A 115,343-nucleotide genomic window follows, 5' to 3' on the forward strand; every position below is an offset into this window, starting at 1 on the left:
CGCACGCTCGCCGCGTTGTCGGGGTCGCCCCGGTACAACCAGTATCGGGGCGACCCTCCGCCTTGCGATCACACGCACCGGACACCGCCGGGCCCGCCCTTCGGGCGGACGGCGCTACTTCCGAAACACGCCCTGGAAGACCACCAGCGCCCGGCCGCCCCTGCCCGCGATCATGTTGTCGAAGGCCGCCGGGATGCCCTCCAGCGCGATCCGTTCGGTGACCATCATCGAGAGGTCGAAACGGCCCGCCCCGATGTGGCCGGCCAGCACCGGCAGATCGCGGGCCGGGTCGCTGTTCCCGTACACGCAGCCCGTCAGGGACCGGCCCCAGTGGAAGATCTCCAGGGCGTTGAAGGTCACCTCCTGGTCCTTGCCGCCGATGCCGACGACCGTGGTGCGGCCGCCCCGGCGGGTGGACTCCCACGCGGTACGGATGGTGGCGGCCCGGCCGACGCACTCGATCGCGACGTCCGCGCCCTGGCCGCCGGTGAGGCCGCGGATCTCGCGGGGCGTGGTGGCGGAGGCGATGACGTAGTCGGTGGCGCCCGCCTGCCGGGCCAGCTCCTCCTTCTCCGGGGAGACATCCACCGCGATGATCCGCGAGGCGCCCGCGATCCGGGCGGACTGAAGGACCGCCAGGCCCACCCCGCCGATGCCGAACACGACGACGGACTCGCCCGCGCGGACCCGCGCGCTGTGGTGGACCGCGCCGTACCCGGTCAGCACCGCGCAGCCGAGCAGGGCGGCGTCGGTGAGCGGGATGCCGTCCGGGGCGGGCAGCACGCAGTTCGCGGCGACGACGGTCTCCTGCGCGAAGGCGGCGACGTTCAGCCCGGGGTGCAGTTCGGTGCCGTCGGCGGTGCGGGCGTGGATGTTCGCCGCCCCGGCCAGGGCGTTGGCGCAGAGCCAGACCTCGCCGATCCCGCAGTGGTGACAGCTTCCGCAGGACGGGGCCCAGTTGAGCACCACGCCGTCGCCGGGCGCGACATGGGTGACGCCGTCGCCCACGGAGAGGACGGTGCCCGCGCCCTCATGGCCGAGGACGGCGGGCACCGGCACCCGCATGGTGCCGTTGGACAGCGAGAGGTCGGAGTGGCAGACCCCGGCGGCCGCGAGGCGGACGCGCACCTGGCCGGGGCCGGGCTCCGGAAGGGTGATGCCGGTGATCTCCAGCGGAGCTCCGACGGCGGGCAGTACGGCGGCGCGGACCACGGACTGGCTCCTTGCTGATCGGGGAGTGCGGGCTCGGGTGGCGGGCTCGGGGGAGCCGGCTCAGAACTGGAGGGACTTGGTCTGGAGGTACTCCGCCAGGCCGTGGAGACCCAGTTCGCGGCCGACGCCGGACTGCTTGTAGCCGCCGAAGGGGGCGAGCGGGTTGAACCGGCCGCCGTTGATGTCGACCTGTCCGGTGTCCATGCGGCGGGCGAAGGCGACGGCCTCCGCGTCGTCGGCGGCCCAGACGGCGCCGGCGAGCCCGTACACGGTGCCGTTGGCGATCCGCAGGGCGTCGTCCTCGTCCTCGTACTTCAGGATCGAGATGACCGGGCCGAAGATCTCCTCCTGGGCGATGGTCATCTCCGGGGTGACGTCGGCGAAGACGGTGGGGCTGACGTAGTAGCCCGTGCCGAGCGGCGCGTCCGGGCCACCCGCGACGACGCGGGCGCCCTCCTCGATGCCCTTCTCGATGTAACCGCGCACCCGGGCCTGCTGCTTGGCGTTGACGAGCGGGCCGACCCGCTCGCCGGGCACGTACTTCGCGACGGCCGCAGCGGCGAGGGCGACCGCCTCCTCGTACCGGTCGGCGTCCACCAGCATCCGGGTCCAGGCGCTGCACGTCTGGCCGGAGTTGGACATCACGTTGGCGACGCCGACGTTGACCGCCCGAGCGAGATCCGCGCCGGGCAGGATGACGTTGGCGGACTTCCCGCCGAGCTCCAGGGCGACGCGCTTGACCGCGCCGCCCGCGGTGGCGCCGATCTGCTTGCCGACGGCGGTGGACCCGGTGAAGGAGACCAGGTCCACGTCCTCGTGCGCGGCGAGGGCCTGTCCGGCGACCGGGCCGAGGCCGGTGACCAGGTTGAAGACCCCGGCGGGCAGACCGGCCTCGGCGGTGGCCTCGGCGAAGAGCTGAGCGGTGAGCGGGGTGTCCTCGGCGGGCTTGAGGACGACGGTGCAGCCCGCGGCGAGCGCGGGAGCGACCTTGGCGACGATCTGGTGCAGCGGGTAGTTCCACGGAGTGATCGCGCCGACCACGCCGACGGGCTCCAGGAGCACGGTGGAGTTGCCGTGCCGCTCCTCGAAGGCGTACGTCGCGGCGAGTTCGGCGTACGAGCCGGCGACCAGCACCGGCACCCCCGCGTGCACCATCTGCGACATCGGCAGCGGTGAGCCCAGTTCGGCGGTGACCGTCCCGGCGATCTCGTCCTTGCGGGCCGCCAGTACGTCGCGCAGCGCGCCGATCCGGGCGGCGCGCTCGGCCGGCGGGGTCGCGGCCCAGCCGGGGAAGGCGGCGCGCGCGGCCCGTACCGCATCATCGACGTCGGCCGCCGTTCCGGCCGGGACATGGGCGATGACCCGCTCGTCCGCCGGATTGACGACCGCGATCGTGTCCGTTCCCGCGGCTCGCCGCCACTCGCCGCCGATGTACATACCGTCGTGGGCCTTCATGGTGTTCCTCCCGGGCACGGTGACTGACCTGGTCGTCCACGCCCCAAACTAGCGCCGTTAGTTTTCGGGCGCCAGAGACACGGGTCACGCGTGGTCCACCGTTTCGCCCGGGGGTGCTCGGGTTCACCTGACAGGGCGCGGGCGGCCTCCCTCTCCGTCCGGCCGCCGGTTACATGTCCAGCCCGGGGACGTCCTTCGGCAGCGGGCAGATCCGGCGCCCCTGGTGGTCGAAGACGTACAGGTGCGCCAGGTCCACCAGGAGCGGGACCTGGCCCCCGGTGCGCAGCCGCATGTCGGGGCCGGTGCGCACGACGAGGTCGCTGGCCGTGACCGCGGGGCGGTCGGGGCTGCGCACCCCCGGCGGCAGCTCCCCGGGACGCGGCTCGTCCAGTACGGCGACGGGGCCGCTGATGTACCCGGTGGCGCGTTCCCTGAGCCGTTCCAGCACGCCGGCTCCGCCCTCGGCGCCGCGGCGCCTTCGCGGGGCGCCGCGCTCCGGGCGCGCCGATTCCAGATCCGGCACCACGGCGGGCTGTGAACCGGTGTTGAGGTGGACCAGCGCCTCGTGCCCCTGGTACTCGACATGCTCGACGATGCCGCTGAGCGCGACCTCCCCGGGGCGGGCCTGGCTGGGCGCGGCGATCCGGACCGCTTCGGAGCGCAGTCCGACGATGACCCGGCGGCCCTGCTGGATGCGGAGCAACTGGTGGTCGGGGCTGAGCGGTTCGGGCAGCGGGAGGCGCTGGCGGCCGAGGTCGATCGACATCCGCCCCTCCAGGGGTGCGTGGACGACGGCCTGGAGCAGATTGATCCGCGGGGTGCCGATGAACGCGGCGACGAACACGTTCTCCGGCAGGGCGTACACCTCGCGCGGCGGGCTGACCTGCTGGAGCACTCCCCCGCGCATCACGGCGACCCGGTGGCCCAGCGACATCGCCTCGGCCTGGTCGTGGGTCACGTAGACCGTGGTGACGCCGAGTTCCTTGGTGAGCTGGGATATCTCGGCGCGCAGATGGTTGCGGAGCTTCGCGTCGAGGTTGGAGAGGGGCTCGTCCATCAGGAAGGCGGAGGGCTGGCGCGAGATGGCCCGGCCCATGGCGACCCGCTGGCGCTCGCCGCCGGAGAGCTGGCCGGGGAGCCGGTCCAGGACGCTCTCGATCCCGAGCATCCTGGCCGTGTTCTCGATGCGCTCGTTGTGGTCCTGGCGCGGGTTCTCCAGCTTCAGCGGGAAGCCGATGTTGGCCCGGTTGGTCATGGTCGGGTACAGCGCGAAGTTCTGGAAGACCATGGCCATCCCGCGTTCGCGGGGCGTGAGGTGGTCGGCCGGTTCACCGTCGAGCAGTATCTCGCCCTCGGAGACGTCCTCAAGACCGGCGATCATGCGGAGCACGGTCGATTTTCCGCAGCCCGAGGGGCCCAGCAGGACGACGAACTCGCCCGGGTCGATGGAGAGCGAGAGACGGTCGACGGCACGCGAGGACCGCCCGTACGCCTTGCTGACATTGTTCAGAGTGATGGCGCGAGTCATGTGGTTCCGCCCGGAAGGATGGTGGTGGAGCGGTGGGGAGCGGCAGCAGTGGCCTGAAATTAACCCACTGGGCGGGGTGAGGGAATGACTCGCGCAAAGGTTGCCAGGTACTGGGCCTGGTTCGGGGGCCGCGTCGAACCGTCCGACAGGGCTTCGGTCAGCGTGCGGGTGCCACGGTGACGGGGATGCCGTTGAGCACGGCGGTGCCGGAGAGCGGGTCGAGCCGGGTGCCGTCGAGCAGCTGATTGACGTTGACGCCGGGCCGCGCCGCGGCGACGGACATCCGGGTGCCGGGGCGGCTGTGCCCCCAGCCGTGCGGGAGGCTCACCACGCCCGTCCGTACTCCGTCGGTGATCTCGACGGGGGCGGTCACCTCACCCCCGTCCGCCGAGACGGTGGCGGCGGCGCCGTCCGCCAGTCCGAGACGCGCCGCGTCCTCGGGGTGCATCTGGAGGGTGCACACGTTGGAACCGCCGGTGAGGGCGGCGACGTTGTGCATCCAGCTGTTGTTGGAGCGCAGGTGGCGGCGGCCGATGAGGACGAGCGCGTCGGGGTCGGTACGGCCCGCGAGGGCGTCGCGCAGCCGGGGCAGATCGGCGGCGATGGGCGCGGGGAGCAGTTCGACGCGTCCGCTGCGGGTGGTGAGGACCTGGGGGACCCGTGAGGTGAGGGGGCCGAGGTCGATGCCGTGCGGGTGGGCGAGCAGCCGTTCCAGGGTGAGGCCGTCGGGGTCGGCGCCGAAGCCGTCGCCGTACGGGCCGAGGCGCAGCATCAGGTCGAGGCGGCGTTCGGGTCCGGTGCGGCCGGTGAGCGCGGCGGCGAGGTCGGCGGGGGTCCGGCCGTGCACGGGCGAGTGGGGGTCGGTGACGGTCTTGCCGAGGGTCCGGTCGATGACCATGGCGTCCACGGCGTCCGGCTCCGCGCCGTGCATCCCGGAGACGGCCAGGACCAGCCGGGCGAGGATCTCGCTCTCGTCCATCCGGTCCGCGTCCAGGGGAACGGCGGGCCGGGTGTAGCGGACCTGGTTGCGCACGGCCAGGGTGTTGAACGCGAAGTCGAAGTGGGCGCTCTGCGAGGGCGGCGGCGGGGGGAGCAGCACATCGGCATGGCGCGAGGTCTCGTTGAGGTACGGGTCGACGCTCACCATGAAGTCGAGCCCGTCGGCCAGCACCCGGTCGAGCCGGTCGCCGTCGGGCGCCGAGAGCACGGGGTTGGCGGCCAGGACGATCAGCGCGCGGATGCGCCCCTGCCCCGGTGTGCCGATCTCCTCGGCCAGTGCGGAGATGGGCAGTTCGCCCTTGGCCTCGGGATGCCCGGAGACCCGGCTCGACCAGCGCCCGAGGTCGAATCCCCTGCCGAGAGCGGCGGGTCGTGGGGCGCGGGCGGTGGCGGAGAGCGGGAAGAGGGCGCCGCCGGGGCGGTCGAGGTTGCCGGTGAGGATGTTGAGGACGTCGACGAGCCAGCTGGCGAGGGTGCCGTGTTCGACGGTGCAGCTGCCGATGCGGCCGTAGACGGCGGCGGTGGGGGCGGCCGCGAGCTCCCGGGCGATCGTGCGGATGGTTCCGGCGTCCACGTCACAGGCCCCGGCCACCGCCTCGGGCGGGAAGTCCCGTACCGCTTCGGCTACTTCGTCGATCCCCTGGATGTGATCCGCGAGAGCGCCGGGGTCGGTCAGCCTCTCCTCGAACAGTACGTGGGTGAGGGCGGCGAGCAGGAGGGCGTCGGTTCCGGGGCGGATGGCGACGTGCCGGTCGGCGAGACGTGCGGTGCGGGTGCGGCGCGGGTCGACGACGGTGAGGCTGCCGCCGCGGCGGCGCAGCGCCTTCAGCTTGCCGGGGAAGTCGGGGGCGGTGCAGAGGCTGCCGTTGGATTCGAGCGGGTTGGCGCCGAGCAGCAGCAGGTGCCCGGTGCGGTCGAGGTCCGGTACCGCGATCGTGTTCGGGTCGCCGAAGAGCAGCCCGCTGGAGACGTGCTTGGGCATCTGGTCCAGGGTGCTCGCGGTGAACAGGGCCCGGGTCCGCAGGGCGGCGAGCAGGGCCGACGGGTAGAGGGCCCCGGCCATGGTGTGCACGTTGGGATTGCCGAGGACGACGCCGACGGCCTGCGGGCCGTGCTCCTCGGTGACGGCCGGCAGGGCGCGGGCGATCGCGTCGAACGCCTCGCCCCAGCTCGCCTCCGTCAGGACACCGTTCCTGCGGACGAGCGGGGTGCGCAGCCGGTCGGGATCCTCGTCGAGTGCGCCGATGGAGGCGCCCTTGGGGCAGATGAAGCCCTGGCTGAACACGTCGTCGCGGTCGCCGCGGGCGCCGGTGACCCTGCTCCCCTCGATGGTGAGGGTGAGTCCGCAGGTGGCTTCGCAGAGGGGGCAGATGCGCAGGGCGGTGCGGGTACTGCTGGGGTCGTGCGGCATGGGCCCTCCCCGGGGCGGCGGCAGCGTTGACGTGCGTACGCGGTCGAGCAGAGCCGAGCATACCGACCGGTACGCATGGTGGGGAGGTGTCGCGGCGGGTCGATTGTCCGGCCCTCCGGCCGGGACGCGCCGGACGCTGCGCGCCGGACGGCCTCAGTCCAGCACGCGCGCCAGATACGCCTGGATCAGCACCCGGGTCTCGGTGACGATCGCCTGGTCGCCGGCCGGGGCGATGCGGAAGGCGAGCTTGAGCAGGGCGTCGGTGGCCTCCACGCACACCAGGATGGTGCGCAGCAGATCCTCGTCGGAGGTACGGCCCAGATGCTCGCAGAGAAGCTCGGCGAGCCGGCTCGCGACCCGGTGATTGGCGTCGTCGGCCGGGTCCTCGTCGGGGGCCGGTGCGCCGAAGTCGACGAACGCGAAGCCGGGTACGGAACGTTTCATCGCCAGGTACTCGTCGAGCACGGCATCGATGGCACGGCGCCAGTCGTCGGCCGCGATGGCGGCCAGCCGGGCCGCGATGCGCTCGGCGTAGCTGTCCAGATTGCGCAGGGCGAGGGCGTCGGCGAGGGCGCGCTTGTTGGAGAAGAACCGGTAGACGGAGCCGATGGGGACTTCGGCGCGCACGGCCACGGCCCGGGTCGAGAGCTGCTCGTAGCCGGTCTCGTCGAGGAGTTCGGCGCAGGCGTCGAGTATCCGGGCGAGGCGCTCGGCACTGCGCTGCTGCACAGGGGCGCGGCGGAGGTTCGTGTTCGCATGGGGCACGGACTCCATGATGCCGTGGGCCTCCTTCGCCGGGCATAAAGGTGCGCACCGGCCTCAGGCGATGAGCAGACTCAGCCCGCCGATGGTGTACGCGATCATCAGGACCAGCAGCGGGAGTTGTCCGGCTATCGCGCGCCGGGGCGGGAAGAGCCGTACGGAACGGTCGTGGGCGGCGACGACGCCGAGGACATGGCCGAGGACGATCGCGAGGACCTGGAGGGTGGCGACGCCGCCCGGCCCCAGGAGCGGCTCGGGCGGAGCCGGGCTGTCAGTGCCGAGTGCCACCATGACCGTACGTGGACCTTCGGTGACGAAGAGTGTGAAGTAGTGGGCGACGAGATAGCCGAGGGCGATCGGGACGAGCGAGTGCGCGAAGGCGGTGAGGGGGTGGGGCAGTTGGCCGGAGATCAGCCGGGTGGCACCGGCGCAGAGCGCGTAGAGGGTGGCGACGAGGGCGGCGGCGCCCAGAAGTCCGAGAGTCGCCGCGGTGGTACGGCCCAGGGGGGAGGTCTGGACGGTGGTGATCCAGGAGGGTGCGTCGGAGAAGCCGTCGTAGGCGGTGGAGCCGAGCATGACGCAGACGGTGGCGACGAGCCCGGGGAGCTGGGGTGTGGCGTCGAGTCCGTTGAACGGGGAGCGCAGGACGAGGCGGCGGTCGGCCGGGCGGCGGCCGAGCGGGGCGAGCCTGGCGAGGAGTCCCGAATAGACCTCGAAGGCGTCGGCGTGGTCGAACCAGTGGGCGCCGTGGCGGGCGGCGCCCGCGAGATGGACGGCGGAGTACAGGGCGAGGAAGAGCAGCAGCGCCGTGGGTGACGCGGGGTCGGGGGCGACGAGTTCGAGCCAGGTGAAGGCGAGCAGCCCGGCCGCCGCGGGCCACATCCCGAGGCGTACGGGGAGGGGGTGGCCGGCGTCGGGGTCGCGCCCCAGCACGCGACAGGCCAGGAGGTGGAGGGTGCGCAAGGGGTTGAGCAGCCGCCAGACGGGACCGAGCAGCAGTGAGGCCGGTACGAGCCCGACCCAGAGGAGTACGTAGACGGCGCCGGGAGCCGGATTGCGGTCCGGGTCGGCCGGGCCGAGAAGGAGGTACAGCACGACGAACAGCGCGGCGGCCAGGCCGAGCGCGCGGGCCACGACGCGGGTGGCACGCGCGTCGGCCGCGCGCTGGACGGCGGCCGGCAGCGGGCGGCCCGCCAGTCCGCCGCGGAACCGGGAGGCGGACCAGAGCAGGCCGAGCGCGAGAAAGGAGACGAACAGCGCGGCGAAGGCGCCCGCGAACGCGTAGAAGGGCGAGAGCGGCAGATCGTGCTGGGCACCGATGCCATGGGCGAGAACGCTCACGGCATCCGCACCGGTATCGGCGCCGGCACCGGAGCCGATACCGCTGCCCGGACCGGCCGTCACCGGACGACGAGTTGGGTCAGGAGCAGATCGGACTCATGCGTCTCGACCTCGAAGAGCCCGGTGCGGTCGGCGGTGAACGTGAGCGTGACGGTCTTGCCCGCGGGCAGCCGCGCCTCCTTGTCGTAGCCGTGCACGTGCAGGGTGTCGTCGTGGTCGCTGCGGACCCGGAGCCGCACGGTCCGGCCCTTCTTGATCTCGGCGCGCCCCGGCGCCGGGCTGACCTTGCCGTCGCGGACGGAGATCTCCAGCGTGGTGCCGGGCGCGGGCTCGGCGGGGGTGGACACGGGTGCGGTCGTCGCAGTGGCGGTGAGGGCGGCGGCGGCCTGGACCGGGGTGGAGCCGACGGCCCAGGCGGTGTGGTCGTCGGCGTAGAGACGGGCGGTGAGTTCGGTGCCGCCCCCGGCGCCTCGGAGCAGTGACTCCGGCAGGTGGAACCAGGCTCCGTAGACCCGGGCGAGCGGATGGCCGTCGAGGAAGAGGCGGGCGTGGCCCCGGCCGAGGAGTGCGCCGCCGCCCACGCTGTCCGGGGTGAACCGGAAGTTCCGCACCGAGAGGTGGACGTTCCAGCCGTCCTCCGAGTCCGGCCGCACGGCGACGGTCACCTCCGGCGCGCCCTTGGCGTCGACCTGGCGCAGCCGGTGACCGGAGCCGTCGTCCGAGGACAGGAGCCGCCCGACACTGCCGGTGGCCTGCTCGTGGCTGGTGCCCGGCTTGTGGTGCGTGGTGGCCCGCCCGCCGCAGGCACCCGCGCCGAGCACGAGGGCGGCTGCGGTGAGCACGCAGAGGGCGGCCCTGCGGCCGGTCCGCGGCCGCGGGCGAGGGGCAGCCGGTGCCTGGTCCTGAAGGCGTGTCACGAGGCGTCTCCGTCGAGGGCGGGGTCAGAGGGGCTCTGCGGCGGCGAGGTGCTGTCCGGGGCGGAAGCCGGGGCCGGGGCAGATGCAGAAGCTGAGGCAGGAGCTGAGGCAGAGGGGGTACCGGCAGCCGGAACCCGCTCCGGGTCCGTCCGGTCCGTGCCCGCACCGCCGTCCGGATCCGGCTTCCCGGCTTCCCGCTCTCCGTGCCGGGCGGCGGCCACCACGGCCCACACCACCCAGACCACGCCGAGCAGCCCCCGCACCCAGGCGGGGCTCAGCGGGATCCACGGGATCATGAACACACCCTTGTCCAGCGCGTCGAGGAGCGTGAGCGCGCCCAGCACCACCGTGGTCCAGCCCAGCGCCGGCCGCTCCCGCCGCAGCACCAGCCCGATGCCCGTCCACCAGAGGCCCGTCAGCAGCAGCGCGACGGCGGGCAGGTACGAGGAGGCGAGCCCCATGGTCGACCCGGCCACGTCCAGGCCGAGGCCGATGAGACCGAGGACCGAGGCCGCCGTGGCGAGCCTGCTCGATCGCAGTCTGCGCCACCACAGCACGCCGCCGACCAGCACGAGCACCACCGCGGTGCCCAGGGCCGCCTGCAACTCGATGCGCTCGATCCCGCGCGCCCCGTACCAGTCGCAGCCGGCCGGCAGCCGGCGCGCCTGCACGTTGTAGTCGGCGCAGACCAGCAGCTGGGCGAGCTTGACGGGTTCGCCCACCAGCCGGTCGGTGCGGCCGGTGACCGCGCCGCGTTCATCGCCGCAGGCGGGCAGCGAGCGGGGCGTGGAGGGCCCCGCGTCCGACTGCCAGCAGTTGCCGTCGCCCTGGCCGTCCCACCACACATCGGTGCGGTTGGGCCGCGCGTTGCCCGCCTTGTCCACGCCGAGATGGTTGTTGGCGTACCGGTTGTGGTGCGAGGTGTCGGTCTGCTTGCCCAGCGCGCTCTCGCCGCGGATGAAGGCGGGGACGGCGCTCAGGAAGAAGGCGGCGCGCTGCTGCCCGTAGACCCAGTTGTTCTCGTAGATGTTCCAGTTGCCGCCCGCGGTGATGATGCCGGTGCCCGGCGGCATGGAGATCTGCGGGCAGACCACCCCGTTCTCGTAACCCCGCTCGACCGGCGGCTTGGCGCAGGTGCCGTCGGCGACGTAGGGGTAGTAGTCGGCGTTGTTGTCGTGGATCAGGTTGCGCTCGAAGCGGGCGTGGTTCTGCGGCAGCCCCGGGTGGCCGGGGAAGGCGCTGTCCATCGAGGCGCCGCCCATGTTGTGGTCGAACTCGTTGTCGTGGACGTAGACGGAGTCACCCGCGGTGCCGGAGTAGCCGACCATGTTGTGGTGGCTGTGGCAGCCGGTGATCTCGATCGAGTAGCGCGGGACCTTGTAGCCGTACGTGTCGTTGATGTTCGACGCGCTGCCCGGGTAGATGCCGGAGTCGCCGTTGCCGTACGACTCGCAGTTCTTGTAGAGGCCGTGGTCGCCGGCGAAGGTCAGGAAGCCGTACTCGTCGTTCCAGCGGGTCAGCACGTCGTCGATGACGAAGCCGTCCTGGGCCAGGATGTACAGCGAGTTGAAGGTGGTGCGCTGGGCGGTGAAGTTCTTGAAGTAGACGCCGTCGGAGCCGTCCGCCCGGATCGCGTTGAGCTTCCGGTACTTGGCGTCGATGACGACGTCCGTGCGCTCGGCGCCGGTGCCCTCGATCTGGAGGTCCTTCTTGCCGAGGATCGCCACCAGGTTCTGGTTGTGCGGGCACTTCGCCTGCTGGGCGTAGCTCAGGATCTGGTAGCCGAGCTGGGAGTTGGGGGCCTTCAGCCGGGCGCACTCGCCGGCCGGTGCCGGCAGCGAGGGCTCCTCCTCGTAGAGGCCGGGCAGGATCGCGATGTTCTTCCCGGGCCCGGTGACCGCGTCGACGGCCTGCTGGAGATGGCGGTAGCCGGAAGTCTGGCACCGGTCGAAGAGCTTCAGGTTCCTGGACCGCAGGGCGTCGGGGAAGCTCGATATCCGGTGCTCGAAGTCGGCCCGGTCGCTCTTGCAGACCAGGAGGTCCGGCTCGCCACCGCGGTGCACGGGGACGCTGCCGGTGCCGTCGGGCAGGGTGACCGGCCGTTCCTCGTGCGCCTGGGCGGCCGGAACCGCGAGGAGGGCGGCGGCCAGCGCCGCCAGAATCACCAGAAGTCTTCGTGTCCACGACATGTGCCGGAGAGTAGAGCATTGTTCAACTTTTGGAACCCCCCTGCGCACCACCAATGCCGTTGACTCACCTCCTTTTGATTCCTACGGTTACCCATAGGATTCCTTCGGCACCGGGAGCGCACATGAGCGGCATCGAGCAGGCGAGGAAGACGGCGGAAGAGCTGCGGCATTCCGCCGGTTTCGGCAATCAGCACAGCTCGGAGGCGGTACCGGGGGCGCTGCCGCACGGGCGCAACTCACCGCAGCGCGCACCCCTGGGGCTCTACGCGGAGCAGCTGAGCGGCTCGGCCTTCACCGAGCCGCGCGCCCACAACCGGCGCTCGTGGCTCTACCGGATCAGGCCCTCGGCGGCGCATCCGCCGTTCCTCCGGATCGACAACGGGTCCGTCCGCACCGCCCCGTTCACCGAGACCGTCCCCGATCCCAACCGGCTGCGCTGGGACCCGCTCCCGGCGCCCGCGCCCGGTACGGACTTCCTGTCCGGCCTGTGGACGCTGGGAGGCAACGGCGACGCGGCCCGGCGCAGCGGCATGGCCGTGCACCTCTACCACGCCAACGCCCCGATGACCGACCGGGTGTTCAGCGACAGTGACGGCGAGCTGCTGATCGTCCCCGAGCACGGCGGCCTCCTGCTCCGCACCGAACTGGGCCTGCTGCGCGCCGATCCGGGGCATGTCGCGCTGATCCCGCGCGGCGTCCGCTTCCGGGTCGAGCTGCTCGACGCCACCGCGCGCGGCTACGTCTGCGAGAACTACGGCCAGCCCTTCGTCCTCCCCGAACTCGGCCCGATCGGCGCCAACGGCCTGGCCAACGCGCGGGACTTCCTCGCCCCGGTCGCCGCGTACGAGGACGTGGAGCGCCCGGTCGAGGTGGTCAACAAGTTCTGCGGCAACCTCTGGTCGGCGACGTACGACCACTCGCCGCTCGATGTGGTCGCCTGGCACGGCAACCACACCCCGTACGTCTATGACCTGCACCGGTTCAATGTGATCGGCTCGATCAGCTACGACCACCCGGACCCGTCGATCTTCACGGTGCTGACCTCGCCGTCGGACACACCCGGTCTGGCCGGGGTCGACTTCGTGGTGTTCGCCCCGCGCTGGCTGGTCGGCGAGGACACCTTCCGGCCGCCGTACTTCCACCGCAACGTGATGAGCGAGTACATGGGCCTGATCGAGGGCGCGTACGACGCCAAGACGGCCGGCAAGGGGGGCTTCGTGCCCGGCGGCGGCTCGCTGCACAACATGATGTCGGCGCACGGCCCGGACCGGGAGACCTTCGACCGGGCGAGCGCGGCGGAGCTGAAGCCGCAGAAGATCGACGACGGCCTGGCCTTCATGTTCGAGACCCGCTGGCCCGTCACGGCGACCGGGCAGGCCGCGACCGCCGGACACCTTCAGCACGGCTACGACGACGTGTGGCAGGGTCTGAGCCGCAACTTCACGCCCTGAGCCACAGCTTCATGCACTGAGCCCCGATTTCATGCCGTGACCGGCCGCGCAGGAGCCGGCGACGACGAATGCAGGTGACCCAAGGTGTCGCAGACCCCTCTGAAGCCCCCCGCGCCCCAGGGGGCCGCCTTCGCGCCCGACTCGCTGGTCCTGAACCGCAAACTGCCGCTGTGGTACCAGGTCTCGCAGTCGTTGCGGGCCTCGATACTGGGCCGCACCCCGGACGCCACGCTGCGGCTGCCGACCGAGGAGCAGCTCGCCGCGCACTACGGCGTCAGCGTCCTCACCATGCGCCAGGCGCTCAAGGAACTGGAGACGGAGGGGCTGATCAGCCGGCACCGGCGGCGCGGCACGTTCATCGAACCGCGCGCCCGCCGGGTGTCACCGGTCCGGCTGCTCGGCTCGATCGACGCGATCGTCGCCCAGCAGTCGGGCGAACTGACCACGGTGCTCGACCACGGCCCGCTCGCCGTGCCTGGAGATGTCGCGGAGTACTTCCCCGGCTGCGCGGAGGTCGTCGGCTACCGGCGGCTGCGGTGCGACGAGGAGAGCGGCGAGCCCACCAACTGGGCCCGGAACTGGATCCATCCGGAGGTCGCGGCCGGGCTCGACCCCGCCGATCTCGACCGCTGGCCGATGACGAAGGTGCTGCGCGACCGGGTCGGTGTCCGGATCGCGAGGATCACCGACACGGTCGAGGCCCGGCTCGCGGACCCGGACACCGCCGACCTGCTCCGGGTCCCGCTGCTCAGCCCGATCCTGTACTACACGGGCGTGACGTACGAGGAGGGCGGCCGGGTGGTCGATGTGGCGCAGATCCGTTACCGGGGCGACCGCTTCTCGTTCTCGGTCACGGTGGAGGCGCACTGACGCCACGTCCGCCGCCCCCTCCCGGCCCACCGCACCGGCACCCTGCCCCCGGCCCCGGCGGCGCCGTTACGATGCCGGGGAAGGCGGCGGACGTGGCGACGGGGAGGACGACACGGTGGCAGCACCGGCAGCGGCCGGCTCCGGCGAGGGCCCGAGCGGACCGCTCCTCGACGACCTCATGCCCTGGTCCGTACGGCCGTTGCGGACCGGACGTCCCTGGGTGACGGCTCCGGACGCGGCTTCGCTCAGGGCCCGCTGGGACCGGCTGGTGCGGGCCGGGGACGCCGAGCGCGAGCGGCTGTTCGGACCCACCCGCTCCCGCACCCCGCACACCCCGGTGGCCGCCCTGCCCGGACAGACCACCGGGACCGGCCGGTTCGCCCGCGAGCCGGGCCGGTGCCCGGAACCGGTACGGATCCTGCACGGCCCGTTCGACGAGCAGTGGCTGCTCCCCGACCACCGGCTGATAGACGTCGCCCGTCCTGAACTGTGGCGGGTGGCCGACGGGCACCAGCTCTTCGCCGTCGAACACGGCCGGGTGCCCCAGGACACCGGCCCCGCCCTGTCCGTGACGGCACTGCTCCCCGACGGTCACTCCCCCGCCGGCCGCCCCGGCCGGATCCGTCCGCTCTACCGGCGCCCCGGCGGCCTCGAACCCAATCTGGCGCCCGGACTGCTCGCACTGCTGCGCGCCCGTCACGGGGACGCGGTCTGCGCCGAGTCCGTGCTGGCGTGGCTCCTCGCGGCGGCCCGGCACTCCCCGGCCGGCTGCGTGGTACCCCTGCCCGCGGACACGGCGCGCTGGTCGGCGGGGGTGGAGCTGGGTCGGGAGCTGCTGCGGCTCCAGTTGCGCGGGGCCCGCGGCGGGGAGCGGCCACGGCTGCCGGGCGGGCGCCGCCCCTATGTGCGCGCCGCGGTACCTCCCGCCCCGTCGGCCCTGTCGTACGACTCCGGGGAGGAGGCGCTGACCCTCGGCACGGGGCGCGTCTCGCCAGTGCCCGCCGGGGCGTGGGAGTTCCGGGTCGGCGGCGTACGTGTGCTGGAGCTGTGGTTCGAGCGGCGGACGGCGGTGGCCGGGGCGGACGGCCTGAAGGCCGTCCGGCCCCGTGCCTGGCCGCAGGAGTGGACGTCCGAGCTGCTGGAACTGATCACGCTGCTCGCTCTGCTCGCCGAACTGCGGCCCCGGCAGGACGAGCTGGCGCACGGCCCGCAGATCGGCACGGAGGAGCTGCGGGCGGCGGGGGTGCTGCCGGTGGCGGCCTCGGTACGGCGGCCCGCCTCCGTGCTCGATCACCCGGAGGAGGGCCCGGACGGGCAGTTCGCGCTGCTGTGACCGGGCGGCTACTCGCGGCCGAACGAGTCCAGCACCCGGCCGATCGCCCGGTCGAAGACCTTCTCCGGATCGACCGGCCCGGCTTCCTCGGCGAATCCCGCCGCCAGCCGCGGATACTTCCCGGTCGACATCTGACTCATCAGATAGCCGGTGCGCGCTGCCTGCTCCTGTTCCTCGGTCCAGGGCAGCGAGCGACCGCGCTCCGCCGTGGCGATCTCATGGGCGGCGTAGGTGGTGACCACGCCGTTGACCATGGCGACGAGCTCCATCTTCGCGCCGAACCGTGCGTCGACCCCGTCCAGGCAGCTCAGCGTGTACTCGAGATAGCGCAGGGCGTTCGGGCTGAATCCGTACACGGGTGACATCAGCCGGGGCATCCAGGTGTGGCGGTGCATCATCTGCCGGGCCTGACGGGCGAGGGCGAGGATGTCGGCGCGCCAGTCACCGGAGGGCTCCGGGTAGTCGTAACCGGCGCTGACCGCGTCGAGCATCAGCTCGTGCAGGTCCTCCTTGCGGGGCACGTAGTTGTACAGCGACATCGTGCCGCAGCCCAGCTCGGCCGCCACCTTCCGCATCGACACCGCGTCAAGGCCCCCCGCGTCCGCGATGCGCACGGCGGCCGCCGCGATGTCCGCACGGCGGTACGCGGGCTTCGGCCCGCGGCCGGCCCGCTCCGGACGCGCCCAGATCACTTCGGGTACAGCGGGTCGCTCCACCATTGATCATCACCTCGACCACCATGGTAGTTACGTACAGCGTACGTAGTGCGGTACGGTGACGGCATGGCAACTACGTACGCTGTACTTAGTGAAGGTCTGGAAAAGCGCTACGGATCCGTCCACGCGCTGCGCGGTCTCGATCTGGCCGTCGCCGAAGGCACCGTCTGCGGAGTGCTCGGGCCCAACGGCGCCGGCAAGACCACCGCCGTCCGGGTGCTCACCACGTTGACCGCCCCCGACGGCGGGAGCGCCCGGGTCGCCGGTCACGACGTGGTGCGCGAAGCCGGCGCGGTACGGGGGGCGATCGGCGTCACGGGGCAGAGCGCCTCGGTCGACGGCGAGCTGTCCGGCCGGCAGAACCTGCGGCTCTTCGCCAGGCTGCTCAAGTTCCGCGGCGAGGCCGTCCGGAGCCGGACCGACGACCTCCTCGAACGCTTCGGGCTGACCGACGCGGCCGACCGCCCGGCCCGCACCTACTCCGGCGGGACGCGGCGCCGGCTGGACCTCGCCGCCAGCCTGCTCGCCCGGCCGCACGTGCTGTTCCTGGACGAGCCGACCACCGGGCTCGACCCGCACAGCCGCAGTCGGATCTGGACAGCGGTACGGGAGCTGGCGGGCGCCGGCACCACCGTCCTGCTCACCACGCAGTACCTGGAGGAGGCCGATCAGCTGGCCGACGACATCGTGCTCGTCGACAGCGGCCGGGCGGCCCACCGGGGCACCCCGGCCGAACTGAAGGCACAGATCGGCAGCTACGCGGAGGTCGCCGTCGGCCATCCATCGGCCCTCGTCCCGGCCGCCGCCGTCCTGGACCGGATGACGGGCGCCGAACCGGTTCTGGACCACGAGCGCCGCACGGTGGGTGTCGTCGTCCGCGACCCCACGCTCACGCTGCCCCGGATCGTCCGCGAGCTGGACGCGGCGGGTGCGGCGGTGATCGACGCGAGTCTTCGGCCGCCCACCCTGGACGAGGTCTTCCTGCGCCTGACCGGCCGTGCCACCGGCCGCACCACCCCACCGACGAAGGAGATGGCGGCATGAGCGGCGGCACACTCGTGGCGGAGCGGCTCCCGGCGGGCCCCGCCGGGAACGCGAACACACCGGTCGCGGACGGACTGGCCGTACTGGGCCGTCATCTGCAACGGATCAAGGCGGCCCCCGGCGTGGTGATCCTGACCCAGACCATGCCGATCACGATGCTGCTGTTCTTCGGGTACGTCTTCGGCAGCGCCCTGGCCGTGCCGGGCCAGGAGTACCGCGCCTTCCTGGTGCCGGGGCTGCTCGCGGCAACCGCGGCGAACGGCATCATGACCGGGATGTTCCAGTCGGCGCAGGACTGCCACCGGGGCGTGACGGACCGGTTCCGCACCCTGCCGATGAGCCGGTCCGCCGTGCCGTTCGGGCAGACCGCGGCCGACCTGCTGACCACGGCCGTCGGCATGGTCCCGCTGATCCTGGCCGGGCTCGCGGTGGGCTGGCGGATCGAGGGCGGCCCGGCCGCCGCGCTGGCGGCGTTCGGACTGCTGTTGCTGTTCCGGTTCGCCACCGCCTGGGTGGGCTGCTGGCTCGGGCTGCTGATCCGCAGCGAGGAGGCGGCCGGCCAGCTGGGCTCCGCCACGTTCATCCTGCCGCTGCTCTCCAGCGCGTACATCCCGACCGGCAATCTGCCGGGCCCGCTGCGCACCCTCGCGGAGTGGAACCCGATCAGCGCGGCCGCCGCGGCCGCCCGGGACCTCTTCGGCAACGCCGCACCGGCCGCGGACGCCGCCTGGCCGGTCGCCCATCCGGTGGCCGGAACGCTCCTCTGGTCGGCGGTGCTGCTCTCGGTCGCCGTACCGCTGTCCGTACGCCGGTACGCACGCGGCGGCGAGTGACGGGCAAAGACCCTCAGGGGCAGTCGGACAGCGCGGCCGGCCGGTCCAGCGCACCCAGCAGGGAGATGAAGCTCGACTCCAGGAAGGCGCCGAGCTCCGCGAGGGCGCCCGGTTCGTCGAGCGGCCAGCTGGTGACGGCCTCCTCCGCGAAGGCCATCCAGGCCCGTGCGGCGACGAGCAGCCGCGGCGAATCCGGCATCCCGAGCCGCCGCTGCCCCTCCTCCACCCGCCGGGCCAGGGTGGCCCGGGTGGACTCGACGATGTCCTCCACCGCGGGATGGCTGCCGGCGGCGCCGCGGACCAGAGCGAGATAGACCTTGCGGTGCTCCGTCACGTACGCCGCGAACCCGGCGATGAACGACCGCAGCCAGGGGACGGGCTCCAGCGAGGGGTCCGGTTCCGTGGCCGCGGCGAAGTCGTCGCACTCCCGCCGCACCACACAGCGGTAGAAGTCGCGCTTGGAATCGAAGTAGTGGAAGAGCAGCCCCCGGGAGATACCGGCACGGCGCGCCACATCATCGGTGGACAGCTCGTCCAGCGAGCAATCGGCGAGCATGTCCACACCAATCGATACCAATTGCGCCCTCCGCTCGTCGGGGCTCAGACGCGCGGCTCGCTTCTCGGACATGCGGCCAGTCTAGAAGTACTTCGACACCGAATTACCTCGACACCCACTCCACCGCTGACAGGCGGACCCACACAGCCACACCAAGGCCTCACGCGGACATGGCGACGCGCCACTGCCGGCTCCGGGGATGACGGGAGAGCGGGCAGCAGCGCGGCACCTGGGCCGGGGCCGTCGGATCAGTGGCGGCTGCCGAAGAGCGAGCGTCGCAGTCGCCGCAGAGGCGCGAAGAGTGAGACCCGCGCACTCTTGCTCCGGCGTGTGTGCGCGGCGTCGCGCGAGGTCAGCTCGCGCATCAGCAGCGTCGCCTCCGCGGAATCGCGCTGCGGGACGACAGGGCCGCCCAGCACCGCGAGATGGCGGTCGAGGCGCGAACTCGTCGCACCGCTCCCGCAGGTAATAGCAGGCACTCGCGGCCTGCTGCGCACCGTTATCTGTTCCATGTCACTCCCCACCCGTACGAGGGCACCCGACCCGGGCAGGTTAACCCTATCCCCCCGCGACGACACTCGTGTATCCCGGGCACAGGATTGAGCACACACATACGGAGGTTGACGACGGTTCACCGAATTTGCCCGATTCCAGGGCGAGTTGGACAGAGCATCAGTGACCGGACACCCCGGGTCCGATCCGCGGAAGAGACCCGGAAGGCACCCGGGAGAAGGCCCCTGCCTGCGGGACCTCCTCCCTGGCGGACGCCGGAGCGGACAGCCGGAGCGGACGACGCAAGGACGTCGGCGCGGGTGTCAGGCGGCCGAGTTGAGGACGGGCAGGTAGCCACCGGACTGCCCGGCGGCGAAGGGGTGGTACGACTCACCGATGTTCAGCCAGTTGAGACTGTGCAGCCAGGCGCTTCCCGAGCAGATCTCGTGCCCGGTGAACTTCCCCGCGACGTCACCGAAGGTGAAGCCGTGGTCGGCCGCGCGCTTGGCGGTGGCCGCGTTCAGGTAGTCGGACGCGCCGTTGATGGCGGCGCGCACCTTGTCACTCAGACCGACGACGCAGCTGCCGCCGATCTTGTAGAAGCGCGGGTAGCCGAGGACGACGACATGGGCGGACGGAGCCTTGGCGCTGATCGCCGAGTACACCGAGTCGAGCTTGCCCGGCAGCGTGGAGTCCACATAGCTGCGGGCGGTGGCGATCCGGTTGAGGCAGGTGGCCTCCGACTGGAGGACACAGGTCGTCATGACATCGGAGAATCCGGCGTCGTTGCCGCCGATGGAGAGGGAGACGAGGTCGGTCGAGGCGTTGAGCGGTCCGAGCTGATTGGCCGTCACATCGCCGGTACGGGCCCCGGAGCAGGCGGTGAAGGCGAACGAGGCGGGCGAGTGGGCGGCGGCCCAGAGCGAGGGATAGGCGAGGGTGCTGCGCTTGCAGTCCCCGCTGGAGCTGATGTAGCTGCCGGAGCCGACACCCGAGGAGTACGAGTCACCGAGGGCGACATAGTCGACGGCCTGGACGGATGGGGCGGCGTTCGCGGTGGCCGCCCCGGTCAGGGCGATGACGGCACCGAGCAGGAGCGAGGACGAGAACGCCACGAGTCTGGAAATTTTCATGGGACCTCCGTTGGACCGGCCGGCAGGATCTCTGCACACGTACGTGGTAGCAGCAGGGATGCCCATTTTGGAAGTGTGCATGCCAAGTCCATTCGATGACCTTTGCACGCCGGTCCCCTGAGGGCGCGTCACGCCGGCGCGCGGAGGAATCGCGCGAGCGCCCGTCCGGTGCCCCGGCCGGCGCCCCACCCGGCGCGCAGGAAGGTGGCGAAACCTGGGTGCGCCGGGTGCCCCGGTGCCGGATCATGGGCGCCATGTCCGCCAACCCCGAGTCCGCGCTGCCGATCCGGCTCACCGTCGACGACAGCGACTCCCCGTCCGACGTTGTCGACGCGCTGTTCCTCGGCCGCTTCGCGACGGGCGAGCAGTCGTACTCGCACAGCACCTCCCTCGACCGGGTCAGGAGCGGGGCGACGCTGCTGCCGCCGGCCGCCACGGTGCTGCGCGCCGCCCGCGACGACGACCGCAGCGCCATGCTCGCCGAGGGCGAGGGCTGGACGCTGCTCATCTCGCGGTGGAACCGCGGCGCCGACGTCACGGTCACCGCGACCAGCCCCGAACTGGCCCAGAAGGTGCTCGACGAGGCCACGGACGGCGCCCAGGACGAGCCCGATCCGCAGCCCGAGAACGTGACCATGGGCTTCTGGCACGTGTCGCCGCGCCGCGGCCCGTGCCGCACCACCCGGCAGATCACGGCCGGCACCTGGGACGACGTCCGCGCCAACTACACCGCACCGGTGGCCGATGCCATGGACCGGCTGATGAAGGTCACCCCGGACGACATCGCGGGCCGGCTGCTCCTGCTGCACGGACCGCCGGGCACCGGCAAGACCTCCGCACTGCGCACCCTGGCGCGGTCCTGGCGGGACTGGTGCCAGGTCGACTGCGTACTCGACCCCGAACGGCTCTTCAACGACGTCGGCTACCTGATGGACATCGCGATCGGCGAGGACGACGGTACGGCGAAGGGCCGTTGGCGGCTGCTGCTCCTGGAGGACTGCGACGAGCTGATCCGCGGCGAGGCCAAACACACGGCCGGCCAGGCGCTGTCCAGGCTGCTGAACCTCACGGACGGGCTGCTGGGCCAGGGCCGCAACGTCCTCGTCGGGGTGACCACCAACGAGGACCTGGAGCGTCTGCACCCGGCGGTCGTCAGGCCGGGCCGCTGCCTGGCCCGGATCGAGGTGGGCCCGCTGACCCGCAAGGAGTCGGTGGCCTGGCTGGGCACGGACGAGGGCCTGGGACGCGACGTGGCCCACGAGGGCGCGACCCTGGCGGAGCTGTACGCGCTGCGCCGAGGCACGGGACCCGCGTCGGTCCCCAAGCAGGACTCGGGCGCGGACGCGGGCCTGTACCTCTGAGAGCCGGTGAGGGCTGGTCGAGCGCGCGGCACAGGTCCACCCGCGTCCGGCCGAGGACACCGCGTCGGACCGCCCTCACCTCACCCCGAGTACACCGCCCGCACCGCGTCCTGCGCCAGCGCGAGCGCCCGCGCACGGGACACCCCCAGCCGCCGGGCCTGCTCCGCGTACTCCCGCGCCGCGGACGCCGCGTTGCGGTCGGCCGCGTCCCCCGCGGCGGCGACGAACGTCCCGTTGCGCCCCCGGGTCTCGATCACCCCGTCCGCCTCCAGCGCCCGGTACGCCTTGGCGACCGTGTTGGCGGCGAGGCCCAGCTCCTCGGCGAAGCCGCGTACGGTCGGGAGTCTGTAGCCCACCGGCAGCGCGCCGGAGCGGGCCAGTTCGGAGATCTGCGTGCGCAGCTGCTCGTAAGGGGCGGTGCCGGAATCCGGGTCAACGGAGATCTTCAGAGTCACGGGCCCGATTCTCCCCCCCACCACCCGAGTCCGCCGGCACCCGCCGTCCGGGTCCGGCCCCGGAGCCCACCCGTCGCCGGAAAATCACGGGCGGCCGGGCGGCGCCTGCGGGTACGGTCCGGCGCATGACTGTCATCGTGCGCGACTTCCGCGCCTCCGACGCCGAGGACTGGGTACGGGTACGGCGCGCGGCGCTCCCGTTCATGGTGACCACACCGGAAGCGGTCGTCTTCGGCCTGGCGAACGCCCATCCCGACAAGCGGTACCGCCTGCTGGTCGCGGAGGAGGACGGCGAGATCATCGGAACGGCCGAGGCCGGTCTGGCATACGAGAGCCCCAAACCCGGTCAGGCGTCCTGCAATCCGCACGTCCATCCGGAACGGACCGGCCGGGGCGCGGGCACACTGCTGCTGCGCACGGCCGAGGAGCACCTGGCCCTGGCCGGTGCGACCGAGATCTGTGCCTGGGTGCTGGACACCCCCGGCGACCTGGCGTTCGCCGAGCGGCACGGCTACGCCCCGAGCCGGCCGGCGCACTTCATGCATCTGGATCTGGCCGGTGGCACGCTGCCGCCCCGTCAGGCGCTCCCGGCCGGCGTCGAGCTGCGGACCGGCGCCGATTTCGACGACGACCCGCGACCGCTCTTCGAAGCGGACGCCGAGACCACCGCGGACGAGCCCAGCGACACGCCGGCCCAGCTGTCGGACTACGAGGAGTGGCTCACCGGGACCTGGGGCGATCCCGCTCTCGACCACCGGCTGACCTCGGTGGCGGTGGTCGACGGCGAGGTCGCGGCGTTCAGCGCGGCGGAGTGCGACGGCTCGGGCCGCTACTGGTCGGGGATGACCGGCACCCGGCGGGCGTACCGCGGCCGTGGGCTGGCGAAACTCGCCAAGAACGACTCGCTGCACCGGGCACGCGCCGCCGGGTACACCGACGCGTACACCGGCAACGACGCCGGCAACGGGCCGATGCTGGCGATCAACCGCTGGTTCGGCTACGAGATCTGCGCCACGGAGGTACGCCATGTCCGCAGGCTCGGCTGAAGCCGAAACGGAACTGACGGTCGTCCTGGTCAAGGCCGGAAAGACCAAGATCAGTTATCCGGCCACCCTGCTCGCCGACAACGGCACCCGGGTGACGGTACGGGCCCCCTGGGCCTCCCCGCGGGTCCGTGACTTCGGCTTCATACGGTTCGAGCCGGGTGACGTCTTCACCGAGCACTACTGGCGCGAGGCCTGGTTCGCGGTGAAGGAGGTCCGCGGCGGTGCGGGCGAACTCAAGGGCTGGTACTGCGATGTGACCCGTCCGGCCGTGCTGCGGGACGGTGAGCTGGTCGTCGAGGACCTGGATCTCGATCTGTGGGTGCCGGCGGACCGCTCCGGCGTACTGCGCCTGGACGAGGACGAGTTCGAGGAGAGCGGGCTGGCCGGGCGCGATCCGCAGGCGGCGGGTGCCGCCGTCGCGGCGCTGGACGAGCTGGAACGTCTCGCCCGTACGCCGGAGGGTTTCGCCGGCCTGCTGGGCTGAGGGCTCCCGGCACCACCCGTCCGGCTGAGCCCCGCACGGCCGGACCGTCAGCCCTCCAGCACCGCACCACACCGCCCGGACCGGCTGAGGGCCCCTCAGCCCGCCACCAGCTCCACCTCGTACCCCGCCGCGTCCTCCAGGTACGCGGCCACGTGCCCGTCGCCGCCCGCATGGGGATGGCGGTCCGTGAAGAGCAGCCGCCAGCCGTGGTCCGGGGCACGGGCCACCAGCGCGTCGAGGGCCTCCCGGTCCGCCACGTGGAACGCCAGGTGGTTGAGGCCCGGACGGCGCCGCTCGTGCGCCCCGGGGACCAGATCGGGCGACTGCTCGACCACCACATAGCTGTCGCCCCGCCGCCAGCTGCGACCGTGCGTCCACCGCTGGTACGGGACGTGGCCCAGCTCGCCGAGGAGCCAGCCCCACCCCGCCTCGGCCACCGCGAGATCGGGCACCCACAGCTCGATGTGGTGGACCCGCCCGGTGCGGACCCCGCCGGCCGGCAGCGGGACCGCGCGGCGGGGGCCTCTCGGTTCGTACGCGACGGTGTCGCCGTCCTCGTGCCAGTGGATCAGGAAGCGCTCCCCCGACCGGTAGCCGTCCAGTCCGGCCCGGCAGTAGGCGACCATGTCGTCCGGCAGGGCGTCCAGCGGGAACCACGCCAGCTCCGAGCACTTGTCCGGTTCGCGGTTGTGCGGCGGCCGGGCCGGATCGTACTCCGCCTCGAAGAACCAGCCGGTCCGGGGATTGCCGCCGGGCCCCCGGTGCTGCATGACGAGGGCCACCCGCAACTCCTCCGGTTCCAGGGCGATCCCGATCTCCTCGGCCGCCTCACGGATCATGCCCTCGCGGACGTCCTCGCCGTCCTCGACGTGTCCGGACGGGGCGTGCAGCAGCCCGTCCGCGTACCCGGTACCGGCCCGGCGGGCGAGCAGGACGTCGGAACCGCGCCGGAGGATCAGATGGACGTCCACGACCTCGGTGTGCCGGCGGGGCGGTTCGGCACGGGCGACCAGGGCGTAGCGCTCGTCGTCGACGTCCTTGCCCCAGAGATCGCGGTCGCCGGAGAGCCGCTCGTGGTGGATGCGCTCGGTGAACGGGGCGAGCAGCGAGGTGAGTTGCGCGGCGGACAGCCCGACCCCGTTCCACACGCCCTCGATCAGCACCAGTCTGCCGCCGGGCCGCAGCAGGCCGAACCAGTGCCGCAGGACCGCTGCCGGGTCGGGCAGCAGCCACACCACGTGCCGGGCCAGGATCACGTCGAACCGCTGCTTGCCGACGGGCGGTGCGGCGGCGTCCCCGGCCAGCACCTCGGTGCCCGTACCGGCCAGCTTGGCGCGCGCCTGCTCCACCATGCGCGGCGAGCGGTCCACGGCGGTGACCCGGTGCCCCTGCCCGGAGACGAGCAGCGCCAGGCTTCCGGTGCCGCACCCCAGGTCGAGAACCTCGGAACGCTCCGGGGGAAGCCAGCTCTCCAGCCTCTGCGCCCAGGCGTGCCGGACCACGGGGTCGAGCAGACCGTGGTCGGGCTCCTCGTCGAAGGAATCGGCGGCGGAGTCCCAGTCGATCGTCGTCATGGACCCGATCGTGCCATCTGCCGCCGGGCCGTCTCCACCGCACGGCACGGCACGGCACGGCCGCTGACCGGACCGGACGGCCCCGGGTGCTCCCGGGGCCGTCCGGTCTCTCCCGGCCCGTTCCTGGCGAAAGGCCCTAACCGATGACCGAGGCGCAGGTGGTCGGGGTGGCGTGCGCCGGGTCCAGGGCGTTCGCCACCTCGTGGTAGGCGATCCGGTCGATGGTCCCGATCGCCACGTGCTCGGACAGGTCGACCGGGCACAGGTCCTGGAGCAGGACGTTGTGCACGTCGGGTCCGTCCAGGAACTGTGTCCGGTACGGGGTCACGACCTCGTCGTACTTGGTCGAGATGACGGTGTAGTGCACGCCGGGCACGGTGTCGCCGCCCGCGTTGAGCTTGGTGATGAAGGGGGATCCGGCCACCTGGTCGGCGAGTCCGGGCGTGCCGGCGTTGAGCAGGTCCGCGGCGCCGGGGAAGTACGGCAGCAGCTTCGTCAGGCCGAGGAGGGTGGTGCCGTGGTTGTCGGGTGCGAGCCCGATCATGGCGTTCACCCGGTCTCCCCCGCCGAGGAACTTCAGGTAGTAGTTCGGCATCATGCCGCCCTGGGAGTGGCCGACGATGTCCGTCCTGGGCGCCCCGGTGGAGGCGAGCACCTTGTCGACGAAGACCGCGAGCTGCCCGGCCGACTTGTCGATCGGGCCCAGGCCGTTGAAGAGCGGCACACCGGGGAGCTGCCCGTAGTCGAGCGAGTAGACGCAGTAGCCGCGGTTCACCAGGTAGGGGGCGAGGACGAGCCAGTTGTCGACCGAGTTCCCGAAGGTTCCGTGGACCAGGACGACGGGCCGGGGGTGGGCTGCGGAGGGTTTGCAGGAGTAGTCGTTCCAGCCGCGCGAGGTGGCCGTGGCGGCGGTGGGGGTGGCGGCAGCGGCCGTGGCCGTGGGGGTGGCGACCGCGGCGACTGCGAGGAGCAGTGCGGCGAGGGTTCTGCGCGCTCGTGGGGTGCGCGGCGCACGGGTCCAGGGCAGCATCGTGGGTTCTCCTTGCGGCTCAAGGGAGTTGCGATGTCTGTGCACCCTGCGGCCCGGACCACAAGTTCTGACGACGTTCGATGTGCTCATGCCAACTTACGCACGAGTAAGGTTTCCTGGGAAGTTACGCGTCGGTAAAAACTGACGCGGTGGTAACCGCGGCTTCAGAACAGCCCGCGGCCGGTGGTTCAGGCCGCGAGCCGCCCCGGCATCACGGCCTGCGGTCCGAATCTGGCCCGCAGCCGGTCCGCCACCGCCTCGATCCGCCGCGCCCGTTCGTCCACCGGATCGAAGGTCAGCTGATGCGCGGCCCGCCCCGCGTCGCCGAGCCCCTCGGCGCGCAGGGCGATCCCCCGCACCCGGGCCCGCTGCAGGGCGAACGAGTCATGGATCCGGTACGCGAGCGCGGTGAGCTCCGCGGAGTGGGCGGTGGGCTCGCGGAGCGTACGGCTACGGGTCAGCGTCGAGTACCCGGTCCGGTCGGCATAGCGCACGGAGACCGCGAGCGAGCGGCACACCTGCCCGTCGCCGCGCATCCTCGCTCCCAGTTCCTCGGTGAGCGACATGAGCGCGCGCCGCTGCCGCTCCCGGCCCAGCTCGTCGCGCGGGAAGGTCCGTTCGGCTCCGACCGACCGGGCGGCGGCGTTCGGCACCACCGCCGTACGGTCGACGCCGCGGGCCCGCTCCCACAGCTCGCGCCCGGTCCGCACCCCGGTGATCCGCTGGAGGGTGCCGAGCGGGGCGGCCGCGATCCGGCCGACGGAGTCCAGCCCGTATCCGCACAGGGTGCGGGCCGTCGCCGCCCCGACGCCGTCCAGTGCGCCGGCCGGCCGGTCCGCGAGGAAGGCGGCGGCCCCGCCGACGGGCACCACGAAGGTCGCCCCGGGTCCGGCCCGCCGCGCCGCCATCCGCGCCAGCATCGGGTTCTCGGCGGCCCCGATCGCGCAGTCCACTCCGTGCAGGGCCAGCGCGCGGACCCGGATCACCGCGGCCAGGCCTGCCGGGTCCCGCCCGAAGTAGCGCAGCGCGCCCCGCACATCGGCGAGCGCCCCTTCGGGCGGCATCGCCTCCACGGCCGGGGTGAACGAACCGAGCAGGGCCAGCAGCCCCGCGTAGCCGGCGCCGTCCGGGGGCCCGCCGCCGACCCGGCGGAACCGCAGGCAGAGGATGCCGGGCTGAAGGGGCTCGGACCGGAGGATGCCGAGGACTTCCGGCTGGAGGGCTTCGGATTGCTCGCTCATCCCGCGCTCCCCGGACTCTGGTGCCACAGCTTCCTTCCGGTGGGCGTCCCCTCGCCGGGCGGCTGGAGGTCCGCCCAGGGGTTCATCTCGTAACCGGTGGGCATCCGGATCCGGCGGCCGTCGCCGTCGGCGGGCACCTCCTCCTCCGGACCGGCCGCCTCTGGCGCGGGCTCCCGCGCCAGCCGGGCCGCGACCGCGTCGAGCCCGCCGGTACGCCGCAGCTCAGCCAGCTCGGCCAGATTCCAGGCGGCGGCGCCGACCACGCTCAGGCTCCGCGGCCCGCGCCGCTGGACCACCCCGCGCACCAGCAGCAGCCAGGAGTGGAAGACGGTGTACGCGCAGGAGGCGTGGCTGTCGTCGAAGAACGCCAGGTCGACCAGGCCCGTCCCGTCGTCCAGGGTGGTGAAGACGACCCGGCGCCCGGAGCGGACGGGCGGGGTCTGGGTGGCCGCCTTGGCGCCCGCGACCAGCACGGTCTCCCCGTGCCGCGCCTCGCGCAGCCGCTTGGCGGAGACCGCTCCGAGCTCCTCCAGGAAGGCCTGGTGATCGCTCATCAGATGGCGTGAGACATCCATGCTCAGCACGCCCAGCTCGGCACTGAGCCGTTCCGCCTCATTGAGGTCGGGCAGGCCGATGGAGCCGGTCCGGTGCCCGCCGCCGAGCGGGAGCTGCGCGCCCGCGCCGCCGGAACCCGCGCCCCGCTGGGCGCGGTGGAGCTCGGACAGATGCAGCAGCAGATCACGGCGGTTGGCGCCGAACGCGTCCAACGCACCGACCTGGGCCAGCCGTTCGGCCGCCGGCTTGCCCGGACGGGCCCGCTGCCAGAAGTCCAGCAGTGAGGTGTAGGGCTGCCCGGCCTCGATCCGGGCGACCTCGGCCGCGCTGATCCCGTGGACGTCCGAGAGCGCCAGCCGCAGCCCCCAGACCTCACCCTCCACCCCATCACCAGACACCAGTTCGATTCGATGGGCTGTCGCCGACCGGTTCACGTCCAGCGGCAGCACCGGCACCCCGCGCCGCCGCGCGTCGGCGAGCAGCAGCCGCTTCGGGTACATCCCGGGGTCGTGGGTGAGCAGCCCGGCGTAGAAGGCCGCCGGATGGTGCGCCTTCAGCCAGGCCGACTGGTACGTCGGCACCGCGAAGGCGACCGCGTGCGCCTTGCAGAAGCCGTAGCTGCCGAACGCCTCGATGATCTCCCAGGCTCGGGCGATCACTTCGGCGCTGTATTTCCGGGCCGCCGCGTGCTGTGCGAACCAGAGCCTGATCCGGCCCTGCGACTCGGGGTCGGAGAGCCCGCGCCGGACCCGGTCGGCCTCGCCCCGGCCGCAGCCGGTCATGATGTCGACCATTTCGATGATCTGCTCGTGGAAGACCACCACTCCGTAGGTCTCGCGCAGCGGTCCCTCCAGGTCGGGGTGCGGGTAGCGGACGGGCGCACGGCCGTGCCGGGCCTCGATGAACGGCCGCACCATGTCGGCGGCGACCGGACCGGGCCGGAAGAGCGATATGTCGACCACCAGGTCGTGGAAGCCGGCCGGCTGGAGCCTGCCGATCAGATCGCGCTGGCCGGGCGACTCGATCTGGAAACAGCCCAGCGTCTCGGCGGTCCTGATCAGCCGGTACGTCTCCGGGTCACCCGGCGGCACGGCGTCCAGGTCCACGTCCCGCCCCGAGGCCCGCTTCACCTCCGTGACCGCGTGCGCCATCGCCGACTGCATCCGTACGCCCAGCACATCGAGCTTGAGCAGCCCGAGGTCCTCCACGTCCTCCTTGTCGAACTGCGCCATGGGAAAGCCCTCGCCGCTGGTGGGCATGACGGGGGTGCGGCGCAGCAGTGAGGCATCGGAGAGGAGGACCCCGCACGGGTGCATGGCGATGCCGCGCGGCAGCCCGTCCAGCGCCTCCACCAGCTCCCACAGCCGCCCGTACTTCTCCTTCGTCCTCGCCACCTCGCGCAGTTCGGGCAGTTCCTCCATGGCCGCGCGGGCGTCGCGGGCCCGGATGTGCGGGAAGGCCTTGGCGAGCCGGTCGGTCTCGGCCGGGTTCATGGAGAGCGCGGCTCCGACGTCCCGGATGGCGTGGCGCACCCGGTAGGTCTCTGGCATGGCGACGGTGGCGACCCGTTCGGCGCCGAAGCGGCCGATGATCGCGCGGTAGACGTCGAGGCGGCGGGCCGACTCGACGTCGATGTCGATGTCGGGCAGCACGAAGCGGCGCTTGGACAGGAAGCGCTCCATCAGCAGCCCGTGCTCGACCGGGTCGGCGTGGGCGATACCGAGGAGGTGGTTGACCAGGGAGCCCGCCCCGGAGCCGCGGGCGGCCACCCGCACCTTCATCTCCCTCACATCGTCCACTACTTGAGCGACCGTGAGGAAGTACGAGGCAAAGCCGTGGTGGGCGATGATGTCCAGCTCGTGGTGCATCCGGTCCCAGTAGCCGGGCCTGCGGTCGTAGCCGCGCAGCACCATGCCCGCGGCGGCGCGGGAGGCCAGCACCCGCTGGGCGGTGCGGCGGCCGGCGCCGACGAGACGCGGTTCGGGGAAGTGGACGGAGCCGAGGCCGATATCGCCCCCGGGGTCGACGACGCAGGCGTCGGCGGTGTGCCGGGTCTCCGCGAGCAGCCGGGCCCCGGCACCGGGGCCGAGTCCGGCGGCGGCGGTGATCCGCTCGGCGGCCCCGGCCATCGCGCGGGCGTCCTTGAGCCAGCGCTCACCGCTGTCGAGCGGGGCGCGGCGCGGGTCGACGGGGACGAGCCCGCGCGCCGAGTCGAGCACGTCGGCGACCGGGCCCTGCCCGGCGTCGGCGTACCGGACGGCGTTGGTCAGCACGGCCCGTATCCCCTGCTCGGCGGCGAAGCCGACGGTACGGGCGGCGAGCCGCAGCGAACCGGGTCCGGTGCCGTCCCGGCCGTGGTGGACGGCTTCGAGCCGCAGGTCGTCGCCGTACACCTCCCGCCAGGGGGCGAGCAGGGCGGCGGCCCGGTCGGGACGGCCCGCGGCCAGCGCCCTGCCCACCTCGGAGGCGGGGCCGAGCAGCACGGTGAGTCCTTCGGCGGGCAGCGAGGACCGGTCGAGCAGGGGCCGGCCGCCGTCGGGGACGGCGGCATGGGCGGCGGTGACGAGGCGGCACAGCTCGGCCCAGCCCTGCGCTCCGTCGCGGGCGAGGAAGGTGACGCGGGGAGCGGATTCATCGACAAAGGCACCGCCGCGGACCGGGGTCCGCAGCCGGTGCGTACGCCCGTCGCCCTCCGCACGCCCGGCGGCGGCGACCGCGAGTTCCACCCCGAAGAGCGGACGCACGCCTGCCGGTTCGCAGGCCTTGGCGAACCGGACCGCGCCCGCGAGGGTGTCGCGGTCGGTCAGCGCGAGAGCGTCCATCCCCCGCTCGGCGGCGCGCTCCGCCAGCCGCTCCGGGTGCGAGGCCCCGTACCGCAGGGAGAACCCGGAAACGGTATGCAGATGCGTGAACCCTGACACCCGCACCTCCTGAACCGATCCGTGACCCACCACCCCCTCGCTCTCCACCATAGACCACGTTCGAACATTCGTGCGATACCCGCATTCCCGAGAGGCCTCCCCGCCCCGCCCCGGCCGTCCTCTCAGCCATTCGGCCCGGCCCCGACTGCATGAACGGCGGGCACCCCGGACGGTGGGGGCATGACTTTCGCTGATGAGGTGAAGAACGCCGTCACTCCGCGGGCCGCGCTGCTCGTCATCGGCGTACTGGCACTGCAGCTGCTGTTCATCGCGTCCTATGTCGGAGCACTGCACAAGCCGAAGCCGACGGACGTCCCCTTCGGGGTCGTCGCACCCCAGCAGATCTCCGCCCGGCTCCTCACCGAGCTCAAGGATCTCCCCGGCGGCCCGCTGGACCCCCGCACGGTCAGCGACGCGGCCACCGCCCGCCGGCAGATCCTCGACCGCGACATCGACGGCGCGATGATCGTCGATCCCCGCGGCACCACCGACACCGTGCTGGTCGCCTCCGGCGGGGGCACCGTGCTGGCCAACTCACTGACGAAGATCATCACGAAGGTCGACCTCACCCAGCGGCGCACGGTCCACTCCGTGGACGTGGCCCCGGCCTCGGCCCAGGACTTCGACGGGCTCTCGTCCTTCTACCTGGTCGTGGGCTGGTGCGTCGGCGGATACCTCTGCGCCTCGATCCTGGCGATCAGCGCCGGCAGCCGCCCCGCCAACCGTCAGCGAGCCGTGATCCGGACCGGGGTCATGGCGCTGTACTCGATCGCGGGCGGAATCGGCGGCGCGGCGATCATCGGGCCGATCCTCGGCGCGCTCCCCGGAAGCTTCTGGGGGCTGTCGGGCCTGGGCGCGCTGACCGTCTTCGCGGTCGGCATGATCACCCTCGCCCTGGAGGCGCTCACCGGCATCGTCGGCATCGGCCTGGCCGTCCTGATCGTGGTGATCGCGGGCAACCCGAGCGCGGGCGGCGCCTTCCCGCTCCCGATGCTGCCGGACTTCTGGCGGGCGATCGGCCCCGCGCTGCCGCCGGGGGCCGGGACCTGGGTGGCCCGCTCGATCGCGTACTTCAGGGGCAACGCGGTGACCGGTCCGCTGCTGGTGCTGTCCGCGTGGGCGGTGGTGGGCACGGTCATCACCCTGCTGATGTCCCTGCGCGGGAAGCCGGACACGGCGGACGACACCTCGCTCACGGGGGCGGGGGCGGGGATGGGGAGCGGCGGCTCGACACTCGCTTAGCGGACGGGCGGCCGCTCCAGCATCCGGCTCAGGTATCCAGACGCTGGAGCACCCCTCGCCGCTGAAGCTCCACTATGTGCTCGGCAGCCCGCTGCGGAGCGTCTCCGCCGCGGATCAGGACACCCGCCTCGATATTGCGCCGTGCGGCGGACTCCGTGAGGTTCGCACTGCCCAGGAAGAGGACCTGCCGGTCGGCGACGGCGAGTTTGGCATGCTGACGGGCAAAGGACCCGGTGACCGGGTCCCGTATCCAGTGCCAAAGAAGCAATCCGGGCACGGATGCGAAGGCCCCGGCCGGCTCGCGCCCTGAGAGAAGACCCCGCGCACCCGCCAGCGTCTCCACCACAACGTGGGTGCGCACACCTCGCGCCGTGGCAGCTCTCAGGGCCTCGGTCAGCGCTTGATACGGACGGGCCGCATAGGTCATGGCCAACAGCTCTTCCCGGGCGTCGTCGATGACTTCGACCAGTACCTGCGCGGTCGCCCGCACCGGTACGCCGGGCGTGGAGGGGCCGCTCCACACCGTTCGGACCTGGACCGCGTCCCGTGCCCGCAGTTGGGCGGCCGCATAGCCCCGCAGATAGGCCGCGGCTTCCGGACGCGGTAGTGCGTCCTTCTCCAATGCCTGATACAACCGCGCGACGGCTTCCCGTATGCGTGGTGTCGTGAGCTCGGTGAGAGCCCGCTCTTCGCTGTGTCCTCGCGCCAGTAGCCCCGCAAGGTCCTTCGTACGGGAAGGCCCCAGGACTGCGGCTGCCGCCTCCGCCGCAGCCTCGAAGCCATGTCTGCTCATGACAGCAGACCGGCCGGTGTGAGCACCTGACCCTTGTCACCGAGCGGGACGAGGAATCGGCGGTCGAGGAAACGGTTGCCGCGCTCGCAGGTTGTCTCGGAGACGAACAGGCAGATGTGGCAGGCGGCTCCATGCAGGTAGTCGGCCGGAGCATGAGGCAGCCGCTCCGAGCAGAGCGGATCGGCCGAGCAGTGTGAAGCGTCGGCCAGGGCTCGGCGGACGATCCGGTCGAAGTCACGGCCCTCCGCCAGGGAGACCAGCCCGCCGAGCGTGCCTTCGGAGTCCGGCACAGCGGTGTAGATGAGGATGCCCGCTCTCGGACTCTGCTCATCGCCGGCGTAGATGCGCTCGGCAAGAGAGGCCGAGTTGTAGCCGCACTCCAGGGCGATCGTGCGGATCAGTAGATGCGAGAGCGTGTGCAGGGCGATATAGCGCGCCCCGGCCCAGCCGTACAGCGGATCGAAGTCGCTTGTCTTCCGGTCCGACTTGCGGTTGCTCCTGAACCTCCCGAAGGCCTCCTGGTGCGCCATCATCTGCGGTGACTTCTCCATGCGTGTCACCCACTCGGCCATGAGATCTTCTCGCACACGCAGGAAGATGCCTTCGCCTCGCACCTCACTGGCAGGTACCCAGTTCTGTGCGGAACGGGAGAGCTCAACCTGCGTCGCGATCTCCGGCGACTCGGGGTCGGGGGCGTCGAGGCGGGTGAAGCCGATGAGCGCACGGGCTTCTCGCAGCCGCTCGACCTGGCGGACATTGGAGAAGAGCTCATCCAGCGGCGGCGGTACGCGAACCTCGCGCAGGGTGAAGTCATCGCTCGACTGCGGGATGTCCCCGGAGAGGGCGTCCCATTCGGGGCCCAGCAGATCGGCCTGGACATCAGGTGCCGTGGACGCGGATCCGGCACCCGCCTTGCGCGCGGCGATGGCCGCGACCAGGGCATCCGCGTCGAATTCCTGGAGGTAGTGGAGCGCCGGGATGGTGGCAAGGAGTGCGTAGTTCTCCCGGGACTCGATGCCCTGCAGCTCGGGCCAGTGGTCGTCGAGCAGTTTCTCGATGTCACCACCCTGTCCCTTGGGCAGGGCGAGCGCGCTGAGAGTCAACGGGAACCACTGGTTGGAGGCACCGGCGACCATCAATACAGCGCCCTGATCACAGCCGTTGGCCTCATACGTGCCCAGATGCGGGTGGTGTCCGCGGCACGTCGGCAGGTTGCGGCGGCCTCGTTCACCCATCGCCTCACGAATGTTGCGCTTGGTTCCACAGGCGACGCATTCGATGGTGACATTGGCCGCCTGGTTCCCACCGTGGTCCTTCATCCGCAATTTGGGGCGGGGCGTCTTCGGACAGGTCTGCCCCTGGTGGACGAAGGCCGTGTACGGAAACTCGTCCAGGTGACCGCTCGTACAGACCAGGGTGAATCGGGCCGCAACCGCGAGGGGCTTCCCCCGCTTGCAGTCGTGGACGAACTTCGCCTCGTGCGGGGTACGCGGATTGGTGTTGATGAACGCGAACTCACCCGAGTCGATGGCGGAAAGGACGTTGCACGCGGTGCAGCGCAGCCATTGCGGGAACGGAACAACCGGTACGCCCACGCCTTGCGCGGCCCAGCCCTTCGGGTCGCTGTCACCGCCCTCCAACCAGGGAGCGGCACGGAGCTGCTCGATCTGCCTGCGCCCGTGGCGCTGGAGCGAACGATTCACGGCAGCACGGAGCCGCGGCTCGTCGATGTCGTATTCGGTGATGCCGCTGTAGCTCCAGGAGTCGAGCCCCTTGATGAGGACCGAGAAGTTCGGCAGATCCACGAGGGAACCGATACCGGCGGTGAACATGAGGTGGCTGGGACGGACCGCGCCGACCCTGCGGTTCGCGTTGCTGCTCATCGCTGTCCCTTCCCTGCGATACCGGTGGTGGGGCCGTACTCGTCGCTGTCCACGGTTGCCGCCGCCTCGGGATCGGGGTCCTGATCGGGTTTGCCGAAGTTCCAGTCGGGGCCGGCGCCGGTGGACTCCTCCAGGAATGCGCCGCCGCCCGGGAGCAGGAGGTTGATCTCGTTCTCCGTCTCCCGCATGGACATGCCGACCGTGAGTTCGGTCCACCGGGAGCCGTCGGCGCGCCTGAGCAGACCACTCACGATCGTGTTCTTCCGCTTCTCCTTCCGGTAGCCGAGCGCCGCACTGCTTTCGTCGCGCTTGCGACGCCACTCGTCCTTCAGCCGGTCCAGCCGTTCACCGAGATAGGCACGGGCCCTGTCCCCGCCGACGCGTTCCGCCCGGTCCAGGAAGCGACGTTCCACCTCGGCGGCGAGTGGGCCATTGAGGTCGACGTCGTGGGCATCGAGATTGCGCGAAGTGTCGTACGCGGCCTGGCGCAGGGCGGCGACATAGGTGGCGGCCACACCCCGGTCGAGGGCGCGGCGGGTGAACGGGGTGACGGAAAGGGCCTCGACCTGCCGGTAGAACGTGGCGTGATAGTGCTCGAAGTCCTCGTAGTGGGCGAGGTCGCGCGGGCGGGCCCAGTTGTAGAGGGTGACGACGAGTCCGGGGCGCTTGGCGTCACGGCCGACGCGGGACGATGCCTGGATGTACTCGGCGGTGTTCTTGGGCTGGCCCACGACCAGCATCAGTCCGAACCGGGAGACGTCGACGCCGACCTGAAGCATTGAGGTGGCGAGAGCGACGTCGACGGCCTGCCGGACCATCGGGGTCATCGACGCGCGGGGTTCGCGCTTCTCCTTGAAGGCGGTGGCGTATTCACGCCGGAAGGCCTCGCGCCGGAGCGAGGTGTCGCGTTCCGGATCGAAGGAGCTCTCCAGCCGTTTGAGCGCGGTGCCGATATCGGCGGAGGAGATGCGCGAGGTGAGCTCCTGGATGTTGAGCATCCCCGTTTTGCTGCCGATGCGATTGGCGAGCGTGTCGTTCCCCTTGCGCGTTCCGTTGGAACGCACCCGGGTGGTGATGTCGTCGTCCATGTAGCGCCGCATACCCGCGAGTTCACGGGTGGCGTTGAAGTAGCCGACCAGCGTCATGTACGGATCGGCGGGTGTGCCGTAGTCGTCGAAGAGCTGCTGCCCGGCGAGCAGAAGGATTTCGGCGACACGGATCTCGGCAGCTTTGAGACGGGTTCCGTGTGCACAGACTCCGAGATAACGCCGACCGGGATTCACCCGGCTGAGTTCGACCTGCCGCGAGAAGAAGGTGTCACCGACGTCGAGCACCTGTGGCGGGAAGACGGCGACCTTACGGCCGAAGACGCCGAGCACCTGGTCCGCGGCCCGCTTGGTGGTCGCCGTCGATGCGACGATCTTGGGACCGGCCTCCCGGCGCTGACCCTGAGCGTCCGTAAAGCTCCAGCTGCACAGTTGGTCGATGGCGGACTCGAACAGGCCGACGGTGGTGCCGAGAGCCCCGGAGATCAGGTGCAGCTCGTCCTGGATGATCAGGTCCGGCGGCCTCAGCCGCGTGACGGGCTGTGCGGTGACCGCGGGAAGGTCGCCCTTGGCGTGATGGCGGCTGCCGCAGCCGGTCTTGGCATCCAGATCGTCGTGCCGGTACCCATGGCGCGGGCACACCTCCGTGACCCGGCCGAACAGCAGCCCCGCGTACCCGTTCCAGGGCAGCTGGGCGAACTTGTCGACGGTGGCGATCAGCAGCGACGGGGCGAGCCGGTAGATCTCCTCGTCGACGGTGAGCACGGGAATGCCCTCACCCCGGGACTCCATCCGGGAGAACGGGCAGCGGTCCGTGCCCTCCCCGCGCGGGCAGTACAGCAGAACGCGTCGTCTGGCCTCGTCGTACTCCATGTGGGAGCGGGCGGTCAATCCGGTGCCACACCAGGGGCAGGTGAGAACCTGCAGGACCCTGGCGTGCTTGTCGCTGGCGCTCTCGCGGGCGCCGGCGATCTGCTCCTTGGCCTCGTCGAACCAATTGGGCGAGACGGATGTTCCCACCCACAGACCGATGCGGAACGGCTGGGCGCCCCAGCGCGGGTCCTGTGTGAATTCCTCGCGGCGCAGCACCTCGCATGCGGTCACGAGTGCGGCGGCGCGCTGGAACTGCTGGGCTGTCAGCAGCCGCAGCGTGTAGCGCATGAGGACGCCGACCCCCGCTTCGCCACTGCGGGCTTCAGCGCCGGAGCCGATGGTGCCCTGCAGGCGTCGTAGCGCGAAGGTGTACGCGGCAAGCCCGAGGTAGGCCTCGGTCTTGCCGCCGCCGGTCGGGAAGAAGAGCAGGTCCACGAGAGCCTCGCGTCCCGTACCCCGGTGGGGGTGGCCCGGCCTGCTGAGTGACGCGAGGTTGAGCAGTACGAAGGCGAGCTGGAACGGCCGCCAGCCGGCACCGTCCTTGCCCTTCCCGTACACCTCTTCACGGGCCTCCCGGTACGAGTCGGGATCGTCCTCGCGTCCGGTCCGGGCTCCGGCGATCGCGGTGTTGCGACGCTGGAATGCCATGGCGCGGTTGGCGAATCGGAACGCCGCGAGCGCGGTGTCGTCGGCGACGAGCGTGTCGATGCCCAGGGTGATGCGGTCGCAGATCTCCAAGGCCTGCTCGATGGCGACGAGTCCCGACTCCCGTAGGCCGTCCGGCAGTGAACGGGCCGCGTCACGCTGCTGTTCGAGCCATGTGGCGTAGCCGTCGGCAAGCGCGGCGAGGGCGGCACTGAGTTCGCCGCGACGTCCGGGGACCGCGAGCGTCGCGAGCTCGTCCATGCCGAGCTCGAGTCCCCTGAGCAGTTCCTGATCCCCGGCGGTGGGAGCGGTGGTTGCCCGCACGTCGTATGCGGGCAGCCAGGTGGTGGTGAGCCGGTGCGCGTTGCGTTCGCCGTCACGCACCTCGGCGTGCACGGCGACGTTGCGGCCCTTGGCGTGGCTGAGGCTGTTCCGGTAGAGAAGGCGAAGGCGGCGCTCCTCGGGATCCTCCGGGCCGCTGCCCGCGTTCGCCGGGTCGAGAGGATCGTCGACCGGAAAGAACACCGCTGCCTGGTCGACAGGGAAGGCGGTGACCTCAAGTGAGGCCTGGAAGAGCCAGCGGGCGTCGCGCGCCTCCCTGCTGTCTTCCTGCCTGTTCACCAGGGCGAGTTCGATGACACGCAGATCCTCGCCGCCCTGGCCGGCACGGTGGTGCCGTACCTGCACGTCCAGGACGACGGTCGCGTCCTCCAGTGGGACTTCCCGGCCCCCGGCACTGGTGACGTCGATGTCGACCGGGTGCTCCACGGGCTCACGGGACCACACCTTGCGGGTCGTGCCACGGTCCGTGGCTTCCTCGGACTGGGTGTAGCGACCCCACCGCGCGGTGACGCTGAGCGTCCCGACGGAAGCGGGGACGGTAAAGGACAGGCCCATGGACGAGGCCCAGATGTGACCGGCCGCCTGCGGCGTCATCCGGTCCGCGAGCCCGCTGTCGTCGCCCTCGCTCTCGTCCCCGGATTCGTCGTCAGCGCTCTGCGCGGCGGCCAACGCAATGCCTTCCGACGTCGCGATATCGGGCCGCGGTCCGAGCATGCCGACGAGGTATCGGTCACGGGGGCCGGACGAGGACTGGGGAAGCGTCTCGGTCTCACCGTCCCACGGACCGAGCAGATCACGCCGGATATAGGTGACGAGCCCGTCCCTCACCCCGTACGAGTCGCCGGCGAGAAAAGTCTGCGGCACTTCGTCGAGGGGATGCGGAACGACGGACGGGTCGGTCTGGGCCGGCATGCGATGGGTCCTTTCGGACGGGGCCGGTGGGCACGAGATCGGTTCGAGCGTACAACAGCTCGCCCAATATAGAACGTTGACTCAGTTCACACAATACGATGCGGTGGTGCCGCACATTCGCACGCCCGGACTCTCCAGTCCGTTCCTCGACCACCGGCCACCGAGCGACACGAGGACGCCCATGCCCCGACTCGCCCTCTCCGACGACTTCGTTGCGGACCTCATCGCGTTGCAACGCCCGGTGCAGAAGGAGGTGAACGACGCGATACAGATGTTCCGCAGCATGTCCGTCCCCCAGCTCCACGCGAGCAAGGGGATGCATCTGGAGAAGCTGGAACGGGCCCACGACCGTCGGATCCGCACGATCCGCATCACCAAGTCCTACCGCGGTGTCCTCCTCGCACCCGACGACGGCAGCGAGTTGTTCACCCTGCTGAGGGTCGCCCAGCACGACGAGGCGATCAACTGGGCCTGCAAGCGTGCCTACTCCGTCAACGGCGCGACCGGAGGCCTCGAAGTCCGCAACGTCGAGGCCCTGGAACAGATCCCCAACGCCTGACGGCCGCGGAACTGGCCACGCTGCTGGGCAAGGACGTGACCCAGCAGACCAGCCACGATCCGCTCTCGGACAACGAGAACGCGGAGGTGGCCGAGCACTTCCGCGAACAGTTGCAGGAGCACTGGCCAAAGGCCGTGCCGGGGGTGACAGCGACCCTCGACTTCTGGCGTCGCCAGGGCGGCCATCTCAACTACGGGCGCTACGAGGAAACGAGCTGCTTCCCCATGCCCGACACCGGCACGAGCACCCGCCCGCAGCTGATGTGGCCGTTCGGCCTCTACCCGGTCAGCGGCACCATCGAGGTCGTATTCCAGTACCTCAAGGACCGCGGCCCGTTCGACGACACGGAACAGCGCCGCGAGCTGTTGCACCGGCTCAACAAGATCGACGGCGCGGGCCTCCCGCATCTCCTCGGCATTCCCGCGTCCATGTTCTACGCGACGTCAGGTCGTGTCATCAGCGGCGCCCGCACGTGCAGCTCCAGGCTGGGGCCGGTGAGCGGCAGACTGCTCCAAAGTGCCGTGGCAGTCCCGGCATCGGCATCGATGACCAGTCGTACGCGGTGCGGGGTGGTGATGACGTAAAGGTCGGCTTCGAACATGTGGCCCTGCCAGGCTCCGGCCGCGACGACAGGCCGGCCGAGCGGAGAGCTTTCCCGCCATTCGCCGTGGCCCACCTCGATATCGAAAAGCGCCTCGAACCGTACGAGCCATCCACCGCCGTCAGGATCAACGGTCACTGCCGTTCCGTCGGGCAGCGCCGACTCCTCGGCTGAGGCGTCAAGCCGCGCGCCGACCGAACGCTCCGGGTCGGCCGAGCCCGGCACCGGCGGCAGCGACAGACGACGCAGTCGATCGGCAAGCACCTCGTCGTCCTGAACACTGCCCCCATCACCCACGCCGGGCAGCAGACACTCCCACATGGCGTCGAGCACTTCCTGTGATTCGCCCTGGGCGGTCACGGCGACGACGAGGTCGTGCGACGGAACCACCACACACTGCTGCCCGAAGGCACCATGGCCGTGGTACCCGTGACGGGACATCCAGAACTGGTAGCCGTAGCCGCAGGAGAAGTCGGCCTCGTCCGTTCCGTCCTCGAACGGCAAGCAGTCAATGTGCCGTCGGGTCGCCAGCTCCACCCATGCGCGGGGCACCAGCTGCCGTCCGCCCCAGACGCCTGCCAGCAACAACAGTTCGCCGAATGCGGCGATGGCCTCGGTCGTGAGGTGCAGGCCGTGGAACCCGAAGGCGGCACCGCTCGCCACCCGGTCCCACTCGGCGTGATCGACACCCATCGGCTTGAAGAGCCGCTCGTCGAGGAACTCGGGAAGGCCGCGGCCCGTCACCCGTTCCACCATCCTGGCCAGGATGAACGTGGTCGAGTTGTCGTACGTGTGCCGCGTTCCCTCCGCCGCGGAGAACGGCAGGCGCAGGAAGCCCTTCACCAGGTCGTCGGGTTCCAGCTCCCACGCCTCGGTGAGGCTGTCCGTGGGATGCCCGGCCGTCATGGTCAGCAGGTGGTGGACGGTGACGCGGCTTCCCTGCTCCGAGACGTCGGCCGGGACGTGGTCGGGCAACACGTCAGCCACACGGTCGTCCAACGAGAGCAGGCCGTCGTCGATCGCGAGCCCCACGGCGATCGACGTGAACGACTTGGTCAGCGAGTAGAGCAGGTGGGGGCGCTCGGCCGAGTACGGCGCCCACCAGCCTTCGGCGACGACGTGACCGCGGTGCACGACCATGATCGAGTGACACTCGACGGATCGTTCTTCGAGCCGGTCCAGCATCAGGGCGATCGAACGGGACGATATCCCGGAGGTGGCCGGGGTCGAACGTGGAAGCAGGGGGCGCGGAGAAGACATCCAGACTTCCTAGCAGGCGCACGAGGACCAGGGCGACTGAGATGTGGAAACGGATCGGTGACTGCAGACGTGCGCGAGGCAGGGGCTGTCGACACCTCGGCCTGAAAGTGCTGTCACGCACTTGACATCCTTCAGCGTCGCACCAGCGAAGCCTGACGCCGTCAGACTGCCTCAGAACCCTGGCTGCCGCTGCCCAGCACCATGGCCGTCAGCAAGCGCTCGTAAGCGTCCAGGCGGGCCCCACCATCACTGGCCTCCGGTTTGCACCGCCGCCCGTGGACCGGGCGTCCAGTGCCGGCGAGCGCTCCACACACCTTGCCTGTCACCGAGGGGAGTTGCTCTTACAGCTATATGGCAGCGACCGCGTGAGAACGATTGAGCCACCGCCGAACGCGGCAGCAGGGTCACTGTGTATCGAACCACGCCCCTCACCACCGGAACCGCCGCCACCACCGACGAATTTGCGCCACGGACTGTCCGTGTAGGAACCGCGCTGGGATCGGCCACCGCGGGCGCATTGCTTCTCTCGCGCGGATTGAGCGAGGCGGGCCCTGAAGGCAAGGCGATATCTACCTTCCATCTGCTCGACGCACTCGGCACTTTCGCGGTGTACCTGGGCTTCGCACTCATACTGCTGTCGCTCCTCGTCCTGTTCCCGCCCGGTGGGCTGGCGTTCGCAGCCGGCGGAGCGGCAGCCAGCGGGGCGGCGGCCAGCGGGGCGGCGGCCGGAGTATCCATCGGCGCGATCACGGCCGAAGCCGCCGTCAATGCTGCCCTTCTCGGCACTGCCGGGATCGCGCTGATGACGGCAGGTGCACGATTCGATGGCGGTGAGAGCACCGACGGCCCCGAGCGGACGCTGCCTGAGCGCGCCTCCGAGCCGAATGCCAAGCCGCAGGGAAATCCCGAAGGCATCCCCAAGAACGCGGACGCGGAGACCAGGCGTGCGATCACGCGTCAGAACGAGGCGGCTGACAAACTGGCCCAGAAGGGATACGACGTCGAGCACGGGCCTCAGGTGCCGGGCAGCAGGAACCCCGACTACCGGATCAACGAAAGGATCTTCGACTGCTATTCACCGAGTGGAGGAAACGCCCGCAACATCGCAACCGAGATGGGGAAGAAGGTCGCAAATGATCAGGCGGACCGTATCGTACTGAACTTGAGCGACAGCGCCGTCGACCTGGCCCGGATGAGGGCCCAGTTGCACGACTGGCCGACCCCGGGGCTGAAGGAAGTCATCTCGATCGATAAATACGGAAACATCCTGCACCTCTTCCCCTAGCGCTCCGAAAAGGGACCATCAGCATGAGCATTTCCTACAACCTCGACATGGCGACCGAGCAGACCGCTTCGCAGGTCGCCCATGGACTCTGCGCCGTCGCACGAACCGCTGGATTGTTCGACGATTCCATTGCCCCTGATCTGGTCCTCAATGACGGTGCGTTGACAACGAAGGGCACGTGGGTCCGCGTCGGCAAGGAGACACCGCAGCCGTGGAATCCCGTCATCACCGATCTCGGGTTCACCCCCACGGTCTGGGTACGGTTCCAACTCGGCAGGTCCAGCGACTACCCGGACCAACAGGACGACATGGTCCGCCTGGTCTCCGGACTGCTGGACCGCACGCCGGGCGACGCTGTACTGAACTTCCAGTCCGAAACCATCTGGCTGCTGCGTCGGGGTTCTGATGTGAGTCTCAACGAGCGGGACGACCTGTGGCCACCTCGACGCCTGGCCGCAGTCTCCCAGCCCTACCGGCGCGCGACCTACGAATTCTCTCAGGAATGACCCGCGCGACGCTGTCACTGTGAAGCACTCGGCATTCTGCGGTCACCGTCATGTGCTGCCCCTTCCCCGGACTACCCACCGGCCTTGGGAACAAGGCGTGGCGGAAGCTCTCTTGGCGGGTTCCCGTACGCGGCATAATCGCGTTCCTGCTCCCGGCACCACACCTTCAACAGCGCCTCATCGGTCTGGGGAACAGCAAGGCCCGCAGCCATGAGGATGTCTCGGAAGAAGGGCACCGGCCCTCCGTCTGCCTTCGTCACCAGCGCGGAGAGCAGCGGGACGTCTGCCGTGACACCGTGGTCGATCGCGATGAGCCAGTGGCGGGCACCGTGCCCCGTCCCACCCGTGTCCAGCGCATGGATCGGAATCGTCCCGCCCCCTACGGCGACGCCCACAAGCTGCTGCGTGATCCGTTCCACGGGGTCCGCCCCGGCCGGCGCGAGCTGCTCGGCTGACGGCTCGGCATGCGCGGCCTTCGCCTTCTGCCGGTCCCGCGCTTCATTGAACAGCCGCGCCTCTTCCTTCTTCGCAGCGCGGCGCCGCTGTTCCGCCTCCCTGATGTCGACTTGTGCCACCTTCAGGGCGTGCCTGAGAGCACGAACGTGGTAGGCGGCACTCTTACGCACCACGGCCCGCCCCTGCGACGGGCCCGCGCCATCGCGATGGGCGAGCCAGGACTGCGCCTCGCCCACTACCTTCCGGGCCCTTTTCCTGGCCGGGCCGTCCAGCCTCGCGAGAACCTCGGCAAGTTCCCGTGCCAGTTCACGCAGGCGCTTCACAGTCAAGCTGTCGGCCGCAGTCGTCCTGACCACGTACTTGGCCACGGTCACTGGACGATCGTGCGGGCAGCGTACCGTCCCGTACTCCGCCTCGACCACCCTCGCCGCCCGGGACACCACCGGCGCTTCCGGCTTCAGCGGATAGCGCGGAGGCATGGTCCGCGACGGCGTTCCGTAGGCCGCGAAGGCCCGCTCTGTCTCGACAGCGGCCCAGCGCTTGATCTGAGTGGAGGCTTCCGAGTGCCGCACGCCCATCCGAGAGAGCACCTGGGGAAGGTACGGGAGGGGAGCATCTCCCTCGCGGATGAGGGCGGACAGAATCGGCACGTGCTCCCACAGCGGAGCATCCACCTCGAAAAGCAGCTCGCACCGCTCGGACTCCGAGTGCGACGCAAGGTCCGGGCTCACCGTCCGGACGAGGGTCGCCCAGGTGGTCGTGGAGTGCAGGCGGGCGTGGGTCTCCAGGGCGTCGCGCAGAGCGCTCACCAGATCCGTACGGGCAAGCGGCGCACGAGCCGGCTGAACGATCTGGGCCGGGGCGGTCCGCGCCTTCGCAGCCGGAGCAGGCACGGACGGAGTGGAGGACGCACCTGTCCGACTCCTGTGACCTACGGAATCTGCGTCAGTCTTCAGCACGGGGCGTGTGGGCGGGGTCCACAGCCCCGTGCGCTCCGCCTCGTGCGCATCGACCCGGACATAGCGAGTGGTCTCGATCGCCCAGCTCCCAGCGCTGCCGGACAAGAGGATGCGTGCACCGTCGGAGACGCGATAGACGTGTTCGGCGGGCGGGGCATCGGTGTCCCCCGGCAGGGAGACCACGGTGCGGACGATGGGACCCTCCACCGGCTTCACGTCCGCGACCACGAGTTGGCGGTCGCGCGCGGCAAAGGGCGAATCGTCGGGTACGGCAGTTCCAGGGACGAGTGCGAAGACCACCCTGCCGTGGATCGGGATGGCGATCGGCCGGGGCCGAGGCCGGGACAGGCGGATCTCCTCGACGTGCGGCGTGACGATGCCGGACGGTGTCAGCGCGCAGTCCTCGAGCGGCGTCCAGGCGACGGTACGGTCCCGGGCCTCGGCCCCGATGTGCACGCGCCGCTCGCCTCCCACCGTCTCGCAACGCACGCGGAGGCAGTACCCATGACTGCCGATGACCTGCTGGGTGATCTGCCCCTCGGCAGCGAAGATCCAGTCGATGTCAGCGGCATCCGCCCCGAGTTCGTCCGTGGCGCCACGCCAGGCCCGGTAGTCGATCGGGCCGAGCTGGAACCGCAGCCGTCGGCGACTCTCCGCGAGGTACACGTCGACGGCGTCGCCAGGACCGTTGCCCAGGTCCCGCGTCTGCACCCTGCCGCGGAGCTGTCGCTTGTCCATCAGGCGCCGCACGCCTCTCTTGATGAAGAGGTGGTCGGCGCTGGATTCACCGTTCGCCGTGCGGTAGCAGACGGGAGCGGTGGCATGGTGAGCGAAGTGACACACCTTGTTGGTGTAACGACGGTCGGTCAGCTGACCGCCACAGCCGCCGAGGTGAAGGCCGCACCAGTAGTCGTAGGACGGGTGCATCCTTCGCCATATATCCAGCTCGTGTGCGTCCATGGGCAGGATGACCGGATGATCCGAGTCCTTGTCGCCGATCACGGCGGTCTGAACAAGCCGGTGGTCAAGCAAGGCGCCCCCTGGGTCACAGCCGCCTCTCCAGGATGACAATCATTGACTTAGTTCACAAGAGGTCACGGCCTACTTCTGCCCAGACCGTCTTGGTGTACGCGTCGCGGACCGCGTAACCCCAGCGGTCCGCGTAGGCCTCGACGAGCAGCAGACCGCGGCCGGATACCGCGTCGGCGCGCGCGGGACCCACTACCGACGTGGGCGGCAGGCGCTCGGGGCGCGTGTCCGTCACCTCGATGCGGAGGGCGTACGCCAGGAGGAGGAGCGTCAGCCGGAAATCGCGGCCGGGGAGCCGGCCGTGGATGACGGCGTTGGCGGCCGGCTCGGCGGTGTCCAGAACGATGGACACCCGATATTGAGAGCGTTCCGGGCGCTTTCCCTCTCACCCGAGGCCGCCCAGCAGCGTCCACCGCGCCCACTTCACTTCCAATTCTCCGCCGCGATCTCAAACGTGTTCGGGATAGCCGCCGAAGGCCTCTGCTCCTGTGGACTCACGGTTCATCGGCCCTCCACGCGGAGCAGCGGCGAGTCGTCGGCCTCGACGAGGAATCCGACACCGGTCGGGCCGGGACTGGTACGACTCCACGTCCCCGGGGGCGTGGCCGAGACCAGTGAGCACCTCGCAGGTGCTCTTCGGGGCGAAGTCGCCTCGCTCACGCAGCGGTTCGAGTGCCCCGACGCATGTGACGGCCACGAACCCGTCGCAGCAGCTCTCGCCGTGCAGCGGGAACGGAACGTGGAACCCATGATTCCCGGTGTAATGGCCGGTGGGCGTCGCGGCCGGGCCCGAGGGATGTGCGGGCGGTGTCGGCTTCGGTGAGGCGCTCTCGCCGGGGCATACGCATCGGGCAGCCATAAAGCGGTCATCTCCGCGACGACACCGTCCGGGGTGAGTCGCTATCCCCCTTGGCCCTTGACCGAACCCCTCACCATCGGAACCAGCCGCGGGGGCGCAGGGCGGCGCGGCAGCGCGTAGGCGGCATGCGCTCGCTGCTGCTCGCTCTTCCAGATGATCTCCAAGGCCTTGTCGGTGTCGGGTACAGCAAGTCCGACCGACCTCAGTACGTCGCGGGCATACGGCACCGGACTGCCGTCGGGCATGGTCACCAACGCACTGAGCAGGGGATCACCGGACGCGATGCCTCGCTCAAGCGCCGCCAGCGTCCGACCGCGGTCCACAGTCGCCGAACTCTCCGCCGCCACACCTTCGACGAGTTGCTCCCACGTAACCGTGCTGCCCCTCTGCGCCACCAACACCAGAGTGCGTTGCAGCACGGCATCGGGCGCGGCCCATGGTCGCTTCTTTCGCATCGGAGGGGTCAGCGTCTCTGCCGCCCCGTCCTTCACGCCCCGGGGTTTGTGCTTCCGTTTCGACTTCGCGTGGTTCGCCTCCACGGCCGCCTCAGCCTTCGAGATCGCGGAGCGCAACTCCTTTCCGATCGTGTCGCCACTTCGCGCCGGGGCGCGGCTTCCGCTGGGTGCACGGTTCTGGCTCAGCCAGCTCTCGGCTGCGGTGATCCGGCCCCGTAGGTGCTTCTGCTCTGCTAAGCGAAGCCGGGGGAGGATGCTCCGTGCCTGGGCGACTAGCCCGTGCAGCTCAGCCGGTTCGTCCCCGGCCCGGTGGCCTGCCCGGCCAGCCCCAGGCCCCTGGCCCGTCAGCGCAAGACGGGCCGGTAGGCAGGACGGTGCTCTTCCGTACACGGCGAGGGCCCGGTCGAATTCCCTCTCTCTCCAGAGCCGGTACTCGCTGCCTGAGGCGGGCCTGCCGAGCCCAAGCCGGGAAACGATGCCGGAGAGATAGGGGAGACAGCGCCCGTCCTCATCCAGGATCAGGACGGAAAGGACGGGCCGGTCCGGCCCTGCGGGTCTCTCCACGTCCTCCAGCAGGTGGTGGAGCTCCGCGCCGGGATACGCACTGAGATCAAGCCCCAGCGAGTTCGCCAGTTCGCGCCAGGTGACGTAGGTCCCCCGGGACGCGGCACGACGCAGTGCGGCCCTGAGCCGATGTACGACCTCGGCGCGCCTCGCACCCGCGGGCAACGGCTGAACAGATCGTCGCGCCACCACCTGCCCCAGCTCAGAACCGTCCTCTGCCGGTCGGCCCGCTTCCGACTGCGCGCTTGCCTGCGCCGGCTGGGACCGGACACGCGCCAGCGTGGGTGTCCTCAATCCCTCGTCGTCGAGTGTCGCGTCTTCGAAAGGGATCCAGTCGACCGTCTGGCCGGCATGCTCCGTACCGAGATACGGGCATCGCTCGGCCCCCCTTGTCTGGAACCGGATACGGAAGACGTATCTGTCGCGTGCCAGGAGTTCAGGCGGAATTCGGTCTTGCTCCTCACCGAAGACCCAGTCGACACGAATGCGCCCGCCGCCACTGAGCTTCCGGTCCACCGCCCGCCACTCGTCACGCCCGAGCCACCCGAACTGGAAGCGCAGACGCCACCGCTGGGCTCCACGACGTACATCCACGTCCAGCGCATCGGCCGCGGAGCCCCACCCAGACCGGCGCAATTCCACGGTGCCGTGGCTGCGCCGCCCGGCCATCCACGCGTCGACCGCGGACTTCATGAACAACGGGTCGGCGCTGTCCTCCCCGTTCGCTCTGCGGTGACAGACAGCGTGGGGAGGATGAGCGAAGTGGCAGACCTTGTCCCAACAGAGGCGGTCGGTCAGCCGCCTGCCACACCCACCGAGCAGCGTCCCGCACCAGTACTCGTACGTGGGGTGGGCAAGCCGCCACTGTCGGAGCACCTCACCGCCCATGGGCAGGATGATCGCAAGATCGGAGCCCCTGGAGCCGATGACTGCCGTCTGGACAAACCGGTGATCGTTCAAAGCCGTTCCCCCGCTGTGGAATGCGAGGGCCAGCATTGCAGCCCATTGACACAGTTCACGAGTCTATAGGAAAAGAATTATCAGCTCGCCCAACTCATGAGGTCACGACGGCGACTTCCGCCCAGACCGTCTTGGTGTACGCGTCGCGGACCACGCAGCCCCAGCGGTCCGCGTAGGCCTCGACGAGAAGCAGGCCGCGGCCGGATACCGCGTCGGCGGACGCAGGGGCCACTACCGACGTGGGCGGCAGGCGCTCGGGGCGTGTGTCCGTCACCTCGATGCGGAGGGCGTGCGCCAGGAGGAGGAGCGTCAGCCGGAAATCGCGGCCGGGGAGCCGGCCGTGGGTGACGGCGTTGGCGGCCAGCTCGGCGGTGACCAGGGCTACGGTTCGGGCCGTGTCGGAGTCGTACGGGCTGCCGCACCACTCGGTGAGCTGCTGGACGGCGAGGTTACGGGCCAGCCGGGCGCCGCGTGGAGTGCTGCTGAGGCGGAGACTGAACTCGGGGGCCGCGGCGAGAGGCCCGGGAGGCTCCTGGGTGTTCTTCTGTTGCTTCACGACGTCATCGTGGAACCGCGCGAGCGCCGCTGACCAGATGTGACGGCCGTACGGACGAGAGCCGGTACGGGCCGGGCGAGGATGTTCCACCCTGAGTTGTACGGGTCTTGTACGGGTGCTGTACGGGACGGGGGCCGTGTCCCCGGAAATGGGTCATCCGTTGAACCTTGCCCAGCTGTAGTGGCGTTGAGGAACGCTACCGGTGGGCGGTGGGGCGGGCACGAGCGGGTGGCGGAAGGGGCGTGAAGACGCATGCGGGATACGCGGAACGGCCGGGCGACGAAGACGAGGGAGGACATTGAGCTGCCGGGCGTGTGGGTGGCTTACGGCAAACTCCTCCAGCACCTGAGGAAACGGGCCGGGTTGAGCCAGCAGGCCTTGGGGGAGGCGATCGGATACTCCCTGGAGCAGGTCGCCTCGGTCGAACAGGGGCGGCGGCCGGCGAAGGAGGCGTTCACGGTCGCGGCGGGCCGGGTGCTGGGCGGGGGTGGGGTGCTGGAGGTGCTCCAGGCCGATGTGGACCGGGCCAAACTCCCCAAGTTCTTCCGCAACTTCGCCCTCATCGAGGCGGAAGTGCTGAGCCGCTTCTCGTACGACCCGCTGCTGGTGCCCGGCCTGTTGCAGACGGAGGCGTACGCACGGGCGGTGTTCGGCGGCCACTGCCCGCCGTTCAGCGAGCAGATCATCGACCAGCACACGGAGGCTCGGCTGAGCAGGCAGAAGCTGCTGACTCGGGATCCGTTGGCGGAGTTGTCGTTCATCATCGGGGAGGAGGCGTTGCGCGATCCGGTGGGCGACAGCGAAGTGATGCGCGCTCAGTGGCGACATCTGCTGGAAGTAGGCAGGTTGCGGAATGTCGAGGTACAGGTCATGCCAGCTGGGCTGGGGTTCCATCCAGGGAAGAACGGGCCCTTCGTGACGGTCGAGACGAAGGAGCTCCAGCACCTCGGGTACTTCGAGTCACAGGGGGTCGGGTGCGTCGTCGGCGATCCGACGGAGGTCAGCTCGTTCGGCTTGCGATGTGGCAAGCTGCGATCGCAGGCCCTGAACGTCGAGGCGTCTGCGCGGCTCATCGAACGGCTGGTGGGAGAGACATGAGCGTGGAGCAGGTAACCGAGAACGTTGACGAGCTGCGCTGGTTCAAGAGCAGCTACAGCGGATCGGACGGCGGTGACTGCGTGGAGGTGGCCGCTGGCGCCGGTGCGGTGTACGTACGGGACTCGAAGGTTGCGGGCGGCGGACCGGTGCTGCGGGTCGGCCGGGGCGAGTGGGCGGCGTTCGTGACGCTCGCGCGTGGGTAGCGCCGACAAGGCACCGTGAACGGAACAACGGGCTCGTCCGCATCAAGTGAGTGACGCGGACGGGCCCGTTGTCGTGCGGCAGGCTCAGAAGAGGGCGCCCTCTCCGCCCTGACCGAAATCTGATCCGCCTCGCGCAGCGAGCTGCTCCTTGCGCTTCCGGATGGCGTCGGCAGAGGGTTTCGGCATGTCCGGATGCTTGGCCGGCTTCTTGTGCAGCCCGAGGTGGACCTCGTCCGCGTACGCCTGGTGATTCAACTGGCGCAGCCGGTCGATGATCTCGGTCCGGGCGAGCAGCCCGATGGTGTAACGGGTGCCCTGGTCCGTCTCGTGGAAGCCGTGGTCCAGCGGGAATGTCTCGTGCGTCGGGTCCGCGTGCGGGGTCTGCCCGGAGTCGTCCAGGAGGTCGAACCAGCCGTATGCCTCGACGGTGGCTCGGTCGATCTCCTGGTGGATGCGGCGGAGTTCGACGATGTCGTCGTCCTGGCAGTCGGGGTTGTGGACGAGGTTGTAGGTGGCGGTTAGACCCATATTGCGGGCCAGCATGAGGTCCCGGCGGTAAGTGTCGATGCGGGTACCGGAGGCACGGAGACGGGGAGTTAGCGGTGGACGGACAAGAGTTTCAAAGACGTCGGTGGGGGTGTAGCGGAGGTCACCCTTCATCGTCGAGCCCCGATCAATCGCCCACCAGTAATGAGAAGAACTGGAGAGAACAGCGAGCAATGCTGGGTCGTCAGAAGAGAAGACTCCAAGCATGTGCGAAAAGACTTGCCCGGTTGACACCATCACAGGCATTACTACCTTACTCACCAGTGTAATTACGATACATCGATCGAGAGGTTCAATGCCCCTATACAGGTTGGGCCGATGGGCAGCGAATCTCCACCAATACTCCCTGTAGCTCTTAATTGGGTCACTGTCCCGCTGAGGCTTTACTCGCTCCCTGACTCGCTCCAAAAGACCTGGATATTCCCTAGCCTTGTCGAGATCCCAATCCCAAAAAGAGATAACTGAGCGACTCGCTGACAGATCACTTCGCCCATTCAAGTCCTGCCCGTTGAGGTACGACCTCAGAACTTGCGCATTCCCGGGGCTCTCAAAAACCCAACGCCTCGCTTCTTCAGGCGGCATGGTGAATCCAGTTCCGAGAATATTGGACCCCTGAAACACCAAGAATTTATTGGCGACCAGCCGGCCAATTGGCCCGGAGAACCGAGTCACAGGAGTCAGAGATGACGTGATAGCACGTACCGGAACGCCATCCAAGTGACACCTGACGTCAGCGCTCATTGGATTCTTACTCAACCAAACAGCACAATACTCAAGAACTGCCGACTTCGATGGCCAAGCCTCGCTCTTGACAGCACGCCTAACCTGAACTCCATCACGCATGAGCTGCTCAAGCCCAACAGCACGGGAATCACCCTGAGATAGGGTATTAGTTGCAATGATTGCGCCTTGGCCATCGGGATTTTGAGCGTCATCCATCCGCATAAGGAAGTAGGCCACAAGGTCCGCAGTACCTCGGATCCCACGAATCCCCCGTCCCAAATGTTCGACCAGATACTCTCTATAAGCCTCACCAAACGCAGTCTTGAGCTTAAGCCCACCCAAAAAAGGCGGGTTCCCCACAACCGCATCAAACCCACCCCCCACCGAAAACACCTCCGGAAACACCAACGGCCAATGCACCGGCCGCCGCTCCATACCCCCCGCCGGCAACTCCGCCCCCAGCCACTCCTCCGCCGTCACCCGCGCCTGCCGCACGATCTCCGAGTCGTCCTCGACGCCCTCCGCAAAGAGCTTCTCCACGAGCCAAGCCGCCTGCGGGAACAGGTCCCTGACCCGCTCGCCGCCATCCGGCGCGTACCACTCCACCCGCCCCGACGCACAAGTGGCCAGCGCCGCCCCCGCGATCAGGTCGCCCACCAACCGCAGCTTCCGCGAGTGCCGGTTGACCTCCGCCAGCCGCTCCCGCTTCTGCTGGAGCGCGGGCAAGTCCACGCCCTTGATCGCGGTGATCGCCAGGCGTTCCGCCGTCAGCTCGTCGATCAATGACGCGGCCTCGTGCACCAGTACGTCGCTCTGCGCCCTCGGCTTCATGTGCACCGACTGCAACTGCTCCATGTTGTGCACGCCCAGCAGCGAGTCCCCCGCCACCAACCGGTCGTCCAGGAACGTGAACGGCCGGGTCGGGTCCATCGACACCAGCCACAGCGACAGCTTCGCCATCTCCACGGCCATCGGGTTGATGTCCACCCCGTACAGGCAGTGCTCGATGATCTGGCGGCGGGACTCGACGACCACCGGGTCCTGCTCCGCGTCCGCGGCCGTCACCGCGTCGACGGCCCGGCCGGCCCGGTACGTCATCGCGTCCGTACGGCCCTGGTTCTCCCACGCCTCGATCAGGCGGTCCCCCAGGTAACGGCACGCCGCCACCAGGAACGCCGCTGACCCCATCGCGATGTCCGCGACCTTCAGCTTCAGGATCTGCTCGGGCGACTTCAGCCGCCACTCCCCCGCATCCGCCGTCTGGAGCGGCCCCGGCTCGTACACCAGCGGCTCGAGCGCGTGCCGGACCACGTCCTCCGCCAGGAACCTGGGTGTGTAGTGCGTGCCCGTGTTCTTCCGGAGCGAGGACTCCGTGACGTACAGCGAACCGTTCGGGATGACCATCGGCAGGTCACGGAGGTCGCGCCGCAGGATGCCGAAGAACGGCAGCAGGCGCTCGCTCAGTGCCACGTCCTTCGTCACCGCGTTCAGCTGCCTGCGCGCCTCCACCTCGTCCTTCGCCGGGGCCAGCAGCTTTTCCAGCCGCGAAGCGCTCGCCGGGGGCTTCGGGTCCTTCCACTTCTCGTGGATGGCCTTGGCCAGGGCCGGGACAGAACCGCCGGACTTGACCGCCAGCGCCTCCAACTCCCGCAGCGCCACCTCGTGTTCGAGGCCCCCCGGACCGATCAGCCCCACCATGTCCTCGACCGCGCGCTCGCCGCCGTACGAGAGCAGGCCCTCGTACACGTAACCGATCTGCTCCACGTCCAGGGCACGGAAGCTCAGCGTGCGGACTTCGGCGTTCTTGCCCGTGCCGACGCGGACCTCCTGCACCGACTGGAGCATGTGCAGGACCGTGCGGTCGTCGATCGGGAGGAGCGGGGTGGTGAGCTCCAGCCAGGCGTACGTGTCCGGGGCGAAGATCGAGCCGTCGTATGCCGGGAGGTGCAGCTCGGGGTGGTCCACTCCCCCGTGCACCGCGTGGAAGAGGGCGATCAGGCGGTGCCAGGCGGAGGTGGTGTGTTCGAGGGCGCTCTCGCCCTCCTCGTCGGCGCGGGCCTTGAGTTCGGAGCGCAGGAAGCGGGCCGAGTACGACGTCGCGTACACCTCGTTGTCCGCCGGCAGCAGGCCACGTTCCTCCGCGTACAGGAGGAAGACGATGCGCATCATCACCGCGACCGCGCCCCGGTAGACCTCGCCGGCGGCCACGCCGGAGGCGTGCAGCCCGGGGGCGCCCGCGTCCATCGCCCGGACGTCCGCCCGCCCGATGGCGTCGACGAGGAGCTCCACGGCCTGGCGGACCTGGACGCCGAGCGCTTCGGTGACGTCCTCACCGGCGGCCAGGCTGGCCTTCAGCAGGCCGACCAGCGTCTCGGCGTCCTCGTACTCGAAGAAGCGACGGCGACGGAGGAGGGAGACGAAGGCGCGGACCACGTTGCGTTCGGCGGCCTCGTTCCAGCCGATGGTGTCGAAGACGGCCGTGGTGGTGACGCCGCCGATGGGGGCCCAGACCAGGCACCACCAGCGGCCGTCCGTGACGAGGCCGAGCGGGATGTCGTGGTGGCGCAGGAGCCGTCCCAGGCGGTCCGCCGGGGAGGCCGCCCAGTCGGCGCCGGCGGCGGAGCGCGAGGTGGGGACGGTTCCGGCGGGGACTGTCATGCCGAGTACGCGGACCCGCTTCGCGGCCGAGGCCGTGTCGGGTTCGGCCGCGAGGCCGGTGCCCGGTTCGGCGAGGGCGAAGTCGGGGCGGAGTACCGCGCCGTGTTCGGGGACGTGGAGAGTGAGGCGGTCGAGGTCGATGTCCTCGTCCTCGCCCTGGCGGAGCGTGAGCGCGTCGCCCCAGCCGAGGAGGGAGCGCAGGATGTGCGCGACCCATTCGTCCCGGCCCGCGGTGGTGTCGTTCTGCCAGTCCGCGTGGCGGGCCCGCAGGCGGGCGCGGTCGTCCCTCTCCAGGGCGTCGAGCTGGGGCCAGGCCTGTCGCAGGACCGGCATGGTGAGGAAGGGGCCCGAGACCTCGGTGAGGTCGAGCCATTCCTGGTGCTGGCGGCGGCCGTCGAGCGCCTGCGCCTTGGCTGCGGCGAGACCACGGTTGACGGGGCGGGGGCTCATCGGCGGGCTTCCTTTGCGGGGATCACGAAGACGACGGCTACGGGGAAGAGGTGGGCGCGGGGGTCGCGGTAGCGGGCGGTGATCGCGGCGAGTTCCCGCTCACGCTCGGCGGGCAGGCCGTCGAGGCGCTGCTGCCAGCGGGTCCGGTCGTCGTCGTACTGGCGGCGTTCGGCGGCGGTGATGTCATGCCGGCTGAAGAGCGCGTACTGCTCGCCCGTGCCGTCGCCGTCCTCCTTGAGCTTGGCCTGCAGAGTCGCTTCGAAGCGGCCGAGGGTCGCCATGATGCGGTCCTCTTCCTGCCTGCGCCGGTCGGCTAGGGCCTTGACCAGGCTGTCGCCTCGTTCGCGGGCCCGTGCTTCGAGGGAGGTGTTCAGCGGTGTGGCGAGCTTCTCCCAGGCGGTGGTGAGTTCCTGCCTGAGGTGCGGGGCCGCCTCGGTGCCTTCGGTGAGGGCCTTCGCGAGGGCGTCGCCCTGCGTGCGTACGGACTCCCAGCGGCGGAAGCGGCCCGTGTCGCCGAACCAGCCGCCCGCGTGGATGACCTCCTCGTGCAGCCGGGTGCCGTCGTTGCCGACGAGGACGTACCGGGCGTAGGCCGAGACGAGGGTGGTCGTGACCGCCGGGTCGTCGCTGACGACGGCAGTGACGCGGTGCAGGCCGACGGAGTCCGCGTTCCAGACCGCAGCGGTCAGCAGGCGGGTCGACAGGGCCACGAGGGGGTGCTTGAGGTGGGTGAGGACGACGTCGTCACGGCCCCGGGCCGCGACGGCCGCGTCGAACGTGATGGGGCGCTGCTCGTCCTCGCGGAGCTTGTGGGCGAGACCGCGGCTCGCCCGTTCCCAGGTGCCGGAGAGGGGCGGGACCTCGTACAGGTCGCCCGGGTCGAAGTCCTCGGCCAGGGTGCGGTCGGGGGTCAGGGGCGGCTGGTGGTCGAGGGCGAGGGCGGTGTCGACGACGCGCTTGATGTTGGCCGGGGTGAGGCCGAGCGTGGAGACGGTCTCGTCGTACTGGTCGGCGAGACGCCTGGACTGGGCGGTGACGTTCTGCTCGGGGGCGACCTCGCCGCCGGTGCGGCGGCCCTGGATGGTGCGGGGCTTGGCGTTCTCGATGTCGACGGGCATGGTGTCGCCGGTCATGCGGCGCTGGACGGCCTCGGCGATGACGGCGTTCACGGAGCCGAGGTCCTGTTCCATGCGGGCGACCTTCTTCGCCACGCGGGACAGGAACTCCAGATCCGCTTCGTACGATCCGGCCTGGGCCTGCTGCCAGCCGGAGCCGATGAAGTGGGAGATCTCCGGGTCGTGGCGCTGCCCCCAGCGGTCGATGCGCCCGATGCGCTGTTCGAGCTTGTTGGGGTTGAACGGGATGTCGTAGTTGATCAGACGGTGGCAGTGGTTCTGGAGGTCGATGCCCTCGCCGGCCGCGTCGGTGGCGAGCAGGATGCGGACCGCGCCCTCGGCGGTGGCCGGGTCGGCCTGGAAGCCGAGGCGGATGCGCTCGCGGTCCTCGGTGCTGAGGCCACCGTGCAGGACGGCGGTGCGGCCGTCGTCGGTGAGCTTCTCCTGGCGGAGCAGGGTGAGGAGCCAGTCCAGGGTGTCGCGGTACTCGGTGAAGACGACGATGCGCTCGTTCGTCCAGTGCTTGCCGTCGGCGGTGCGGCAGACAGCCTTGAGGGTGCGCAGGAGCACGGCCGCCTTGGAGTCGGCGTCGGCCTCGTGGGTGACTGCCCAGCGCTCCATCCGCTGGAGCAGGTCGAGCTCCTGGTTGTCCTCGGCGGGGGTGAGAGAGGTGGAGCGGGTGAGGGCGGCGTCCTCGGCGTCGACGAGCCCGAGGTCGTCCAGGTCGGCGACCATGTCCGCGAAGTCGTCCAGCCAGTCCGGGACTTCGGCAGCCGCGCTGCGTGTGCGGGAGCCGGTGTCCTCCAGATGGGACAGGTACACGCGGACCGTGCGGAGGAAGGCGGCCGGGGAGGAGAAGAGACGCTTCTTCAGCAGCAGGGTCACCAGGTCGGCGGCGCGGCGGCCGCCCTTGGCGGTCGGGACGAGCTTCTTGCGCCGCAGATCGGCGAACGAGCTGAGCAGGCCGTGGATCTCGCGCTCGGTGCCGGTGTAGTCGACCGGGAGCTGCTCGGTCCTGCGGGTACGGAAGCGAGGTGTGCCGTCGGCGTTGGTGACCGTTGCCTTGAGGCGGCGTACGACGGTGTCCTTCAGCGCGTCCTTGTCGGGGTCCATGCCGCGGGCGAATCGCTGGTCGTCGATGAGTTCGAGGAGCGCGGTGTAGGACTCGGGGTAGCCGTTGTGCGGGGTGGCGGAGAGGAAGAGGCGGTGCTCGAAGTGCGGGACGAGGCGGCGGATCAGCTTCGTCTGCTGGGAGTCGACCGCGTAGACCTGCTTGGGGGCGGACGGGGCGACATGGTGGGCCTCGTCGAGGATCAGCAGGTCGAAGAACCGCTTGTGGTCGCCGTCGCGGCTCTCCTCGGTGGCGCCGATGACCTCGTCGAGGAGGCGCTGGGCCTTCGTGCCGCGCAGCCAGGGCAGCGACACGATGGTCAGCGGGTGGACACGGAAGGGGTTGGCGGAGGTGCCGTGGGTGCGGCGGAGCCGGGCGCAGTGCTCGGAGTTGACGACGGTGAAGTCGAGGCCGAACTTCTCCGCCATCTCGTCGCGCCACTTCAGGGTGAGCCCGGCAGGGCAGACGACCATGATGCGGCGGGCACGGCCGCGCAGCAGCAGCTCCTGGGCGACGAGGCCCGCCTCTACGGTCTTGCCCAGGCCGACGTCGTCGGCGAGCAGCAGGTTGACGCGGGGAGCGCCGACCGCGCGGGAGACGGGCTCCAGCTGGTAGGGCTCGACGGCGACGCCTGAGCGGAAGGGGGCCTGGAGCGTCTTGGAGTCGGCGGAGGCGACGGCGGACCAGCGGACGGCGTCGAGGAACGCGGCGAGGCGGGACGGCGGGTCGTACTGGCCGGTGGAGGCGTCGGGAAGGGAGCCGGCGGGCAGGACGCGGCGGCCGGGCTCGACCTCCCAGATAACGGAGAGCGTGTCGCCGAAGCGGCCGTCGGCGACGGACTGGAGGTGGATGAGGGTGGCGGGCCTGCGCGTGTCGTCCTCGCCTCCGGACGGGGACGGCTCGACGCGGGCGACCACCCAGGACTGGCCGCGTACCTCGACCAGCTTCCCTTCCTCGGGAAGCTCCTGCGCCCCGGTCCGCTCGCTCTCGCGCTGGGCTGTTGACGTCATCGGCGCTGTTCCCCTCGATTTCTGCGGCAGCCGCCCGTGGGTGAGGGCCCTGCGCTCCCACCCGAGCGGCGCCGTCGCAGCGTAACATGCCAATATAACTGTGAACAGAGATTACAAAGTCATGGACGCGGCATACGGTCCAGGCGCTTCAGGAGTGCCCGCGACCGGCCCCGGCGCGGGTCGTCCGAAGCCAGGGCGCGCTCCTCGTCATCAGCCAGCCGGCGCAGCAGTTCCGCCGCGGGATGCCGGTCCCCCGCGCGCACCAGGAGCACCGCGATCTCGTAGCGCGTGTCCAGCACTCCGGGATCGGCCGGTCCCAGAAGGCTGCGCTGTTCCGCGAGCACGGACATGAGCTCCTGCAGCGCCTCGCGAGTGCGGCCGAGCGCCCCGTCGCACAGGGCGGCACCGACCCGGGCCGCGAGGACGTCGGCGGGGCCGAGGCCGGGGGTCGCGAGAAGGTCCCGGTACTCCTCCAGCGCGGGGGCCGGGCGACCGGAGCGGCGCAGGGCGGTGATCTCGGCCAGTCTCGGATGGACGAGAACGGTCGCGGCCGGCGCGGGAGCCCAGGCCGCGAGCAGTGCGCACACCTCCGCCGCCGATCCGGGCCGGTTCTCCGGTTCCTTCTCCAGCAGGGCTTCCACCAGCTGCGTCAGACCGGGAGGAATGCCATGCCGAAGCCCGTCGAGCTGTGGCACGGGATCGTTCGCATGCTGGTGGTACAGCATGAAGAGGCCGCCCTCCGTGAACGGAGGCTTCCCGGCGAGCAGTTCGTACAGGACGCAGCCGAGCGAGTAGAGGTCACTCGCCGGGACGGTCTTGCCGACCGCCTGCTCGGGCGCCATGTAGATCACTGTCCCGGGGGTGGCATTGGCCGCGGTGAAGCGCGTCTCGCCCGGACGGGGTTCCAGGGCGGCCGCGACGCCGAAGTCCAGCACCTTGACCTCGTCGGCAGGCGTGATCATCAGATTCGAGGGCTTGAGATCGCGGTGGACGACGCCCTGGCCGTGGGCATAGGCCAGCACGTCGGCGACGGTCCGGGCGACAGCGGCGGCCTGCTCGACGGCCAGAGTGCCTTCGTCCTTGAGCACCGCGTCCAGGGCGCGGCCCGGTACGCGCTCCATCACCAGGTACAGCTCGCCGTCCTGGCTGCCGTGGTCGTACACCTCCGGAATACCGGGGTGACTCAGGCGGGCGGTGATCCGCGCCTCGCGCAGGAACCGGCGTTCCAGGGTCGACAGCTCGGAGCCGTACCCCCGGGGAATGAGCAGCTTGACAGCCACCTCCCGTCCGTCGGCGGGGTCACACGCCGCCCAGACGACGCCCATGCCTCCCCGGCCCAGCTCGTGAGTGAGCTCGTACCGCCCAAGGCTTCGCCGCATTGCGCCCGTCCCCAGTTCCGGCGCCGACAGCGCCTGTCACACCCCTACGACCGAGGCAGTGCGGCGCACCCGATCGGCGGCAACATCCTCTCACCCATCACAGGGGACGCGGTCCTTGCGGGACACGGAAGGGCCGACAGGGGTCCTCGGCAGGACGGCGGTGGGAGGCCAGCTCAGGGGCGGGGCCCGGGAGGTAGGGAGCGAGGGCCACGTACACCTCGGTGGCGGAAGCCGGACGCTCGTGCGGATCCTTGGCCAGCAGTGAGCTGATGAGCTCCTGCAGCGGGTCTGGAACATCCACGCCTGATGTCGCAGCCGGCGGCGGAACTTCGTTCAGGTGGCAGGAAACCAGACGGGCGGGCTGGTCGGTGGCGAAGGGAGGTGCGCCGGTGAGCATGTGGTGCAGCAGACAGCCCACCGCGTAGAGATCACTACGGCCGTCGATGGCGCCACGGCCGGACAGCAGCTCGGGCGAGGCGCAGAGGATGTTGCCGATGCCCTCCCCGGTCATGGTCAGGCGCGGGTCCACGTCCGCGAGCAGCTTGACGAGACCGAAGTCCAGAATCTTGACGATCCCGTCGCGCCGGACCATGACGTTCTGGGTCTTGAGGTCCCGGTGGACCAGTCCGGCGGCATGCACGGCGGACAGTCCCGAGCACAGCTGTGCGGCGACAGCGGCCGCAGTAGGCACGTCAAAGCGTTCGCCCTCCTGCTGGTCGAAGAGGTAGTCCAGGGTGGTCCCGTCGACCAGCTGCATGACGAGGCAGCAGGTTCCCTCGGTGACCGAGGCGTCGTACACGGTGGTGACGTTGGGGTGGTCGAGGCGGGCAGCCGCCCGTGCCTCGCGCCCGAAGCGCGCCAGGGCCTCGTCGCGCCCGCGCTCCACGGCCATCAGCTCGGACGCGATGGTCTTCACCGCCACCGGGCGGTCCAGGCGCAGATCGCTTCCCTGCCACACCTGACCCATCACGCCGCGCCCGAGCACGGACTCCAGCCGGTACCGGTCGTGCAGCACCATTCCCGGTGCGAACGTCTGCATATCTCCCACCCTCCACATGATTCACACACCGATGTCACAAGTCGAGCCTGTGAACAAAGTCAATGTGCGTAGTAGCCTGCCAGAACAGCGGTTGCCGCTGGGATGCCGACCCGCAGGCCGGACAGGCCAGAGCCCGCACATCACCCCCGGAGAGCCTTCGATGAGCACAACCAGCCCCGTACCCGTCAGCCTGGCCGAGATCGCCCGGATCGCCGGTGTGGGCCGTGCGGCGGTGAGCAACTGGCGACGCCGTCACGACTCGTTCCCCTCCCGCATCGGCGGCACGGACGTCAGCCCGCAGTTCTCGCTGGCCGAGGTCGAGCAGTGGCTGCGCAGTAAGGGAAAGCTGTCGGACGCCGGGGCTCGCGAGTTCCTGTGGCCGCGGTTCGAGGCGCTCGGCAGCCGTGACGAATCGGGCTTCACGATCGCCGAGGCGGCGCGCCGGATGCGTTCGCCCCGGGCCCGGTCCACCACGTCGGAGCTCTCCGACGAGGCCAGGAGTCTGGTCACGGACGCCGCCCGTCTGGGGCGCAGCGAGGGGCAGCGTGCCACATTCGAGTTCCTGTTGCAGCGCTGGCTGGACACTCATGTGCGCCAGCTCAGCACCACGCCTCCCCAACTGGCCGCACTTATGGCCCGGATCGCACTCGACAGCAGGCTCGGCGACGGGGAGGGCGGGCTCAGCGTCTTCGACCCGGCCTGTGGCACGGGGCACCTGGTGGCGGCAGCCGCCCAGGAGTACGACGGCCCCGGTCTGACCCTGCTGGGGTGCGAACGTGACCCGGCGCTGGCCGCTCTCGCGTCCGCGCGGCTGGAGTTCGTGACCGAGGGGCGGGACGTCCGTACCGAGATCGAATCCGTCGACTCCTTGCGTGCGGATCCGTTCCCCGGGCTGAGGGCGGACGTCGCCCTGTGCAATCCGCCGTTCAACGAGCGCGACTGGGGCTACGAGGAACTGGCAACCGATCAGCGCTGGACTCACGGGCTACCGCCTCGCACCGAGCCGGAACTGGCCTGGGTCCAGCATCTCCTCGCCCATCTCAGGCCCGGCGGCACCGCTGTGATCGTGCTGCCTCCGGCTGTCGCCTCCCGCAAGGCCGGGCGCCGCATCCGGGGCTCGCTGTTGCGTACCGGAATGCTGCGGGCCGTCGTGGCCCTGCCGCCCGGCTGCGCGCAGCCGCACAGCGTTTCGCTCCAGCTCTGGATCCTTCGCGCCGCTCCCGAGGGGGCCGCCGCGGGCCCCTCGGCTCAGGACGCCCTGCTCGTCGACGCTACGCGTTCGGCGAGGCCGGTAATGCGTGAGCAGGGGCCCGACTGGACGGCCCTCACCGAGTTCGTCCGCTCCGCGGTGTCACAGCTCGACGGCCCGGTGGACGCTCTGCCCGAAGGGGCGGTGCGGGTTTCTCTGCTCGACCTGCTCGACGATGAGGTGGACGTCACCCCGGGCCGCTACACAGGGGCCGGAACAGAACCGTCCAGGGGCGAGCTCACCGCTTCGTGGGGCGAACTGAGCGGGTGCCTCAACGAGCTGAGCGAGCTCGTGAGTCACCTGTCGAAGGTCGCCCTGACAAGCGCGGAGCCGCGGGCCACCGCCACAGTGGGGGACCTCGTCAAGGCGGGCGCCCTCACTCTGGGTGCGGGGCAACAGCCCGCGGACACCGCAGATGCCGAGCCGGGGGCTCGCCTGCCCCTGCTCACCGTGGCCGATCTGCTCACGGACGGCGTGCCCACCGGAGAGGTGAGACCGGATGCCGCGCACACTGTGGTGAAGGAGGGCGATGTGGTGGTCGCCGGGGTGGTCCGTGCGTTCAAGGCTTGGGTGCACCACGGCGAACCCGTGGCGCTGGGACCACAGTTGTACGCCTTGCGCGTCGCTCCGGAGAAACTGGACGCCGACTTCCTCGCCGGCTGTCTTCGCGCACCCATGAACGGCCGGCAGGCAGGAACTCACGCATCCAGCTCCTCCCGGGTCGACGTCCGCCGCCTCCTGGTGCTCCAGCTGCCTCTCGATGAGCAGGCGGTCTACGCCGACACCTTCCGCCGCCTCACGGCTTTCGAGTCGCTGCTGTCCCGGACGGCCGGCCTCGGTCGCGGCGTCGTGGACGATGTGCGGGACCGTCTGGCGGCAGGCGGGCTGACGAACTGACGGGGACGGCGCGCGACTGGGCCGGACCCGACGCGAATGGCCCCCGGCAGCGCCGGGGGCCATCCACCACTGCGCGGAGCTGTCAGCCGATCTCGGCCCCGAACGCCGCCAGCGCCTCCGGCACCGGCTGGAAGAACGTCTCGCCGCCCGAGGAGCAGTCGCCGCTGCCACCCGAGGTCAGCCCGATCGCCGTGTCACCGGCGAAGAGCGAGCCGCCGCTGTCGCCGGGCTCGGCGCAGACCGTCGTCTGGATCAGCCCGTTGACGATGTCGCCGTTGCCGTAGTTGACCGTGGCGTTCAGCCCCGTCACCTGGCCGTCGTGCACCTGGGTGGTGGAACCGCTGCGCGACACCGTCATCCCGACGGTCGCCTCGCCCGCCTTGGTGATCGTCTGGGTGGAGCCGTTGTAGAGGTCGACCTCGCTGGGGTGCTCCGTGCCCGAGGTGTACTTCACCAGCCCGAAGTCGTTGCCCGGGAACTCCGAGCCCGCGTTGGTGCCGATCTGCCCGCCGCCCTGCGAGTCCGACCAGCTGGAGATCGCCTCGGTGCAGTGCCCGGCGGTCAGGAAGTACGGTTCGCCGCCCTTGACCACGTTGAAGCCGAGCGAGCAGCGCCCGCCGTCGCCCCAGATCGCGTCGCCGCCCGCGATGAGCGGCTTGAACTCCCCGGCGGACTTCGTGAGCCGGGCCTTGCCGCCCAGCCCCTCGACGACCGAGGTGAGCCGGCTCAGGTCGGCACCCTTGACCGTACGGTCGGCCGTGACGACGACCTTGTTGCTGACCGGGTCGACGGCCCACGAGGTGCCGGGGATCGAGGCCTTGCCGGCCAGGGTCTGCTGTGCCGACTTCAGATCGGCGAGCGAGTTCTGTACGACTCTGGCCTTGCCGCCCGCCTGCCGCACCTGATCGACGGCTGCCCGGTCGACCACGTTCATCACCAGGTTCTTCGACTTGGCGTCGTAGTACGACCCGGCCGCGTCGCTGCCCAGGTCCTTCCCGAGACCGGTGGCGAGCTTTCCGGCCGCGTCGGCCGTCAGCGTCCGCGCGGTGACCTCGGGCGTTCCTTCACTGGCGTTCGCACTCTGGAACGTCGCTCCCGCTGCGACCAGGGCGACCACCGCCGAACCCGCCAGCACTGCGCGCTTCCTGGATATGCGTCGATGCTTCAACTTCGACCTCCTGTGGGGCCGCGCACGGGTGATGTGGGGTCGCCCGTACACGGAGGATGGGGCGCCCACTATTCCGACGGGGCAGATAGCACACAAGGCCGACTCCAGGACGCACACACGACAAGACCTCTTCGGTCTCACCGTGTTCACTTACCGGGGGTCAGCGTTGCCGGTTCCGCCTGCGAACACCAGGTGCGATCGCCGCGTCGGCAGCCGGTGAGGAGAGGTCCTGTCCTGTTCTCGCCCTCCAGAGTCCGGATACTGGGGCTGCGGGTCCGGATGCGGTGCAGGCCCCCTCCGGCGAACACGGGTTCCTTCCGACAAGGAGTGCCGGTCGCGCCATTGATGCGCCATCATCGGACTGACAGCACACGCCGGGCAGTTGATGCCCGGAACACGCGGGGTCGACGAACAGAGGAGTCGGGGTGCGCAATCGGGTGCGGGTGGCGGACGGGCGGCATCTGATGGTCGAGCGTCAGGGGGATCCGCACGGCAGACCTGTCTTCCTCCTCCACGGAATGCCGGGCAGCCGGCTCGGCCCCGCTCCACGTGGCATGGTCCTCTACCAGCGCAAGATGCAGCTGATCGCCTACGACCGTCCGGGCTACGGTGGTTCCGACCGGCTGCCGGGACGCCGGGTGGTGGATGTCGTCGAGGACGTACGGGCGATCGCGGACTCGCTGGGCCTGGAGCACTTCGCCGTGGTCGGCCGGTCCGGCGGCGCGCCGCACGCCCTGGCCTGTGCCGCGCTGATGCCCGACCGCGTGACCCGTACCGCCGCGCTGGTGGGCCTGGCCCCCTGGGACGCCGAGGGCCTCGACTGGTTCGACGGGATGGCCGCGTCGAACGTACTCGCGTACTCCACCGCCGCGGCCGATCCCGACGGACTCGCGGAGTCCTTCATCAGCCGCTCTGCGGAGATCCGGCAGGACCCGGTCCGGCTCCTGGACGACCTGCGCCGCGAGCTGACCGACTCCGACCGGATCGTGGTCAACGATGTCGGCATTCGCACCATGCTGCTCGCCAACTACCGTGAGGGGCTGCGTACATCGGCGTACGGATGGATCGACGACGCGATCGCGTTCTGCCGGCCCTGGGGGTTCGACCCCGCGGACATCACGGGTCCCGTGATGCTGTGGCACGGTGAGAAGGACGTGTTCTCGCCGATCGGCCACTCCCGTTGGCTGGCCGGACAGATCCCGGACGTCACCGCTGTGATGGAACCGACGGCGGCACACTTCGATGCGCTGTCCGTACTTCCGTCCGTGCTCAACTGGCTGCTGGACGAACGGGAAGCCGCGGTCTGCTGAAGACTGCGGTCCGGTGAAGACAGCGGTCCGGTGAAGACAGCGGTCCGGTGATCCAGGTGACCGGGGCTCCGAACGGGAGCCCCGGCCTGGATCACACCGACATCGGTTCCAGCTCTCGCCAGAACCTGCGCTCGTCCCTCGCGATCCGGGTCAGCGGATGATCGTCCCCGAGCTGCCGCGCCAGCTCGTCACCGGTCTCCGCCCGCAGTCTCAGCGCCTCGTCCTTGCGCCCCATCGCGTCGAGCGTGACCGCGAGGTTGGAGGTCATGGCCAGGGTCTCCGGATGGTGTGCCCCGAGAACCTCTCTGAGCTGGCCGGAGACCCGCCGCTCGGTCTCCAGCACGATGCCGAGGTCGCCCTCGACGGCTGTCGCGTTGGCCAGGTTCATGGCGGAGAACAGGGTGTTCGGATGCTCCCGCCCGAACACCTCGCGCATCGAGGCGACCACCTTCGTCAGCAGTCTCTCCGCCTCCCCGGGCACACCCGTCCCCGAGAGGTAGGCGCCGAGGTTGTTCTGCGCGGCCAGGGTGTACGGGTGCTGCTCCCCCGGCACCTTCATGTACTGGTTGACGACCTCCTGCGCGGTGTCCCGGGCCTCGGCCGCCTCCCCCGCGGCGAACAGGTCGGCCGCCATGTTGAGGTCACAGGCCAGTGATTCCGGGTTGGCCGAGGTGTACTTGGCCCGGTACCTGGCGCGCGTGGCCACCGTCAGCCTGCGCGCGTCCTCCAGTTGCCCCGCCCGGCGCAGCGACACCGCGAGGCTCTTCGAGGCACTCAGGGTGGTCGGATAGGTCCGGCCGAGGGTGGCCTTGAGGGTGTCGTACGTGCGGCTGAGCAGGCCTACGGAGTCCTCGTAGCGGCCGACCTCACGCAGGTCACGGGCCAGGTTGAGGGCAGAGGACAGGCTGTGCGGATGTTCCTGCCCCAGCACCTCCGACCGCAGGTCGTAGCAGTCCTGGTCGATCTCCCTGGCCCTGGCGTACTGTCCGACGCTCCGCAGGTTCAGCGCCAGGTTGTTGGCCGCCGCCAGTGTCCGGGCGTGCCTCTCGTGGAAGATCTGGTTGAAGCCGTCATGCGCTTCGGTCGCCAACTCGATGGCACGCCCGTAGTCGCCGAGCAGACCCAGGTCGATGGCGAGACCGCTGGTGGTCATGTACGTGTGCGGGTGCTCCGGCCCCAGCACCTCACGCTGCAGCCGAAGGGTGAACTCGTCGAGATCCCTCGCCTCCACGTACCGTCCGCGGGTGCGCAGGATGTTGGAGAGGTGGAAGCAGAGGTACAGGTACTGGATGTCCCGTTCCCCCAGCATCTCCAGCCAGCTCTCCCGGAGTTCTTCTCCGAGGGTGCCCGCGGTCCTGACGTCTCCGCGCTTCCACAGATAGCGCACCCGGTCGATCAGGAGCCTGCGGGTCTCGGGGTCCCTGCAGTTGCGCGCGTCGGACGGGCCGAGGTGCGGCCAGATCGTGGCGAAGCGCGGCCAGGTCTCCGGGTTGTCGATCGGTTCGGTGTCGTCGGGCCTGGCGCCCGCGAGGATGCGGTGGACGACGTGCCGGGCCTCGCGCTGTTCCTCCTCGCTGAGCTGAGCCCTGATCACCGCCTGCACCAGCCGGTGGACCTGGATGGAGTTGGAGACCTGGTCGACCTTGGCGAGGGCGAACCGGCCGATCTCCCGGATGACCCGGCCCAGCACCAGCTTCTCCTGGAGCGAGGAGTCGTACGGCTTCAGCGCCTCGATCATCTCCTTGCTGTACAGGAGATTCGCCGAGATCGGCTCGGGTGCGAAGAACGCACAGAGCTGGAGCAGCCGCACCGCCGCCGGCGAGCGCTCCTTGAGGCGTTCGATGGAGATGTTCCAGGTCGCCGCGACGGGTTCCGGGTATCCGGCGGGCTGGTTCAGGGCCAGGACCTGGGGAGCCTGGCGGGCCAGCTGCTCCAGATAGGTGTCGATGGGGGTCGCGGTCTCAGCGATCCAGGCCGCCGCCTGCTCGACGGCGAGCGGCAGGTCACCGACGGCTGTCGCCACCTGGGCGGCATCCTCGGCGCTCAGCCCCGGGGCCCGCCGCTGGAGGTGCTCGACCGACTCCTCCCGGAGGAAGACGTCAACAGGCAGCGCGTCACCGTGCTGGGACCATGCCTGGTTCCTGGAGGTCACCAGGATGTGCCCCGAGCCACCCTGCGGGAAGTAGCGCCTGAGGCGCTCGGGATCGTCGGCGTTGTCGAAGACGAGCAGCCACCGGTCCGAAGGCACTCCGCGCCGCAGCAGGTCGACGGCCTCCTGGGAGGCCGCCGCCATGTCGTCGCCGCCCTGGGCACCGAGCCGGATGGCCAGTTCGGCGAGTCCCGCGATCACGTCATCGGTCTGCTCCGACGATATCCACCACACCAGGTCGTAGTCGGCCATGAAGCGGTGCACGTACTCAAGGGCCACCTGCGTCTTGCCGACGCCTCCGAGCCCGTACAGGGTCTGCGGCTGCGGCAGCACGACGGCCATGCCCCCGCCCAGCTGGTCGCGCATCCGCTCCAGGACCAGGGAGCGGCCGGTGAAACCGGGGTTGCGGGGCGGCGCGTTCCAGATCTTCGGCACCGTGCCGGGGAACCGGGGACCGGCCGCCGCTCCGTCGCCGAGCTGCACCGACCTGTCCAGGGCGCGCATCAGGGCTGTCGTGGCCTGCACCTCGTCCAGCCGGAACAGGTCGACCGGGTTGCGGTCGATGTAGGGGGCGGAGAGCCGGACATCGCCGATCCGCAGCGGCAGCAGCTGGCGCCGCCCGCCACCGGGGTCCTCGGAGACCGCTCGGTCCCACAGGTCCACGGCCCGCTGGGACTTGAGGTAGGCGCTGGAGAGCAGCACCACCGTGCGGGTCGCGGTCTCGGCCGCGGAGGGCGCGGCGTCCGCCAGTGCGGGATCGGCGGACACGTCACGCGGGACGACCCGGAATCCGGCCCGGGTGAGGACCGATTCGATCCAGTCGGCCCACATGCGGTTCTCCGCCACATAGCTGAGGAGGAGATCGGCGGGCAGGCCCGGCCTGCGCCGGGTGAAAGCGTCGCGGATGCGCAGCCGTACCTCTTCGCCGACCGGGGGCATCGAGGTGATTTCCTGTTGGGTGACGACCGCCGTGAGGCGTTCGAAGGCGGACAGCAGCGAGTTGCTGAGACCGGCCTCGTCCCCGAAGGTCGCGAGGGTTTCCTCGTACGCGTAGTAGGGGCGGTACGGAATCTCCACCGCGCCCCAGTAGGCGGTGAGTTCGTCTCCCGACAGGTCGCGGGGCAGCCGGTCGAACTTCAGGCGAGCCAGGGCGCGGCCGGCGTCGGCCTTCTCCTTCTCGCCCTCGTCGATGCGCATCGGGACGGGGAAGATGGAGATGGGCCGGCCCGTGTAGCGCTCGGCGATCTGCCGGGCGACGGAGGCGGCTCCGTCGATGGACTGGTCGCTCAGGGTGAAACAGTCGACGAGCACGTCCGGGAGGTGGACCGTGCAGATGTCGGCGATGTCGCTGAGGCCGGTGCGACTGTCGATGAGTACGTAGTCGTAGTTGGCCTTCATGTCGTCGCGCAGGGCGTCGAAGAAGTGGCCGCCGCCGAGCCGGTCGTAGAAGTTGTCCCAGTCGAAGGTGGAGACGGTGGCGGAGTACTCGCGGTTCTGGCGCCCGGCCGAGACGAAGTCGAGCGTGCCGCCCCGCGGGAACTGCCAGCCGAGCGCCTCCGGATTGAGCGAGACGGCGTGCGGCTGGATGCGGGCGTAGTCGCGGTGCCAGTCGTCGGACCGCTGGACGGGGTTGGTCGCGGCCCAGGCGTACTCGGTGATCAGGTCGATCACCCCGGTGGTGGCACCGAGCGTCGACGGGTCGAGGAAGGGGTGGAAGAACCGGTGGAGTCCGGGAGCCTCCAGGTCCCAGTCGACGGCCAGTACCCGCTTGCCATTGGCGGCGAGGATCCAGGCGGTGTTCGCCAGGGCCATCGTGCGCCCCGTACCGCCCTTGTACGAGTAGAAGGTGACGATGCGCCCGTCACGGCCGGCTGTCATACGTCCTCCGCATCCGTCGCAGGGTCGTGCATGTCGGGTATGAACTGCGTGCCGCCCATGGGCCCCATCAGTCGCGTCCGTTCACTGTGCCGCCCGCCCGCCGGCGGATAGACCGTGGCATGTCTCAGATACTGCTGGGCGGCCACCTCGACCACTTGGGGGAGGACCTGTCCGAACGCCTCCATGGTGGGCACCCCCTTGGCCGCGGCGCGGCAGAAGGCCCGCCCCTGCCGCATCTTGACCGGCAACGTCTGTTCGAGCTTCTCGGTCAGTTCGGCCTCGGCGGCCCTGCTCTGGTGGTCGTCGCGGCACCAGGGCACGACCATGGTCACCCAGGGCCGGTTCTCCGCGTCGAATGCCGCGAGCCTGCGTCTGCGGTCCTCGTCCTGCAGGGCCCAGCGGTCGACCAGGAGTATCTCCGGCGTCCTGGGTTCCTGCTTGCCCTCGCGCTGCCCGGACTCCTCGTCGAACGAGGTGATGACGGCCTGGTAGTTGAGCGCACGGACCAGTTCCTCGGCGACATAGGCCAACGGTCGTGCGGCAGCCGGGTGGTAGGGATTCCAGTCCTGTGGGTGGTCGCCGTAGTAGTCGGCGATACGTCCTTCCGGCAGGTCGTGCCGGGTGGGAGCGGCGATGGTGATCTGCATCGGCCGGGGGGCTCCCGCCCCGCTGCTCACTGATCCGAAAGCGCTGGGGGCGAGGCGGTAGTCGACGGGCCTTCCGGTGTCGATCTGCGCCGTGTCGGCGACACTGACGATGCGCTTGGCGAGCTCGTAGACGGCCCGTTCGTATTCCTGGGCGAACAGCCGGAGTTTGATCAGTCCGTAGAGTCCGTCACTGACGTAACGTTCCCCGAAATCACGGTGGTTGAACTGTAACCGCTCGGCCGATCCCGGTAGTTGGCTGGGTGGCACCGGGACCCAGAGTGCCGGAACGATCGCCTCGGCCGACTGGTTCGACCGGGCCCGTTGGTGAATGACGCGCTGCTCGAACGCGTACCACTCCTTGCCGCACATCTCACTGGCGAAGTACCGCGGCGAGAACAGCGGTACGAAGACGCGGCAGCTGGCGAGTACGCTGCCCAGCCGCTCCGACCAGCCCTCCCCGGAACGTATCTCCCGGTCCATGAACCCCGCGGACGCGCCCGCGGGCAGATCGGTCATGGCCATAACATGACCGCAGAGATCTTGGAAAAGCCGTTCGACCCACATATCGGGGTCCGTTCCACCGCCGTACCCCGGTGTATGCGCGTAACTCAGGAAAAAGTACGGCCGATGGTCCGCCGCTCGCTGCTGCATCGATGCGTGCACACGACCCCCGTCCTGTGTGATCACCGCATCCCAGGCTATGAAGGGGTGCGATCGAATTCATCATTCCGGAGCGGACCTTGCTCCACCCCCATGGCGTTCGGTCATTCAACGCCGCTTTTCAGTCATCCATACCCAGGATTCACCCCGTACGTTCGGAGCCGTAACAATCTTGAGGCTATTCCGCCCACTTGTCCCGCGTTTCCTTCACCTCCTCCTTGAGTGCGGCGATGAACTGCCTTCCCCCGACTGTGGGCTCGGCTGCGGAACCCATCATGCCGAGCGCCTCGTCAATACCGTCCATGAAACAGGGATCAAGGGCGGACAACGCCACCCGTTCATAGGTTTCGGCCAACAGCCGGGAAAACGGAACCGACTCTTCCTGCCATCGGGGGCGATAGGCCCAGGTCCCGTCCGACGCATAGAGATCGGTGACATCGAGCAATGCCCGCAAGGTGGTCCGCCGGAAACCGCCCAGAAGTTCGAGCGCCAGCTGCTTCGCGTCGTCCGTCCAGGTCAGGCCGATGGTCCCGTATCCGTGCGGCCGCTCGGCGTGTTGTCCGGCGGTGAGGGGGGTCAGCGTCGTCAGGCCGACGACGGCCGCCGCGGCGTGCTGGGGCGCCTCCCTCGCCAGGAGTTCCCAGGCCTCGGCGAGACCGGCTTCCCACTCATCGGCCGCGGCCCTCCCGAGCCGCGGCATCGCCGGAGCGCCGAAACAGTCCCGGTACGGGTCCAGGTCGTCGAGGGCGAAGCGGGGCGCACCGTCCTGACCGAGGCGGCGCACCGGGCTCCAGTCGGGGCTGTCCGCCCCGTCGAGGACGCGCCATTCGCCGCCTCCGTCGTCACGCCGGGCCACGAACCCGCCCCCGGACGGCCGCAGCCGGACGGTGCCGTGCTCACCCTCCCGGCCGACCCGGAGCTCGCCGAGCGTGGGGAGGTGGAGCCGCCCGTCCCGGTATTCGGCCCGCACGGTCAGGCCGAGGCCCGACCGCACCGCGGCGGCCGCGAGGTGGTCGGACAGGCGCAGCGCCTCGTCCACGGCGTCGGGCCGATCCGCACGCAGCCCTTCCAGCACCGCCAGCAGCCAGGTCCGCGTGTACGGGTGCGCGAGCACGTGGTCAAGCCCGGCGGCGCCCTCATCGGACGCCTCCAGGACGCCGGCCAGGTCCCAGGCCTCGCCCCACCGCGCGCCGCCGCGGCCGTCCAGGTCCGCGTGCAGGCCCGCGAGCAGGGTGCGGGTCAGGTCCAGCTGCGCGTCGACGAGTTCGGCACGGTCCGTCACCGCCGGGTGCACCGGGGCACGCGCCTCGATGCCGCGCACCAGCGCCTCCAGGTCGCGGCAGTACACGGACGGGTTGTCGAAGTCGTTGGCCGAGCGGTACCGGTGCGTGTACAGCCCTCCACCGCACGAACGCACGACGGGGCAACGGCGGCAGGTCTCACTGACGCCGGCCAGACCGAGCTGGCGCGCGCGTACCCCCGGATGGGCGGCGACATCGTCGAAGGAGTGGGAGAACACGTTGAATCCGGTGGCCGCCGCACCGTCGTAGGCGCTCTTGAGCGAGTCGACCTGTTCCAGCTGACCGTCCGTCTCGACCACCACGAGATCGGTGGGGGCGAGTCCGAGCGACTCGGTGAGGCTGGGGCCGCCGCTCAGGGTGGACAGCACGGAGGAGAAGAGGCGTACGGGCACCGGACTGCCCAGGTCCTGCCAGCGGTCGTGGACCTTGAGGAGCCAGTCGGCGTAGGCCGTTTCGGATCCGTCCGGCCGGGGCGGCGGCTCGTCCCAGGTGGCGTGCGGGAGGAGGAAGTCGATGAGCGGTGGTTCGAGCTCGATCAGGGCGTCCAGGACCGCGTGCGGGTCGTTCTCGATGTCGATGGTGCACAGCAGCCCGAGGTCGAGATGGCGGTAGCGCTCCTGCCGGAGCAGTTCGACGGCCTTGAGCACGAGGGGGTGGCTGGTGCGCCCGTTGGCGAAGCGGCGGTGCCGGTCGTTCGCCGTGCGGTCACCGTCGAGCGAGATGCCGACCTTGACGTCGAACTCGTCGAAGAGGTCGAGATATCGGGGGCTGAGCTGGACGCCGTTGGTGTGGATCCTGAGGTCCAGCTCAGCGATACCGTTCAAGGCCGCTGAGAGCTCCTCGCAGACACGGCGCAGGCGCGCTGGGCCGGCCAGGAGCGGCTCGCCTCCGTGCAGGATCACTGACATCGAATCGAGGGCATGCGTGGAAGCATGCTCGGCCAATCGTCGAGCTGCCCATGAAACAGCTTCGTCAGAGATTGTCTTGGGGCGGGTACGCCAGCTCTGGTCAGCATGTTCATAGATATAACAATGGTCGCACGCGAGATCGCAGCGGCTGTGAACCTTGAGAACGATCTCACGGAAGGGGACCAGGGGTCCTGTCATTCCCCCAGTCTAGCCACGTCGGCGCTCTTCTCAGAGTGCCGAACTGAAGGTCGAAGTCCGAGTCGAACGACCGGCTGAGGTACCGAATACCCGGCCGAGCTTCCTGGAGGCATCGGCGCTTCGGGCGTCGATCTCGGTGAGTGGCACACGACTCTTCTTCGCGATAGCGAAGGAGGGGGAGGTTGCGTAGATCTTCACGGCCGTCCTCGATGGATTGTTTCTGGACATTGGGTTGCTGTCGGCACCTGCATATTCACAGAGCCCAGCGGGATGACTTTACTCCCAACCCAGCCTCCCGCACACGTCGACGCTGCGCGAAACGTTCTCTTCACCCGGCCATACGATCCAGGAAATCCTGATGGCGATTGACCCGGCCGGGTGACAACGTAACGCGCAGGCCGAAGGCTTGCGACCGGCCCGCCCCACAGGACCGCGCCTCTCCCCTCCTCCGGCCCGAGCGGGGCTCAGTCGAGCGGGGCCTGGGCGATGGCCCGCGCACCCTTCATGCAGTCCCCTATGCGTTCGTGGCTGTCACCCACGACGTCGGTCACCCGCACCCGCACGAACAGCGACTCGACCTTCTCGACGAACCTCTTCGAGAAGGCACCCACGAGCACCGTCTCGTGGCTTCCGGTGCCGACCAGCGGGAATCCCGGCCCGAACTTGACGAGTTGGAAGTCCTCGGCGACCACGAGTCCGGCCGCGGTCAGCTCGGTCACGGCGTCGTCGATGTCGGCCCACCGCGCGCCGGCGGGATCGCCACCCTTCACGACCACCTGGCACTCCCAGGACTCGATCGCCGCGATGTGCTGCCCGCCGTTGACTATGCCCACGCGCCACGCCCGCACGTCGCCCCTGAGGTCCCCCTTCACCCACGCAGCCCGCCAGCCCAGGTAGGGCCGCACGGTGCGGGCGTACTGCGCCCTGGCCAGGACGGCACCTGCCGCGACGGCCAGCAGGCTTCCCAGCGCCTCCATGTCCAGCAGCTGCAGGCGCCACGGCCATTCCGTCCGTGCGGCACCTGTCATGTTGGCGCGAATTGCCTCCCAGACGAGGATGAGCAGCAGGAGTCCGAGCAGCACCAGAGGAATCGTGAACAGCAACGGACTCCGGCGGATTCTGCGTTGGACGTCGGACAGAGGCACACCGCCGCCCTGGCCTGCCTGACCTGCCTCGTTCACAGTCTCTCCCCCCGCCGAATGACGAGCGCCCGTGTGTTTCCGAGTCATCTCGCCTTGTGAGCACCGCAGTTGTCAGACCTTCCCACAGAGCGACGGATCACACGAGAGCGTCTCGGCGAGCGCGCCGACAGCACCTGCCCGCGCGGAGGCGCCATTGCGGTCTCCGGGGCGCGACCCTACTCTCGTGGCCCCGGCAGGCCTCCGCACGCACTCTCCCGAGCCCCGGGACCGTACCCGCGACCCGGCGACGACCAGGCCGGCCGTACGACCCGAAGGGCATACCCACAACTGCAGACGGGGTGACATGACGGCGATTCCCGGACCACTTCAGTCCATGGTCTTCCGGAGCGAGGACCTGCCCGCGCTCTTCCACCACACGGACGCCATCGCGGTCGCACGCCAACGGGAAGCGGTCAACACCACCCGCTGTCAGCTGGTCCTGCTCGTCCTGGGTACCGTGCCCGCCGCCCTGCCCTGGCAGGCCGAGGTCGGCGGGAGCGTTCAACTCCTCCATGTCGTAGCGGTGTTGGCGTATCTCGGTGTCCTGATCACGACCTTCCTGGCCTCCCGGCGCAAAGCAAAGTCGCATTGGCAACTCAACCGGTCCGCAGCGGAGTTCATCAAGTCCAACTGCTGGCGCTACGCGGTCCACGGCTCCCCCTTCGGCTCCGGCGCCGAACACCCGGAAGCCGTCTTCGCCAACCGGCTGGAGGAAGGGCTTCAGGAGTTACGGAAGGTGGGGTGGGACGACCCCCGCGAGGAGATGACGGAAGAGGGCGGCGGGCTCATCACGGCCTCCATGCGGGAGCTGCGGAACAAGGCGTTCACCGTGCGCAAGGAGACGTACATCCGGGATCGGCTGATCGAGCAGCGGCGCTGGTACCGCAAGCGGCAGCAGGTGTCCCGACGTGGTGCGTTCGTCTGGTCCAGCACCATTGCCGCGCTGACGCTGCCCGCGCTGGTCCTCGCCGTGCTGCAGACGTTCTCCGCCGCCGGGTCCTTCGCACTGACGGGGTCGTTCTCCGCCGCCGCGGCCGCCTGCCTCGCCTGGAACGAGATGCGCCGTCATCACCCGCTCGTGTCCGCGCACTCGCTGGTGGAGGAGGACCTGGAGAACATGCAGGCCGCGATGGAGACCATCCTGACCGAGCGGCAGTGGCCGGCCGCTGTGTTCGAGACCGAGCGGATCGTCTCCCCCGAGCACACGGACTGGCTGGTCAGGCACCGGATGTGAGTCCTGGCCGGCCCGGGGCACGCAGCCCGTCCGGTCCGGCACCCGCCACGCCGGGTCAGGCGCGCACGACCCCGTCCCGCCAGATCACCGTGACCGGGCGGCCGAGCCCGCGGGCGTAGGTCACGATGTCGCCCGTGCCGCCGAGACCACGGGCGGGCAGTCCGTCCCAGACGGCGAGCAGGCGGTCGCAGTGGTCGGCGATATAGGCGCCGGCCGCGTAGTACGCCTCGTCGGTGGAGTGCGCGTAGTCCAGCCGGACCTCCCGTGCGGCGCGGGCCCTCAGGCTGCGGTAGCGGGCCAGTTCGGCGCCGTCGGCGAAGCAGGCCTCGTAGTCGACGCTGGGGATGACCGCGGTCAGTTCGGCGCCGTGGGCGAGCGCGAGGCCGGCGAAGATCTGGTCCGCCCCCACGGCCAGGCTGGACAGCGCCTCCACCGAGCCGTCGAGCCCGCTGAGCGCCGCACACATCGCGGCCAGCACATGGGCGTGCACTTCCTGCGGGATGCTGCGGTGACCGGTAACTCCGATGCGATTCACGGACCTGGATCCCCCTGGGGTCTCTGCCGGGGGTTCCCGGAGGGCATCCCTCCGGGAGGCACAGCGTCCGCCCCCGTTGTTCCTGCGCGACCGTCCTGTGCCGCATCCTCTCAAAGGCCGCGGGGTCAGCGGGAGCCCCCGCCCGGAATTCGGGCGGGGGCTCGGCGTGTTCGACTTGCCCTTTCGAGTCGGGGGCCGGTCCCGGGGGACGGGACCGGCCGCCCGGGTGTCAGTAGAGACTGACGCCGTACGCGCTGAGCGCTTCGGGGACCGGCTGGAAGAACGTCGTACCACCGGAGGAGCAGTTGCCACTGCCGCCCGAGGTGAGGCCGATCGCCTTGGAGCCGGAGTAGAGCGGACCGCCGGAGTCGCCGGGCTCCGCGCACACGTTGGTCTGGATCATGCCGTAGACGACGTCGCCGCCGCCGTAGTTGACCGTGGCATTGAGCGCGGACACCTTGCCGCTGTGGATGCCGGTGGTGGAGCCCCGGCGGGTGACGGACATCCCGACCGTGGCGTTGGCCGCGCCGGTGATGTCGACGCTGCCCACGGTTCCCTCGTGGCTGACCGCGGCGTTGTCGTAGCGCACCAGACCGTAGTCATTGCCCGGGAAGCTGGAGCCGACCGTCGGGCCGATGTAGGTCGTGTTCGAGGAGTTGGTGTACCAGGGCGGGTTGCCGTCGGTGCAGTGGCCGGCGGTCAGGAAGTAGTACGTGCTGCCGCTGCGGACGTTGAATCCGAGTGAGCAGCGCCAGCCGGGTGCGTAGATGGCGTCACCGCCGGAGAGCAGCTTGCTGAACCTTCCGGCGGTGTGCTCGATGCGCAGCGCGCCCGCGTTGGCACCCGCGGAGTCCTTGATCTGCTGGATCTCCGCCGCCGAGACCGTGCTGTCGACCGTGACCGTGACCTTCTTGTTCACGGGGTCGACGGTCCAGGCGGTGCCGGCCACGTCGGCGCCGAGGACGGCGTCGCTGGCGGCGGAGAGCTGGTTCGCGCTGTACGTTCCGGTGGAGCTGGCCTGTGCGCTGGGGACGGCTAGCGCGGCGACCGCTACGAGACCTGCGGCAATGGCGACAGCCCTGCTGCGTCTCGCGGCACCGCTGAGGGGGGTGGTGCGCTTGATCCTCACTTGGCAATCCTCCCGAGGGGGGTTGGGGGTCCGCCCGTGGGGTGGCCGGACCCGTGAGGCGCAGTCAGCAGCACGGCAGGCTGTCCGGATTCCGGACCTGCCGTGCTCCTGACAAGCGCTGCTCGGGAGTATTCAAGGCGTCAACTTCTCGCGCAAGAGGGCCTCTTGGCCTGAGCTTTGCGTTGCACCCCTGCGTCCGGCCCCGGCGGACTACGCGCACCGGGGCCGGACACCGCCGGAACGGAGGCGGTGATTCAGCCGTCGACCCGGTTGCGCTCCCCCGCCTCGACGGCGACGGGGAGGGTGTTGCCGGGCGGCGGGAAGGGGCAGATGAAGTGGTCCGCGAAGGCGCAGGGCGGCAGCAGCGCACGGTTGAGGTCGACCGTCACCGAGCCGTCGGCGGCCGGGGCGGCGGGGCGCAGGAAGCGGAAGCGGTAGCTACTGTTCCCGCTGGTGGCGTCGGCGAAGACCGCCCAGAGCGAGCCGTCGTGCTCCACCGCGACCTGGAGCGTGTGCCCGGCCCCGTCCAGCTCGAAGGTGATCTCCCCGCCGAGCCCGAGTCCGCGCTCGACCCCGTCGGCGTTCTCGACCCGGACGGTGCGCGAGGTGTCGTACGGGCGGAAGGTGCCGGGCAGCGCCCACCGCGAGTCGTACGGCGTGGCCTCGATCGCGCGGAAGGCCCGCCGCGCCGCGGATTCCGGGTCGAAATCCCTTACCGCCCAGAGTCCTTCACGGCTCAGCACGTACAGCCGCCGCTCGCCGTGGGTGATCCGGGACCCGTCGATCGGACCGCGGTCGGCGCCGAGCCGGACCTGTCCGGTGAACGGCTTCCCGTCGACGGTCAGCCCGTCCTCGGGGCCGGCGGTGAGCTCCAGCTCGTCGCCGTCCTCCCGCCACAGCCCCGGAACGGCCGGAATTCGGCCTTCCGGGTAGTCGGAGAGCCAGTGCGTGCCGGTGAGGGAGAGAGGTCCGTACGGCGCCGAGACCGTGGCGGTGCGCTCCTCGTGCCAGTGGTCCCAGTCCCGCGCTGCCTGCTGCTGTGCATCCGTGCTCATGGGCTCAACCTTTCCATACGGGCTCCGCGAGCCCGAGGTGCGACCGGAGGGTGGAACCGGTGTACGCGGAGCGGAAGACCCCGCGCTCCTGGAGGAGCGGGACGACCTCGTCGACGAAGTCGTCGAGTCCGCCCGGGGTGAGATGCGGTACGAGGACGAAGCCGTCGGCGGCTCCGGTGGCGACGCATTCGGCCAGCTCCGCCGCGACGGTCCGCGCGCTGCCGACGAAAAGCTGCCGGCCGGTCGCCTCGATGACCGTCTGCCGGATGGAGAGCCCCTTCTGCCTGGACAGCGCGCGCCAGCGGGCCGCGACCGCGAGGGGGTCGCCGGTCCGGACCCGGCCCCGGACCAGCGCCGAATCGGGAACCGGGTCGCTCTCGGGCAGCGGCCCGTCCGGATCGTACGAGGAGAGGTCCCGGCCCCAGACCTGCTCCAGGGCCAGCATCGCGTTCTGCGGGGAGATCTGCTGAAGGCGGATCCCGGCCGCCTTCTCCCGCGCCTCGGCGTCACTGTCGCCGAGCACGAAACCGGCCCCGGGCATGATCTTCAGCTCGTCGGGCTCCCGGCCGTACTTCGCCAGCCGTGCCTTGACGTCCGCGTAGAAGGTGCGGCCCGCCTCCAGGGCGCCGTGGCGGGTGAAGACGATGTCGGCGGCGGACGCGGCGAACTCGCGGCCCTCCGGGGAGTCGCCGGCCTGGATGACGACGGGATGGCCCTGCGGGGGGCGCGGGACGGTGAACTCGCCCTCGACGCAGAAGTGCTCGCCGCGGTGGGCGAAGCGGCGCGGGGTGCCGTCGGGGGTCCAGGAGTCCCAGAGCTCGCGGGCGGTGGCGACGCATTCGGCGGCCCGGGTATATCTGTCGGCCCGGTCGAGGTAGCCGCCGCGGCGGAAGTTCTCACCGGTGAAGGCGTCGGACGAGGTGACGACGTTCCACGCGGCCCGGCCGGCGCTGAGGTGGTCGAGGGTGGCGAGCCTGCGGGCCAGCTCGAAGGGCTCGTTGAAGGTGGCGTTGACGGTCGCGGCGAGACCGAGCCGGTCGGTGACGGCGGCCAGTGCGCCCAGCACGGTGAGGGAGTCGGGGCGGCCGACCACGTCCAGGTCGTGGATCAGCCCGTTGTGCTCACGCAGACGCAGCCCCTCGGCGAGGAAGAAGAAGTCGAACAGGCCGCGTTCGGCCGTGCGCGCGAGATGTTCGAAGGAGGAGAAGTCGATCTGGCTGCGGGACCGGGGGTCCGCCCAGACGGTGGTGTTGTTCACCCCCGGGAAGTGGGCGGCGAGATGCAGCTGCTTCGGGGCGGTCGTCATGCCCGGTCTCCTTGGACGACTCGGAGGACACGGCCCGGCGCGTACCGGTTGGCCGGGCGGGCCAGACCCAGATGCTCACGGAGGGTTCCGCCGGGGTGGAAGGTGCGGAAGAGGCTGCGGTGCTGGAGCAGGGCCACCGTGCCGTTGACGATCCGTTCGAGATCGCGTCCGGGGGTGATCGGCGTGAGGTGGAAGCCGTCCACGGCGCCGGCGCGGTGCCACTGGGTGATCAGATCCGCGAGATCGACCGGGCCGCCCCGGTAGTACGTGCCCTGCGCGGCCAGCGGCGGTCCGCTCTCCAGTCCGGGCTCCGGGGCGGATTCGGCGTCGCCGAGGTCGACGGTGAGCGCGGCGAGCACCCGGAGGGTGTCGGGGTCGCGCCCGTGGACCGCGGCACGCCTGCGCACGTCGGCGCGGATCTCGGCGGTCCGCTCGGGTGTGGTGGCCTGTACGAGCACGACATCGGCATGGCGGGCGGCGGTCTCCCGGGCCGGGTCCGCCGTGCCGTCGACGACGGTGACCGGGCGGCCCTGCGGGGGGCGGGGCACGATGGCCGGACCGCGGACACTGAAGGCGGCCCCCTCGAAGTTGACGTAGTGCAGCTTGTCGCGGTCGATGAAGCGCCCGGTGGCGAGGTCCCGGATCTCGGCGTCGTCCTCCCAGCTGTCCCAGAGCCGCGCACCGACGTCCGCCACCTCGCCGGCCTCGCGCCACAGCTCGGCGGCGGGTGCGGCCGGGCGGCGGCCGAACAGCCGGGCCTCGGCCCTCGTCGTCGACACGTCGACCTGCCAGCCCGCCCGGCCCCGGCTCACCCAGTCCAGGGTGGCCACGGCCGACGACACGTGGAAGGGCTCGGTGTGTGTGGTGGTGACCGTCGGCACGAGCCCGATCCGGCGGGTGGCCGGCGCCACCCGGGACAGCACGGCGAGCGCGTCGGGTCCCGGACGGGCGAACGAGTCGCCGAGGGTGACGAAGTCGAGGGCGCCGCGCTCGGCGAGCCGGGCCAGGGCGGTGTAGTGGCCCGGGTCGTAGCGTGGCGGGCCACCGATCTCGGCAGCCAGGTGGAGGGGGCGGATCGGAGGCATGGCGGGCCCTTTCGGCACGGTTCGAAGGCGATAGCGGGCACAGGCCCCCGGGATTCCCGGTCACAGGACCTTGGAGAGGAAGGCGCGGGTGCGCTCGTGCCGGGGGCGGTCGAGTACGTCGGCGGGCGGGCCCTGTTCGACGATCCGTCCCTCGTCCATGAAGACGACGGTGTCGGCGGCCTCACGGGCGAACCCGATCTCATGAGTGACGACGATCATCGTGGTGCCCCGGCCCGCCAGGTCCTTGATGACATCGAGGACCTCCCCGACGAGTTCGGGGTCGAGCGCGGAGGTGGGTTCGTCGAAGAGCAGCAGCTTCGGTTCGAGGGCGAGCGCCCGCGCGATGGCGACGCGCTGCTGCTGGCCGCCGGAGAGCTGCCGGGGGTACGCCCGCGCCTTGTCGGCGAGGCCGACCCGGTCGAGGAGTTCGTGCGCGGCGGCGGTGGCATGCGCCCTGGGGCGGCCGAGCGCGGCGACCGGGGCCTCGGTGATGTTCTCCAGGACGGTGAGGTGGGGGAAGAGGTGGAAGTTCTGGAAGACGAAGCCGATCCGGGTGCGGCGGCGCAGGACCTCGCGCTCGGGGAGTTCGTGGAGCTTGTCGCCCTTCCTGCGGTAGCCGACGAAGTCACCGTCGACGGTGATCGAGCCGCGGTCCGGCTTCTCCAGGTGGTTGACGGTGCGCAGCAGGGTGGACTTCCCGGAGCCGGAGGGGCCGAGGATCACGGTCACTTCGCCGGGGCGCACGGACAGGTCGATCCCGCGCAGTACGTGGAGGGAGCCGAAGCTCTTGTGCACGCCGCGGATCCGCACCATGGCGTCGGCGGGATCCCGGACGCGGTCGGCGGCCGGTTCGCTCTCGGGTGGACGGCTGGTCGTTGTCATGGGGTCCTCGGGCGGTTCGGGGCGGAGGTGCGCGGACCGGTCAGCCATCGGCTCGGCCATGGGATCGGCCATCGGCTCGGCCATCGCTGTCGGTGAGGCCGCGCAGGAAGGTGAGGGCGGCGCGGGCGGTGGCGTCGTTCTGCCGGAAGGCCGGGCCGCCGGTGCGCGGCCGGGTGAAGGCGCCGCCGGCTCGGGCCGCGGTGTGCGGGCCGAGCGCGAAGCGGCGCGGGTGCGGGAGTCCTTCGCGGTCCAGGATCCGGCCGTCGCCGGGGTCGACCGCGAGCAGTCCGGTGGCGGTGGCGGCGGCCCCGTCCTCGTGCAGGGCCCGGAGCAGGGTGCTGCGGGTCCGTTCCGGCGAGGGGTCGGGCAGCCGGGCCTCGACTAGGGCGCGGGCCTCGACCCGTTCCCCGGGAACGGTGGCGCTGCCGGCCCGGAAGACGCCGTGGCGCTCGTCGGCCTCGACCGTCGTCCCGGCGCCGAGGAAGCGGACGACACCGGCCCGGGAGAGCGCGAGCAGTTGCCGCAGCCGGGGGCCCGGCGGGCCGGAGGCGAGGTAGCTGAAGAGGCCGTGCCACCAGCTCCCGATGTCGCCGAACCGGGTCAACTGGCCGTAGGCGGAGAGCAGTCCGAGGAAGACGGCGAGATCCTCGCTGTGCCCGGGGTCGTGCCGGCGGTCGAGGTCGGCGGCGATGTAGTGGCGCGTCGCCTCCTGGAGGGCGTCGTACGAGGAGTGGCGCACCCCGTCCAGCGGGTGGTCGAGCGCCCCGATGTCGAGCCGGTCGGCGGGGTCGGGGACGGCCGCGGCGATCAGGGCCCGCAGGTCGTCGCTGCCCGGCTCGGCTGCCGCGTACTTCTCCTCGAAGGCGGTCCGGTCCGCGGTGGTGCGCTCGGGGTGGGCGGTGAAGAGCCGGTGGTAGTGGGCGTACCCGAGCTCTTTGTCGACATGTGGCCATATATCGCGGCGGAAGTCGAGCGGCTCCGTCCGGCTGAGCAGCTCCTCGGTACGGTCGGGGCCGAGGAACCGCGGCAGCGCCGGCCGCTCGCCCTGCCAGCCGTATCCGATCTTGGAGTGGTACGGGACCCCGCGCCGCGATCCGACGTACAGGACGGGCTCCCGGCCCGAGGGCACGTAGGCCCCGTTCTCGTACCGCCCGCCGCGCCCCTCGGTGAGCAGCACCATCAGGTCGATGAAGGCGAGCCCGAGGCCCCGGACTATGACGGGTTCGCCCGCGCGCAGGGCGCTCAGATCGCTGTCGGCGGTGAAGTCGGGCGGCAGGTGGACGAGTCCGTGCCGGTCGGCGAAGGCGGACAGCTTCCGCTGCTCGGCGTCCGGTTCGGCGTCCAGGTGGCCGATGGTGAGCACCACAAGGTCGGCGACGAGCGGTTCGGCGCGGCCCTCCAGCCGGACGTGCTGACGGCCGTCGGGCGGACCGGTGACGCGCAGGGCACGGCCGCGGTGTTCGTGGACGGTGACCGAGGGCGGGAGGGCGGCCACGGACTGTTCGTACACCCAGCGCAGATAGGCGCCCTGCAGCCGCCGGCTCGGGAAGTCCTGCCCCCGCAACGCCTCGATCTCGGCGCGCAGCCCCGGCTCGGCCGCGTCGCCGGGCGGCTCGGTCCGGCCCTCGCGCACGTCCGCCGCCCAGGCGTCGAGAGCGGGCCCCGGCCGTACGGGTCCCTCCTGGCGGACGGTGTCGTCGGTGAACATGGTGACGTCCTCGGCCATGGAGTTCATCCACAGCAGCGGCGACTGGTCGTGGCGCCAGATCCGTCCTGCGCCGGGCGGGTACGGGTCGACGAGGTGCAGGTCGAGCGGCCGGTGCCCGTACAGACCGGCGGCGTTGGCGGCGATGCGCTCGACCAGGCCGGTGCCGCGCGGTCCGGCGCCGATGACGGCCAGCGACGGCCGGCGGCTCACCGGGCGTCCGCGGTGCCGCGGGCGTAGTGCCGTTCGACGTAGTGCTGGCCGACGCCGAGCAGCGAGGTCACCACGACGTACCAGAGGGTGGCGACCAGCAGCAGCGGGATGACCTGGTAGGTGCGGTGGTACACGAGCTGGACCGAGTACAGCAGGTCCTGCACGGCGATGATGCTGACGATCGAGGTGCCCTTGAGGGTGCCGATCAGCATGTTCCCGGCGGGCGGCACGATGGAGCGCATCGCCTGGGGCAGCACGATCCGGTACAGCCGCCGCCACGGGCCGAGGCCCAGGGACTGGGCGGCCTCCAGCTGTCCGCGTTCCACCGAGAGGATGCCGCCGCGTACGACCTCCGCCGCGTACGCGGCCTCGTGGAGCGTCAGTCCGATGACGGCGACCGTGACCGGGCCGAGGAGGTTCACCGTGCGGACGCCGAGTATCTCCGGGTAGAGAGCGCCGATGTTGAACCAGAACAGCAGCTGGACCAGGATCGGGGTGGACCTGAAGAGCCACACGTACCCCCAGCCGACGGCCTGGAGAACGCGGTTGGCGGAGAGCCTCAGGACGGCGAGCAGCGTCCCGAGCGCGAAGCCGAGCACCATGACGAGCGCGGTGAGCCAGAGGGTGAGCCAGAGGCCGCGCAGCACAGCGGTGGTCAGGAAGTAGTCGCCGACGACGTCCCACTGGAAGGCGTCGTTGCGGATGACGGAGTTCAGCGCGAGGGCCAGCAGGACCAGTACGGCGACGGCCGCGGCCCACTGGCCGGTCCGGCGTACGGGGACGATACGCAGCCGGTCGGCGTCGTCGTCCTTGAGGGGCGGGGCCGGGAATACCGGCGGGAGGGTATCTGTCCGGTCGGACATACGAGGGCTCCGTGGATGCGGCGATCGAACACGGGGCGTGCCCTCGGCACGGAACACGAAGCTTGGAACGCGACAGCTCGGAGAACGAGGCGGACCGGCCCCTCAGCGCGGTCCACTGCCTCCGAGGTAAGCGCTGTTCACAACGGGATGTCAAGCCTGTCCACACTGTGAGCCGGACGCGGGGGGCCAGTTGACGGACCGCCGGATGCCTGTTCCACTTGGGCCATGCATTCGCAGAAGTGGCTGGTCAAGCGCTCCCACATCGACTTCGGTCGCGTGTGGTCCTGTTCCTGTTGAGCTGACCCCCTGCGTTTCCCGCTTTTCTCGCGCTTTCTCTGCGCTCTTCCTCGCGCCGCCGACCGGCGCGGAAGCCTCTCTCCCCGCGTGCCCTCGCGTACGCGACAGCGCTTCACCCTCCCCTCGCACTGAGTCGTCCGACGTCGCAGCACGTCTTCCTCCGCCCCTGCCGTGGGCTGCCTCGCGCTGCCCGGGGCCCGTCCACGGCCGCCGAAACTGGAGAACCTTCTCTGATGCCCCGTACCCGGCACACCGCTGCCTTCGGTCTGATCACCGCGGCCATGCTGGCTCTCACCGCGTGCGGTTCCGGCGATCCGGCGGCCGCCCCCGCCGGTGCGGCCGGTCCCGCCGCCAGGAACACGATCCCCACGGCCGACGTCGTGTCGGGGGTGAAACGGGACGGGGCCGCGGCCGGCCTGCTGCCGGCCGCCGTCCGCTCCTCCGGGACCCTGAACATCGCCTCCAGCGTCGGCACCCCGCCCGGGGCCACCTACCTGGAGGACGGCAGGACCCTGGCCGGTGCCGACATCGACATCGCGGACGCCGTGGCCAGGGTGCTCGGTCTGAAGCCGAAGCGGGAGGTCGCCGCGTTCGAGGCGATCCTGCCCGCGCTCGGCAGCGGGAAGTACGACGTGGGCACCGGAAACTTCGGGGTCACCGACGAGCGGCGCCGGACCATCGACTTCGTCACCTACCTCAATGACGGGCAGGGCTTCGCGGTCCGCGACGACAGCGAGTTGAAGAAGGTCACCGATCTGAACCGGCTCTGCGGTCTGACGGTGGGCACCGCCGCGGGCACCACGTTCGAGGTGACCCTGGAGGAGAACAGGCACCGGTGCGCCGAGGCCGGCGAGAAGCCGTACGACGTGAAGACGTACTCCGACCTGGCCGCCGTCTGGAGCGCGCTCCAGCAGGGGCGGACCGACGTGGTGATGTCGACCATCAACGGGCTGCGGTACGCCGTGAAGCAGCAGGAGGGCGTGCGCTTCCTCAACGAGTTCAAGCGTCTCGACGTCGGCTTCGCGTTCAAGAAGGGCACCGCGCTGGCGCCCGCCTTCCAGGCCGCGGTCAGCAGCCTCAAGGCGGACGGCACCTACGACCGGATCCTGAAGAAGTGGGGCATCGGCGCATCGGCGATCGGGACCTCGCGGATCTCACCGCCCGAGATCAGGTGACGCGAACTCAGCAGCCGCAGTCACAGCCGCAGTCGCAGTCGCAACAGTCACAGCCGTCACAGCAATCGCCACAGTTGCTACAGCAGTCGCAGCCATCGCAGCAGTCACCGCAGTCGCACTGACTGCACAGCCCCTCGCGGCGCTGACGGCTCCACGGATCGTCGAAGGTGCCGCAGCACATCTGGCAGGTGCAGGCGAGACCCGCCCACACCAGGCACCCCACGACGAGCCCACGCCGGTCGCGCGGGGGCTCCGGCGGCGGCTGCGGCGGACCGAAGGGGGCCCCGGGCCCCGAGGGGGCGTACGGGTTGCCCGGCGGTGGACCGAACGCCCCCTCGTGCCGCCCTCCTGACGGATGGCCGGCTCCCCCGGGACCCTCGGTCAGCAGGCCGCCCGACTGATGGGAACAGGCGTCCGTGGCGAAGGCCCGGTCCACCGAGCGCCGCAGTTCGTGCGCCAGCAGCACATGCGCCAGTCTGCCGTCGGTGAACTCCGCGTCGCGCAGTGCCAGCCGTACGCCGCGCAGCGCGTCGTCGCACAGCCGCCGGGCCTCGGTGCGCGAGGCGCCCGTCGCGGTCAGCGGGTTCCAGGCACCCGACGCGGCGTCAGCTTCCTGGTCCTCCACGGCATCCAGCAGATGTGCGAGGCGTCCGAAGAGGCGTCCCGCCTCGGCCAGCGGCGCGGCGTTCTGTGGTTTGCCCGCGAGTACGGCGGTGTGCGCGAAGGCCGCGGCGGTGGCCGTCTCGGTGGGTTCGGTGACCGTCAGCAGCGGGGTGCCGGGGCCCGCGAGCAGCTCGATGCCGGTCTGCCGGTCGACGGCGTCGACGAGCAACGCCGTGTCGAAACCGAGCTGTGCGCCGGTACGCGCCCCGGCGCGGTCCCAGCCCGCCGCCACCCTGCGGGCCGCCGCCGCGACCGGGCGCCGCTTCAACAGCCCGTCCCGGTCGGCGACGTGGTCCCGCACCTTCGCCGACGCCAGCACCAGGGAGACTGCGGCCGCCAGCCTGGCCCCCTCGCCGCGCGCGACCGGCGCGGTCCGCATCGCACGCAGCGGGCAGGGCCCCGCCGTGCGGCGCTGTGCGGGCGTGCGTTCGGTCTGAGCCTCCGTCAGGACCGAGACGATCAGGCCGTCGTAGTTCGTGACGATCCGGGCGAACTGCCCGTGGTCGGATCGAAGTGCCAGACAGAGCCCGCAGAGATGGGCCATCCACTCGGCCTTCAGCCCCTCCGACAGTCGATGGGTACAGGGCCTGACTATTCCGAACACGACGATCCCCCGGGTGTCGTTCAGCTGTGCGCCACGCTCGGGCGAGTGCGCGCCGTGCATCGTATCGAGCGTCCGGTTCACCCGTACGTCCCCCATGTCACCCGTACGGCCCGGAGCATCATATTTTCTTTCGCCAGTACCCTTTTACAGGAGGAACCTTGACGAATCACCACATCCTCTGCACCAGTACCGTCACGAATGCCCTGCGCGCCGCCAATCCCCTTGGCGCACGATCCGCATCATGGACGACCATAGGGATACGAAAGAGATGCGGAACGCCAAGGAACCGCGGTGAGAGGAGGCGTCCATGGGATCGGTGCGCAAGGCGAGTGCCTGGCTGGGCCTCGTAGAGGACAACGACGAGCGGTACTACGACGACGACGAGTACTCCGAGGGTGCACGGACCGGGACCGGACAGACCTGGGTGACCGATCCGCGGGTGCGGGTGGCGTCCGAGACGGCCGAGGAGACGGGCCGCCGGATCGCCACCGTGACCCCGGACAGCTTCCGGGACGCCCGGAGCATCGGTGAGCTCTTCCGGGACGGCGTCCCGGTGATCATGAACCTCACCTCCATGGACTCCGCCGACGCCAAGCGCGTGGTGGATTTCGCCGCAGGGCTGATCTTCGGACTGCGCGGGTCGATCGACCGCGTGGCCACCCGGGTCTTCCTGCTGACCCCCGCCGACACCCAGGTCGTCAACGGCGAAGCCGCCGGCCGGCCGGCCGACGGCTTCTTCAACCAGAGCTGAGCGGGGCGCTCACGGATCGGTCCTGCCGTCGTTCCGGCTCACCGGAACGCGTCCAGGCCGGTGAGCGCCTTGCCCAGCACCAGCTGGTGCATCTCCACGGTTCCCTCGTAGGTGAGCACCGACTCCAGATTCGTCGCGTGCCGCATCACCGGGTACTCCAGCGAGATCCCGTTGGCGCCGAGGATCGTGCGTGAGGTGCGGCAGATCTCGATGGCCTCCCGCACGTTGTTCAGCTTTCCGAAGCTGACCTGTTCCGGGCGGAGCCTGCCCGCGTCCATCCGGCGGCCCAAGTGGTGGGCGAGCAGGATGCCCTTGTGGAGTTCGACGGCCATGTCGGCGAGCTTGGCCTGGGTGAGCTGGAAGCCGCCGATCGGCTTCCCGAACTGCTCACGCGTCCGCGCGTAGTCGAGGGCCGCCTCGAAGCTGGCCCGTGCGGCGCCCATGGCTCCCCAGACGATGCCGTAGCGGGCATGGCTGAGGCAGCTGAGCGGCCCGCGCAGACCGGTGGCGCCGGGCAGTACGGCGTCGGCCGGCAGCCGCACCTCGTCGAGGATCAGCTCACTGGTGACGGAGGCGCGCAGGGACCACTTGTGCCTGATCTCGGGTGCGGAGAATCCGGGGGCACCGGTCGGCACGACGAAACCGCGGATACCGGCGCCCGCGGTGCCCTCGTCGGTCTGCGCCCAGACGATGGCGACCCCGGCGACCGAGCCGTTGGTGATCCACATCTTGCGGCCGCTGAGCACCCAGTCCTCGCCGTCGCGCCTGGCGTACGTCCGCATGCCGGCCGGGTCGGAGCCGTGGTCGGGCTCGGTGAGGCCGAAGCAGCCGATGATCTCGCCGGCCGCCATGCCGGGCAGCCACTGCCGCTTCTGCTCCTCGGAGCCGAAGTGGTGGATCGCGTACATGGCGAGGGAGCCCTGCACGGAGACGAGCGAGCGGATTCCGGAGTCGGCCGCTTCGAGCTCCAGACAGGCCAGCCCGTACTGCACGGCGGTGGCGCCCGCGCAGCCGTAGCCCTCCAGGGACATGCCGAGGGCCCCGAGCGCCCCGAGTTCGCGGGCCAGGTCGCGGATGCCGGGCAGCTCGCCGTTCTCGTACCACTCGGCGATGTGCGGCAGGACCCGGTCGACGGCCCAGGCCCGGACGGTGTCGCGGATCGCGAGATCCTCGGCGCCCAGGAGGTCGTCGATGCCGATGGGGTCGCGGGGGTCGAAGGGCGGAAGTTTCGAGGACGGAGCGGTGGACATGAGGAGGTGCCTCCGGCGGCTCGCACGGTACTGAGGGCGGTACGGGGAACGCCGAAAACTAGCAGTGTTAGTTACGGCGCCGTGCTGACGTTACGACTCAGTGTGCCGTGCGTCCAGAGCCGGTCGCCTCGGCGGGCTGCCGCGCGGCGGGGAGCGGGAGCAGCACCTTGGGCCGGTCCGCCGCCGGCGCCTCGCGGCCCCGGCGACCGCGGGAATCCTCGTCCTGCCCGGCCCCGGCGGTCTGGCAGACGTCCATGGACTCGCGGGGTTCGCAGAGCAGCGGCGGGCACTCCATCACCCTCGGCAGCCGCAGCGCGGCGAGCGCCCCGAGCAGCAGCAGCGCGGCGCTGACCAGCAGGGTGATGTGCAGCCCGCCGATGAAGGCGTGCCGGGCCGTGGAGCGCAGCACCTGACCGAGCGGGCCGCCCAGCTGCGCGGCCACCTGGTACGCCTCGCCGAGCGAGTGGGCGGCGGCGGTGCCGGCCGAGGCGGGGACACCCGCTTCGGGAAGCCGCGCCAGGCCCGGGACGTACGCGGCGTTCATGACACTGCCGAGCAGCGCGATCCCCATGCCGGCGCCCAGCTGGTAGGAGGTCTCGCCGATCGCGGCCGCTCCGCCGGCCCGGTCCGCGGGGGCGTCGCTGAGCATCGACTCGTACGCGCCGAAGAGCGTGGACTGGAGCCCGAAGCCGAGCAGGACGAAGGACGCCGTCAGCAGGCCGGGCCGGTCGTGCTGCCCCATCGCGGTCAGCATCAGCACCGCGGCGGCCGTCAGGACGAAGCCCCAGCCGACCATCCGGCGCGGACCGATCCGGCGCAGGGTGTACGAGCCGGTGGCGCCCGCGGCCATCGCGGCGAAGGTGAGCGGCAGCAGCCGCAGGCCGGTCTCCAGCGGGCTGAGGCCCAGGACGAGCTGGAGGTACTGGACGGCGATCAGCTCCAGGCCGACCAGGGCCAGCATGGCGAGGACGATGCAGCCCACCGCGGTGGAGAAGGCGGGCCTGGCGAACATCCCGATGTCGATCAGCGGGTGCGTCCGCCGCTTCTGGCGGCGGACGAACACCACGAGCAGCGCGGCCCCGATCAGCAGGGGGAGGAGCGTGGCCGGCCCGAGGAGACCCTCGCCGGTGCCCGCCCGCTTCACGCCCAGGACCACCCCGAGCACACCGGCGGCGGCCGTCAGGGCGCCGAGCACGTCCCAGGGGCCGTCGTCGCTGCCCCGGGACTCCGGGAGCAGCAGCCGGCCGAGCGGAAGGACCAGGGCCATCAGCGGGATGTTGATCAGGAAGACCGAGCCCCACCAGAAGTGCTCGACGAGGAAGCCGCCGATGACCGGTCCGGTGGCGGCGCCGACCGCGGCGACCGCGGACCACACGCCGATCGCCATGGCCCGCTCGCGCCGGTCCGGAAAGACCTGGCGGAGGATCGACAGGGTGGCCGGCATGATCATGGCGCCGCCGACGCCGAGCAGGGCCCGTGCCGCGATGAGCACGCCCGCGCTGTCGGCCATGGCGGCGACGGCGGAGGCGACCCCGAACAGCGCGTAGCCGAGCAGCAGGATGCGCCGCCGCCCGACCCGGTCGCCGAGGGTGCCGAAGAGGATCAGCAGTGAGGCGCAGACCAGCGGATACGCGTCCACGATCCACAGCAGCCCGACGGCACTGGGCCGCAGGTCCTCGGTGACGGCGGGGACGGCGACGTGCAGCACCGTGGCGTCGAGCGCCACGAGCAGCAGACTGAGGCAGAGGACGACCAGGACGACCCATCGATTGGCACCGTCGGCGGCTGCGCGCAGGCGGGTTCGGGCTGTGGTCGTCCCGGACATGCATCTACCTCCCAAGGTCCCTCGCGCTCGGCAGGCCCCCTGGGGTTTCAGCGTTCGCTGCCCCTCCGGGCCCGGCATCGACGGGCGAGTGATCCGCCAGCGTACGCGAGTTCGGCAGGGCTACACGTGGCCCATCTCATACCGCCAACGGCCTCCAGGTGTGGTGTACGCCACTGCTCCCGGCCGCCCCGACCCACCAGCAGACCCCTCACGACCTGCGGAGACGGCCCGTTCGGCGGTGCGTACGACGGCCTCCGGAAGCGTCGCGAATCGCCTGCCGGACCGCGGGTGAAGGCGTCGAGTAACCGGAACGATACCGTCCGTCCCCGCCCCCTCGGGGCTCCCGTTAAATACACTTCGGTATCCCGTGCGCTTTTCCGTCAATATCCAAAAACCCTTCCGGCGCGGGTGTCGAAGAAATAGAACGGAAGGAATCCGGGATTCTTCGGAGGTTCAGGAAAACCGACCGCGCTGAGACATAGTCCACATCACATCGTCATCACAAAGCGGCCGGATCGACCAGGTCACCCACTCACTCGCTGTAACGTCGATTGGGTGCGTACCGACATCTTTGCCCGCCTGGACCGGGAGCCGGAACCGCCGAAGATAGAGACACCGCGGATGAGCCGTCACCGCATCGCTCTCTTCGGCGGGACGTTGGCGTTCTATCTCGCCATCGTCATTGCCGTGCTCATGTCGTCCTGGCTGGTGACCCTGGACTGGAAGGTCATGCTCTTCCGGCCGTACCAGCAGTGGCCCGGAATCCATGCCTTCCTCGACTACTACGTCGTACTCGGTCAGCGCGGACCCACGGCCGTCATGGTCGCCTGCTGGCTCGGCTGGCGCTCCTGGCGGCAGCACACCCTGCGCCCCCTGCTGACGCTGGGCGCCTCACTGCTGCTGCTCAACGCGACGGTGGGGGCGGTCAAGTACGGCCTCGGCCGGCTCGGACCGCACTACGCGACCCAGATCGGCTCGGCCGAACTCTTCGCCGGCGGCGATATATTTCCGTCCGGGCACACCGCCAACGCGGTCGTGACCTGGGGAATCCTTGCCTACCTGGCCGCCACGCCGCGGGCCAGGCGCTATCTGTCGGCGATGTCCGCCGTCGTGTCGCTCGGGGTCGGCCTGACGACCGTGTACCTCGGTACGCACTGGCTCAGCGATGTGGTGCTCGGCTGGGCGGCCGGGCTGCTGATCCTGCTCGGCCTGCCGTGGTGCGAGCCGCTGATCACCCGGGCGGAGGACTGGATCTTCGCCGCCCGCGAGCGGCTGAGCGCCCGCAGCAGGCTCGTGCCGGCCCCGCCCGTCGCAGCGGGCGATCCCCGGCCGGTTCCGGCCGGACAGCCGGCCGTGGGCGAGACCGCGGCGCAGAGCCCGGCCCGCGAGCCGGTCGCCGCGGGCAGCCGCCAGGCGGCCACAGTCACGGCTGCGGGCACGGCCACAGTCACGGCTGCCGGCACGGCTGCGGGCGCCCGCCCGCGTGCCCACACCGCGCCTCCCGCGCACCAGGGCCACACGGTGCGCTCGGAACGCACACCGGTCACTCCGGCCGGCAGCCGCCGCCCGCCGCACGCGGACCGCACACCGCGCGGCGGTACGGCGCCGGCCCGGCCGGTGGCGGGCGGCTGACCCCTACGAGCGACGGGGGCGGTACGCACAGCCGCTCCCCCGTACGAGTGAGGGCCCCGACTCCGGTCGGGGCCCTCACTCGTACGGCCGGCGGACGCGCCGGTCCAGGGCCTCCGCCCAGCCGTACGGGAGCCTCAGCCGATCCAGCAGCGCTTCACGGCGCCGCCGTCGACCTCGAAGTTGATCCGGCCGCCCTGGAACTCCATGGTGATGACGGTGCCCGGCGGCAGGGCTCTGACCGTGGTCCAGCCACGCTCCCGGGCACGCCGTTCGGCGGTCTCGGCGGTGAGGCCGACATACGCGCCGGGCGCGTCGTCGGGCTGGGCGGAAGGAGTCGGTATGGGTGCCATGCCTCTCACCGTAGGCGGCCCCGGACGGCGGCGGAACCCGGGGCGCCGCCCGGTCGCACGGCATCCTCACGTCCCTCACCGGTCACGCTTGTGTCACAGGATCACCACACGTGTTCCCATCGGACCTCCTCACTCGAACGCGCGATTCACAACCCGACGCACAGTAATCGCACAGGTCCGAAAACGATCAGCGAAGAAGGCCCGAAAACCGGTCGAATATCCGCTGCCGGGCGGCATCGATTTCCCTCCGGAATACCCTCCCGTAAGCGAGGGGACGGTCGGGAATTCACTCTTCCTTATCGCACCCTTATCCCATGCTCACAATATCCACACCATCGGACCGGCCCGGCCGTGCGGTTCTGCCCGTATATCGGGCGACCCGAATCGCCCGCTTTCCGGCATCGAGCAGCCGCCGCGGGCACCTCCGCCGGCGGGGCGGGGCGGTCCCCGTCGGCCGGGCACAGGCCCCTCCACCGGCCCGGCCACGCACCACACTCTCCGATGTCAGGACTTATCGGTGTATCGCCGAACCGGTCGGCTCCTCGGTTCGATTCCGTTCGCATTCTCGCGTGACCCCGGCAGCAGCTCACCCGTTGTCTTCTTCATGAGCCGGGAACCGCCCGGCGCACGTACCGAGTTCGAGGAGCCACCCGTGCCGCGCATGCTCGACGTCAGCGAGGACGTACGCGCCGAGATCGGCGACGCCGAAGCCGACCGGCTGCTTGTCGGCGACAACGCCCCCGGCAGTTACGACTGCACCTCCTGCCGCACCCCCGGCGACTCCGAGCAGGAACGCACCAGCACGGTGCTGTTCGTCGGCGACGAGACCGCGGTCCTCGCCTTCGCCCACGCCACCTGCATCCCCTCCCAGGTCGTCCAGGTCGCCGAGGAGCAGTTGCAGGGGGCCGTGCGCAGCATCACCGGAAGCGAGCAGGAGGCCCAGGACCGGCTGAACTCCGAGCAGGCCGTGCTGGGGATCACCAGCGGCCTCGTCCTGATCGACGACGAACTCCACCCGGCCCTGGTCGTCGAGCCGACCGGGGCGATCGCCCGGCCCGGCACGGACGGCAGCGGCGGCGACGAGTTCCTCCAGCTGCTGCTGGAGCAGGGCTTCCACCCGGTCCAGCGGATGGACCAGGTCCCCGAGGTGCTGCACGGCTGGTCGATCCTGCTCGCCATGGGACAGCTGCACGCGGTGCTCCAGCCGGGCACCGGCGGCGGCGCCCCGGTGGCCTGGTGGCAGGCACACGCGCCCCTCCAGGTGACCGAGGGGTGGCGGACCGCGGCCAACAAGTCGCAGACCGTGCTCGTCTACGCCGCCCCGGCCGGTGCGATCGGCCAGCAGCCCCGCGAGGACCTGCTGCGCGACGCACTGGAGAAGGCCTCGGCCGGCGGGGTCCTGGTCGCCGCGGCGATGCCGCTGGCCGGTACCTGATCATGTCCGCGCACCCCGGAGCGCCTCACCGAACAGCTATTTCTCCGGCGGGCCCGCATCCGACGGGCGGTGGGGTCGTTGGCAGATACGTGCACTCATACGACCCCTCCCACCAGCGTCCGAGCCCGATCCCTGCCATGCGTCCCGCGCAGGACCCATCGGGTGGCCCGTCCCGCACCCCGATCTACGACGCGCTGTACTCCGAGTACCGCCGGTCGTTCAGGGCGTTGCCGGGTGACCGGAGCGGGGAGGAGAGCCTCGGGCTTCCGAGTTTCGGCAGTGGGTTCTTCGGCTCCCGCACCCCGCTGAGCGGCCACTCGGGCCACGGTGGAGCAAGTGCGTCCGGAACGGGCGGAGCCGCCGGGCACGGCAGCGGCAGCCCCGGCACTCACACCGGGAGCCTCGGCTCCTGGCAGCGGGTGGGGCGGCACGCGGGCCGGGTCCAGGCCGCGCTGCCGCCGGGCTCCCGGGGAGCCTGACCGTCGCACGCCGGAGCCTGACCGCGGACGGCGCCCGACCGCACGAAGGAGCCCCGGAACGCTCGGAGAACGAGTGGTCCGGGGCTCCGTCGTGTCCGGGGCTCCGCGAAGCCCGGGACGGACGCGGTCCGGGTGCTCACGCACCGGGACCGCGTCATCCGCTGCCTACTTGTTGCGGCCGCGCTTCTCGCGGACGCGTACCGAGATGTGGATCGGGGTGCCCTCGAAGCCGAACTCCTCGCGGAGCCGGCGCTCGACGAAGCGCCGGTAGCCGTGCTCCAGGAAGCCCGAGGCGAAGAGCACGAAGCGCGGCGGCTTGGTGCCCGCCTGGGTGCCGAAGAGGATGCGGGGCTGCTTGCCGCCACGGATCGGGTGCGGGTGGGAGGCGACGATCTCGCCGAGGAAGGCGTTCAGCCGGCCCGTCGGAACACGGGTCTCCCAGCCGTCCAGCGCGGTCTCGATCGCCGGGACCAGCTTCTCCATGTGGCGGCCGGTGAGGGCCGAGACATTGACCCGCGGGGCCCACGCGACCTGCGCGAGCTCAGTCTCGATCTCGCGCTCCAGGTAGTAGCGGCGCTCTTCGTCGAGGGTGTCCCACTTGTTGAAGGCAACGACGATCGCGCGTCCGGCCTCGACGGCCATGGTCACGATGCGCTGGTCCTGGACGCTGATCGACTCGCTGGAGTCGATCAGGATCACGGCGACCTCGGCCTTCTCCACGGCGGCCGCGGTACGCAGCGAGGCGTAGTAGTCCGCGCCCTCCTGGAGGTGGACCCGGCGCCGGATACCGGCCGTGTCGATGAACTTCCAGGTGATGCCGCCGAGCGTGATCAGCTCGTCGACCGGGTCGCGGGTGGTGCCGGCCTGCTCGTTGACGACGACCCGGTCCTCGTTGGCCACCTTGTTCAGCAGCGAGGACTTGCCGACGTTCGGACGGCCGATCAGCGCGATGCGGCGGGGGCCGCCGAGGGCGGTGCCGAACAGCTGGGCGGGCGCCTCGGGGAGCGCCTCCAGGACGGCGTCCAGCATGTCGCCGGTGCCGCGGCCGTGGAGCGAGGAGACCGGGTGCGGCTGGCCGAGGCCGAGCGACCAGAGCGCGGAGGCGTCCGCCTCGCCGCTCTGTCCGTCGACCTTGTTCGCGCAGAGCACGACGGGCTTGCCGGCCCGGCGCAGCAGCTTGACGACGGCCTCGTCGGTGTCGGTGGCGCCGACCGTGGAGTCGACCACGAAGACGACCGCGTCGGCCGTCTCGATGGCGTACTCGGCCTGAGCGGCGACGGAGGCGTCGAGCCCCAGCACGTCCTGCTCCCAGCCGCCGGTGTCGACGACCTTGAAGCGGCGGCCCGCCCATTCGGCCTCGTAGCTGACGCGGTCACGGGTGACGCCGGGCTTGTCCTGGACGACGGCCTCGCGGCGGCCGATGATCCTGTTCACCAGGGTCGACTTGCCGACGTTGGGGCGTCCGACGACGGCGAGGACCGGAAGCGGTCCGTGACCGGCCTCACCGATCGCGCCCTCGACGTCCTCGGGGTCGAACCCCTCCTGCGCGGCGAGCTCCATGAACTCCGCGTACTCGGCATCGCCAAGCGCTCCGTGCTCGTGGTCCGAGCCGCCGGAGTGAATCTGGTCGTTCATGAAGTCCGTTCCTCTTTACATCATCATCGATGGACCACGCAGCACGCGGTCCACTACTCAAGTCTTACTCAGCACGCCCGGTGAGGCGCCTGGCCTGCTCCAGGTGGCCGGTCAGCCGTCCCTGGATCCGCAACGTCGCCTCGTCCAGCGCCTTGCGCGTCCGCCTGCCGCTGTCGTCGCCCGCCTCGAAGGCATCCCCGAAGACGACATCGACGCGGCTGCGCAGCGGCGGCAGCGCCGATATCAGCCGTCCGCGCCGCTCGGTGCTCCCCAGGACGGCCACGGGCACGATCGGCGCCCCGCTGCGTACCGCGAAGTACGCGAGCCCGGCGCGCAGCGAGGCGAAGTCTCCTTCGCCCCTGGTGCCCTCGGGGAAGATCCCGAGCACCCCGCCGTCCCCCAGCACCCCGAGGGCGTGGGTGATGGCGGTGCGGTCGGCGGTCGTACGGTCCACCTTCAGCTGACCGATTCCGCGCAGGAACGGGTCCAGGGGGCCGACGAACGCCTCTTTCTTGATCAGGAAGTGGACGGGCCGGGGCGCGGTGCCCATCAGCATCGGACCGTCGACATTGTGCGAGTGGTTCACCGCGAGTATGACGGGTCCCGAGGCGGGGACCCGCCACGCGCCGAGCACACGGGGCCTGAACAGCCCGTACATCAGCCCGATCCCGATGCCTCGCCCGACCGCCGCTCCGCGCGGGGTGGGCGCGAGCGTGGCTGGGCTCACTTCACGGCCTGCTTCTCCCCGACGAGGGTGACGACGCACTCGATGACCTGCTGGAGGGTCAGCTCGGTGGTGTCCACCTCGACGGCGTCGTCCGCCTTGGCGAGCGGTGAGGTCTTGCGGCCGGAGTCAGCGGCGTCGCGCTTGATCAGCGCCTCCTTGGTGGCGGCGAGATCGGAGCCCTTCACCTCTCCGCTGCGGCGGGCGGCGCGCGCCTCCGGCGAAGCGGTCAGGAAGATCTTGATGTCGGCGTCGGGCAGCACGGTCGTGCCGATGTCCCGGCCCTCGACCACGATGCCCTTCTCCGCGCTCTCGGCGATGGTGCGCTGCAGCTCGGTGATCCGCGTGCGCACCTCGGGGACGGCGCTGACGGCGCTGACACTGGAGGTGACCTCCTGCGTGCGGATCGGTCCGGAGGCGTCCTCGCCGTCGACGGTGATCGTCGGGCCGGTGGGGTCGGTGCCGGAGACGATGACGGGCTTGGCGGCCGCGGTGGCCACCTCCATCGCGTCGTGCACGTCGATGCCGTTGTTCAGCATCCACCAGGTGATCGCCCGGTACTGGGCACCGGTGTCCAGATAGCTCAGGCCGAGCTGGGTGGCGACGGCCTTGGACGTGCTGGACTTGCCGGTGCCGGAGGGCCCGTCGATGGCGACGATCACTGCGGCCGGGGCGGTCCGGGCGGCGGCGCTTACGGTTTCCACGGTGGTGGACACCTTCCTGGTACACGGGGTGGGCGGGACGGGACGCGCGAACCCGCCCCGCACAAGGTTACCGAGTGCGGGCGCGGGCCCGACCACCCCTGTGGAAAAGTGCCTCCCGGCCGGGTGCCGCAAGGGCCGGGAGCCGGCCGCGAGCGTGCGTGCCGGACGCCGCGCGGCAGGCGGGACTCCGCGGACACGGCCTACGGCCGGATCGACCAGCCGCGCTCGCGCAGGGCGGCGCTGAGGCCCGGGGCGGCGCTCGGCTCGACCATGAGCTGTACGAGACCCGCCTGCTGGCCGGTGGCGTGCTCGATCCGGACGTCCTCGACGTTGACCCCGGCCCGGCCCGCGTCCGCGAAGATCCCGGCCAGCTCGCCCGGCCGGTCGCTGATCAGGACGGCGACGATCTCGTACGAGGCGGGGGCCGCCCCGTGCTTGCCCGGCACCCTGACCCGGCCGGCGTTGCCGCGGCGCAGGACGTCCTGGATGCCTTCGGTGCCCTCGCGCCGTTTCTCCTCGTCGGCGGACTGGAGCCCGCGCAGCGCGGTGACGGTCTCCGCCAGATCGGCGGCGACCCCGGCGAGGACGTCGGCGACCGGTCCGGGATTGGCGGAGAGGATCTCCACCCACATCCGGGGGTCGGACGCGGCGATCCTGGTGACGTCCCTGATGCCCTGGCCGCAGAGGCGTACGGCGGTCTCGTCGGCCTCCTCCAGCCGGGCGGCGACCATCGACGAGATCAGCTGCGGGGTGTGGGAGACCAGGGCGACGGCCCTGTCGTGGGCGTCGGCGTCCATGACGACCGGGACGGCCCGGCACAGCGCGACGAGCTCCAGGGCGAGGTTGAGCACCTCGGTGTCGGTGTCGCGGGTCGGGGTGAGGACCCAGGGGCGGCCCTCGAAGAGGTCCGCGGTGGCGGCGAGCGGACCGGAGCGCTCCTTGCCGGCCATGGGGTGCGTACCGATGTACGGGGCGAGGTCGACGCCGAGCGCCTCCAGGTCGCGGCGCGGGCCGCCCTTCACGCTGGCCACGTCGAGGTAGCCGCGGGCGACGCCGGCGCGCATGGCGGTGGCGAGCACGGACGCGGTGTGCGCCGGTGGTACGGCGACGATCGCCAGATCGGCCCGTCCCTCGGGGGCCTCGTCGGTGCCCGCGCCGAGCGCGGCCGCCGTCCGGGCCGACTCCGGGTCCTGGTCGACGAGGTGGACCTTGATGCCGCGCCCGGCGAGGGCGAGGGCCGCGGAGGTGCCGACGAGGCCCGTTCCGATGACGACGGCGGTTCTCACTGGGCGATGTCCTTGCGAAGGGCGGCGGTGGCGCCGAGGTAGACGTGGGCGATCTCCGACTTGGGGAGATAGGTCTCGATGTGGGCGAGGATCCGGACCACCCGGGGCATCGCCCCCTCGATGTCCAGCTCCTGGGCGCAGATCAGCGGTACGTCGACGATACCGATCCCGCGCGCGGCGGCGGCCGGGAAGTCGCTGTGCAGGTCGGGGGTGGCCGTGAACCAGATGCTGATCAGGTCGTCCGGGACGAGGCTGTTGCGCTCCAGGACGGTGGTGAGCAGGGCGCTGACCTGCTCGTCCATGTGTCCGGCCTCGTCCCGCTCCAGCTGGACGGCTCCGCGGACCGCTCGTACCGCCACGTCGTGCTCCTTGTTCGTCCGTACGCTTCGCGCGCTCGTGCGTACCGCTGCGTGCGCGTGGGTTTCAGCGTAGAGGGGAGGTGCGGCCGGCCGCACGGGCGCTCTGTCCGTGAGACGCGTGGCGAACACCTTGCGCGTACCCTCCCCCGCATGATCACTCCCTGCGACGAGGCGCTGGTACGCGACCACACCGTCTACTCCTGTGTGATGGGCTCGCGCGCCTTCGGGCTCGCCACGGACGGCAGCGACACCGACCGGCGGGGAGTCTTCCTCGCGCCGACCCCGCTGTTCTGGCGGTTCGACAAGCCTCCGGCCCATGTCGAGGGACCGGCCGATGAGCAGTTCTCCTGGGAGCTGGAGCGCTTCTGCGAACTGGCGCTAAGGGCCAACCCCAATGTGCTGGAGTGCCTGCACTCGCCCCTGGTGGAGCACGCCGACGCGACCGGCCGCGAGCTCCTCTCGCTGCGCGGGGCGTTCCTGTCCCGGCGGGCACACGGGACCTTCGTCCGCTACGCGCTGGGCCAGCGCCGGAAGCTGGACGCGGACGTGCGGCAGTACGGGGCGCCGCGCTGGAAGCACGCCATGCATCTGCTGCGGCTACTGGCGAGCTGCCGGGACCTGCTGCGTACGGGAGAGCTCAGGATCGGCGTGGGGGCGGACCGCGAGGAGTTGCTGGCGGTCAGGCGGGGCGAGGTGCCCTGGCCGGAGGTGGAGCGGCGCATGACGCGGCTGGCCGAGGAGAACGACGCGTCCGCCGCCGCCTCCCCGCTGCCCGCGGAGCCCGACCGGGCCCGGATCGAGGACTTCCTGATCCGCACCCGGCGGGCGTCGGCGCTGGCCGCGCTGCCGGCCGGGGGCGGTTCAGCCGGCTGACGCCGTGGAACCGCACCCGCGCCACCGGTTCGCACGACGCGTCGAACCCGCCCGTACCCATGGCTCAAGAGTCCCAGAGCGCCCCCAGCGACAGCAGGTCGCTGCGGTACTCGATCCGCTCCGACCACTCCTTGGGCCAGGCCCCCGAGCCCAGGTGCGCCCCGGCCAGTGCGCCGGTCAGGCAGCCGAGCGAGTCCGAGTCGCCCCGGGTGCAGGCGGCACGGCGCAGGGCGGTGACCGGTTCGTCGGGGAAGAGCAGGAAGCAGTGCAGGGCCGTGGCCAGGGCGTCCTCGGCGACCCAGCCGTCACCGGTCGCCTCGCAGGGATCGGTCTCCGGGGACGGGTCGCGCAGCGCGTCCTGGACGCGTTCCAGCGCGGTGAGGCACTCCTCCCAGCCCCGCTGGATGTAGAGCTCCGGCGAGGAGTCGCCCGCGTAGCGCCAGAGGTCGCCGAGCCAGCGCGTGAGGTAGTGGCTGCTGTTCTCGTACGCGTAGCTGCGCAGCTGCCCGATCAGTCCCACCGGTTCGGCGCCCTGGGCCAGCAGGTACACCGCGCGGGCCATCAGGTCGGACGCGGCGAGTGCGGTCGGGTGTCCGTGAGTGAGGGCCGCCTGCAACTGGGCGGCTCCGGCGCGCTGTTCGTCGCTCAGTCCGGGAACGAGTCCGATGGGTGCGACCCGCATGTCGGCGCCGCAGCCCTTGGAGCCGGTCTGGCTGGCCTCCTGCCAGATCCGGTCGCTGTCCAGCATCCGGCAGGCGGTCATGCAAGTGCGGCCGGGGGCGCGGTTGTTGTCGGGCGAGTGGTACCAGTCGACGAACTCGTCGCGCACCGGGCGCACCAGCCGCAGCGGGGTGAGCAGTCCGCGGTCCATGGCGGCGCGGATGCCGCGCCCCAGGGCGAGGGTCATCTGGGTGTCGTCGCTGACGATGGCCGGCCTCGGCAGCCGCATCTGGCGCCACGGCCCGCACTTGGCGAGGATCGAGGGGACGTTGTTGAACTCGGTCGGGAAGCCGAGGGCGTCGCCGAGCGCGAGCCCGGTCAGCGCGCCGGTGGCGGCCTGTTTGGTGATGGTCCTGGTCACGATCACGTGCTTCTTCCTTCCGGTCGCAGCAGTGGGGGGTGCAGGGCGGTAGCGGCGCCCGCCCCGTAGAGGGCGGCCGGTTTCCCGCGTCCGCCGGTGCGGCGCGGCGATCCCTCCACGGCCTGGACGAAGCCGGGCGTGGTGAGGACCTTGCGCCGGAAATTGGGCCGGTCCAGCTCGACGCCCCAGACCGTCTCGTACACCTGCTGGAGTTCCCCCAGGGTGAATTCGGGCGGGCAGAACGCGGTGGCCAGACAGGTGTACTCGAGTTTGGCGCCGATCCTGATCTGTGCGTCGGCGAGGATGCGGTCGTGGTCGAAGGCGAGCGCGCCGAGCTCTCCGGCGTCCCACCACCCGGCGCTGGCCGCGTCGCCGCCGCCGCGCGGTTCGGGCAGATCGGGTACGAGCGCGGCGTAGGCGACGGACACGACGCGCATCCTCGGGTCGCGGTCCGGGTCGCTGTAGGTCCGCAGCTGTTCCAGGTGGAGGGCCGAGACGGTGTCCTCGTTCAGCCCGGTCTCCTCGGCCAGCTCCCGGCGGGCCGCGCTCCCGGCGGACTCGCGGGGCAGGACGAAGCCGCCGGGCAGCGCCCACTGGCCCTTGTACGGGTCCTCGCCCCGCTCGACGAGCAGGACGTGCAGCCGGGTGTCGCGGACCGTGAAGACGGCCAGGTCGACGGTGACCGCGAACGGTTCGAAGGCGTGCGGGTCGTAGCCCTCGGGGGCGGCGGCGCTCATCGCCGCTCCGGGAGGGGTGCGGCGAAGTCCCAGCCCTTGGCGAGCAGGGCGTCGACCGCCTCGACGGCCGTGGCAAGGCGTTCCTGGCGGCTTCCGGTGAGCTCGATGAAGTTCCTTCCGGTACGGGTGAGTTCGGCGCGGAAGCGGTCGGTCGTCCAGGGCCGCAGCTCCTCGCCGTCGCGCAGCCCGTCGTCCTCAAAGGCGACGCCCTCGTGGTCGGTGAGCAGCCACAGGTGGTGGGTGACCCGGTCGGCCGCGCGCTCGACGAGCGGGTTGCGGCCGCCGGCGTACCGCTCGTGCCTGACCGCGGTGGCGAAGGAGTCGGTGTCGCAGACCAGCACCGGGGACCCGGTGCGGGCGGCCGCCTCCTCCCGGGCGTTCTGGACCTCGGCGATCAGCGCGAAGTCGTCGGTGGTGAGGACGACGTCCTCCCACTGGGCCCGCGGCCACCGGGCGCGCAGCGCGGCCAGCTCCTGTTCGCCGAACTCGCGCCCGTACTCGGCGACGTACCCGGTGAGCGCCCAGACTCCGCCGCGCCGGCGGTAGTGGGCGGCGAGGGCGCGGGCCAGCGTGGTGGTGCCGGTGGACTCGGCGCCCAGGACGACGACGCGGCGGGTGAGCGCGGCCCGCACCGGCGGTTCGAGGAAGTCCCAGCAGCCCGCCGGGTCCTCGCGCACAGCGCGGCCGGAGACCGGGAAGACCGTGCGGCCGGGGTCGACGCGGACGGGCTCGGCCCCTAAGCGGCGGGCGAGTTCGTCCCCGTACGGCTCCGAGGTGAAGACGGCGTCCACGGGCTCGGGCACGGCCGTGGTGAGGACCGCCAGGCGGGCGTCCCGGATCGCCGGGTCGTGGAGATCCGTCCGGAGGTCGTCGACGGCGCCCACCACCGTCACGTCCGGGTGCACCTCACGCATCCAGGCGACCCGGTCGGCGAGCGGGACCGACTCCACCGAGGCGGCGCGGACCAGCACGGTCAGCCGTTCGCAGCGGTCCTGGGCCGTGCGGACGAGGTGGTGGTGGCCGGCGTGCGGCGGGTAGAACCTGCCGGGCACCAGTCCGTGCGTGAAACGGTTCACCTGCCCCCCGTCCCTTAATGGTCATTATGACTATAAAGGTCGAACGCAGGTAGCAAAAGGCCCGCGGCCGGTTTCTGTCCGAAAATCGGAGTGCAGGAACCGGCCGCGGGCCGTGAGCTGTGGGTGCGGGGTGGTCTACAGACCGACCTCGCGCATCAGCATGCCCACCTCGGTGTTGGTGAGCCGGCGCAGCCAGCCCGACTTCTGGTCGCCCAGCGGGATCGGCCCGAACCCGGTCCGCACCAGCCGCTCGACCGGGAAGCCGGCCTCGGCCAGCATCCGGCGGACGATGTGCTTGCGGCCCTCGTGGAGGGTCACCTCGACCAGGTAATTCTTGCCGGTGTTCTCGACGACGCGGAAGTGGTCGGCGCGGGCGTACCCGTCCTCCAGCTGGATGCCGTCCTTGAGCCGCTTGCCCAGGTCGCGCGGGAGCGGTCCCTGGATGGCGGCCAGGTAGGTCTTCTTCACGCCGTACCGGGGGTGGGTGAGACGGTGGGCCAGCTCGCCGTGGTTGGTGAGCATGATGAGGCCCTCGGTCTCGGTGTCGAGCCGGCCGACGTGGAAGAGACGCGTCTCACGGTTGGTGACGTAGTCGCCGAGGCACTGGCGGCCGTCCGGGTCCTCCATGGAGGAGACGACGCCGGCCGGCTTGTTCAGCGCGAAGAAGAGGTACGACTGGGTGGCGACGGTCAGGCCGTCGACCTTGATCTCGTCCCTGTTCACGTCGACGCGCTTGCCCTGCTCGACGACGATCTCGCCGTTCACCTCGACGCGGGACTGGTCGATCAGTTCCTCGCACGAGCGGCGCGAGCCCATTCCCGCACGGGCCAGCACCTTCTGCAGGCGCTCGCCCTCCTCCTCGGCGCCCGGGTTGGTCCTGGGCGTCTTGATCTCGGGCTTGTCCGCGTACCTGTCGCGGTTGCGCTGCTCGATCTTGGCGTCGAGCTCGCGCGGGCGGGCCGGGGCGCCGTACGGGGCACGCCGGCCGGTGCTCCTGGCGCCGCCCGTGGCCGCCTTCGGGCCGCCCTTGGCGCCGCCGCGGGCCGCCGCGCCGCGGCCCTTGCGGGTGCCGCCGTCGCCGCCCGGCTTGTCGTTGCCGACGTCGTAGCGGCGCTCCTCGGGCCTGGGACGGCGGGGGCGCTCATCCTTGTCGTCGCGACCGGATCCGGAGACCCGGGGGTTCGGGTTGCCGCTCCTGCCGCCGCCACTCCTGGCGCCGCCGCCACTGCTGCCGCCGGCACCGCTCCTGCCGCCGCCGTTGCCGCCGCTCCGGTTGCCGCCGCTGCCGCCGCTCCTGCCGCCGCCGCTGCCGCTTCCGCTGTTCCTGCCACTGCTTCGCATCAAAATTCCGTCTTGTCGTCTGCGTGAGTATCCGGGGTGTCCGGTGCGTCCGGATCGAACGACGGCACACCCTCTAGCGTCTCAGCCTCGATCGCGTCCGCCTCGGGGAGGAAGGGCGCGAGCTCCGGGAGCTCGTCCAGGCCACGCAGGCCCATTCGCTCCAGAAAGTAGTTCGTCGTCCTGTACAGGATCGCACCTGTTTCGGGTTCCGCGCCCGCCTCCTCCACCAGCCCCCTCTGCAACAGGGTCCGCATGACCCCGTCGCAGTTCACGCCGCGCACCGCGGAGACCCGCGAACGGCTCACCGGCTGCCGGTAGGCGACCACCGCGAGGGTCTCCAGCGCCGCCTGGGTGAGACGGGCGTGCTGGCCGTCCAGGACGAAGCCTTCGACCGCCGCCGCGTACTCCGGGCGGGTGTAGAACCGCCAGCCGCCCGCGACCAGCCTGAGGTCGAAGCCGCGGCGCTGCACCGTGTACTCATCGGCCAGCTCGCGCAGCGCGCCCGCGACGGCCCGCCTGGGCCGCTCCAGCACCTTGGCCAGGTGCTCCTCGGTGGCGGGCTCGTCGACGACCATGAGGACGGCCTCCAGGGCGGGCTTGAGGTCGAGGTCCGCGACAGTGGATCCGGTGACGTCCTGCTCGCTCATGCCTTCACATCCTGCCGCTCGTCCTGCACGTCCGGTGTCTCCCGGTCGAACTCGTCCGTCACCATGGGCTCGGCCCCCCGCTCCCCGGACCGGCGCACCATGAGCTCCCCCAGCGCCTCGTCCTGGTCCAGGACCACGGCCTTCTCCCGGTAGAGCTCCAGCAGCGCGAGGAACCGCGCGACGACGGTGAGGGTGTCCGGAGCGTCCTCGGTCAGCTCCCGGAAGCTGATCTCCCCCGCCTCCCGCAGCCGCGCCATCACGATCCCGGCCTGCTCGCGCACGCTGACCAGCGGGGCGTGGATGTGGTCGATGTAGACCTGCGGCCGGGGTCTGGGCTGCATCGCCTTCACAGCCAGCCGGGCGAAGCCCTCGGCCCCGATGCTGATCACGACGTCGGGCAGCAGCTCCGCGTGATGCGGTTCGAGCCCGACGGTACGGGGGAAGCGGCGGCCCTCGGATTCGAGACGGGCGCTGAAGATCTCGGCGATGCGCTTGTACGCGCGGTACTGCAGCAGCCGCGCGAAGAGCAGGTCCCTGGCTTCGAGCAGCGCCAGGTCCCCCTCGTCCTCCACCTCGGCGGTGGGCAGCAGCCGGGCGGCCTTGAGGTCCAGGAGGGTCGCCGCGACGACGAGGAACTCGGTGGTCTGGTCCAGGTCCCAGTCCGGCCCCATGGCCCGGATGTGGACCATGAACTCATCGGTGACCTTGGACAGGGCGACCTCGGTCACATCCAGCTTGTGCTTGGAGATGAGCTGGAGCAGCAGATCGAACGGCCCCTCGAAGTTCGCCAGCCGGACGGTGAAACGACCGTCGTCGGCCGCGGGGGCGGGGACGGGGACAGGGATATCGACCGAGGGGGCCGGGGTGTCCAGGGGCTCCGGGGCGTCGTCCGGGGCTTCCGGGAGCGTTTCGCCGGCTTCGGAGGAAGGGGGCGGGGCGGGAGGTTCTTCCTCCACACCGTCGCCGTTCCCCGCCCGTCCGGGCACGGGCCCGCCCCCCGGCCCGCGGCCCAGCGGGCGGCGGGCGGTGCGGGTGGGCTCGTCGGGTGGGGGCATGAGGATCCAGGGTGCGGCGGGACACGGGCGACGGACGGCGGCCCGCCCTCCGGGGCAGGCTACCGGCGCCGCGCCCGTCAGCGGCCGCGCAGCCGCCGTACGAGGATGCTCGCGTCGCCCCGCGACTCCAGGTCGGCGAGGACGACGGCGACCGCCTCACGGACGATCCGCCCGCGGTCGATGGCCAGCCCGTGCTCGCCGCGCAGCACCAGCCGCGCGTGTTCGAGATCCATCAGCTCCTCGGCGGAGACGTAGACCGTGATCTTCTCGTCGTGGCGCTCCCGGCCGCTGGGCCTCCGGTTCGCGCCGCGCCCGCCACCGCGTCTGCGCTGCTGCTGGACGACGGGTGCGGGAACCGGCTCCTGCGAGGACGGCGGCTGCGGACGGCGTCCGGCCTGCGCGGCCGCCGCCATCCGGTCGTTCTCACCGCCGCGGCTGCGCGAGTCGCCCGCGTCGGCCCTGGCCGCGGAGTGCTCCTCGCGCGTGGAGGGAGCCGTCGCCGCGGGAGCCTCGGAGCCCGTCCCCGGGGCGTCGGCCCCGGAACCGCTCTCGCCGGGGGCCGGTGCGGGCACCCGGGCCTCGCCGTTCGCCTTGCGCCGCCGTTCCGCGGGGGACGAGGACTGCAGCCCCATCCCCCCGGTGGTACGGAACAGTTCGTCGGCCCCCGGCAGACTCACTCGGCGTGACACCGGGCGAGCACCTCCCTGGCGAGCTGGCGATAGGCGGCGGCACCGACCGAGTTGGACGCGTACGTGGTGATGGGCTCGCCGGCGACCGTGGTCTCCGGGAAGCGCACCGTGCGCCCGATGACGGTGTGGTACACGTGATCGTCGAAGGCCTCGACGACGCGCGCGAGGACCTCGCGGCTGTGCACCGTACGGGAGTCGTACATGGTGGCGAGGATGCCGTCGAGCTCCAGTTCCGGGTTGAGCCGCTCCTGGACCTTCTCGATGGTCTCGGTGAGCAGCGCCACGCCTCGCAGGGCGAAGAACTCGCACTCGAGCGGCACTATCACCTTGTGCGCGGCCGTCAGGGCGTTCACGGTGAGCAGGCCCAGCGAGGGCTGGCAGTCGATCACGATGTAGTCGTAGTCGGCCATCAGCGGCTTCAGGGCGCGCTGCAGGGTGGACTCCCGGGCGACCTCGCTGACCAGCTGGACCTCGGCTGCCGACAGGTCGATATTGCTCGGCAGCAGGTCCATGTTGGGCACGGCGGTCTTCAGGAGGACCTCGTCGGCCGCCATGCCCCGCTCCATGAGCAGGTTGTAGACGGTGAGGTCGAGCTCCATCGGGTTCACGCCGAGACCGACCGACAGGGCTCCCTGCGGGTCGAAGTCGACGAGCAGGACACGCCGTCCGTACTCCGCGAGCGCGGCACCCAGGTTGATGGTCGACGTGGTCTTGCCGACGCCGCCCTTCTGGTTGCACATCGCGATGATCTTCGCGGGACCGTGATCGGTCAGCGGGCCCGGGATAGGGAAGTAGGGCAGGGGCCGGCCGGTCGGGCCGACTCGCTCGCGGCGCTGCCGGGCGGCGTCGGGCGCGAGAGTGGCCGCGTACTCCGGATCGGGCTCGTACTCGGCGTCGGGGTCGTAGAAGCGCCCTTGGGGCGCCTCGTCGAAGTCGGCGAAGTGGGCGGTGTCCCGGCCACTCTCGTTGCCGGCCGTGGCGTTCACGTGTAGGCCGTCCATCATCTGGGGGGCTGTCGTCATGTGCTGGTGGGTGGCGAAGGTGCGGACAGCGACGGAGCCGACAGCCTCCAGCCCGATCGGGCTCTGGCCCCGTGCAGGCATCCCTGAATGAACACCCCCGGGAGTAAATGTCGACTCATTCACAAGTCGTCTTACCTCCTTGGACGTGACCAGGAAACTTATCGATAGGTCAGCGTGGCACCATGCCGACGATTGGCGACTCTATGGCGTGCCACCGCTCCGCAGCAACACAATCCGCCGGACCCGGCCCGATGTGTCGGCAATCGAACACCCCTCTGTCAAGGGTGCGCAGCCCCCCGGGGGCACTTTTCACGGGTGCACGAATCGGTTAAAGGGTTACGTTCGAGGCGAGTTGCGCGGGGCCCGCGAGAGCCCGGACACACGTCCGGCCGGACCTTGCCGAGCAAGGTCCGGCCGGACGCACGAGGTTGACGGGAAGCGGAGAGGAACCCCTCCCACGCCCGCCGGGAGATGGGGGACCGTCAGCCGAGAAGCGTGCTGAGTTCGACGTGGTCGAGGCCGTGCGCCTCCGCCACCTCGCGGTAAACGACCTGCCCGTCATGGGTGTTGAGCCCCTTGGCCAGTGCGGCGTCACGGCGCAGCGCCTCGGCCCAGCCGCGGTTCGCGAGCTCCACGATGTAGGGCATCGTCGCGTTGGTGAGGGCGTACGTGGAGGTGTTCGGCACCGCGCCCGGCATGTTGGCGACGCAGTAGAAGACCGAGTCGTGAACCATGAAGGTCGGCTCGGCGTGCGTCGTCGGGTGGGAGCTCTCGAAGCAACCGCCCTGATCAATTGCAATGTCGACAAGTACACTTCCGGGCTTCATCTTGGCGACGAGCTCGTCGGTGACCAGCTTCGGGGCCTTCGCGCCGGGGATCAGCACGGCGCCGACGACCAGGTCCGCCTCGACGACGGCCTTCTCCAGTTCGAAGGCGTTGGAGACGACCGTCTGCACCTTGGTGCCGAAGATCCTGTCGGCCTCACGGAGCTTGTTGATGTCCTTGTCGAGCAGCGTGACGTGGAAGCCGAGACCGACGGCGATCTGCGTGGCGTTCCAGCCGGAGACACCGCCGCCGATGATGACGGCCCGCCCGGCGGCCGTACCCGGGACGCCGCCGGGCAGCACACCGCGGCCGCCGGCCGAACGCATCAGGTGGTACGCGCCGACCTGCGGGGCCAGCCGGCCGGCGACCTCGGACATCGGGGCGAGCAGCGGCAGCGCGCGGTTCGCGGTCTCGACGGTCTCGTAGGCGATGGCGGTGGTGCCGGACTCCAGCAGCGCGTCCGTGCACGCACGGGAGGCGGCGAGATGCAGGTACGTGAAGAGGGTCTGGCCCTTGCGGAGCCGGTGGTACTCCTCGGCGACCGGCTCCTTGACCTTCAGCAGCAGGTCGGCGGTGGCCCATACCTCGTCGGCGGTGGGCAGTATCTGCGCCCCGGCGGCGACGTACTCCTCGTCCGTGATGGAGGAGCCGGCCCCGGCATTCTCCTCGACGACGACCTGGTGGCCGTGACGGACGAGCTCGTGCACACCGGCAGGCGTGATCGCCACGCGGAACTCGTTGTTCTTGACTTCGCGGGGGATGCCGACCTTCACGTCGATCACGGTCCTTGGCTCAGAGGGTTACCCGGGCACAGCGATACATACCCGCATATACGCAGCGTAAATGGAGACACCGCGAACACCCGCGGCAGAGCCAGTCTAATGAAGGGCTTCCCGCTGTCTAGCCTTACAAAGCATTAATTTTTCGTCGACCCACTACGGATTTCGTAGGCTGCGCTCTCCTCGCCCAGCAATCTGTCGGCTGCGCCCCGGTGCAGTCCCGCGGCGGCCGGGTCGCCGAGCCGGTCGAGTGTGTCGGCCAGCCGCAGCTCAAGGGCGGCCTGCAGTCGTACGTCCTTGGCCTGCCGCGCCCATTCGACGGCCTCCCGGCAGGTCTGCAGCGACTCCTGCGGACGGCCCGCGTACTCCTGGACCCGGGCGACCTCGCTGAGCGCCCGCGCCTGGGCGGGCAGATCGCCGAGTCTGCGGTAGCCGGCCGCCGCGGCCCGCCAGTTCCGCAGCGCCTCGCCGTACCGTCCGGAGTAGGTGTGGACGGTGCCCAGCCGCCCGTACAGCCGCGCCTCGTCGGCCTTCTCGCCCTGGGTGAGCCGCTGGGCGAGCGCCCGGCCGTACCAGTCGGAGGCCCGGTGGAAGTCCCCCAGCTCCGCATAGGCACCGCCCACGGATTCCATCGCGCGTCCGGTGGCGTACAGGTCCTTCGCGGCCCGTCCGGCATCCAGCGCCGCCCGGTAGCGGGCCAGCGCCTCCCGGGTCCGGCCGGTCCCTGCGTCCAGGTCGGCGAGGTTGAGCAGGGCCGCCGCCCGTTCGCGCGGCAGCTCGCGCCGTTCGGCGACCGCCAGCACCAGACCGTGCAGTCCGTACAGCTCGGGTGCGGCTGCCTCGGTGCCTTCGTGCACCGCCAGCGCCCGCACCAGTGCGGCCACCAACCGTCTCGCCAGCGTGTCGAGTTCACCGTCCTGCACGGCGATCCGGGCGGAGGCGAGCAGTGCGGGGCGGCGGATCCGCAGCCATTCGGCGGCGGCATCGGGACCGGGGAAGCGCAGGGAGCGCGGCAGCCCGGCGAGTCTGCGCCGGGCCGGGGAGCCCTCGGGTTCGGTGACCGCCCGGCAGGACTGGAGCCGGCGCACCGTCCGCTCCAGCATCCTCGCCTGCGCGAGCTGGATCTCGGCCGGCCGGTCCCGGTCCTCCAGGAGCGCCCGCAGCAGCGGGGCCAGACAGCCGGGCACCTCGTACTGCGGCCGGCCGGCCGCGTCACCGCGCAGCACTCCGAGCCGCACGAAGTCGTCGAGCGTGGTCTGGGCGGCCGAGACGGAGCAGCCGGCCAGGGCGGACGCGGTGTGGGCGTCGGCGAGTCCGGCGGGGGCGAGGGAGAGCAGTCGCAGTATCCGGGCGGCGGTCGGCGGCAGTGTGTCGTGGATCAGCCGGAAGGCGCGGGCCAGCGGGCGGGCGCCGGTGGACTGCTCGGAGTCGTCCGGCAGTTCCCGCAGCTGCTTGGTGACGTCGGCCACCGAGGCCGTCGGGTGCGCGGCCAGCCAGCCCCCGACCATGACGAGTGCGGCGGGCTGTCCCCCGCACTCCTCGGCCAGCGTCTCGGCGGTCCGCGGATCGACGGTGATGCGGACCTGTCCGATGGTGCGGGCGAGCAGCTGGACCGCCGGGCCCGCCTCCAGTCCGCCGATGGTGCAGGGCCGGACGCCGGGGATGCCGGTCAGCGGGCCCTGCGCGGTGGCGACGACCAGGCAGTCCGGGTTGTCCGGGAGCAACGGATCGACCTGTTCGGCGTCCGGTGCGTCGTCGATCAGCAGCAGGGACCGGCGTACGGCGAGGGCCTCGCGCACCATCTCGGACAGTTCGTCCTCGTCCGCGCCGGGCGGTCCCACCACGTCCAGCTGGCCCAGCAGGTCCCGGGCGGCACGCTCGGTGGGGACCGGGGCGCCGCCCGGTTCGGTGAGCCGCACGCGGAGCAGGCCGTCGGGGTAGTCGCCGGTGGCGAGCAGCCGTCGGGTGAGTTCACCGGCCAGCGCGGTGCGGCCGGAACCGGGACGTCCGGCGATCAGCAGGACCCGGGCCCGGCCGCTCTTGCGCCCGGCGATGGTGTCCAGTCCGGCCCGTTCGATGTCGGCCCGGAGCTCCTTCAACTCGCGCTCACGCCCGAAGAATTGAGGGGGTTCGACGGCTTCCGGCTCCTCGGTCCCCGCTGCCTCGGCCGGGCCGCTGGTGTCCACCGCCTGATCCGTCACGGGCCACGCTCCACTTCGCTGCACGCGTCGCCCGCCGGGACTCCGGTCAGGGCATTCCGAGCGTAGTTCAGGCGGGTGGGCGAATCCGGTGGAGCGCGGCGGGTACGTCCCCCGATCGGATCAGCATCTTTTCCGATCGGGGGTGATCCGGGACGTTCCGGGGTGGTCCTGAATGGCTCAGGACGGTCCGGGGGGAGCGGCTGTGCGGCGGCCGCTCCCCCGGTTCTCCCGGAACCCCGACGGCCCGTCAGGCCTCGAACGGGCGGGCGGGCCAGGGCGCCTCGGCGGGCCGCAGCGATTCGACCCCGTCGCCCGCGAGCACGGCGGCGAGCGACAGCACGCCCACCACCAGGCAGTTGTTGTGCAGGTCCCCGGCGAGCACCCCGCGTACGAGGTCCTGGAGCGGCACCCGGGCCAGCTCCATGTCGGCCTCCTCCTCGGAGACCTCGAAACGCTCGCCGTCCGCCTCGGAGATGTTCCGGGCGAGGAAGATCCGTACGGCTTCGTCGCAGCCGCCCGGCGTGGTGTAGACGTCGGTCAGCACCCGCCAGTCCTCGGCCTTGACGTACGCCTCCTCGTAGAGCTCGCGCTGCGCGGCGTGCAGCGGGTTCTCACCGGGGATGTCGAGCAGTCCGGCCGGGATCTCCCACAGCTTGTGGCGCACCGGGTGGCGGTACTGGCGCAGCACCAGGACGCGGTCCTCGTCGTCGAGTGCGAGCACGGCGACCGAGCCCGGGTGGACCTGGTAGTCGCGGCGCACGACCGTGCCGTCCGGCATGGCGACGTCATCGGTGCGGACGCTGGTCTTGTTGCCCCGGAAAGGAGTCTCGGTCGCGGTGACCGGCCACTCCTCGGGCGTGTCCTGGAAACGCATCTACGTCCTCCCACAAAAAACAGTGACCGGGGTACCCGTCCTCGAAGGACGCGTACCCCGGTCAACCGTAACGCCTGCGGGGGCGCCGTTACTTGCCCGGCGTGCCCTCGGCCGCGGCGCCCGTCCTGCGCGCGACGGCCGCCTTCACCAGGCCCGCGAACAGGGGGTGCGGGCGGGTCGGGCGGGAGCGCAGCTCCGGGTGCGCCTGGGTGGCGACCAGATAGGGGTGGACCTCGCGCGGGTACTCGACGTACTCGACGAGCTTGTTGTCCGGGGAGGTGCCGGAGAAGACCAGACCGGCCTTCTTCTCCAGTTCGGCGCGGTAGCTGTTGTTGACCTCGTAGCGGTGGCGGTGGCGCTCCTCCACGTACGGCTGGCCGTCGTACGCCTCGCGGACCAGCGAGCCCTCCGCGAGCTTCGCCGGGTAGAGGCCGAGCCGCATGGTGCCGCCCAGGTCGCCCGCGCCCTCGACGTACGCGAGCTGCTCCTCCATCGTCGAGATGACGGGGTGGGCGGTGGCGGCGTCGAACTCGGTGGAGTTGGCGTCGGGGATCTCGGCGAGGTTGCGCGCCGCCTCGATCACGATGCACTGGAGACCGAGGCAGAGGCCGAGCAGCGGCACCTTGTTCTCACGGGCGTACTGGATGGCGCCGACCTTGCCGATCACACCGCGCTCCCCGAAGCCGCCCGGGATGCAGACGGCGTCGACGTCGCCGAGCTGCTTCTTGGCGCCCGCCGGGGTCTTGCAGTCGTCGGAGGCGACCCACTTGACCTTGACGCGGGCCTTGTTGGCGAAGCCGCCGGCCCGGATGGCCTCGGTGACCGAGAGATAGGCGTCGGGCAGGTCGATGTACTTGCCGACCAGGGCGACGGTGACCTCGTGGTCGGGGTTGTGGACGCGGTCCAGCAGATCGCCCCAGACGGTCCAGTCGACATCCCGGAACGGCAGGTCGAGCTTGCGCACCACATAGGCGTCCAGGCCCTCGGAGTGCAGCACCTTCGGGATGTCGTAGATCGACTTGGCGTCCGGGCAGGCCACCACGGCGGCCTCGTCGACGTCGCACATCAGCGAGATCTTGCGCTTGATCGCGGTCGGCACCTCGCGGTCGGCGCGCAGCACGATCGCGTCCGGCTGGATACCGATGTTGCGCAGCGCCGCCACGGAGTGCTGGGTCGGCTTGGTCTTGAGCTCACCGGACGGGCCGATGTAGGGCAGCAGCGAGATGTGCACGACGAAGACGTTGTCCCGGCCCACCTCGTGGCGGACCTGACGGACGGTCTCCAGGAACGGCAGCGACTCGATGTCGCCGACCGTGCCGCCGACCTCGGTGATGACGACGTCGACGTCGTCGGTGGCCATGCGGCGGATGCGGTGCTTGATCTCGTTGGTGATGTGCGGAATGACCTGCACCGTGTCACCGAGGTACTCGCCGCGCCGCTCCTTGGCGATGACCTGCGAGTACACCTGGCCGGTGGTGACGTTGGCGGAACCGTCGAGGTCCACGTCGAGGAAGCGCTCGTAGTGGCCGATGTCCAGGTCGGTCTCGGCGCCGTCGTTGGTGACGAACACCTCGCCGTGCTGGAAGGGGTTCATCGTGCCCGGGTCGACGTTCAGATAGGGGTCGAGCTTCTGCATGGTGACCCGAAGGCCGCGCGCCTTGAGCAGGGCGCCGAGGCTGGAGGCAGTCAGACCCTTGCCGAGGGAAGAGGCGACACCCCCGGTGACGAAGATGTGCTTGGTCGTCGTGGATGAGGGCTGCATAGCCAAAGGGGGCTCCCGTGGTCGCGATCGTGAGGTGCGTTCCGGCGTTGCCGTCCGGAGATTTCCGGAGGCGCCGTCGCTGCGGTTCGGGGGCCTCGTCTGCTGTCGCCAGACGACCACCGGTCCACGGGCTACCAGGGTATCAGCGACGAGGGGAGCCTGCTTCCGGCCACACCCGGCACAGTCACCACACACGATCACCGCATGTATTTCACGCCACACCCGTTCGGCTCATCTCTCTTCCCAAGACCGTCGCGCGGATCACCCAGGTGCGTCGTATCCTGCTCGCACACTCGCCCAGGGCGAGGTATGAGCTTGCAGATTCCCCCACTTCAACCCCTAGCAACGACCTCTTGACCCGCAGTAAGCGCCCCACGGGGCGACATGGCCGTTCGACTGGAGATGCACGTGGCCGGGCGCATCGAGGATTACGCACTCATCGGAGACATGCAGACCGCAGCCCTGGTCTGCCGGGACGGTACAGCCGACTGGCTGTGCCTGCCCCGCTTCGATTCACACGCCGTGTTCGCGGGACTTCTGGGTACCGAGGAGCATGGCTTCTGGCGCCTGGGGCCGGCCCGCGCCGAGGGCGCGGAACCGCCCTCCGCGGACCGCCGCCGGTACCGCGGTGACTCACTGATCCTGGAATCGGAGTGGGACACACCGCGCGGCACGGTCAGGGTGACCGATTTCATGCCGCCGCGTGACGGCGCACCGCAGCTGATCCGGATCGTGGAGGGAGTCAGCGGCCGGGTGCCGATGCGCTCGGAACTGCGGATGCGGTTCAGCTACGGGCGGGTCACCCCGTGGGTGCACAAGGTGGACGGCCGTACGGTCGCCGTCGCGGGCCCCGACTCGGTCTGGCTGGACACCACGGCCGAGACCTTCGGCGAGAACCTGACGACGTACTCGGACTTCATCGTCGCCCCCGGTGACCGGATCGCGTTCACCATCAGCTGGCAGCCCTCGCACCACGGACCGCCCGCGCTCCCGGACCCGGAGGGTTCGCTGGAGGCGACCGCGGACTTCTGGCACGAGTGGGTCGCCCAGTGCACGTACCACGGGCCCTACCGCGAGGCCGTGGTCCGCTCGCTGATCACCCTGAAGGCCCTGACGTACGCGCCGACCGGGGGCATCGTCGCCGCGCCCACCACCTCGCTGCCCGAGGACATCGGTGGCTCCCGCAACTGGGACTACCGCTACACCTGGCTGCGCGACGCCGCGATCACGCTCTCCTCGCTGCTGCGCACCGGCTACCGCGAGGAGGCCCGTGCCTGGCGCGAGTGGCTGCTGCGGGCGGTCGCGGGCGACCCCGAGAACCTGCAGATCATGTACGGGATCGCGGGCGAGCGGGAGCTGGGCGAGGCCGAGCTGGAGTGGCTGCCGGGTTACGAGGGCTCCGGCCCGGTCCGGGTCGGCAACGGCGCGGCGGGCCAGCTCCAGCTGGATGTGTACGGCGAGGTCACCGAGGCGCTGCACCTCGCGCACATGACGGGGCTGGCCCGCAACGACTACGCCACCGGCCTCCAGCTCAAGCTGATCGAGTACCTGGAGAAGCACTGGGAGGAGCCGGACGAGGGCATCTGGGAGGTGCGCGGGCCGCGCCGGCACTTCGTGCACTCCAAGGTGATGG

Annotated in this window: 87 protein-coding genes and 1 pseudogene (1 of these 88 running past the window's edge); 24 read left to right on the forward strand and 64 right to left on the reverse strand. The window is 70.8% G+C overall.

The features are described from left to right. Positions 1-114: 114 nt before the first annotated feature. The 8 genes from AB0I52_RS16795 to AB0I52_RS16830 form a co-directional block, all read right to left on the reverse strand. Entirely contained in the window at positions 115-1,212 is a 1,098-nt protein-coding gene (locus AB0I52_RS16795; RefSeq protein ID WP_363073186.1) for a Zn-dependent alcohol dehydrogenase, read from the reverse strand. Between the two features lie 60 nt (positions 1,213-1,272). Next, positions 1,273-2,667 carry an aldehyde dehydrogenase family protein gene (locus tag AB0I52_RS16800; protein ID WP_363073188.1) on the reverse strand — a complete coding sequence of 465 codons (1,395 nt, stop codon included), beginning with the start codon at positions 2,665-2,667 and terminating at the stop codon, positions 1,273-1,275. Between the two features lie 169 nt (positions 2,668-2,836). Beyond that, a complete protein-coding gene (locus AB0I52_RS16805) occupies positions 2,837-4,195 on the reverse strand; it encodes an ABC transporter ATP-binding protein (protein ID WP_363073190.1) in 1,359 nt (452 codons plus the stop codon). 157 nt (positions 4,196-4,352) lie between these two features. Beyond that, positions 4,353-6,605, reverse strand: a complete 2,253-nt coding sequence (locus AB0I52_RS16810) for a molybdopterin oxidoreductase family protein (protein WP_363073192.1) — start codon at positions 6,603-6,605, stop codon at positions 4,353-4,355. A 153-nt stretch (positions 6,606-6,758) separates the two neighbouring features. Continuing rightward, positions 6,759-7,379, reverse strand: coding sequence for a TetR/AcrR family transcriptional regulator (locus AB0I52_RS16815; protein ID WP_363073194.1), 621 nt, complete (start codon positions 7,377-7,379; stop codon positions 6,759-6,761). Between the two features lie 45 nt (positions 7,380-7,424). After that, positions 7,425-8,708: a hypothetical protein gene (locus AB0I52_RS16820; RefSeq protein ID WP_363073196.1), complete on the reverse strand. Its 1,284-nt coding sequence runs from the start codon at positions 8,706-8,708 to the stop codon at positions 7,425-7,427. Between the two features lie 59 nt (positions 8,709-8,767). Further along, positions 8,768-9,550 (reverse strand): hypothetical protein, encoded by a 783-nt coding sequence (locus AB0I52_RS16825; RefSeq protein ID WP_363073360.1) that lies wholly within the window; start codon positions 9,548-9,550, stop codon positions 8,768-8,770. 71 nt (positions 9,551-9,621) lie between these two features. Further along, positions 9,622-11,814, reverse strand: coding sequence for a right-handed parallel beta-helix repeat-containing protein (locus AB0I52_RS16830; protein ID WP_363073198.1), 2,193 nt, complete (start codon positions 11,812-11,814; stop codon positions 9,622-9,624). Positions 11,815-11,936: 122 nt separating this feature from the next. Here AB0I52_RS16830 and hmgA point away from each other — a divergent pair, with 122 nt between their 5' ends. The 3 genes from hmgA (at position 11,937) to AB0I52_RS16845 (ending at position 15,468) form a co-directional block, all read left to right on the forward strand. Further along, complete coding sequence (gene hmgA / locus AB0I52_RS16835; RefSeq protein ID WP_363073200.1) at positions 11,937-13,265, forward strand: homogentisate 1,2-dioxygenase; 1,329 nt, start codon at positions 11,937-11,939, stop codon at positions 13,263-13,265. Positions 13,266-13,349: 84 nt separating this feature from the next. Beyond that, a complete protein-coding gene (locus AB0I52_RS16840) occupies positions 13,350-14,135 on the forward strand; it encodes a GntR family transcriptional regulator (RefSeq protein WP_363073202.1) in 786 nt (261 codons plus the stop codon). A gap of 115 nt (positions 14,136-14,250) precedes the next feature. Further along, on the forward strand, positions 14,251-15,468 hold the full coding sequence (locus AB0I52_RS16845) for a type ISP restriction/modification enzyme (RefSeq protein ID WP_363073204.1): 1,218 nt from the start codon (positions 14,251-14,253) through the stop codon (positions 15,466-15,468). 8 nt (positions 15,469-15,476) lie between these two features. Here AB0I52_RS16845 and AB0I52_RS16850 read toward each other — a convergent pair whose 3' ends face one another. Further along, a complete protein-coding gene (locus tag AB0I52_RS16850) occupies positions 15,477-16,187 on the reverse strand; it encodes a TetR/AcrR family transcriptional regulator (RefSeq protein ID WP_363073206.1) in 711 nt (236 codons plus the stop codon). A 63-nt stretch (positions 16,188-16,250) separates the two neighbouring features. On the opposite strand from AB0I52_RS16850, the gene AB0I52_RS16855 reads away from it, so the two are divergent. Together AB0I52_RS16855 and AB0I52_RS16860 are read left to right on the forward strand one after the other, a co-directional pair. Continuing rightward, a complete protein-coding gene (locus AB0I52_RS16855) occupies positions 16,251-17,228 on the forward strand; it encodes an ATP-binding cassette domain-containing protein (protein ID WP_363073208.1) in 978 nt (325 codons plus the stop codon). Beyond that, on the forward strand, positions 17,225-18,061 hold the full coding sequence (locus AB0I52_RS16860; RefSeq protein WP_363073210.1) for an ABC transporter permease: 837 nt from the start codon (positions 17,225-17,227) through the stop codon (positions 18,059-18,061). Before AB0I52_RS16855 ends, AB0I52_RS16860 begins: the two co-directional genes overlap by 4 nt. A gap of 13 nt (positions 18,062-18,074) precedes the next feature. Here AB0I52_RS16860 and AB0I52_RS16865 read toward each other — a convergent pair whose 3' ends face one another. The 3 genes from AB0I52_RS16865 to AB0I52_RS16875 all read right to left on the reverse strand — a co-directional run bounded on the left by AB0I52_RS16865 (position 18,075) and on the right by AB0I52_RS16875 (position 20,242). Beyond that, on the reverse strand, positions 18,075-18,689 hold the full coding sequence (locus AB0I52_RS16865) for a TetR/AcrR family transcriptional regulator (protein ID WP_363073212.1): 615 nt from the start codon (positions 18,687-18,689) through the stop codon (positions 18,075-18,077). 176 nt (positions 18,690-18,865) lie between these two features. After that, on the reverse strand, positions 18,866-19,129 hold the full coding sequence (locus AB0I52_RS16870) for a hypothetical protein (protein ID WP_207317274.1): 264 nt from the start codon (positions 19,127-19,129) through the stop codon (positions 18,866-18,868). Positions 19,130-19,432: 303 nt separating this feature from the next. Further along, positions 19,433-20,242, reverse strand: a complete 810-nt coding sequence (locus tag AB0I52_RS16875; protein WP_363073215.1) for an SGNH/GDSL hydrolase family protein — start codon at positions 20,240-20,242, stop codon at positions 19,433-19,435. Between the two features lie 245 nt (positions 20,243-20,487). On the opposite strand from AB0I52_RS16875, the gene AB0I52_RS16880 reads away from it, so the two are divergent. Next, positions 20,488-21,603: a DUF5925 domain-containing protein gene (locus tag AB0I52_RS16880; protein WP_363073217.1), complete on the forward strand. Its 1,116-nt coding sequence runs from the start codon at positions 20,488-20,490 to the stop codon at positions 21,601-21,603. Between the two features lie 80 nt (positions 21,604-21,683). Here AB0I52_RS16880 and AB0I52_RS16885 read toward each other — a convergent pair whose 3' ends face one another. Further along, entirely contained in the window at positions 21,684-22,058 is a 375-nt protein-coding gene (locus tag AB0I52_RS16885) for a GntR family transcriptional regulator (protein ID WP_363073219.1), read from the reverse strand. A 125-nt stretch (positions 22,059-22,183) separates the two neighbouring features. Here AB0I52_RS16885 and AB0I52_RS16890 point away from each other — a divergent pair, with 125 nt between their 5' ends. Together AB0I52_RS16890 and AB0I52_RS16895 are read left to right on the forward strand one after the other, a co-directional pair. After that, on the forward strand, positions 22,184-23,104 hold the full coding sequence (locus AB0I52_RS16890; protein WP_363073221.1) for a GNAT family N-acetyltransferase: 921 nt from the start codon (positions 22,184-22,186) through the stop codon (positions 23,102-23,104). Further along, a complete protein-coding gene (locus tag AB0I52_RS16895) occupies positions 23,085-23,588 on the forward strand; it encodes a DUF402 domain-containing protein (RefSeq protein WP_363073223.1) in 504 nt (167 codons plus the stop codon). The genes AB0I52_RS16890 and AB0I52_RS16895 overlap by 20 nt, the downstream gene beginning before the upstream one ends. A 95-nt stretch (positions 23,589-23,683) precedes the next feature. Here AB0I52_RS16895 and AB0I52_RS16900 read toward each other — a convergent pair whose 3' ends face one another. From AB0I52_RS16900 to AB0I52_RS16915, 4 genes are all read right to left on the reverse strand, one after another. After that, on the reverse strand, positions 23,684-25,162 hold the full coding sequence (locus AB0I52_RS16900; RefSeq protein ID WP_363073225.1) for a trifunctional class I SAM-dependent methyltransferase/NUDIX hydrolase/VOC family protein: 1,479 nt from the start codon (positions 25,160-25,162) through the stop codon (positions 23,684-23,686). Between the two features lie 136 nt (positions 25,163-25,298). Beyond that, entirely contained in the window at positions 25,299-26,192 is an 894-nt protein-coding gene (locus AB0I52_RS16905; protein ID WP_363073227.1) for an alpha/beta fold hydrolase, read from the reverse strand. A 188-nt stretch (positions 26,193-26,380) separates the two neighbouring features. Further along, the gene (locus AB0I52_RS16910; RefSeq protein WP_363073362.1) at positions 26,381-27,352 is read right to left on the reverse strand and encodes a hypothetical protein; all 972 of its coding nucleotides are present in this window, start codon (positions 27,350-27,352) and stop codon (positions 26,381-26,383) included. Between the two features lie 77 nt (positions 27,353-27,429). After that, positions 27,430-30,960 (reverse strand): DNA polymerase III subunit alpha, encoded by a 3,531-nt coding sequence (locus AB0I52_RS16915; protein WP_363073229.1) that lies wholly within the window; start codon positions 30,958-30,960, stop codon positions 27,430-27,432. Positions 30,961-31,089: 129 nt separating this feature from the next. On the opposite strand from AB0I52_RS16915, the gene AB0I52_RS16920 reads away from it, so the two are divergent. Next, entirely contained in the window at positions 31,090-32,151 is a 1,062-nt protein-coding gene (locus AB0I52_RS16920; protein WP_363073231.1) for a DUF3533 domain-containing protein, read from the forward strand. A 28-nt stretch (positions 32,152-32,179) separates the two neighbouring features. Here AB0I52_RS16920 and drmC read toward each other — a convergent pair whose 3' ends face one another. The 3 genes from drmC to drmA are packed head-to-tail and all read right to left on the reverse strand — an operon-like array spanning position 32,180 to position 38,645. Then, positions 32,180-32,944, reverse strand: coding sequence for a DISARM system phospholipase D-like protein DrmC (drmC, locus tag AB0I52_RS16925; protein WP_363073233.1), 765 nt, complete (start codon positions 32,942-32,944; stop codon positions 32,180-32,182). Beyond that, on the reverse strand, positions 32,941-34,827 hold the full coding sequence (locus tag AB0I52_RS16930) for a DUF1998 domain-containing protein (protein ID WP_363073235.1): 1,887 nt from the start codon (positions 34,825-34,827) through the stop codon (positions 32,941-32,943). Before AB0I52_RS16930 ends, drmC begins: the two co-directional genes overlap by 4 nt. Next, the gene (gene drmA, locus AB0I52_RS16935; protein ID WP_363073237.1) at positions 34,824-38,645 is read right to left on the reverse strand and encodes a DISARM system helicase DrmA; all 3,822 of its coding nucleotides are present in this window, start codon (positions 38,643-38,645) and stop codon (positions 34,824-34,826) included. The genes AB0I52_RS16930 and drmA overlap by 4 nt, the downstream gene beginning before the upstream one ends. A gap of 181 nt (positions 38,646-38,826) precedes the next feature. Here drmA and AB0I52_RS16940 point away from each other — a divergent pair. Beyond that, positions 38,827-39,192, forward strand: a pseudogene (locus tag AB0I52_RS16940) (DNA helicase UvrD); the annotation flags it as partial. Positions 39,193-39,637: 445 nt separating this feature from the next. Here AB0I52_RS16940 and AB0I52_RS16945 read toward each other — a convergent pair. Continuing rightward, on the reverse strand, positions 39,638-40,990 hold the full coding sequence (locus AB0I52_RS16945; protein WP_363073239.1) for a serine hydrolase domain-containing protein: 1,353 nt from the start codon (positions 40,988-40,990) through the stop codon (positions 39,638-39,640). A 484-nt stretch (positions 40,991-41,474) separates the two neighbouring features. Between AB0I52_RS16945 and AB0I52_RS16950 the strand changes: the two genes are divergently transcribed. Together AB0I52_RS16950 and AB0I52_RS16955 are read left to right on the forward strand one after the other, a co-directional pair. After that, entirely contained in the window at positions 41,475-42,350 is an 876-nt protein-coding gene (locus AB0I52_RS16950) for a hypothetical protein (protein ID WP_363073241.1), read from the forward strand. 23 nt (positions 42,351-42,373) lie between these two features. Then, complete coding sequence (locus tag AB0I52_RS16955; RefSeq protein WP_363073243.1) at positions 42,374-42,856, forward strand: SitI3 family protein; 483 nt, start codon at positions 42,374-42,376, stop codon at positions 42,854-42,856. A gap of 71 nt (positions 42,857-42,927) precedes the next feature. Here AB0I52_RS16955 and AB0I52_RS16960 read toward each other — a convergent pair whose 3' ends face one another. The 4 genes from AB0I52_RS16960 to AB0I52_RS16975 all read right to left on the reverse strand — a co-directional run bounded on the left by AB0I52_RS16960 (position 42,928) and on the right by AB0I52_RS16975 (position 48,694). Continuing rightward, a complete protein-coding gene (locus AB0I52_RS16960; RefSeq protein WP_363073245.1) occupies positions 42,928-45,273 on the reverse strand; it encodes a hypothetical protein in 2,346 nt (781 codons plus the stop codon). A gap of 82 nt (positions 45,274-45,355) precedes the next feature. Next, positions 45,356-45,652 carry an ATP-binding protein gene (locus AB0I52_RS16965; protein WP_363073247.1) on the reverse strand — a complete coding sequence of 99 codons (297 nt, stop codon included), beginning with the start codon at positions 45,650-45,652 and terminating at the stop codon, positions 45,356-45,358. Between the two features lie 548 nt (positions 45,653-46,200). Beyond that, on the reverse strand, positions 46,201-48,174 hold the full coding sequence (locus AB0I52_RS16970; protein ID WP_363073249.1) for a hypothetical protein: 1,974 nt from the start codon (positions 48,172-48,174) through the stop codon (positions 46,201-46,203). 58 nt (positions 48,175-48,232) lie between these two features. Continuing rightward, entirely contained in the window at positions 48,233-48,694 is a 462-nt protein-coding gene (locus AB0I52_RS16975; protein WP_363073251.1) for an ATP-binding protein, read from the reverse strand. Between the two features lie 252 nt (positions 48,695-48,946). Here AB0I52_RS16975 and AB0I52_RS16980 point away from each other — a divergent pair, with 252 nt between their 5' ends. Then, positions 48,947-49,792: a helix-turn-helix transcriptional regulator gene (locus AB0I52_RS16980; RefSeq protein WP_363073253.1), complete on the forward strand. Its 846-nt coding sequence runs from the start codon at positions 48,947-48,949 to the stop codon at positions 49,790-49,792. Then, on the forward strand, positions 49,789-49,995 hold the full coding sequence (locus tag AB0I52_RS16985; RefSeq protein ID WP_363073255.1) for a DUF397 domain-containing protein: 207 nt from the start codon (positions 49,789-49,791) through the stop codon (positions 49,993-49,995). The genes AB0I52_RS16980 and AB0I52_RS16985 overlap by 4 nt, the downstream gene beginning before the upstream one ends. A gap of 84 nt (positions 49,996-50,079) precedes the next feature. Here the strand turns inward: AB0I52_RS16985 and AB0I52_RS16990 are convergent, their stop codons facing one another. The 4 genes from AB0I52_RS16990 to AB0I52_RS17005 all read right to left on the reverse strand — a co-directional run bounded on the left by AB0I52_RS16990 (position 50,080) and on the right by AB0I52_RS17005 (position 60,026). After that, entirely contained in the window at positions 50,080-54,372 is a 4,293-nt protein-coding gene (locus tag AB0I52_RS16990) for a type IIL restriction-modification enzyme MmeI (protein WP_363073257.1), read from the reverse strand. Further along, entirely contained in the window at positions 54,369-57,608 is a 3,240-nt protein-coding gene (drmD, locus tag AB0I52_RS16995; RefSeq protein ID WP_363073259.1) for a DISARM system SNF2-like helicase DrmD, read from the reverse strand. Before drmD ends, AB0I52_RS16990 begins: the two co-directional genes overlap by 4 nt. 119 nt (positions 57,609-57,727) lie before the next feature. Next, positions 57,728-58,987, reverse strand: a complete 1,260-nt coding sequence (locus AB0I52_RS17000) for a serine/threonine-protein kinase (RefSeq protein WP_363073261.1) — start codon at positions 58,985-58,987, stop codon at positions 57,728-57,730. Between the two features lie 97 nt (positions 58,988-59,084). Then, positions 59,085-60,026: a serine/threonine-protein kinase gene (locus AB0I52_RS17005; RefSeq protein WP_363073263.1), complete on the reverse strand. Its 942-nt coding sequence runs from the start codon at positions 60,024-60,026 to the stop codon at positions 59,085-59,087. A gap of 160 nt (positions 60,027-60,186) precedes the next feature. Here AB0I52_RS17005 and AB0I52_RS17010 point away from each other — a divergent pair, with 160 nt between their 5' ends. Further along, a complete protein-coding gene (locus AB0I52_RS17010) occupies positions 60,187-62,172 on the forward strand; it encodes an N-6 DNA methylase (protein ID WP_363073265.1) in 1,986 nt (661 codons plus the stop codon). Positions 62,173-62,254: 82 nt separating this feature from the next. Here AB0I52_RS17010 and AB0I52_RS17015 read toward each other — a convergent pair whose 3' ends face one another. After that, on the reverse strand, positions 62,255-63,340 hold the full coding sequence (locus AB0I52_RS17015; protein WP_363073267.1) for a S1 family peptidase: 1,086 nt from the start codon (positions 63,338-63,340) through the stop codon (positions 62,255-62,257). Between the two features lie 425 nt (positions 63,341-63,765). On the opposite strand from AB0I52_RS17015, the gene AB0I52_RS17020 reads away from it, so the two are divergent. Next, positions 63,766-64,650 (forward strand): alpha/beta fold hydrolase, encoded by an 885-nt coding sequence (locus AB0I52_RS17020; RefSeq protein ID WP_363073269.1) that lies wholly within the window; start codon positions 63,766-63,768, stop codon positions 64,648-64,650. A gap of 91 nt (positions 64,651-64,741) precedes the next feature. Here AB0I52_RS17020 and fxsT read toward each other — a convergent pair whose 3' ends face one another. The 5 genes from fxsT to AB0I52_RS17045 all read right to left on the reverse strand — a co-directional run bounded on the left by fxsT (position 64,742) and on the right by AB0I52_RS17045 (position 73,473). Then, positions 64,742-68,677: an FxSxx-COOH system tetratricopeptide repeat protein gene (fxsT, locus tag AB0I52_RS17025; RefSeq protein WP_363073271.1), complete on the reverse strand. Its 3,936-nt coding sequence runs from the start codon at positions 68,675-68,677 to the stop codon at positions 64,742-64,744. After that, on the reverse strand, positions 68,674-69,975 hold the full coding sequence (fsxC, locus tag AB0I52_RS17030) for an FxsC protein (protein WP_363073364.1): 1,302 nt from the start codon (positions 69,973-69,975) through the stop codon (positions 68,674-68,676). Before fsxC ends, fxsT begins: the two co-directional genes overlap by 4 nt. A gap of 187 nt (positions 69,976-70,162) precedes the next feature. Beyond that, positions 70,163-72,391 carry a radical SAM/SPASM protein FxsB, inactivated metallohydrolase extension form gene (fxsB, locus tag AB0I52_RS17035; RefSeq protein WP_363073273.1) on the reverse strand — a complete coding sequence of 743 codons (2,229 nt, stop codon included), beginning with the start codon at positions 72,389-72,391 and terminating at the stop codon, positions 70,163-70,165. Between the two features lie 30 nt (positions 72,392-72,421). Next, positions 72,422-72,619, reverse strand: coding sequence for an FxSxx-COOH cyclophane-containing RiPP peptide (gene fxsA / locus AB0I52_RS17040; RefSeq protein ID WP_363073275.1), 198 nt, complete (start codon positions 72,617-72,619; stop codon positions 72,422-72,424). Between the two features lie 236 nt (positions 72,620-72,855). After that, the gene (locus AB0I52_RS17045; protein ID WP_363073277.1) at positions 72,856-73,473 is read right to left on the reverse strand and encodes a hypothetical protein; all 618 of its coding nucleotides are present in this window, start codon (positions 73,471-73,473) and stop codon (positions 72,856-72,858) included. Positions 73,474-73,876: 403 nt separating this feature from the next. Between AB0I52_RS17045 and AB0I52_RS17050 the strand changes: the two genes are divergently transcribed. After that, positions 73,877-74,806 (forward strand): DUF4231 domain-containing protein, encoded by a 930-nt coding sequence (locus tag AB0I52_RS17050; protein WP_363073279.1) that lies wholly within the window; start codon positions 73,877-73,879, stop codon positions 74,804-74,806. Positions 74,807-74,861: 55 nt separating this feature from the next. Here AB0I52_RS17050 and AB0I52_RS17055 read toward each other — a convergent pair whose 3' ends face one another. The 8 genes from AB0I52_RS17055 to AB0I52_RS17090 all read right to left on the reverse strand — a co-directional run bounded on the left by AB0I52_RS17055 (position 74,862) and on the right by AB0I52_RS17090 (position 83,579). Then, complete coding sequence (locus AB0I52_RS17055) at positions 74,862-75,341, reverse strand: hypothetical protein (protein WP_363073281.1); 480 nt, start codon at positions 75,339-75,341, stop codon at positions 74,862-74,864. Between the two features lie 229 nt (positions 75,342-75,570). After that, positions 75,571-76,470, reverse strand: a complete 900-nt coding sequence (locus AB0I52_RS17060) for a S1 family peptidase (RefSeq protein ID WP_363073283.1) — start codon at positions 76,468-76,470, stop codon at positions 75,571-75,573. Between the two features lie 254 nt (positions 76,471-76,724). Continuing rightward, positions 76,725-77,525 (reverse strand): DUF1684 domain-containing protein, encoded by an 801-nt coding sequence (locus AB0I52_RS17065; protein WP_363073285.1) that lies wholly within the window; start codon positions 77,523-77,525, stop codon positions 76,725-76,727. Between the two features lie 4 nt (positions 77,526-77,529). Continuing rightward, complete coding sequence (locus AB0I52_RS17070) at positions 77,530-78,831, reverse strand: NtaA/DmoA family FMN-dependent monooxygenase (protein ID WP_363073287.1); 1,302 nt, start codon at positions 78,829-78,831, stop codon at positions 77,530-77,532. Next, on the reverse strand, positions 78,828-79,916 hold the full coding sequence (locus AB0I52_RS17075) for an LLM class flavin-dependent oxidoreductase (protein WP_363073289.1): 1,089 nt from the start codon (positions 79,914-79,916) through the stop codon (positions 78,828-78,830). Before AB0I52_RS17075 ends, AB0I52_RS17070 begins: the two co-directional genes overlap by 4 nt. Before the next feature lie 60 nt (positions 79,917-79,976). Continuing rightward, positions 79,977-80,729, reverse strand: a complete 753-nt coding sequence (locus tag AB0I52_RS17080; protein WP_363073366.1) for an amino acid ABC transporter ATP-binding protein — start codon at positions 80,727-80,729, stop codon at positions 79,977-79,979. A gap of 109 nt (positions 80,730-80,838) precedes the next feature. Beyond that, on the reverse strand, positions 80,839-82,716 hold the full coding sequence (locus AB0I52_RS17085) for an FAD/NAD(P)-binding protein (protein WP_363073291.1): 1,878 nt from the start codon (positions 82,714-82,716) through the stop codon (positions 80,839-80,841). Beyond that, entirely contained in the window at positions 82,713-83,579 is an 867-nt protein-coding gene (locus tag AB0I52_RS17090; RefSeq protein WP_363073293.1) for an amino acid ABC transporter permease, read from the reverse strand. Before AB0I52_RS17090 ends, AB0I52_RS17085 begins: the two co-directional genes overlap by 4 nt. A gap of 530 nt (positions 83,580-84,109) precedes the next feature. Between AB0I52_RS17090 and AB0I52_RS17095 the strand changes: the two genes are divergently transcribed. Beyond that, complete coding sequence (locus AB0I52_RS17095) at positions 84,110-85,051, forward strand: ABC transporter substrate-binding protein (RefSeq protein ID WP_363073295.1); 942 nt, start codon at positions 84,110-84,112, stop codon at positions 85,049-85,051. Positions 85,052-85,058: 7 nt separating this feature from the next. Here the strand turns inward: AB0I52_RS17095 and AB0I52_RS17100 are convergent, their stop codons facing one another. Further along, positions 85,059-86,378 carry a DUF5685 family protein gene (locus tag AB0I52_RS17100; protein WP_363073297.1) on the reverse strand — a complete coding sequence of 440 codons (1,320 nt, stop codon included), beginning with the start codon at positions 86,376-86,378 and terminating at the stop codon, positions 85,059-85,061. Between the two features lie 247 nt (positions 86,379-86,625). Between AB0I52_RS17100 and sepF the strand changes: the two genes are divergently transcribed. Continuing rightward, entirely contained in the window at positions 86,626-87,069 is a 444-nt protein-coding gene (sepF, locus tag AB0I52_RS17105) for a cell division protein SepF (protein WP_363073299.1), read from the forward strand. A 38-nt stretch (positions 87,070-87,107) separates the two neighbouring features. Here sepF and AB0I52_RS17110 read toward each other — a convergent pair whose 3' ends face one another. Together AB0I52_RS17110 and AB0I52_RS17115 are read right to left on the reverse strand one after the other, a co-directional pair. Further along, entirely contained in the window at positions 87,108-88,319 is a 1,212-nt protein-coding gene (locus AB0I52_RS17110) for an acyl-CoA dehydrogenase family protein (protein ID WP_363073301.1), read from the reverse strand. Positions 88,320-88,416: 97 nt separating this feature from the next. Beyond that, the gene (locus tag AB0I52_RS17115; protein ID WP_363073303.1) at positions 88,417-90,144 is read right to left on the reverse strand and encodes an MFS transporter; all 1,728 of its coding nucleotides are present in this window, start codon (positions 90,142-90,144) and stop codon (positions 88,417-88,419) included. Between the two features lie 555 nt (positions 90,145-90,699). Here AB0I52_RS17115 and AB0I52_RS17120 point away from each other — a divergent pair. Continuing rightward, positions 90,700-91,776, forward strand: a complete 1,077-nt coding sequence (locus AB0I52_RS17120) for a phosphatase PAP2 family protein (RefSeq protein ID WP_363073305.1) — start codon at positions 90,700-90,702, stop codon at positions 91,774-91,776. A gap of 134 nt (positions 91,777-91,910) precedes the next feature. On the opposite strand, the gene AB0I52_RS17125 is transcribed toward AB0I52_RS17120, so the two are convergent. Continuing rightward, the gene (locus tag AB0I52_RS17125) at positions 91,911-92,126 is read right to left on the reverse strand and encodes an I78 family peptidase inhibitor (RefSeq protein ID WP_363073307.1); all 216 of its coding nucleotides are present in this window, start codon (positions 92,124-92,126) and stop codon (positions 91,911-91,913) included. 652 nt (positions 92,127-92,778) lie between these two features. On the opposite strand from AB0I52_RS17125, the gene AB0I52_RS17130 reads away from it, so the two are divergent. After that, the gene (locus tag AB0I52_RS17130; RefSeq protein ID WP_363073309.1) at positions 92,779-93,561 is read left to right on the forward strand and encodes a hypothetical protein; all 783 of its coding nucleotides are present in this window, start codon (positions 92,779-92,781) and stop codon (positions 93,559-93,561) included. A 137-nt stretch (positions 93,562-93,698) separates the two neighbouring features. After that, positions 93,699-94,040: a hypothetical protein gene (locus tag AB0I52_RS17135; protein ID WP_363073311.1), complete on the forward strand. Its 342-nt coding sequence runs from the start codon at positions 93,699-93,701 to the stop codon at positions 94,038-94,040. A 165-nt stretch (positions 94,041-94,205) separates the two neighbouring features. Here the strand turns inward: AB0I52_RS17135 and der are convergent, their stop codons facing one another. The 5 genes from der to aroH form a co-directional block, all read right to left on the reverse strand. After that, the gene (der, locus tag AB0I52_RS17140; protein WP_363073313.1) at positions 94,206-95,675 is read right to left on the reverse strand and encodes a ribosome biogenesis GTPase Der; all 1,470 of its coding nucleotides are present in this window, start codon (positions 95,673-95,675) and stop codon (positions 94,206-94,208) included. 64 nt (positions 95,676-95,739) lie between these two features. Beyond that, complete coding sequence (locus AB0I52_RS17145; protein WP_363073315.1) at positions 95,740-96,402, reverse strand: lysophospholipid acyltransferase family protein; 663 nt, start codon at positions 96,400-96,402, stop codon at positions 95,740-95,742. Then, entirely contained in the window at positions 96,399-97,115 is a 717-nt protein-coding gene (cmk, locus tag AB0I52_RS17150; protein WP_363073317.1) for a (d)CMP kinase, read from the reverse strand. Before cmk ends, AB0I52_RS17145 begins: the two co-directional genes overlap by 4 nt. Before the next feature lie 188 nt (positions 97,116-97,303). Then, positions 97,304-98,389: a prephenate dehydrogenase gene (locus AB0I52_RS17155; RefSeq protein WP_363073319.1), complete on the reverse strand. Its 1,086-nt coding sequence runs from the start codon at positions 98,387-98,389 to the stop codon at positions 97,304-97,306. Continuing rightward, on the reverse strand, positions 98,386-98,748 hold the full coding sequence (gene aroH / locus AB0I52_RS17160) for a chorismate mutase (protein ID WP_363073321.1): 363 nt from the start codon (positions 98,746-98,748) through the stop codon (positions 98,386-98,388). The genes AB0I52_RS17155 and aroH overlap by 4 nt, the downstream gene beginning before the upstream one ends. A 150-nt stretch (positions 98,749-98,898) precedes the next feature. Between aroH and AB0I52_RS17165 the strand changes: the two genes are divergently transcribed. Beyond that, the gene (locus tag AB0I52_RS17165; RefSeq protein WP_363073323.1) at positions 98,899-99,621 is read left to right on the forward strand and encodes a nucleotidyltransferase domain-containing protein; all 723 of its coding nucleotides are present in this window, start codon (positions 98,899-98,901) and stop codon (positions 99,619-99,621) included. Positions 99,622-99,685: 64 nt separating this feature from the next. Here AB0I52_RS17165 and AB0I52_RS17170 read toward each other — a convergent pair whose 3' ends face one another. The 12 genes from AB0I52_RS17170 to AB0I52_RS17225 all read right to left on the reverse strand — a co-directional run bounded on the left by AB0I52_RS17170 (position 99,686) and on the right by AB0I52_RS17225 (position 113,710). Beyond that, positions 99,686-100,708: an ADP-ribosylglycohydrolase family protein gene (locus AB0I52_RS17170; protein ID WP_363073325.1), complete on the reverse strand. Its 1,023-nt coding sequence runs from the start codon at positions 100,706-100,708 to the stop codon at positions 99,686-99,688. After that, the gene (locus AB0I52_RS17175) at positions 100,705-101,439 is read right to left on the reverse strand and encodes an NUDIX domain-containing protein (RefSeq protein ID WP_363073327.1); all 735 of its coding nucleotides are present in this window, start codon (positions 101,437-101,439) and stop codon (positions 100,705-100,707) included. The genes AB0I52_RS17170 and AB0I52_RS17175 overlap by 4 nt, the downstream gene beginning before the upstream one ends. Then, positions 101,436-102,515 (reverse strand): AAA family ATPase, encoded by a 1,080-nt coding sequence (locus AB0I52_RS17180; protein WP_363073329.1) that lies wholly within the window; start codon positions 102,513-102,515, stop codon positions 101,436-101,438. The genes AB0I52_RS17175 and AB0I52_RS17180 overlap by 4 nt, the downstream gene beginning before the upstream one ends. 135 nt (positions 102,516-102,650) lie before the next feature. Then, positions 102,651-103,856 (reverse strand): pseudouridine synthase, encoded by a 1,206-nt coding sequence (locus AB0I52_RS17185; protein WP_363073330.1) that lies wholly within the window; start codon positions 103,854-103,856, stop codon positions 102,651-102,653. Further along, positions 103,856-104,503: an SMC-Scp complex subunit ScpB gene (gene scpB, locus AB0I52_RS17190; RefSeq protein WP_363073332.1), complete on the reverse strand. Its 648-nt coding sequence runs from the start codon at positions 104,501-104,503 to the stop codon at positions 103,856-103,858. The genes AB0I52_RS17185 and scpB overlap by 1 nt, the downstream gene beginning before the upstream one ends. Further along, complete coding sequence (locus tag AB0I52_RS17195) at positions 104,500-105,558, reverse strand: ScpA family protein (protein WP_363073334.1); 1,059 nt, start codon at positions 105,556-105,558, stop codon at positions 104,500-104,502. The genes scpB and AB0I52_RS17195 overlap by 4 nt, the downstream gene beginning before the upstream one ends. A 77-nt stretch (positions 105,559-105,635) precedes the next feature. After that, positions 105,636-106,235 (reverse strand): hypothetical protein, encoded by a 600-nt coding sequence (locus AB0I52_RS17200; protein ID WP_363073368.1) that lies wholly within the window; start codon positions 106,233-106,235, stop codon positions 105,636-105,638. Then, positions 106,232-107,350 carry a ParA family protein gene (locus AB0I52_RS17205; RefSeq protein WP_363073336.1) on the reverse strand — a complete coding sequence of 373 codons (1,119 nt, stop codon included), beginning with the start codon at positions 107,348-107,350 and terminating at the stop codon, positions 106,232-106,234. The genes AB0I52_RS17200 and AB0I52_RS17205 overlap by 4 nt, the downstream gene beginning before the upstream one ends. Before the next feature lie 401 nt (positions 107,351-107,751). Further along, positions 107,752-108,867 carry an alanine dehydrogenase gene (ald, locus tag AB0I52_RS17210; RefSeq protein ID WP_363073370.1) on the reverse strand — a complete coding sequence of 372 codons (1,116 nt, stop codon included), beginning with the start codon at positions 108,865-108,867 and terminating at the stop codon, positions 107,752-107,754. 143 nt (positions 108,868-109,010) lie between these two features. After that, positions 109,011-111,074 (reverse strand): tetratricopeptide repeat protein, encoded by a 2,064-nt coding sequence (locus tag AB0I52_RS17215; RefSeq protein ID WP_363073338.1) that lies wholly within the window; start codon positions 111,072-111,074, stop codon positions 109,011-109,013. A gap of 247 nt (positions 111,075-111,321) precedes the next feature. Then, a complete protein-coding gene (locus AB0I52_RS17220) occupies positions 111,322-111,948 on the reverse strand; it encodes an NUDIX hydrolase (RefSeq protein WP_363073340.1) in 627 nt (208 codons plus the stop codon). Positions 111,949-112,036: 88 nt separating this feature from the next. Beyond that, positions 112,037-113,710, reverse strand: a complete 1,674-nt coding sequence (locus AB0I52_RS17225) for a CTP synthase (protein ID WP_363073342.1) — start codon at positions 113,708-113,710, stop codon at positions 112,037-112,039. A 408-nt stretch (positions 113,711-114,118) separates the two neighbouring features. On the opposite strand from AB0I52_RS17225, the gene AB0I52_RS17230 reads away from it, so the two are divergent. Next, positions 114,119-115,343 carry the 5' portion of a glycoside hydrolase family 15 protein gene (locus tag AB0I52_RS17230; RefSeq protein ID WP_363073372.1) on the forward strand. Its footprint extends 578 nt past the window's final position, so the window shows 1,225 of its 1,803 coding nt (coding positions 1-1,225); the start codon lies at positions 114,119-114,121; its stop codon lies off the right edge, out of view.

It is taken from the genome of Streptomyces sp. NPDC050423 (assembly GCF_040655445.1).
GTDB lineage: Bacteria > Actinomycetota > Actinomycetes > Streptomycetales > Streptomycetaceae > Streptomyces.

What these genes read in the sequence shown, in the direction of transcription:
- AB0I52_RS16895 (WP_363073223.1), top strand. Translation starts at nt 23,085, where the DNA reads ATGTCCGCAGGCTCGGCTGAAGCCGAAACGGAACTGACGGTCGTCCTG.
- AB0I52_RS16865 (WP_363073212.1), bottom strand. Translation starts at nt 18,689, where the DNA reads ATGTCCGAGAAGCGAGCCGCGCGTCTGAGCCCCGACGAGCGGAGGGCG.
- AB0I52_RS16905 (WP_363073227.1), bottom strand. Translation starts at nt 26,192, where the DNA reads ATGCTGCCCTGGACCCGTGCGCCGCGCACCCCACGAGCGCGCAGAACC.
- AB0I52_RS17005 (WP_363073263.1), bottom strand. Translation starts at nt 60,026, where the DNA reads ATGCAGACGTTCGCACCGGGAATGGTGCTGCACGACCGGTACCGGCTG.
- AB0I52_RS16915 (WP_363073229.1), bottom strand. Translation starts at nt 30,960, where the DNA reads ATGGTGGAGAGCGAGGGGGTGGTGGGTCACGGATCGGTTCAGGAGGTG.
- hmgA (WP_363073200.1), top strand. Translation starts at nt 11,937, where the DNA reads ATGAGCGGCATCGAGCAGGCGAGGAAGACGGCGGAAGAGCTGCGGCAT.
- AB0I52_RS17125 (WP_363073307.1), bottom strand. Translation starts at nt 92,126, where the DNA reads ATGGCACCCATACCGACTCCTTCCGCCCAGCCCGACGACGCGCCCGGC.
- AB0I52_RS16860 (WP_363073210.1), top strand. Translation starts at nt 17,225, where the DNA reads ATGAGCGGCGGCACACTCGTGGCGGAGCGGCTCCCGGCGGGCCCCGCC.
- AB0I52_RS16985 (WP_363073255.1), top strand. Translation starts at nt 49,789, where the DNA reads ATGAGCGTGGAGCAGGTAACCGAGAACGTTGACGAGCTGCGCTGGTTC.
- AB0I52_RS16815 (WP_363073194.1), bottom strand. Translation starts at nt 7,379, where the DNA reads ATGGAGTCCGTGCCCCATGCGAACACGAACCTCCGCCGCGCCCCTGTG.
- AB0I52_RS17175 (WP_363073327.1), bottom strand. Translation starts at nt 101,439, where the DNA reads ATGAGCGCCGCCGCCCCCGAGGGCTACGACCCGCACGCCTTCGAACCG.
- fxsA (WP_363073275.1), bottom strand. Translation starts at nt 72,619, where the DNA reads ATGTCCAGAAACAATCCATCGAGGACGGCCGTGAAGATCTACGCAACC.
- AB0I52_RS16930 (WP_363073235.1), bottom strand. Translation starts at nt 34,827, where the DNA reads ATGAGCAGCAACGCGAACCGCAGGGTCGGCGCGGTCCGTCCCAGCCAC.
- AB0I52_RS17050 (WP_363073279.1), top strand. Translation starts at nt 73,877, where the DNA reads ATGACGGCGATTCCCGGACCACTTCAGTCCATGGTCTTCCGGAGCGAG.
- AB0I52_RS16855 (WP_363073208.1), top strand. Translation starts at nt 16,251, where the DNA reads ATGGCAACTACGTACGCTGTACTTAGTGAAGGTCTGGAAAAGCGCTAC.
- AB0I52_RS16900 (WP_363073225.1), bottom strand. Translation starts at nt 25,162, where the DNA reads ATGACGACGATCGACTGGGACTCCGCCGCCGATTCCTTCGACGAGGAG.
- AB0I52_RS17225 (WP_363073342.1), bottom strand. Translation starts at nt 113,710, where the DNA reads ATGCAGCCCTCATCCACGACGACCAAGCACATCTTCGTCACCGGGGGT.
- drmD (WP_363073259.1), bottom strand. Translation starts at nt 57,608, where the DNA reads ATGACGTCAACAGCCCAGCGCGAGAGCGAGCGGACCGGGGCGCAGGAG.
- AB0I52_RS17205 (WP_363073336.1), bottom strand. Translation starts at nt 107,350, where the DNA reads ATGCCTGCACGGGGCCAGAGCCCGATCGGGCTGGAGGCTGTCGGCTCC.
- AB0I52_RS17065 (WP_363073285.1), bottom strand. Translation starts at nt 77,525, where the DNA reads ATGAGCACGGATGCACAGCAGCAGGCAGCGCGGGACTGGGACCACTGG.
- der (WP_363073313.1), bottom strand. Translation starts at nt 95,675, where the DNA reads ATGAACGACCAGATTCACTCCGGCGGCTCGGACCACGAGCACGGAGCG.
- AB0I52_RS16850 (WP_363073206.1), bottom strand. Translation starts at nt 16,187, where the DNA reads ATGGTGGAGCGACCCGCTGTACCCGAAGTGATCTGGGCGCGTCCGGAG.
- AB0I52_RS17220 (WP_363073340.1), bottom strand. Translation starts at nt 111,948, where the DNA reads ATGCGTTTCCAGGACACGCCCGAGGAGTGGCCGGTCACCGCGACCGAG.
- AB0I52_RS16830 (WP_363073198.1), bottom strand. Translation starts at nt 11,814, where the DNA reads ATGTCGTGGACACGAAGACTTCTGGTGATTCTGGCGGCGCTGGCCGCC.
- AB0I52_RS17110 (WP_363073301.1), bottom strand. Translation starts at nt 88,319, where the DNA reads ATGTCCACCGCTCCGTCCTCGAAACTTCCGCCCTTCGACCCCCGCGAC.
- AB0I52_RS17075 (WP_363073289.1), bottom strand. Translation starts at nt 79,916, where the DNA reads ATGCCTCCGATCCGCCCCCTCCACCTGGCTGCCGAGATCGGTGGCCCG.
- AB0I52_RS17100 (WP_363073297.1), bottom strand. Translation starts at nt 86,378, where the DNA reads ATGCACGGCGCGCACTCGCCCGAGCGTGGCGCACAGCTGAACGACACC.
- AB0I52_RS17080 (WP_363073366.1), bottom strand. Translation starts at nt 80,729, where the DNA reads ATGGTGCGGATCCGCGGCGTGCACAAGAGCTTCGGCTCCCTCCACGTA.
- AB0I52_RS17000 (WP_363073261.1), bottom strand. Translation starts at nt 58,987, where the DNA reads ATGCGGCGAAGCCTTGGGCGGTACGAGCTCACTCACGAGCTGGGCCGG.
- AB0I52_RS16805 (WP_363073190.1), bottom strand. Translation starts at nt 4,195, where the DNA reads ATGACTCGCGCCATCACTCTGAACAATGTCAGCAAGGCGTACGGGCGG.
- AB0I52_RS17095 (WP_363073295.1), top strand. Translation starts at nt 84,110, where the DNA reads ATGCCCCGTACCCGGCACACCGCTGCCTTCGGTCTGATCACCGCGGCC.
- AB0I52_RS17070 (WP_363073287.1), bottom strand. Translation starts at nt 78,831, where the DNA reads ATGACGACCGCCCCGAAGCAGCTGCATCTCGCCGCCCACTTCCCGGGG.
- drmA (WP_363073237.1), bottom strand. Translation starts at nt 38,645, where the DNA reads ATGCCGGCCCAGACCGACCCGTCCGTCGTTCCGCATCCCCTCGACGAA.
- AB0I52_RS17115 (WP_363073303.1), bottom strand. Translation starts at nt 90,144, where the DNA reads ATGTCCGGGACGACCACAGCCCGAACCCGCCTGCGCGCAGCCGCCGAC.
- AB0I52_RS16970 (WP_363073249.1), bottom strand. Translation starts at nt 48,174, where the DNA reads ATGCTGGCCCTCGCATTCCACAGCGGGGGAACGGCTTTGAACGATCAC.
- AB0I52_RS17090 (WP_363073293.1), bottom strand. Translation starts at nt 83,579, where the DNA reads ATGTCCGACCGGACAGATACCCTCCCGCCGGTATTCCCGGCCCCGCCC.
- drmC (WP_363073233.1), bottom strand. Translation starts at nt 32,944, where the DNA reads ATGAGCAGACATGGCTTCGAGGCTGCGGCGGAGGCGGCAGCCGCAGTC.
- AB0I52_RS16980 (WP_363073253.1), top strand. Translation starts at nt 48,947, where the DNA reads ATGCGGGATACGCGGAACGGCCGGGCGACGAAGACGAGGGAGGACATT.
- AB0I52_RS16810 (WP_363073192.1), bottom strand. Translation starts at nt 6,605, where the DNA reads ATGCCGCACGACCCCAGCAGTACCCGCACCGCCCTGCGCATCTGCCCC.
- AB0I52_RS16880 (WP_363073217.1), top strand. Translation starts at nt 20,488, where the DNA reads ATGGGCGCCATGTCCGCCAACCCCGAGTCCGCGCTGCCGATCCGGCTC.
- AB0I52_RS17185 (WP_363073330.1), bottom strand. Translation starts at nt 103,856, where the DNA reads ATGCGAAGCAGTGGCAGGAACAGCGGAAGCGGCAGCGGCGGCGGCAGG.
- AB0I52_RS16990 (WP_363073257.1), bottom strand. Translation starts at nt 54,372, where the DNA reads ATGAGCCCCCGCCCCGTCAACCGTGGTCTCGCCGCAGCCAAGGCGCAG.
- AB0I52_RS16890 (WP_363073221.1), top strand. Translation starts at nt 22,184, where the DNA reads ATGACTGTCATCGTGCGCGACTTCCGCGCCTCCGACGCCGAGGACTGG.
- sepF (WP_363073299.1), top strand. Translation starts at nt 86,626, where the DNA reads ATGGGATCGGTGCGCAAGGCGAGTGCCTGGCTGGGCCTCGTAGAGGAC.
- AB0I52_RS17135 (WP_363073311.1), top strand. Translation starts at nt 93,699, where the DNA reads ATGCGTCCCGCGCAGGACCCATCGGGTGGCCCGTCCCGCACCCCGATC.
- AB0I52_RS17165 (WP_363073323.1), top strand. Translation starts at nt 98,899, where the DNA reads ATGATCACTCCCTGCGACGAGGCGCTGGTACGCGACCACACCGTCTAC.
- scpB (WP_363073332.1), bottom strand. Translation starts at nt 104,503, where the DNA reads ATGAGCGAGCAGGACGTCACCGGATCCACTGTCGCGGACCTCGACCTC.
- AB0I52_RS16920 (WP_363073231.1), top strand. Translation starts at nt 31,090, where the DNA reads ATGACTTTCGCTGATGAGGTGAAGAACGCCGTCACTCCGCGGGCCGCG.
- AB0I52_RS16800 (WP_363073188.1), bottom strand. Translation starts at nt 2,667, where the DNA reads ATGAAGGCCCACGACGGTATGTACATCGGCGGCGAGTGGCGGCGAGCC.
- AB0I52_RS17010 (WP_363073265.1), top strand. Translation starts at nt 60,187, where the DNA reads ATGAGCACAACCAGCCCCGTACCCGTCAGCCTGGCCGAGATCGCCCGG.
- AB0I52_RS16955 (WP_363073243.1), top strand. Translation starts at nt 42,374, where the DNA reads ATGAGCATTTCCTACAACCTCGACATGGCGACCGAGCAGACCGCTTCG.
- AB0I52_RS16875 (WP_363073215.1), bottom strand. Translation starts at nt 20,242, where the DNA reads ATGAAAATTTCCAGACTCGTGGCGTTCTCGTCCTCGCTCCTGCTCGGT.
- AB0I52_RS16870 (WP_207317274.1), bottom strand. Translation starts at nt 19,129, where the DNA reads ATGGAACAGATAACGGTGCGCAGCAGGCCGCGAGTGCCTGCTATTACC.
- AB0I52_RS17195 (WP_363073334.1), bottom strand. Translation starts at nt 105,558, where the DNA reads ATGCCCCCACCCGACGAGCCCACCCGCACCGCCCGCCGCCCGCTGGGC.
- fxsB (WP_363073273.1), bottom strand. Translation starts at nt 72,391, where the DNA reads ATGACAGGACCCCTGGTCCCCTTCCGTGAGATCGTTCTCAAGGTTCAC.
- AB0I52_RS16945 (WP_363073239.1), bottom strand. Translation starts at nt 40,990, where the DNA reads ATGCTGGACCGGCTCGAAGAACGATCCGTCGAGTGTCACTCGATCATG.
- fxsT (WP_363073271.1), bottom strand. Translation starts at nt 68,677, where the DNA reads ATGACAGCCGGCCGTGACGGGCGCATCGTCACCTTCTACTCGTACAAG.
- fsxC (WP_363073364.1), bottom strand. Translation starts at nt 69,975, where the DNA reads ATGCAGCAGCGAGCGGCGGACCATCGGCCGTACTTTTTCCTGAGTTAC.